Source organism: Methylobacterium marchantiae (assembly GCF_042679825.1).
GTDB lineage: Bacteria > Pseudomonadota > Alphaproteobacteria > Rhizobiales > Beijerinckiaceae > Methylobacterium > Methylobacterium marchantiae.
Genome location: NZ_JBHTND010000019.1, coordinates 1 through 84542, shown reverse-complemented (window position 1 = coordinate 84542; position 84542 = coordinate 1). Strand labels below are relative to the sequence as shown.

The 84542-nt window shown below is 66.5% G+C and carries 91 protein-coding genes; 42 read left to right on the top strand and 49 right to left on the bottom strand.

Annotation, left to right across the window (positions count from 1 at the left end):
• Nucleotides 1-171 precede the first annotated feature (171 nt).
• From ACFQ4G_RS14755 to ACFQ4G_RS14745, 3 genes are all read left to right on the top strand, one after another.
• Nucleotides 172-615, top strand: coding sequence for a DMT family transporter (locus ACFQ4G_RS14755; RefSeq protein ID WP_238204495.1), 444 nt, complete (start codon nucleotides 172-174; stop codon nucleotides 613-615).
• A gap of 64 nt (nucleotides 616-679) precedes the next feature.
• Nucleotides 680-805, top strand: coding sequence for a hypothetical protein (locus ACFQ4G_RS14750; protein ID WP_379040464.1), 126 nt, complete (start codon nucleotides 680-682; stop codon nucleotides 803-805).
• Nucleotides 805-1017 (top strand): hypothetical protein, encoded by a 213-nt coding sequence (locus ACFQ4G_RS14745; protein WP_238204494.1) that lies wholly within the window; start codon nucleotides 805-807, stop codon nucleotides 1015-1017. Before ACFQ4G_RS14750 ends, ACFQ4G_RS14745 begins: the two co-directional genes overlap by 1 nt.
• Before the next feature lie 117 nt (nucleotides 1018-1134).
• Here the strand turns inward: ACFQ4G_RS14745 and ACFQ4G_RS14740 are convergent, their stop codons facing one another.
• The 6 genes from ACFQ4G_RS14740 to fliL form a co-directional block, all read right to left on the bottom strand.
• Entirely contained in the window at nucleotides 1135-1509 is a 375-nt protein-coding gene (locus ACFQ4G_RS14740) for a hypothetical protein (protein WP_238204493.1), read from the bottom strand.
• Nucleotides 1510-1550: 41 nt separating this feature from the next.
• A complete protein-coding gene (locus tag ACFQ4G_RS14735; protein WP_238204492.1) occupies nucleotides 1551-2234 on the bottom strand; it encodes an invasion associated locus B family protein in 684 nt (227 codons plus the stop codon).
• A gap of 139 nt (nucleotides 2235-2373) precedes the next feature.
• The gene (locus tag ACFQ4G_RS14730) at nucleotides 2374-3174 is read right to left on the bottom strand and encodes a MotE family protein (protein WP_238204516.1); all 801 of its coding nucleotides are present in this window, start codon (nucleotides 3172-3174) and stop codon (nucleotides 2374-2376) included.
• Nucleotides 3175-3221: 47 nt separating this feature from the next.
• Nucleotides 3222-3737: a DUF6468 domain-containing protein gene (locus tag ACFQ4G_RS14725; protein ID WP_238204490.1), complete on the bottom strand. Its 516-nt coding sequence runs from the start codon at nucleotides 3735-3737 to the stop codon at nucleotides 3222-3224.
• A gap of 7 nt (nucleotides 3738-3744) precedes the next feature.
• Entirely contained in the window at nucleotides 3745-4962 is a 1218-nt protein-coding gene (gene fliM, locus ACFQ4G_RS14720; protein ID WP_238204488.1) for a flagellar motor switch protein FliM, read from the bottom strand.
• Nucleotides 4963-4987: 25 nt separating this feature from the next.
• Complete coding sequence (fliL, locus tag ACFQ4G_RS14715; protein WP_238204486.1) at nucleotides 4988-5497, bottom strand: flagellar basal body-associated protein FliL; 510 nt, start codon at nucleotides 5495-5497, stop codon at nucleotides 4988-4990.
• Nucleotides 5498-5770: 273 nt separating this feature from the next.
• On the opposite strand from fliL, the gene flgF reads away from it, so the two are divergent.
• The 4 genes from flgF (at nucleotide 5771) to flgH (ending at nucleotide 9275) form a co-directional block, all read left to right on the top strand.
• Nucleotides 5771-6511, top strand: a complete 741-nt coding sequence (flgF, locus tag ACFQ4G_RS14710) for a flagellar basal-body rod protein FlgF (RefSeq protein ID WP_238204485.1) — start codon at nucleotides 5771-5773, stop codon at nucleotides 6509-6511.
• A gap of 11 nt (nucleotides 6512-6522) precedes the next feature.
• The gene (gene flgG, locus ACFQ4G_RS14705; protein ID WP_238204483.1) at nucleotides 6523-7314 is read left to right on the top strand and encodes a flagellar basal-body rod protein FlgG; all 792 of its coding nucleotides are present in this window, start codon (nucleotides 6523-6525) and stop codon (nucleotides 7312-7314) included.
• 76 nt (nucleotides 7315-7390) lie between these two features.
• On the top strand, nucleotides 7391-8440 hold the full coding sequence (gene flgA / locus ACFQ4G_RS14700; protein WP_238204481.1) for a flagellar basal body P-ring formation chaperone FlgA: 1050 nt from the start codon (nucleotides 7391-7393) through the stop codon (nucleotides 8438-8440).
• A gap of 49 nt (nucleotides 8441-8489) precedes the next feature.
• Nucleotides 8490-9275 carry a flagellar basal body L-ring protein FlgH gene (gene flgH, locus ACFQ4G_RS14695; protein WP_238204479.1) on the top strand — a complete coding sequence of 262 codons (786 nt, stop codon included), beginning with the start codon at nucleotides 8490-8492 and terminating at the stop codon, nucleotides 9273-9275.
• A gap of 21 nt (nucleotides 9276-9296) precedes the next feature.
• Here the strand turns inward: flgH and ACFQ4G_RS14690 are convergent, their stop codons facing one another.
• Together ACFQ4G_RS14690 and dksA are read right to left on the bottom strand one after the other, a co-directional pair.
• Nucleotides 9297-9473, bottom strand: a complete 177-nt coding sequence (locus ACFQ4G_RS14690) for a hypothetical protein (protein WP_238204478.1) — start codon at nucleotides 9471-9473, stop codon at nucleotides 9297-9299.
• Between the two features lie 206 nt (nucleotides 9474-9679).
• Nucleotides 9680-10099, bottom strand: a complete 420-nt coding sequence (gene dksA, locus ACFQ4G_RS14685; protein ID WP_238204476.1) for an RNA polymerase-binding protein DksA — start codon at nucleotides 10097-10099, stop codon at nucleotides 9680-9682.
• Nucleotides 10100-10626: 527 nt separating this feature from the next.
• Here dksA and ACFQ4G_RS14680 point away from each other — a divergent pair.
• Nucleotides 10627-13635, top strand: a complete 3009-nt coding sequence (locus tag ACFQ4G_RS14680; RefSeq protein ID WP_238204515.1) for a PAS domain-containing protein — start codon at nucleotides 10627-10629, stop codon at nucleotides 13633-13635.
• Nucleotides 13636-13672: 37 nt separating this feature from the next.
• On the opposite strand, the gene ACFQ4G_RS14675 is transcribed toward ACFQ4G_RS14680, so the two are convergent.
• Nucleotides 13673-14104, bottom strand: coding sequence for a flagellar assembly protein FliX (locus ACFQ4G_RS14675; protein WP_238204474.1), 432 nt, complete (start codon nucleotides 14102-14104; stop codon nucleotides 13673-13675).
• 282 nt (nucleotides 14105-14386) lie between these two features.
• Here ACFQ4G_RS14675 and ACFQ4G_RS14670 point away from each other — a divergent pair, with 282 nt between their 5' ends.
• From ACFQ4G_RS14670 to ACFQ4G_RS14660, 3 genes are read left to right on the top strand one after another with little or no spacing between them, the layout of a single operon-like run.
• On the top strand, nucleotides 14387-15529 hold the full coding sequence (locus ACFQ4G_RS14670; protein ID WP_238204472.1) for a flagellar basal body P-ring protein FlgI: 1143 nt from the start codon (nucleotides 14387-14389) through the stop codon (nucleotides 15527-15529).
• Nucleotides 15530-15569: 40 nt separating this feature from the next.
• Nucleotides 15570-15995 carry a rod-binding protein gene (locus ACFQ4G_RS14665; RefSeq protein ID WP_238204470.1) on the top strand — a complete coding sequence of 142 codons (426 nt, stop codon included), beginning with the start codon at nucleotides 15570-15572 and terminating at the stop codon, nucleotides 15993-15995.
• Nucleotides 15979-16467: a hypothetical protein gene (locus ACFQ4G_RS14660; protein ID WP_238204468.1), complete on the top strand. Its 489-nt coding sequence runs from the start codon at nucleotides 15979-15981 to the stop codon at nucleotides 16465-16467. The genes ACFQ4G_RS14665 and ACFQ4G_RS14660 overlap by 17 nt, the downstream gene beginning before the upstream one ends.
• 3 nt (nucleotides 16468-16470) lie before the next feature.
• Here ACFQ4G_RS14660 and ACFQ4G_RS14655 read toward each other — a convergent pair whose 3' ends face one another.
• Entirely contained in the window at nucleotides 16471-16800 is a 330-nt protein-coding gene (locus ACFQ4G_RS14655; RefSeq protein ID WP_238204466.1) for a porin, read from the bottom strand.
• Nucleotides 16801-16952: 152 nt separating this feature from the next.
• Between ACFQ4G_RS14655 and ACFQ4G_RS14650 the strand changes: the two genes are divergently transcribed.
• Entirely contained in the window at nucleotides 16953-17777 is an 825-nt protein-coding gene (locus ACFQ4G_RS14650; protein ID WP_238204464.1) for a hypothetical protein, read from the top strand.
• A gap of 55 nt (nucleotides 17778-17832) precedes the next feature.
• On the opposite strand, the gene ACFQ4G_RS14645 is transcribed toward ACFQ4G_RS14650, so the two are convergent.
• The 7 genes from ACFQ4G_RS14645 to recQ all read right to left on the bottom strand — a co-directional run bounded on the left by ACFQ4G_RS14645 (nucleotide 17833) and on the right by recQ (nucleotide 25492).
• Nucleotides 17833-18048: a hypothetical protein gene (locus ACFQ4G_RS14645; protein WP_238204462.1), complete on the bottom strand. Its 216-nt coding sequence runs from the start codon at nucleotides 18046-18048 to the stop codon at nucleotides 17833-17835.
• A 703-nt stretch (nucleotides 18049-18751) separates the two neighbouring features.
• A complete protein-coding gene (grxD, locus tag ACFQ4G_RS14640; RefSeq protein WP_238204454.1) occupies nucleotides 18752-19093 on the bottom strand; it encodes a Grx4 family monothiol glutaredoxin in 342 nt (113 codons plus the stop codon).
• Between the two features lie 26 nt (nucleotides 19094-19119).
• The gene (locus ACFQ4G_RS14635; protein ID WP_238204452.1) at nucleotides 19120-19626 is read right to left on the bottom strand and encodes a DUF29 domain-containing protein; all 507 of its coding nucleotides are present in this window, start codon (nucleotides 19624-19626) and stop codon (nucleotides 19120-19122) included.
• A 22-nt stretch (nucleotides 19627-19648) separates the two neighbouring features.
• Nucleotides 19649-19885, bottom strand: a complete 237-nt coding sequence (locus ACFQ4G_RS14630) for a BolA family protein (protein WP_238204451.1) — start codon at nucleotides 19883-19885, stop codon at nucleotides 19649-19651.
• A 25-nt stretch (nucleotides 19886-19910) separates the two neighbouring features.
• Nucleotides 19911-22130, bottom strand: coding sequence for a phosphoribosylformylglycinamidine synthase subunit PurL (purL, locus tag ACFQ4G_RS14625; RefSeq protein ID WP_238204449.1), 2220 nt, complete (start codon nucleotides 22128-22130; stop codon nucleotides 19911-19913).
• A gap of 157 nt (nucleotides 22131-22287) precedes the next feature.
• Complete coding sequence (locus tag ACFQ4G_RS14620; protein WP_238204514.1) at nucleotides 22288-23433, bottom strand: hydrolase; 1146 nt, start codon at nucleotides 23431-23433, stop codon at nucleotides 22288-22290.
• Nucleotides 23434-23650: 217 nt separating this feature from the next.
• Nucleotides 23651-25492, bottom strand: coding sequence for a DNA helicase RecQ (recQ, locus tag ACFQ4G_RS14615; protein WP_238204447.1), 1842 nt, complete (start codon nucleotides 25490-25492; stop codon nucleotides 23651-23653).
• A 320-nt stretch (nucleotides 25493-25812) separates the two neighbouring features.
• On the opposite strand from recQ, the gene ACFQ4G_RS14610 reads away from it, so the two are divergent.
• Nucleotides 25813-25968 (top strand): DUF5993 family protein, encoded by a 156-nt coding sequence (locus tag ACFQ4G_RS14610; RefSeq protein ID WP_238204445.1) that lies wholly within the window; start codon nucleotides 25813-25815, stop codon nucleotides 25966-25968.
• Nucleotides 25969-25978: 10 nt separating this feature from the next.
• Nucleotides 25979-26605: a disulfide bond formation protein B gene (locus tag ACFQ4G_RS14605; RefSeq protein ID WP_238204443.1), complete on the top strand. Its 627-nt coding sequence runs from the start codon at nucleotides 25979-25981 to the stop codon at nucleotides 26603-26605.
• A 13-nt stretch (nucleotides 26606-26618) separates the two neighbouring features.
• On the opposite strand, the gene recF is transcribed toward ACFQ4G_RS14605, so the two are convergent.
• The 4 genes from recF to rpsT all read right to left on the bottom strand — a co-directional run bounded on the left by recF (nucleotide 26619) and on the right by rpsT (nucleotide 31486).
• A complete protein-coding gene (gene recF, locus ACFQ4G_RS14600; RefSeq protein WP_238204512.1) occupies nucleotides 26619-27794 on the bottom strand; it encodes a DNA replication/repair protein RecF in 1176 nt (391 codons plus the stop codon).
• Nucleotides 27795-27832: 38 nt separating this feature from the next.
• Nucleotides 27833-28954, bottom strand: coding sequence for a DNA polymerase III subunit beta (gene dnaN, locus ACFQ4G_RS14595; protein WP_238204441.1), 1122 nt, complete (start codon nucleotides 28952-28954; stop codon nucleotides 27833-27835).
• A gap of 187 nt (nucleotides 28955-29141) precedes the next feature.
• Complete coding sequence (dnaA, locus tag ACFQ4G_RS14590) at nucleotides 29142-30653, bottom strand: chromosomal replication initiator protein DnaA (RefSeq protein WP_238204438.1); 1512 nt, start codon at nucleotides 30651-30653, stop codon at nucleotides 29142-29144.
• Between the two features lie 566 nt (nucleotides 30654-31219).
• On the bottom strand, nucleotides 31220-31486 hold the full coding sequence (rpsT, locus tag ACFQ4G_RS14585; RefSeq protein WP_019907046.1) for a 30S ribosomal protein S20: 267 nt from the start codon (nucleotides 31484-31486) through the stop codon (nucleotides 31220-31222).
• A 461-nt stretch (nucleotides 31487-31947) separates the two neighbouring features.
• Here rpsT and ACFQ4G_RS14580 point away from each other — a divergent pair, with 461 nt between their 5' ends.
• The gene (locus tag ACFQ4G_RS14580; RefSeq protein ID WP_238204436.1) at nucleotides 31948-32592 is read left to right on the top strand and encodes a glutathione S-transferase family protein; all 645 of its coding nucleotides are present in this window, start codon (nucleotides 31948-31950) and stop codon (nucleotides 32590-32592) included.
• 68 nt (nucleotides 32593-32660) lie between these two features.
• Entirely contained in the window at nucleotides 32661-33068 is a 408-nt protein-coding gene (locus ACFQ4G_RS14575) for a VOC family protein (RefSeq protein ID WP_238204434.1), read from the top strand.
• A 32-nt stretch (nucleotides 33069-33100) separates the two neighbouring features.
• Here ACFQ4G_RS14575 and ACFQ4G_RS14570 read toward each other — a convergent pair whose 3' ends face one another.
• The 6 genes from ACFQ4G_RS14570 to ubiE all read right to left on the bottom strand — a co-directional run bounded on the left by ACFQ4G_RS14570 (nucleotide 33101) and on the right by ubiE (nucleotide 38306).
• A complete protein-coding gene (locus ACFQ4G_RS14570) occupies nucleotides 33101-33310 on the bottom strand; it encodes a hypothetical protein (protein ID WP_238204432.1) in 210 nt (69 codons plus the stop codon).
• Nucleotides 33311-33556: 246 nt separating this feature from the next.
• Nucleotides 33557-34828, bottom strand: a complete 1272-nt coding sequence (locus tag ACFQ4G_RS14565; protein ID WP_238204430.1) for a phosphopantothenoylcysteine decarboxylase domain-containing protein — start codon at nucleotides 34826-34828, stop codon at nucleotides 33557-33559.
• Nucleotides 34829-34950: 122 nt separating this feature from the next.
• Nucleotides 34951-35337, bottom strand: coding sequence for a HEPN domain-containing protein (locus ACFQ4G_RS14560; RefSeq protein WP_238204428.1), 387 nt, complete (start codon nucleotides 35335-35337; stop codon nucleotides 34951-34953).
• Nucleotides 35334-35708, bottom strand: a complete 375-nt coding sequence (locus tag ACFQ4G_RS14555; protein WP_238204426.1) for a nucleotidyltransferase domain-containing protein — start codon at nucleotides 35706-35708, stop codon at nucleotides 35334-35336. The genes ACFQ4G_RS14560 and ACFQ4G_RS14555 overlap by 4 nt, the downstream gene beginning before the upstream one ends.
• Nucleotides 35709-35863: 155 nt before the next feature.
• Complete coding sequence (gene ubiB / locus ACFQ4G_RS14550) at nucleotides 35864-37420, bottom strand: 2-polyprenylphenol 6-hydroxylase (RefSeq protein ID WP_238204424.1); 1557 nt, start codon at nucleotides 37418-37420, stop codon at nucleotides 35864-35866.
• A gap of 112 nt (nucleotides 37421-37532) precedes the next feature.
• Nucleotides 37533-38306 carry a bifunctional demethylmenaquinone methyltransferase/2-methoxy-6-polyprenyl-1,4-benzoquinol methylase UbiE gene (gene ubiE, locus ACFQ4G_RS14545; protein ID WP_238204422.1) on the bottom strand — a complete coding sequence of 258 codons (774 nt, stop codon included), beginning with the start codon at nucleotides 38304-38306 and terminating at the stop codon, nucleotides 37533-37535.
• Nucleotides 38307-38450: 144 nt separating this feature from the next.
• On the opposite strand from ubiE, the gene mutM reads away from it, so the two are divergent.
• On the top strand, nucleotides 38451-39371 hold the full coding sequence (gene mutM, locus ACFQ4G_RS14540; RefSeq protein WP_238204421.1) for a bifunctional DNA-formamidopyrimidine glycosylase/DNA-(apurinic or apyrimidinic site) lyase: 921 nt from the start codon (nucleotides 38451-38453) through the stop codon (nucleotides 39369-39371).
• A 9-nt stretch (nucleotides 39372-39380) separates the two neighbouring features.
• On the opposite strand, the gene ACFQ4G_RS14535 is transcribed toward mutM, so the two are convergent.
• The 3 genes from ACFQ4G_RS14535 to uvrB form a co-directional block, all read right to left on the bottom strand.
• Nucleotides 39381-40097, bottom strand: coding sequence for a YidB family protein (locus ACFQ4G_RS14535; RefSeq protein ID WP_238204420.1), 717 nt, complete (start codon nucleotides 40095-40097; stop codon nucleotides 39381-39383).
• Between the two features lie 96 nt (nucleotides 40098-40193).
• On the bottom strand, nucleotides 40194-40499 hold the full coding sequence (locus ACFQ4G_RS14530; protein WP_238204419.1) for a hypothetical protein: 306 nt from the start codon (nucleotides 40497-40499) through the stop codon (nucleotides 40194-40196).
• Between the two features lie 105 nt (nucleotides 40500-40604).
• A complete protein-coding gene (gene uvrB, locus ACFQ4G_RS14525) occupies nucleotides 40605-43292 on the bottom strand; it encodes an excinuclease ABC subunit UvrB (RefSeq protein ID WP_238204418.1) in 2688 nt (895 codons plus the stop codon).
• A 94-nt stretch (nucleotides 43293-43386) separates the two neighbouring features.
• Between uvrB and ACFQ4G_RS14520 the strand changes: the two genes are divergently transcribed.
• From ACFQ4G_RS14520 to ACFQ4G_RS14495, 6 genes are all read left to right on the top strand, one after another.
• The gene (locus ACFQ4G_RS14520) at nucleotides 43387-43887 is read left to right on the top strand and encodes a VOC family protein (protein ID WP_238204417.1); all 501 of its coding nucleotides are present in this window, start codon (nucleotides 43387-43389) and stop codon (nucleotides 43885-43887) included.
• A gap of 221 nt (nucleotides 43888-44108) precedes the next feature.
• Nucleotides 44109-44939, top strand: coding sequence for a transglutaminase-like domain-containing protein (locus tag ACFQ4G_RS14515; protein ID WP_238204416.1), 831 nt, complete (start codon nucleotides 44109-44111; stop codon nucleotides 44937-44939).
• Nucleotides 44940-45033: 94 nt separating this feature from the next.
• Nucleotides 45034-46104 carry an SDR family oxidoreductase gene (locus tag ACFQ4G_RS14510; protein WP_238204414.1) on the top strand — a complete coding sequence of 357 codons (1071 nt, stop codon included), beginning with the start codon at nucleotides 45034-45036 and terminating at the stop codon, nucleotides 46102-46104.
• A 5-nt stretch (nucleotides 46105-46109) separates the two neighbouring features.
• The gene (locus ACFQ4G_RS14505; protein ID WP_379040469.1) at nucleotides 46110-46664 is read left to right on the top strand and encodes an ankyrin repeat domain-containing protein; all 555 of its coding nucleotides are present in this window, start codon (nucleotides 46110-46112) and stop codon (nucleotides 46662-46664) included.
• A 75-nt stretch (nucleotides 46665-46739) separates the two neighbouring features.
• Nucleotides 46740-48533 (top strand): pyrroloquinoline quinone-dependent dehydrogenase, encoded by a 1794-nt coding sequence (locus ACFQ4G_RS14500; protein ID WP_379040452.1) that lies wholly within the window; start codon nucleotides 46740-46742, stop codon nucleotides 48531-48533.
• Nucleotides 48534-48613: 80 nt separating this feature from the next.
• Nucleotides 48614-49039: an acyl-CoA thioesterase gene (locus tag ACFQ4G_RS14495; RefSeq protein WP_238204413.1), complete on the top strand. Its 426-nt coding sequence runs from the start codon at nucleotides 48614-48616 to the stop codon at nucleotides 49037-49039.
• Nucleotides 49040-49165: 126 nt separating this feature from the next.
• Here ACFQ4G_RS14495 and ACFQ4G_RS14490 read toward each other — a convergent pair whose 3' ends face one another.
• Together ACFQ4G_RS14490 and ACFQ4G_RS14485 are read right to left on the bottom strand one after the other, a co-directional pair.
• Nucleotides 49166-50386, bottom strand: a complete 1221-nt coding sequence (locus ACFQ4G_RS14490; protein WP_238204410.1) for a phosphopentomutase — start codon at nucleotides 50384-50386, stop codon at nucleotides 49166-49168.
• Nucleotides 50387-50407: 21 nt separating this feature from the next.
• Nucleotides 50408-52036 (bottom strand): ABC transporter ATP-binding protein, encoded by a 1629-nt coding sequence (locus ACFQ4G_RS14485; protein ID WP_238204409.1) that lies wholly within the window; start codon nucleotides 52034-52036, stop codon nucleotides 50408-50410.
• A gap of 122 nt (nucleotides 52037-52158) precedes the next feature.
• Here ACFQ4G_RS14485 and ACFQ4G_RS14480 point away from each other — a divergent pair, with 122 nt between their 5' ends.
• From ACFQ4G_RS14480 to ACFQ4G_RS14470, 3 genes are all read left to right on the top strand, one after another.
• Complete coding sequence (locus ACFQ4G_RS14480) at nucleotides 52159-53025, top strand: lytic transglycosylase domain-containing protein (protein WP_379040467.1); 867 nt, start codon at nucleotides 52159-52161, stop codon at nucleotides 53023-53025.
• A gap of 82 nt (nucleotides 53026-53107) precedes the next feature.
• Nucleotides 53108-54013 carry an alpha/beta hydrolase gene (locus ACFQ4G_RS14475; protein WP_238204407.1) on the top strand — a complete coding sequence of 302 codons (906 nt, stop codon included), beginning with the start codon at nucleotides 53108-53110 and terminating at the stop codon, nucleotides 54011-54013.
• Nucleotides 54014-54039: 26 nt separating this feature from the next.
• Nucleotides 54040-54243 carry a DUF1192 domain-containing protein gene (locus ACFQ4G_RS14470; protein ID WP_379040450.1) on the top strand — a complete coding sequence of 68 codons (204 nt, stop codon included), beginning with the start codon at nucleotides 54040-54042 and terminating at the stop codon, nucleotides 54241-54243.
• Here the strand turns inward: ACFQ4G_RS14470 and ACFQ4G_RS14465 are convergent.
• Together ACFQ4G_RS14465 and zigA are read right to left on the bottom strand one after the other, a co-directional pair.
• Nucleotides 54240-54548 carry a hypothetical protein gene (locus tag ACFQ4G_RS14465; RefSeq protein ID WP_238204499.1) on the bottom strand — a complete coding sequence of 103 codons (309 nt, stop codon included), beginning with the start codon at nucleotides 54546-54548 and terminating at the stop codon, nucleotides 54240-54242. The two genes, ACFQ4G_RS14470 and ACFQ4G_RS14465, sit on opposite strands and share 4 nt — an antisense overlap.
• Nucleotides 54548-55768, bottom strand: a complete 1221-nt coding sequence (gene zigA / locus ACFQ4G_RS14460) for a zinc metallochaperone GTPase ZigA (protein ID WP_238204405.1) — start codon at nucleotides 55766-55768, stop codon at nucleotides 54548-54550. Before zigA ends, ACFQ4G_RS14465 begins: the two co-directional genes overlap by 1 nt.
• A 196-nt stretch (nucleotides 55769-55964) precedes the next feature.
• Here zigA and ACFQ4G_RS14455 point away from each other — a divergent pair, with 196 nt between their 5' ends.
• Both ACFQ4G_RS14455 and ACFQ4G_RS14450 read left to right on the top strand, forming a co-directional pair.
• Nucleotides 55965-56609, top strand: coding sequence for a TetR/AcrR family transcriptional regulator (locus tag ACFQ4G_RS14455; protein WP_238204403.1), 645 nt, complete (start codon nucleotides 55965-55967; stop codon nucleotides 56607-56609).
• An 83-nt stretch (nucleotides 56610-56692) separates the two neighbouring features.
• On the top strand, nucleotides 56693-57148 hold the full coding sequence (locus tag ACFQ4G_RS14450) for a DUF2852 domain-containing protein (protein ID WP_238204401.1): 456 nt from the start codon (nucleotides 56693-56695) through the stop codon (nucleotides 57146-57148).
• 89 nt (nucleotides 57149-57237) lie between these two features.
• On the opposite strand, the gene ACFQ4G_RS14445 is transcribed toward ACFQ4G_RS14450, so the two are convergent.
• Nucleotides 57238-57504, bottom strand: a complete 267-nt coding sequence (locus ACFQ4G_RS14445) for a hypothetical protein (RefSeq protein ID WP_238204399.1) — start codon at nucleotides 57502-57504, stop codon at nucleotides 57238-57240.
• 206 nt (nucleotides 57505-57710) lie between these two features.
• Between ACFQ4G_RS14445 and upp the strand changes: the two genes are divergently transcribed.
• The 3 genes from upp (at nucleotide 57711) to ACFQ4G_RS14430 (ending at nucleotide 59855) form a co-directional block, all read left to right on the top strand.
• Nucleotides 57711-58349 carry a uracil phosphoribosyltransferase gene (gene upp, locus ACFQ4G_RS14440; RefSeq protein ID WP_238204397.1) on the top strand — a complete coding sequence of 213 codons (639 nt, stop codon included), beginning with the start codon at nucleotides 57711-57713 and terminating at the stop codon, nucleotides 58347-58349.
• Between the two features lie 110 nt (nucleotides 58350-58459).
• Complete coding sequence (locus ACFQ4G_RS14435; RefSeq protein ID WP_238204395.1) at nucleotides 58460-59476, top strand: NAD(P)H-quinone oxidoreductase; 1017 nt, start codon at nucleotides 58460-58462, stop codon at nucleotides 59474-59476.
• Nucleotides 59477-59570: 94 nt separating this feature from the next.
• Nucleotides 59571-59855 carry a hypothetical protein gene (locus ACFQ4G_RS14430; RefSeq protein ID WP_238204394.1) on the top strand — a complete coding sequence of 95 codons (285 nt, stop codon included), beginning with the start codon at nucleotides 59571-59573 and terminating at the stop codon, nucleotides 59853-59855.
• Between the two features lie 102 nt (nucleotides 59856-59957).
• Here the strand turns inward: ACFQ4G_RS14430 and ACFQ4G_RS14425 are convergent, their stop codons facing one another.
• The 12 genes from ACFQ4G_RS14425 to ACFQ4G_RS14370 all read right to left on the bottom strand — a co-directional run bounded on the left by ACFQ4G_RS14425 (nucleotide 59958) and on the right by ACFQ4G_RS14370 (nucleotide 71263).
• Entirely contained in the window at nucleotides 59958-60839 is an 882-nt protein-coding gene (locus ACFQ4G_RS14425) for a 3-hydroxybutyryl-CoA dehydrogenase (protein WP_238204393.1), read from the bottom strand.
• A gap of 210 nt (nucleotides 60840-61049) precedes the next feature.
• Complete coding sequence (locus ACFQ4G_RS14420; RefSeq protein WP_238204391.1) at nucleotides 61050-62000, bottom strand: electron transfer flavoprotein subunit alpha/FixB family protein; 951 nt, start codon at nucleotides 61998-62000, stop codon at nucleotides 61050-61052.
• A 125-nt stretch (nucleotides 62001-62125) separates the two neighbouring features.
• Entirely contained in the window at nucleotides 62126-62875 is a 750-nt protein-coding gene (locus ACFQ4G_RS14415; RefSeq protein WP_238204390.1) for an electron transfer flavoprotein subunit beta/FixA family protein, read from the bottom strand.
• A gap of 266 nt (nucleotides 62876-63141) precedes the next feature.
• Nucleotides 63142-63714 (bottom strand): cob(I)yrinic acid a,c-diamide adenosyltransferase, encoded by a 573-nt coding sequence (locus ACFQ4G_RS14410; RefSeq protein WP_238204389.1) that lies wholly within the window; start codon nucleotides 63712-63714, stop codon nucleotides 63142-63144.
• Between the two features lie 26 nt (nucleotides 63715-63740).
• On the bottom strand, nucleotides 63741-64355 hold the full coding sequence (locus ACFQ4G_RS14405; protein ID WP_238204387.1) for an acyloxyacyl hydrolase: 615 nt from the start codon (nucleotides 64353-64355) through the stop codon (nucleotides 63741-63743).
• Between the two features lie 143 nt (nucleotides 64356-64498).
• Complete coding sequence (locus ACFQ4G_RS14400; RefSeq protein ID WP_238204386.1) at nucleotides 64499-64684, bottom strand: twin transmembrane helix small protein; 186 nt, start codon at nucleotides 64682-64684, stop codon at nucleotides 64499-64501.
• 99 nt (nucleotides 64685-64783) lie between these two features.
• Entirely contained in the window at nucleotides 64784-67411 is a 2628-nt protein-coding gene (locus ACFQ4G_RS14395) for a TIGR02302 family protein (RefSeq protein WP_238204385.1), read from the bottom strand.
• Nucleotides 67412-67532: 121 nt separating this feature from the next.
• Nucleotides 67533-68807 carry a diaminopimelate decarboxylase gene (gene lysA, locus ACFQ4G_RS14390; protein ID WP_238204498.1) on the bottom strand — a complete coding sequence of 425 codons (1275 nt, stop codon included), beginning with the start codon at nucleotides 68805-68807 and terminating at the stop codon, nucleotides 67533-67535.
• A 95-nt stretch (nucleotides 68808-68902) separates the two neighbouring features.
• Nucleotides 68903-69208, bottom strand: coding sequence for a hypothetical protein (locus ACFQ4G_RS14385; RefSeq protein ID WP_238204383.1), 306 nt, complete (start codon nucleotides 69206-69208; stop codon nucleotides 68903-68905).
• 113 nt (nucleotides 69209-69321) lie between these two features.
• Nucleotides 69322-69594, bottom strand: a complete 273-nt coding sequence (locus tag ACFQ4G_RS14380) for a 3',5'-cyclic-nucleotide phosphodiesterase (protein WP_238204382.1) — start codon at nucleotides 69592-69594, stop codon at nucleotides 69322-69324.
• 159 nt (nucleotides 69595-69753) lie between these two features.
• Nucleotides 69754-70497, bottom strand: coding sequence for a hypothetical protein (locus tag ACFQ4G_RS14375; protein ID WP_238204380.1), 744 nt, complete (start codon nucleotides 70495-70497; stop codon nucleotides 69754-69756).
• Nucleotides 70498-70618: 121 nt separating this feature from the next.
• The gene (locus ACFQ4G_RS14370) at nucleotides 70619-71263 is read right to left on the bottom strand and encodes a DUF1134 domain-containing protein (RefSeq protein ID WP_238204497.1); all 645 of its coding nucleotides are present in this window, start codon (nucleotides 71261-71263) and stop codon (nucleotides 70619-70621) included.
• A gap of 111 nt (nucleotides 71264-71374) precedes the next feature.
• Between ACFQ4G_RS14370 and ACFQ4G_RS14365 the strand changes: the two genes are divergently transcribed.
• A complete protein-coding gene (locus tag ACFQ4G_RS14365) occupies nucleotides 71375-71863 on the top strand; it encodes a hypothetical protein (RefSeq protein WP_238204378.1) in 489 nt (162 codons plus the stop codon).
• 15 nt (nucleotides 71864-71878) lie between these two features.
• On the opposite strand, the gene ACFQ4G_RS14360 is transcribed toward ACFQ4G_RS14365, so the two are convergent.
• Complete coding sequence (locus ACFQ4G_RS14360) at nucleotides 71879-72751, bottom strand: 3'(2'),5'-bisphosphate nucleotidase CysQ family protein (protein ID WP_238204376.1); 873 nt, start codon at nucleotides 72749-72751, stop codon at nucleotides 71879-71881.
• Between the two features lie 192 nt (nucleotides 72752-72943).
• Between ACFQ4G_RS14360 and chpT the strand changes: the two genes are divergently transcribed.
• The 7 genes from chpT (at nucleotide 72944) to ACFQ4G_RS14325 (ending at nucleotide 80098) form a co-directional block, all read left to right on the top strand.
• Nucleotides 72944-73678 carry a histidine phosphotransferase ChpT gene (chpT, locus tag ACFQ4G_RS14355; protein WP_238204374.1) on the top strand — a complete coding sequence of 245 codons (735 nt, stop codon included), beginning with the start codon at nucleotides 72944-72946 and terminating at the stop codon, nucleotides 73676-73678.
• Between the two features lie 145 nt (nucleotides 73679-73823).
• Nucleotides 73824-76529 (top strand): hybrid sensor histidine kinase/response regulator, encoded by a 2706-nt coding sequence (locus ACFQ4G_RS14350; protein WP_238204372.1) that lies wholly within the window; start codon nucleotides 73824-73826, stop codon nucleotides 76527-76529.
• Nucleotides 76530-76567: 38 nt separating this feature from the next.
• Nucleotides 76568-77056, top strand: a complete 489-nt coding sequence (locus tag ACFQ4G_RS14345; protein WP_238204496.1) for a chemotaxis protein CheW — start codon at nucleotides 76568-76570, stop codon at nucleotides 77054-77056.
• Between the two features lie 23 nt (nucleotides 77057-77079).
• Complete coding sequence (locus ACFQ4G_RS14340) at nucleotides 77080-77463, top strand: response regulator (RefSeq protein WP_238204371.1); 384 nt, start codon at nucleotides 77080-77082, stop codon at nucleotides 77461-77463.
• Nucleotides 77464-77540: 77 nt separating this feature from the next.
• Nucleotides 77541-78701, top strand: coding sequence for a protein-glutamate methylesterase/protein-glutamine glutaminase (locus tag ACFQ4G_RS14335; protein WP_238204370.1), 1161 nt, complete (start codon nucleotides 77541-77543; stop codon nucleotides 78699-78701).
• A complete protein-coding gene (locus tag ACFQ4G_RS14330) occupies nucleotides 78698-79573 on the top strand; it encodes a CheR family methyltransferase (protein ID WP_238204369.1) in 876 nt (291 codons plus the stop codon). The genes ACFQ4G_RS14335 and ACFQ4G_RS14330 overlap by 4 nt, the downstream gene beginning before the upstream one ends.
• 141 nt (nucleotides 79574-79714) lie before the next feature.
• The gene (locus ACFQ4G_RS14325; RefSeq protein ID WP_238204368.1) at nucleotides 79715-80098 is read left to right on the top strand and encodes a hypothetical protein; all 384 of its coding nucleotides are present in this window, start codon (nucleotides 79715-79717) and stop codon (nucleotides 80096-80098) included.
• A 168-nt stretch (nucleotides 80099-80266) separates the two neighbouring features.
• On the opposite strand, the gene ctrA is transcribed toward ACFQ4G_RS14325, so the two are convergent.
• On the bottom strand, nucleotides 80267-80968 hold the full coding sequence (gene ctrA, locus ACFQ4G_RS14320) for a response regulator transcription factor CtrA (RefSeq protein WP_238204367.1): 702 nt from the start codon (nucleotides 80966-80968) through the stop codon (nucleotides 80267-80269).
• A 419-nt stretch (nucleotides 80969-81387) separates the two neighbouring features.
• Between ctrA and fliI the strand changes: the two genes are divergently transcribed.
• The 3 genes from fliI to ACFQ4G_RS14305 all read left to right on the top strand — a co-directional run bounded on the left by fliI (nucleotide 81388) and on the right by ACFQ4G_RS14305 (nucleotide 84448).
• Nucleotides 81388-82743 carry a flagellar protein export ATPase FliI gene (gene fliI / locus ACFQ4G_RS14315; protein WP_238204366.1) on the top strand — a complete coding sequence of 452 codons (1356 nt, stop codon included), beginning with the start codon at nucleotides 81388-81390 and terminating at the stop codon, nucleotides 82741-82743.
• A gap of 83 nt (nucleotides 82744-82826) precedes the next feature.
• Nucleotides 82827-83234, top strand: coding sequence for a flagellar export protein FliJ (gene fliJ, locus ACFQ4G_RS14310; protein ID WP_238204365.1), 408 nt, complete (start codon nucleotides 82827-82829; stop codon nucleotides 83232-83234).
• 155 nt (nucleotides 83235-83389) lie between these two features.
• Complete coding sequence (locus ACFQ4G_RS14305) at nucleotides 83390-84448, top strand: lysylphosphatidylglycerol synthase domain-containing protein (protein WP_238204364.1); 1059 nt, start codon at nucleotides 83390-83392, stop codon at nucleotides 84446-84448.
• Nucleotides 84449-84542 lie beyond the last annotated feature (94 nt).

Here is an 84542-nt window from a genome sequence, read left to right as displayed (position 1 = left end):
ATCAACCGTCGACTATGGGGCGTCGTGCGCGCATTCTGATGAGCGTCCATCCGAGGCTCCGGGTCCGGGGTTACAGGCTTCGCAACCACAGCCTCGCGCGACACCCTCGGATGGACAACCTCCATAGCAACGACAGCTAGTTCAACGGTCCAACGACGGAACCCGGAACCGATGTGGTATCTGTACTGCCTCGTCCTCCTCGCCGGCGTCGCGAACGCTGTGCAGGCGGGACAGAACGGAGCCCTGGCGAAGAGCCTCGGCTGGTCGCTGAGTGCCGGCCTCGTGGTTGCCGCTGGAACGGCAACCTGCATCCTCGTGGTGGGGCTCTTATCCGGTAGGCTCTCGCTGCCGACGATGGCCCAGGCGCTGGAGGTTCCGTGGTGGGCCTGGTTCGGCGGCGTGCTCGGCGGCGGGATCGTCCTCGCGCAGCTCCTGGTGGCCCGCCAGATCGGAGCGGCTCCGTTCCTCGGGATGCTCGTGACGGCGGGCGTCGTCACCTCGATCCTGCTCGATCATTTCGGCTGGATCGGCTTCGAGCGTCACCCGGCAACGGTCTGGCGCATCCTCGGGGGTCTGCTGATGATCGGAGGCGTGGCCCTGGTGGCGACCTCCTAGCGCCGCGCCACGCCGACGGCACCCCCTCCGTTGCGACCTCGTACCCGTCTGGTTAGGACATGCCATGCATCGCTATTTTCCGGTTCTCATCGCCGCCGTGGCCATTCTCGCCGTCGGGATCCTGTATGCCTTCGTCCATCATGGCGAGACGGCGAACACGGCGCCCGTGCAGCGGACGGAGACCCGCTGATGCGCCGCCTCATGCCGTTGGTCATCCTGGGGCTGGCCGCGATCCTCGCCGTGATCTGGGTCGGCGTGTGGAATTTCGACGCGCTTCGGACCGAGCGGGCCGAGAATGGCGGAGCGCCGACCGTCCCGGCCTGTGATCCGAACAACAAGATCGGCAAGGCCGTGCTGCCAAATTGCCCGGACGCGTCGATCACCGCGACGTCGAAACCGTGACGCCGTCCCGAGCCTCACGTCGGTTTCGGCACTCTGCCGGTTGACCGGCGCCGGACCATGCCGGCGCCGAAAGACGTCGAGCCAAGCGCGATCCGGCTCGGTGAGCGCTTCAACGCGTCACTTCTTGACGACGAGACCCGGAAGGGTGGTGCCATTCTCGCCGAAATTGGCCAGCGCCTTGGCGCAATTGGCCGGAACGTCCTGGGAGTAGACGTCGGCATAGGCCTTCACCCGGAGGATCAACTCGCCACCGGCAAGGGCGTCCGGCTCGATGCCCAGGCCCCTGACCACCTGTTTGAAGGTCTCGTAGTTCGGCTTGGAATCGGTGCAGGATTCCGAGACGAACTGGAGAAGCCCGGCGAGCTTGGCGGCGGTGTTCTTCTGCCGCTCTTCTTTGGTGTCCGGCGGCGGAGGCGCATCCGGTGCGGGCTGTGCAGCGAGGGGTGCTGTGAGGCTCCCCAGCAGCAGCGAGGCGAGCAAGATCTGCTTCATGGATGGCGTTTCCTGTCTGTATTGTCGCCCGACTGTTCGCGTCAGTTCGACAATGCGCTTGCCCTGGCGAGGGCGGCACCGAAGCCGTTGAGCGGCACGGTGATGGTCGTCGGTTCGGTGGCATCCTGCTTCATGGCGAGGATGAGCAGGTTCTTGGCGGTCTTCATCGTATCGGTGGCGAGAGTCGGCAGGCTCACCGGCACGAGGCAGCCTTCCGAACTGCAGGCGTAATAGGGCGCACCCTTTCCGAGGACCGCATTGTCGAGCTTGAAACTCAGGCCCGGCTCGATCTGGAAGCCGAACGGCATCAGGATCAGCCCGTCGGTGCGGTCATTGGCGGGCGGCTTCAGCTCGATCGCGAATTCACGCCGGTTCTCGCGCTTCGACCCCTGGGCCTGGACGACGGAGCAGATCGTCGCCTGGTTCGCGCGGGAGCAATTGATGCTCCAATCGCCGTAGCTCTCGCTCAGGGCGCTGGCGCCCTCGGGCCATGCCGCCTTGGCGGGAGAGGCGGCCGGCGTCGCGGCGGGCGCGGTGGCGACAGGTGCGGCGGGTTTGGGAGCGGGCTTCGGCTTCGGCTTGGGTTTCGGCTTCGGTGCGGCCTCCGAGGCGGCCGGTGCGTCCATCTCCGGCGCGGCTTCCTGCGCCACGGCACCGTTCCAGGCCTGGCCGGTCGCGGCGAGCGACAGCACGCCGATCACGGGTAAAACATGCATCCAACGCATCAAGCGGGCTTCCGGCGTTCGAACGAGGTCCGACGTGCCGCCTAGCCTTCCCGGCCGACGAGCGCAATGCACACACCCGGATCGCGCGTCGTCTCCCACCGCCGATCCGACCGTCCGAGGCTGTTTGGGAAGCTCCGCCTCAGCGCCGCTTGTCGGAGAGGCCGCCCTGGTCGATGGCCGGCAACTCGTTGGGGCCGAGGCCCATGACGACGGGCTGCTGCGCCGGCGTCTGGCCGCGTGCACGGTTGGCAAGCGCCACCGTCAGCTTCTCCGCCGGCTCCGACTGCATCAGCGCCAGCACCTCTGCCATCTTGCGCGGATTCATCGCCAGGACGATGGGCACCAAGACGTCGAGGGAGAGCCTGTCGAAGACGCGGGCGGCATCCTTCGGCTTCATCGTCTCGTACATGGTGACGATGTTCTTCAGGCCGGCCTTCTCCGCCTCGGCCTTCTGCGCGCCGCTCCCGTCGGTCTTGTCCTCGTTGCGCTTGAGGTCGTCGACACCTTCTTCGAGCTTGCGCTCGGCGGTCCCGAGCATCTGCTCGCGCAGGTTCAGGGTCTCGTCGCGCTGCTTGAGGGCGTCGCGCCGGGCGGCGAGCTTTTCGAGGATGGCGCGCTCGCTGGCGGGCATCGGCTCCGGGGGCGGCGGCGGGCGCGGGGCGGGCGGTTCCGGCTCGGGGGCGGGTTTCTCCGGCTCCTTCGGCGTCACCGAGCCGGTGGTGAGCGGGTCGGCTCCTTCGTAATTGGTCCGGGCCTTGGCGAGGGCCCGGGCGAACTCCGGAAGCTGCACCGCCGACGAGGCGGGCTCCGGCTGGAGATCGTCGACCACGATCGCGGAGAGCTTGAGCACCAGCAACCCGACCGCCGCCAGAGTCACCGCATCGATGAGGCGCAGCTTGTAGGGGCGTGCCTGTCCGATGCCCGTCTGTCCGGGCTTCACCTGTCCGAGGCCCGCCTGTTTAAGGCGCAAGAGGAGACCCGGCTTCTTCACGCGGCGCGGCTCCGCAGGCGGCCGAGGGCGCGCTCGGACATGGCGAGGGCGGCCGCGGCGGCGACACCGAGACGTTCACCATTGGGGCTCGACGCGACGATCCTCGGCATCTCCTCGCCGTGAACCGGGGCAGTGCGGAACTCGGAGGGTCGGAGCTCCACGGAGGAAGGGGCGATCCGCGACGGCTGTGCATGCGACACGATGGCCGAGATGCGGGCGATCACGGTCTCGCCGGCCTGGACATGGGCGGACAGGTCGGCGGCGTAGCGCTCGGCGGTGCCGAGGCGGTCGGCCAGCGTCCGGTCGCATTCGTCGAGGGTGGCGCGCAGGCCGATGATCGCGCGCTCCGCCGTGGAGCTCGCCACGACGAGGTCGCCAATGGTCTGGCGCAGGCCGGCCTCGTCGGCCTTCATGCGGGTGATGCGCCGGCTCAGGCGCACGGACGAGACGATGCTGGCCACGAGGAGGATGGCGACGAGGACGTCGGCGGCGAGGGTGACGAGGAGGCTCATGCGCGGGTCACCCGTCGTTGCGGTTGTTCATGGAGGCCTCGAAGGCCTGGAGCGTGGTGCGGGAGCGCCGCAGCGGTCGCGTGAGCTGCACCGAGATGTTGTCGTCCACCCGGCCGATGCGCCCCTGCGTCAGGGCCCAGTCGCCGCAGCGGACGTTGATGAGGTCGGTGGGCTTGGTGTCGAACATCAGCGTGTCGCCGACCTTCAGGGACAGCACCCTCTTGAGGGGCAGCATCATCTCGTGGAGCACCGCCTCCATGGTGGCGTCGGCCTGCCAGATCTCGGTGGCGAGGTGGCTTTCCCAGGTGTGGTCGCGGCCGAGCTTCTCGCCCATGAAGCTCTGCATGAGCAGTTCACGGATCGGCTCGATGGTGGCGTAGGGGAACAGGATCTGGAGCTGGCCGCCGCGGCCGTCCATGTCGAGCTTGAGGCTGATCAGGATGGCGGCGTTGGCCGGCCGGGTGATCGTGGCGAAGCGCGGGTTGGTCTCGATCCGGTCGATGCCGAAGCGGACCGGCGAGAGCGGCTGGAACGAGAGTTCGAGGTCGCTGAGGATGATCTCCACGAGGCGCCGCACCAGCTGCATCTCGATGGTCGTGAACGGACGCCCGTCGAGGCGGGTCGAGGAGCCGCCGCGCTTGCCGCCGAGCAGCAGGTCGAGGGTCGAGTAGGCGAGGTTCGATTCCACCGTGACGAGGCCGGAATTCTCCCAGGCATCGGCCCGGAACACCCCGAGCAGGGTCGGCAGCGGAATGGCGTTGAGATAGTCGCCGAAGCGGACCGAGGTGATGTTGTCGAGGGTCACCTCGACGTTGTCCTGGAAGAAGTTGCGCAGGCTGGTCGACAACAACCGGATCATCCGGTCGAAGACGATTTCCAGCATCGGCAGGCGTTCGTACTGAACGACGCCCGAATCCACGATGGCGCGGACACCACCGGCGCCCGAGGCCGACAATTCGCGCAGGCTGAAGCCGAGGACGCCGTCGATCTCGTCCTGGTTGAGGATGCGATCGTTGCCGGCGAGTTCGGGGAGATTGTCGGTCTCCCCGTCCTCGATCATCGTCGCCCATTCGGCGGCGACGTCGCTGGCATGCGTGGTCGTGCCCTGCTCGGCGAGCGCCGCGCCCCACTCGTCGGCCAGCGAGGATTCGCCGCCTTCGGCGTTCTGCTCGATCAGGGCTGTCGCCCAATCGTCCTCTTCGATCTCGTCTTCGGGACCCGCCATGACCGTCTCGACACCGATATTGGGGTTACTGGACGATGACGTCCTTGAAGAGCACGGCCTCGGCCCGTGCCGGATGGATCGCGACGTTGACGCGCCGGAGCAGCTCTTCGCGCAGGCGGTAGAGCCCGGCGGAGCCGGCGAGGTCGCTGGCGCGCAATTCGCGCATGTAAACCTGGAACGTGTCCTCGATGCGCGGCATCAGAGGCTTCACCTCGCCCTCGACCTTGGCGTCCTTCAGTTCCAGGGAGACCTTGACCTTGGCGACGCGGGGCTTGTCCTGACCGGGCTCGTTGGTGAGGTTGATCGTCATCTCGCGGACGTCGAGGAAGACGAGGGGCTTCTTGACCTCGGCGACGGCCGGGTCGCCGAGGCCGTCGCCGGCCTTCTTCTTCATCATGACGTATCCGCCACCGCCGCCGGCCAGCAGCAGCACGGCCGCGCCAATGATGATGATCTTCTTCTTGCCGCCCTTCGGGGCTTCGCCTTCGGCGCCTTCCCCTTCCGCGGCAGGGGCCTTCTTGGGCTTCTTGGCCATGGAGCGCCCTCTTCGAATCCCGTCCCAGGGTGCCGGCGGCGATGATGGCTCGCGACCCCGTCGACAAAGATATCTTCGGTCACGGTTAACGTGTCGTTAAGGCGGCAAAAGCTGCCGGGTGCTTTCTGCCGCGGGGATGAAGGCGCGGCCGGAAAAGTCCAGGCATCACTCCAATCAAGACGTTGATTAAGAAAGATATTTTCTGATTTTTGCAGATGGCACGGCCCGTGCGGACATCCTTAACGTCGCCGCACCTCGAGGCCTTGTCGATCGATGCAGAACGCACTGTTTGTCGGAGTCTCCAGTCAGGTCGCCCTGCAGCGTGAGCTCGACGTCATCGCCAACAACATGGCGAACGTCTCGACCAATGGCTTCAAGGGCCGCAATACCCGCTTCCAGGAATACCTGATGCCGGTGGCGAGTGCCGACTCGTTCAAGCCCCAGGACCGGCGTGTCTCCTACGTCATCGACCAGGGCACCGCCCTCGATCTCGCCCAGGGGCCGATCGAGCAGACCGGCAACCCGCTCCATGTCGCCGTCCGCGGGGAAGCCTTCCTCGTGGTCCGCACGCCCAACGGCGACCGCTACACCCGCAACGGCGCATTCGAGACGGATGCGCAGGGCAATCTCGTCACCAGCGACGGTTACGCCGTCCAGGGCGAGGGCGGCCCGATCCAGATCAACGCCCAGGAGACCGGCCTCTCCATCGGGCCTGACGGCACGGTCTCCACCAATATCGGCATCCGCGGACGGGTCCGGATGGTGACCTTCGCCAATCCGCAGGCGCTCACCAACGAGGGCGCCAACCTCTACGCCTCCCAAGCGGCCCCCGTGGCCGCCGGCCTCAATGGCCGGCTCGAATCCGGAGCGCTCGAGCGCTCCAACGTCAAGCCCGTCATCGAGATGACCCGGCTGATGGACGTGAACCGCACCTACACCATGGTCTCGGGCGTGATCTCGCGCCTGGACGAATTGCGGGGCACGGCGATCCGCCGCCTCGCCGACGTCGCGTAAGGAATCAGACGATGCGCGCCCTCTACGCAGCCGCCACCGGCATGGCGGCCCAGGAACTCAACGTCCAGGTCATCTCGAACAACATCGCGAACCTGCGCACCACCGGCTACAAGCGCCAGCAGGCCCATTTCCAGGACCTGCTCTATCAGAACCTGCGCCGGGCCGGCTCCTCGACCTCGGACCAGAACACCCAGCTTCCGGCGGGCCTCGCCATCGGATCGGGCGTGAAGACGACCTCGACCGCCCGGACGATGTCGCAGGGCACGCTCACCTCGACGGAAAAGGAATACGACGTCGCCATCCGCGGCGAGGGCCTGTTCCGGGTCACGATGCCCGACGGCCGCATCGCCTATACCCGCGACGGCTCGTTCGACCTCTCCGCCCAGGGACAGCTCGTGACCCGCGACGGCTACCTCGTCGATCCGGGCATGACGGTGCCCAACAACGCGACCAGCGTCACGATCAGCGCGCAGGGCTCGGTCCAGGCGACCGTGCCGGGACAGACCGCGCCGCAGACCCTCGGCCAGTTCCAGCTCGCCCGCTTCGTCAACAAGGTCGGTCTGGAATCCATCGGCGACAACCTGTTCATCGAGACCGCCGCCTCGGGCCCCGCCATCAACGGCCTGCCGGGCTCGGAAGGCTTCGGCAACCTGCAGCAGAGCTATCTCGAAGAGGCGAACGTCAACGCCGTCAACGAGATCTCGTCCCTGATCGCGGCCCAGCGCGCCTACGAGATGAACTCGAAGGTCGTCACCGCCGCCGACCAGATGCTCTCGACCACCTCGCAGATGTTCCGCGGCTAGGGACCCGGCCGGCCCGTCCGGGCTGACCTCCCGATCTCGTGTCCTCGCTTCAGCCCGTCCCCGAAAGCGTCGTGCCATGTACGCCCTGAGACAGATCCACCCCGTACAGCGCAAGCGCGTCGCCACGCTCACGCCCGGCATCGTCGTGCGCGTCTTCATCGCCCTGGCGGCGTTCAGCTACATGACCGTCCATGTCCTCGCCGAGGAGGCCGGTCAGCGCGTCCGTCTGCGCGGCGACGTCACCGCACGCGGCGACATCCTGACCCTCGGCGATCTCGTGGAGGGTGCGCCGACGGATCTCGCGAGGCGACCGCTGTTCCGCGCTCCGGCGCTCGGCGCGTCGGGCACGATCCAGACCCGCCGCATCGCCGAGGCGGTCATGCCGCTCGGCCTCGGCGAGATCGAGACCGGCGGCCGCCAGCAGGTCTCGGTTCAACGCGCCGCCCGGCGCGTGGGCCCGACCGAGATCGAGGCCGCGATCAAGCGCGTGCTGGAAGCCTCCTACGGGCTCGACCAGCGCAACCTTGCGATCCGCCTCGACGGCGAGAACACGATCCTGCTCGCACCGGTCGATCTCGACGGACAGGCGACGGCCCTCGATCTCTCCTACGATCCCCGCCTCAAGCGGGTCGCCGCCCTCATCACCCTGGGCGAGCGCCAGGCGTCGCTGCGGGTCTCCGGTCAGGTCCAGGAAATCCGCGAGGTCCAGGTCCTGGCCCGCTCTCTCAACCGCGGCGACACGCTGGGCGCCGCCGACATCACCGTCGAACGCCGCCCTCGCGAGGCGACGCCGGCCGATGCCCAGGGCGGGTCTGCCGTCGCCACGGGTCAGGTCGCCCAGCGCAGCCTGAGCGCCGGCGCCGTCCTTCGCTCCGGCGACATCGCCCCGGCGGATCTGGTCCAGCGCGGCGAGGCCGTGACCATCGTGTTCGATGCGCCGGGCCTCAACCTCTCCCTGCGGGGCCAGGCCAACGAGAACGGGCGTCTCGGCGCCGCGATCACCGTCACAAATCCCGTCTCCAAGAAGATTCTCGCCGCCACCATCATCGGCCCCGGCCGCGTCTCGGTCAGTTCGCCCGCCAGCCTCGGCCGCCAGGCCAGCGCGACGTTCGATGCCGGACGCTGACGCCGCCCTCCCTACCGAACAACGCTGCCTCTCCATGGAAGCCCGGACCATGAGCAACCGTTCGACCCGCCGCCTCATCGCCAAGCCCATCATCGCCAAGCCCATCGCGCTCGCCGCCATCCTGCTGGCCTGCTCGGGCCTCGGCGCCTGCAACACCGTCGACCGGCTGTCGCAGATCGGCGCGACGCCGCCGCTCTCGGCCATCGAGGATCCGACGTCCCAGCCCGGCTACCGTCCGGTGCGCCTGCCGATGCCGGATATCCAGCCGGTTTCCTACGCGCCGAACTCCCTGTGGCGGACGGGATCACGCGCCTTCTTCAAGGATCAGCGCGCCGCGCGTATCGGCGATCTCGTCACGATAAAGGTCAATGTCACCGACAAGGCCAACCTGAACAACGAGACCAAGCGCTCGCGTTCCAATGCGGAGGGCCTGGGGCTTCCCAACGCGTTCGGCCTGGAGAGCAGCGCCGCCGTCGCCGCCGCCGGGATCAGCCCGGACAAGCTCATCACCGGAACATCGACCTCGTCCAGCGACGGCGCGGGCTCGGTTCAGCGCAACGAGACGGTGACCACGAACATCGCCGCCATCGTCAATCAGATCCTGCCCAACGGGAACCTCGTCGTGGAGGGCAAGCAGGAAATCCGGATTAATTTCGAGGTGCGCGAACTCATCGTCGCCGGCGTGGTACGGCCCGAGGACATCGAATCCGACAATACGATCGACTCGTCGAAGATCGCCCAGGCACGCATTGCCTATGGCGGCCGCGGTCAGATCACCGATGTGCAGCAGCCCCGCTACGGCCAGCAACTGGTCGACGTCCTGCTGCCGTTCTGAGCGGCCGCAGGACGCACGTTCTCAATGCTCGGTGCCGGGGCGGTTCGGACGTGGGGCCGTCCCATGGTTGTCGAGGAAGGCCGAGCGTTCGGGATCGTTTTTGAGCTTGGCGACACGGCCGCGTTGCCACATCGCCACGGCGATGACGATCCCCAACGTCACGACGGCGAGTACTAAGATCAGAATTTCGTTATTCATATCTGGATCCTCGATCGACACCAAAGTCGTATCGGGAATCGCGAGATGAGGGATAAGGTTCCGGACAGAGATAGATCAAATACAGCCAAGCTTTTATTTGATCTGCCGCCAAGGTCCGCTCGAAAACTTCGAGGCTGACCTTCGAAGATGTAGGCGTTTCCGGCGGATATAAAAATCTCTGCCCCGAAGACGCGCCTACATCTATGTTATTCGTCTCGGTAGACGCGCTCGCGTCGCTCATGCCGCTCCTGGGCTTCCAGCGACAGGGTGGCGATGGGCCGGGCATCGAGGCGCTTCAGGGAAATCGGCTCGCCGGTCTCCTCGCAATAGCCGTAGCTTCCGTCTTCGAGGCGGGAGAGCGCCGCATCGATCTTGCCGGTCAGCTTGCGCTGGCGGTCCCGCGCCCGGAGCTCGATCGCCCGGTCGGTTTCCGAAGACGCACGATCGGCGAGATCAGGATGATTCTCGTTCTCGGTCTGAAGTGCCACCAGCGTATCCTGTGCTTCGCGCAGGATATCGGCCTTCCATCCCACCAACTTGCGGCGGAAATACTCACGCTGCCGGTCATTCATGAACGGCTCGTTCTCGGACGGGACATAACCGTCCTCGATCTTGACTGTCGCCATCCTCGCCCCTTCGCAAGTCCGTCACAGCCGGTACGCGGCGATGTTTCGCGTGCCTATTACTGGAGGGCGCTCCGTACCACAACGCACCCTTTACCCCCAGCCTCATCCCAGGGCGTGATGGATGCAGTCTGCGACAAACACGCAACGGATGCATCGATCCCCGCGGAATGGGCCGGTTTCGGACAAATCCGCTGCACGAGCCAGGATCGAAGCAATCATGGGGCCGGTCTTAAAGCTCGCCGCCGCTGCGCGGGAGATCGGCCCGCGCCTCGTCGCGGTGCAGGTGCGCCCTTGCGGTGGCAGGGGTGCAACGCTCGGCGACGGTGCGCCGACCGGAAGGCAAGCGGATGGTCGTGGCCGGTATGCGACCGTGCCGGCGTGATTTATAGGATCGATCCGCGCGGGTCGGTCCATCGACCTCCCGGTATTCCGCCCCATAATGCAACCGTGGCCAATACGTGCCGGAGAGCCGATCCTTGCCGAAAGCCATTGCCGGACGGTCGGAGATTTTCGTCGGCGGGAGCGAGATGGCGGCCCTGATGCGGGCCAAGGATTGGACCCGGACGCCGCTCGGCCCGCCGGAAAGCTGGCCGGAGGCGCTGAAGGTCGCCCTGCGGATCCTACTGACGTCGCGGTTCGAGATGTGGCTCGGTTGGGGGCCGGACATCGCGTTCTTCTACAACGACGCCTATCGCCCGACCCTCGGCCTCAAGCACCCGGACTCGCTGGCCAAGCCCACGAAAATCCTCTGGGCCGAGATCTGGGACGATATCGAGGCGCGCATCCGCAGCGTCTACGAGGATGGCGAGGCGACCTGGGATCGCGGGCTTCTGCTGCTCCTGGAGCGCAACGGCTACCCGGAGGAGACCTATCATACCTTCTCCTACAGCCCCGTCATCGACGATGACGGATCGGTGGGCGGTCTGTTCTGCGCGGTCAGCGAGGAGACGGACCGGGTCATCAGCGAGCGGCGGCTCGGTATCCTGCGTCTCGTGGCCGAGAGTCTCGCGCGAGCGGAGACACGGTCCGACGCCCTCCAGGCCGCGGAAGCCAGCCTCGGCGAGGATCGCCGCGACCTGCCGTTCAGCGCGATCTATCTCTTCGACCAGGGAAGCGTGGCCCGCCTCGCCTCCACGACGGGGATATCGCCGGACCATGCCGCGCTGCCCAATTCCATCGATCCCACCGGCCCGCTCGGCTGGTGGCTGGGCGATACGGGACGCGAGACGGTCATCGATCTCGCCCCGGCGGAGGAATGGCCGACCGGCGACTGGTCGAGACCGCCGGCGAAGGCCGTGATCCTGCCGCTCATCGGACAGGGCGGCAGCGCACCGCTCGGCACCCTCATGGTCGGCCTCAATCCCCACCGGCCCTTCGACGCCGACTATCTCAGCTTCATCAAGCTTCTCGCCGGACAGGTTTCGTCGAGCCTCGCCAGCGTCTCGGCCTACGAGGCCGAGCGCGAGCGCAATGCCGTGCTGGCGGAAGCCGTGCGCATGCGGCAGGAGGCGGCCGAAGCCCTCCGGCAGGCCAATAACGCTCTCCTTTCCGAGGTTCGGCAGACGACGGCGGAGCGCGACCGCCTGCGCACGCTGTTCCAGGATGCGCCCGGCTTCATGTGCGTCCTGCGCGGGCCGTCCCATGTGTTCGAGTACACCAACGAGGCCTATCTCCAGCTCGTCGGTCAGCGCGACCTCATCGGTGTGAGCGTCCGCGAGGGACTGCCCGAGGTCGAAGGGCAAGGCTTCTTCGAACTCCTCGACGAGGTCTATGCCACGGGCCGGCCCTTCATCGGCCGCAACATGCTCGTGACCATTCAGTCCGGACGCGAGGGCATCCTCGAGCGACGCGTCCTCAACCTCGTCTACCAGCCGATCACGGAAGCGGACGGCACCGTCACCGGCATCTTCGCCGAGGGTCACGACGTCACCGACCGCGCCCTCGCGGAAGATGCCCTGAGGCGGCTCAACGAGACGCTGGAACAGCAGGTCCAGGCCCGCACGCAGGAGGTTCAGGAGCGGACGCAGGAGAGGGATCGGGCCTGGCGCCTGTCGCAGGACCTTCTCATGGTCGCCGAGACCGACAGCCGCATCGCCGCGATTAACACCGCCTGGACGACGCTCCTCGGCTGGACGGCCGAGGATCTCGCGGGTGTGTCCTTCGCGGATCTCGCCCATCCCGACGACCGCGACGCCACCTGCTCGACCTTCTCGGCCATCGTCCTCGAACCGCTCACCGACCCGTTCGAGTGCCGCTTGCGCCATATCGACGGCACCTACCGCTGGTTCGCCTGGACCGGCGCCTTCGAGGATGGAAGGGTCTATGCCAGCGGCCGCAACACTACGGCGGAGCGCGAGCAGGCGGCGGCTCTCGAACTCGCCGAGGACGCCCTGCGCCAGGCGCAGAAGATGGAGGCGGTGGGCCAACTCACCGGCGGCATCGCTCACGACTTCAACAACTTGCTGACCGGCATCGTCGGTTCCCTCGACCTGATGCAGACTCGGTTGTCGCAGGGCCGGATGGACAATATCGAGCGTTACGCCAAGGCGGCGATGTCCTCGGCCAACCGGGCCGCGGCCCTGACGCATCGGCTTCTCGCCTTCGCCAGACGTCAGCCGCTCGATCCGAAATCGGTCGATGCCAACTTGCTGATCGCATCGCTCGAAGATCTTCTGCGCCGGACGATCGGCGAGACGATCGCCCTCGACATCGCCATGGGGGAGGGGCTCTGGCCGACCCTGTGCGATCCGCATCAGCTCGAGAACGCGATCCTCAACCTCGCGATCAACGCCCGCGACGCCATGCCGGATGGCGGCCGCCTGCGCATCGAGACGGTCAACACCGAACTCGATCGCGCCTATGCCCGCCTGCATCCGGGCGTGGAGCCGGGCCAGTACATCTGCATCTCCGTCTCGGATACCGGCACCGGCATGCCGGCCGACGTGATCGCGCGGGCGTTCGATCCCTTCTTCACCACGAAGCCTCTGGGGCAGGGAACCGGCCTCGGCCTGTCGATGATCTATGGCTTCGCCCGACAGTCCGACGGTCACGCCAAGATCGATTCCCAGGTCGGGCATGGCACGGCCGTGAAGCTCTACCTGCCTCGCAGCGTCGACGGCGAAGCGGAGGCGGGCGCTGTCGAAGCCGGCGCCGAGGTTTCGCGCCTCGGGGATGGCGAGACGGTCCTCGTCGTGGAGGACGAGGCGGTGGTGCGCGACCTCATCGTCGATGTGCTGGTAGACCTCGGCTACCGGGCGATCTCCGCCCCGGACGGCCTTTCCGGGCTCAAGATCCTGCTCACCCAGGAGCGCGTCGATCTCCTGGTCACCGATGTCGGCTTGCCGGGCCTCAACGGTCGCCAGCTCGCGGATCAGGCTCGCGAGAGCAGGCCTTCGCTCAAGGTGCTGTTCATCACCGGCTATGCCGAGAACGCGATCTTCGGTAACGGCCAACTCGATCCGGGCATGCAGATGATCACCAAGCCGTTCCCGGTGGAAACCCTGGCGGGTCGCATCCGCGACATGATGGAAAGCTGAGCGGCGAGGGCGTCGGCCCAAATCCGGGCCGTTCGGATCAGGCGGCCTGCCCCGCCGCCAGCTTGGCGAGCTCCACCGCCGCGCGGAGCTCGATATCGGCGATGAGCCCGTCGAGGCGTGGGTCGCCGCTGCTCCCGGCCCGCTCGGAGAGCCGGCTCGCGATGGCCTGGAGCTCGCGCGTCGAGACCCGGCCCATGACCAGCGAGGCCTTGAGCCGGTCGAGACCGTCGAGGAGGTCGTGGCCGCGCTTGGCGAAACGGCGGCGGCGCTCGCCCGGCTGCTCCTCCCGGCTTTGCAGCGTCAGGATCGCGTCGAGCCCGGCCAGCGACGTCGCCGGTGCAGAGGCAGCGGACGATGCAGCAGCGGCCGTCTCACCCCCCACCAGGAAGGCCTGGGACGCATCCGCCTTGCGCGGCGACGGCGAGGCGGCGGCGAGGGCCTGTGAGGCGGGGCGGTTATCGACGCGCATGGGCCGTCTCCGAAAGTCAGGACGTCGCTCCGCGCATCGGCACGAAGATCGACTCCGACGGTCAGAATCCGGCTCTCGTGGTTAACTGTCCGTAAACGACCGGGCAGAACCTGCCGGGTCGGCAGGGAAAGCAGGTGTGCTCGCCGCCGCAATCATCCTCGTATTCAAGGAAAATCTTTCAATTTCAATTGGTTGGATGAAGGCGGCGTTTGGCATGGTCCTGGCAGATTGTCCTGCATGTCCATTTCACACGACATGCTCCGCCGACCAGCAAAGCGCATCATGCCAACCGCGATCGCCCGGCCCCACCGATCCGCCCGCCTCGCGCGCTGCATCGCCGCGCTGCTGGCGCTGGTCTTCGCCCTGAACGGACAGGCTCTCGCCCTGTCGCGGGTCAAGGATCTCGCGAGCATCGAGGGCGTGCGCCAGAACCAGCTGGTGGGCTACGGCATCGTCGTCGGCCTCAACGGCACCGGCGATACCCTGAACAACATCCCCTTCACCAAGCAGTCGCTCCAGGCGATGCTGGAACGCCTCGGCGTCAATACCCGCGGCGCCACGATGCGCACGCAGAACCTGGCCGCCGTGATGGTGACGGCGAGCCTGCCGCCCTTCGCCACGCAGGGCAACCGCATCGACATCACGGTGTCATCGCTCGGCGACGCCAAGTCGCTTCAGGGCGGCACCCTTCTCGTCACACCTCTGCTCGGCGCCGATGGCGAGGTCTACGCACTGGCACAGGGCTCGGTGGCCATCGCCGGCTTCTCGGCCGAGGGCGACGCCGCCAAGATCACCCGCGGCGTCCCCACCAACGGGCGCGTTCCCAACGGGGCGATGATCGAGCGCGAGATGGCGTTCAAGATGAACGACATGCGCACCCTGCGCCTGTCCCTGCGCAATCCAGACTTCACCACCTCGAAGCGCATCGCCGCCGCGATCAACGATTTCATGGGCGCCGACACCGCCGAACCCACCGACCCGGCCACCGTGACCCTGCAGATCCCAGCGAAGTACAATGGCAACATGATCCGCCTCGTCACCGAGGTGGAGCAGTTGAAGGTGGAGCCGGATCAGACCGCCCGCGTCATCGTTGACGAGCGCTCAGGCATCATCGTCATGGGCCGCGACGTGCGGGTCTCCACCGTCGCCATCGCCCAGGGCAACCTCACCGTCACCATTACCGAGCAGCCGCAGGTGAGCCAGCCGGCACCGCTCTCCAACGGGACGACCACGGTGGTGCCGCGCACCGGCGTCAAGGTCGATACCGGCGAGGGCAACAAGCTCGCCCTGGTCAAGGAAGGCGTGACCCTGCGCGAGCTGGTCGATGGCCTCAACGCCCTGGGGGTCGGCCCGCGAGACCTGATCTCGATCCTTCAGGCCATCAAGGCCGCCGGCGCCCTCCAGGCCGATATCGAGGTGATGTGATGCTGAACCTCTTCCTCCTCCAACCCGTGAGGCGATGACCATGCTGTTCGCACCCCTTGCAGCCAAGGCCGCCATCGGCGTCGGCAAGGCCATCGTCGGCGACATCGCCAAATCGGTGAGCACTGGCCTGAAGTCCGATACCGCCAAGTCCGCCGCTACGGCCGCGAACACCAAGCTCGCCGCGGCATCCGCCGCCACGGGCAAGACGCCGGCGGAGGTCAAGGCGCGCAAGGCGTCCAACGATTTCGAGGCGATGTTCCTGGAGCAGACCCTCGACCGCCTCGCGACGTCCGAGGGGACCGACGGCCCTCTCGGCGACAACGGCACCGGCGGCGCGGTCTACCGGTCGATGCTGACCAAGGAATATGCGGGCCAGGTGGTGAAGAGCGGCGGTATCGGCATCGCCGATCAGGTCTACCGCGAGATGATGAAGATGCAGGAGGCCGGCAATGCGACCCGCAACTGAGACCAAGACCCTGCGCATCCTCGACCGGGCCGGCGCGGACGCCCTGATCGCCCACATCATGCAGACGATGCGGGCGCTGGAGGAGATCCTGACGGAGGAAGGCGGCCACGTTCGGGCCGGACGCCTGCGCCAGGGCCTGTCGCAGACGGAGCGGAAGACCGCCCTGGCGGCTGCCTACATGCAGGGTCTCGAAGTCGCCAAGGCCAATGCCATCGCCCTCGCGCGTTTCGCCCCGGATGCTGTCGAGGGCCTGAAAGCCGCACATCGGCGCTTCGCCGAGGTGGTCGAGACCAGCCAGGTCGTCCTGGCGACGGCGCGGACGGTCTCCGAGAGCCTGGTGAAATCCCTGGCCGAGGACATGAACCGGTCGAGGACGACCACGGTCTATGGCCGCCCCTCGCAGCCGCCTTCGCCCTATGGCAAGGGCGCGGCGGGACGCAGCCAGCCCCTGGTGCTGTCACGCAGCCTGTAGGCGTCAGCGCCGGCCCGCATCGATCCGCACATAGGTCCGCACCGGGCCGTAATCCGATTCCGTGCGGGTATCGACGGACAATCGGCCACCGGCGACTGGGCGCGCGGCCGAGCCGTCCTCGCCTGAGCGGAGGTCGAGCCCCGTCCTCGCCCGGCCACCGACACGGATGCAGGTCTCCGAGCCCGGGATGCGGATGAATCCTGCGCCGTGCCGAGGGCAAGGCTTCGCCGCCTGTTGCGGCTCCGGCCGAACCGGCTCGAGTGCCGACGCCTGGAGCGTCATGTCCAGGGTCAGACCGAGGGCCAGGCCGTAGGGCAGAATCTTACCTGACATGCCGGTGTCGCTCCCGTCCGCTCCGCGCCCAAGAACCAACTTTACCCGACCGACCGGACGGGTCGACCCCGGCATTCTTCGGCCTCTGGTAACCTTTCGGTAAACAAACGTCCTTAATCAATGGTGACGTGGTCGAACAGGAAGAACGGGTCATGGCGGACAAGGTCATCGGAGCGGCGTCATCCGATCGGTCGCCGGAAGCGCTACTGAAACAGGCCGTCGCCGACGCCAAGGCGAAGGCTGCGCCGGTGCCGCAGGCCCGCAAGCGCCTGCCCTCGGTGGACCCGCTCCTCGCCGGTGTCACCGCAGCCGCGCTCACCCTCGGCCTCGCCATGGGTGCGGGCGCGATGAGTCTGGTTTCGCCGAAGGCCGATCGCTCCTCCGAGACACTGACGCAGATCCAGTCCCGCCTCGATACGAGGCACGCGGACGTCGCCCGTCTACAGGGTGAGATCGAGAAGATCGGGAAAGTCCTGGCCCAGGTCCAGGATGCCACCGAGTCGGTTCGCAGCGAAGCCAGGAACCGCTCCGCTACGCTCAACGACCGGATCGGCAAGTCCGAGCAGACTATCGTGGCGAAGGTCGCCAGCGTGGCCGAACGGCAGGACCAGACCGAGCGCGACCAGACGGCGAAGATCGCCGCTCTGACGGCACAATTGGAAAAGCGCGCTGCACCGCCAGCTCCCGCGGCTCCGGTCGTCGCTCCCCAAGCGTCCAGAGCGCCTCAGCCCGAGCCGACGGAGACCGGGTCCATCTCCGACAAGCCGAAGGCTTCGGCGCCGGCCGTCATCGAGAGTTGGGCGGTACGAGAAGTTTATAACGGCGTGGCCGTCATCGAAGACCGCCGACATCGCCTCGTCGAGGTCGGTCCGGGCGACACCATACCTGGCATCGGCAAGGTCGATTCGGTGGAGCGACGCGGTCGCGGCTGGGCTGTCGTGACCAAGCAGGGGCTCATCACCACCCAGACATGGTAAGCAGACGGCAAACGAGGATGTCAGGCCTCGGAAGAACCGCCTTACGCGGAATGCTTCAGGAGGCCTGGACCTCGACTTCGGGATCGCGGAGCGAACTCGGATAGCGCGGCTCGATCGTCATCGGATCGGCCATCGCGCAGGCGCGAGCTGCGCGGTTGCGGCCATGCGTCAAAGCACGATCCCGAGCTTCCAGGGTCGGAAACAGGATTGCCGCGAGCAGGGCTTGGCCCTCGAATTCGCAATCTAGATTTTTTGCTTCGAACACTGGCATTGCGGTCACCGGACCTTGAGCCGTGCGGATTTCGCAGGGGTCGTTGGGCGCGTATAAGCGGATAATGGGGATAACGGCAACAAGTTCCCGCCCGCCCCGATTATTTACGCTTAATTTGCTTTCGCATCGCCGCACAGTTTTCGCAGTGCGAAAGCACACGCGATTACAGGTTTGACCGGAGTGGGGCAAAGTCTCCGCTGCTTAAAAAATGCTCAAAGGGAATCCTGGGCACGTCTGTGCGACAAGACACAAATCCTCTCTGGCTGGAAAAAGTCTTAGACAAGTCGTTGCTTGCGGTGTCGGGGTCTGGATCCGAGTCCTAAAAGCAAGTGTGCCGTGTCTCCGGCTCTTTCGAGCCCTGAACGCCGGAAGAATGTCCAGATCACGTTCGCCGAAGATGGATCAATGCGTTGGATGTCCCAGGAATAGGCCTCAATGGCCGACTTGCCTAAGTAATCAGGCCTATGCACTTTCGAGTTTCGATCTTGCCTGGAAACCATCAAAACCGGTGACAATCATCGTTCCGGAGAGGAGCGGCGTGGATGATCGGAAGTGTGAGTCGGGTCGGCGTTCCGCGCGGAGCCGCGTTTGTCTAACGGCGCGCTCCGACGTTTGACCGGAAGGAACCGATCCACTGCAGCGGACACGAAAAAGGACGCTTGCGCGCCCCAGATCGATCGGCGGGTGTCGAGAAGAGGCGGGTTCAGGCGACGGCGGTCGCCTTTACCGGGATGCCCTTCTCGGACAGGAACTGCTGCAATTCGCCGGACTGGAACATCTCGCGGGTGATGTCGCAGCCGCCGACGAATTCGCCCTTCACGTAGATCTGCGGAATGGTCGGCCAGTTCGAGAAAGCCTTGATGCCGTCGCGGATGGCCATGTCGTCGAGGACGTTCACGCCCTTGAACGGCACTTCCAGGTAATTGAGGATCTGCACGACCTGGCCCGAAAAGCCGCACATGGGGAATTGCGGCGTGCCCTTCATGAACACGACCACGTCCTGGGAATCAATCTCGGTCTTGATGGTGGTGTTGGCGTCGGTCATGTTAACTCCTCTACTTGATGCTTGATCTAGTGATGGTCGCCCGGCGTTTCCACCGCCGCCGCGAGGCGCGCCAGCGCCCAATCCATGTCGAAGGTCTTGGAAACGAGCTCTTCCGGCTCAAACGGCATCGTCTCGGGAAGACCGCCGACGAGCCTGTCGCCGAACATCTTGAGCGACACATCGGCATTCGCCTTCGCGGTCGTCCAGAGATCCTGCCAGTCGATCCGCTGCCGCATCGACCGCTTGTAGTTCCGGCATGCCGTCGCATGGAAGGCGACGACCTCCACACGCCATGATCGTGTCGATTGGGCGGATGGGGCCGAAAGGTACTTGAGCACATGGATAAGGACGAGAAGGAGCGCGCTCTCGACGCCCTGGATCTGAGACCGCCCCAAGCTCTCGATCTCCTCGGCGATGTTCTCCCAATCGAGGACGTTCGACAGATCTGACCGCGACGCCAGTGCACGCACCGCCGCTGCCTGTTCTTCGGCCCAGGTCACGATGTCGTCGTCGTAGAGGCTCGGCTGTTCCATCGGATCGATCCCGCGAACCGACTCAATCCTGCGGGACGCCCGTCGTCAGCGCAAGAGCGTGGAGCACGCCTCCCATCCGACCCTGGAGCGCGCCGTAGACGAGCTGGTGCTGGGCCACCCGGGTCTTGCCCTTGAAGGCCGAGGAAATGACCGTGGCGGCGTAGTGATCGCCGTCTCCGGCGAGATCCTTGATCTCGATCGTGGCGTCGGGCAGCGCCTCCCGGATCATGGCCTCGATCTCGCGCGAATCCATCGGCATCGGACGTATCCCTCTCGAATGATGTTCAGGCCGCGGCGGGCCGGGTCGCCATGTAGTTCGGCAGCCAGTCCTCATGCGCCTTGCGCAAATCCGCGACCGATATGGTCTCGCCCCCCGGCAGGGTCAAATCCCGCGATCCCGTGAGGCCGACGACGAGGGCCGGAATCCCCTGCGCATTGGCGCTGTAGAGAAGATCGCCCACGTTCTCCGGGGCGACGCTGAGGAGGTAGCGCGCCTGGTCCTCGCCGAAGAGATAGGCGTGGACGGGGAGGCCCTCCGGTGCCTCGGGCAGAGTCGCGCCGATGCCGCCCGCGATCGCCATTTCGGCGAGCGCCACGGCAAGACCTCCGTCGGAGAGGTCGTGGACCGTGTCCACGAGGCCGGAGACGATGAGACCGCGCACGAAATCGCCGTTGCGGCGTTCCGCGGCGAGGTCGACCGGGGGCGGCGCGCCGTCCTCGCGGCCGGAGACCACGGACAGATAGACCGACTGTCCGAGCCAGCCTTCGGTGGCGCCGACGAGGACCAGCATGTCGCCCTCGCGCTTCAGCGAGATCGTCGCGTGCCGGGTGACATCGTCGAGGAGCCCGACACCGCCGATGGTCGGGGTCGGCAGGATGCCGACGCCGTTCGTCTCGTTGTAGAGGGAGACGTTGCCGGAGACGACGGGGAAATCGAGGGCGAGGCAGGCCTCGCCGATTCCCTTCAGGCAGCCGACGAGCTGGCCCATCACCTCGGGCTTCTCGGGATTGCCGAAATTCAGGTTGTCGGTGATGGCGAGCGGCTTGGCGCCCACCGCCGTGATGTTGCGCCAGGCTTCCGCCACGGCCTGACGGCCGCCCTGGACGGGATCGGCCTCGCAATAGCGCGGCGTCACGTCGGCGGTCATGGCGAGGCCCTTGGGTCCGTCCTCGACGCGGACGATGGCGGCGTCGCCGCCGGGCTTCTGCACGGTGTTGCCGCCGATGAAATGGTCGTACTGCTCGTAGACCCAGCGCTTGGACGACAGGTCGGGCGATCCGACGAGCCGCTTCAGCGCCTCTGCATGGCCGATGGTCGCCGGCACGTCGGCCGCAGCGATGACCGACTGGTGGGTGTTGGCGATGTGCGGCCGGTCGTAGAGAGGCGCCTCGTCGCCGAGTTCCTTGATCGGCAGGTCGGCCATCACGACGCCGTCATGCTTGACGACGAAGCGCAGCGTGTCGGTGGTGTGCCCGATGATCGCGAAATCGAGACCCCATTTGACGAAGATAGCCTCGGCCTCGGCCTCCATGCCGGGCTTGAGCACCATCAGCATGCGCTCCTGGCTCTCCGAGAGCATCATCTCGTAGGCGCTCATGTTCGCTTCGCGCGCCGGCACCTTCTCGATGTGGAGCTCCACGCCGAGATCGCCCTTGGCGCCCATCTCGACGGCCGAGCAGGTCAGCCCCGCCGCGCCCATGTCCTGGATTGCGATGACGGCGCCCGACGCCATGAGCTCGAGGCAGGCCTCGAGCAGCAACTTCTCGGCGAAAGGGTCGCCGACCTGAACCGTAGGGCGCTTCGATTCGGAGGATTCGTCGAATTCCGCCGAGGCCATGCTGGCGCCGTGGATGCCGTCGCGTCCGGTCTTCGAGCCGAGATAGACGATCGGATTTCCGATGCCGGTGGCCGCCGCGTAGAAGATGCCGTCGGTGCGGGCGAGACCGACCGCCATGGCGTTGACGAGGATGTTGCCGTCGTAACGCGGGTGGAAGCCGACGGCGCCGCCCACGGTGGGCACACCGAAAGAGTTGCCGTAGCCGCCGATGCCGGCCACCACGCCCGAGACGAGGTGGCGCGTGCGCGGATGGTCGGGCGAGCCGAAGCGAAGAGCGTTCAAAGCCGCGATCGGTCGGGCACCCATGGTGAACACATCGCGCAGGATGCCGCCGACGCCGGTGGCCGCGCCCTGATAGGGCTCGATGAAGCTCGGGTGGTTGTGGCTCTCCATCTTGAAGACGCAGGCGAGACCGTCGCCGATGTCGATGACGCCGGCATTCTCGCCAGGCCCCTGGATCACCCACGGCGCCTTGGTCGGCAGACCGCGCAGGTGTTTGCGGGACGACTTGTAGGAGCAGTGCTCGTTCCACATGGCCGAGACGATGCCGAGCTCGGTCAGCGTCGGATCGCGGTCGATGAGGCCGCGGAAACGCTCGTACTCGTCCGGCGTCAGGCCATGCTGGCGGACCAGCTCTGGGGTGATCGGAACATCGTTGCGGAACATGCGAGCCCTCTCGACCGCTCAGGCGCCTCTCGCGCAGCTCCCTTTGGACGGGACTCGCACGACATGCGCCAAGTTGGCTCGGCTCTAGAGTGTAAGCGCCCGTGCTGGCAACACGTCAAAGCGGCGTCCGGCCATGCGCCCTCGCCGAAAACCGAACTCAGGCCGATTTCGCCGAGGGCAGGACGCCGGCACCACGGCATCGATCGATGATGCTGTGGATGGGTTCCGGCCCCACGACGAAGGCGACGTAATCGAACGCTTCCGGGTTGAGGCTCGACATCAAAAGTTGGAAATGCATGCGGAACAGGTTCCACTTGCGCCGCGCGATGATCTTGCGCTCGATCAGGTCGGTGATGCGGACATGGATCTCCACCGGCCGGTGATCCTGGGGCGATGGTACGCCCGATGCGGTGAGCACGTCGCGGTCATGGACCGAGAGCCAGTCCCATTTCGCGCGCACGTCGAGCCAGCGGATCGCCGGTGCCGCCGCGACCCGGGAGAGGGCCGCACGCATCTCGGCCGCCGGCGCATCGAGGGTGATCCACGGGATCACGCTGCCGATGCTGACAAAGGAGACCGGTGTCTCGCGCTGCCCGAAATCGGGATCGCCGCCGAGGATCCTGTCGAGGGCCTCGATGCCGAGAAAGCTCGACGAGGAATGGCCGATGACGACGATCTCGGACGCCTTGCCTTCGGCCGCGCGGATCTCTTCCGCGAAGGCATCGAGGCGGCGGCGCATCCGGTTTTCGGCGCCGCTGGCATGGTCGTAGGTGAAGGCGGTGTCGTCCACGAGATGGGCGACGTAGAACGGCTTTCCCCGCGTCACCGCCATCAGGCCGAGATGGATCGCGTAGGCGAGCACCGGAATCGCCGCGAGGCTCCAGGGCCGCCACTGCGCGGGCCCCAGCCAGGCGGGAAGTGAGGCCAGCACGAACGAGAGGACGACCAGCGCGGCATAGATCGCGTGGACACCGATGATGACGCGGGCGAAGCGCTTGGCCTCGCGGCGGAAGCGTTTGACGTAGCCGCTGCGGGACAGCCGCCACCACAGAGCCGGTACCTCCACGAGGCGCCGCAGCGGCGAGCGCGGGAAACGGGCGCGGACGATGTCGTCCCAGCGCAGCAGGGTGTAGCGCGTCGGCGCGCCGTCGGCCTCCACCTCCCAATCGAGGCGCAGCCCGTCCGAGGATCTCGTCGGGTTGCTCACGGCGATGGCCATCCCGCGCCTGACGGAGGTCAGCCGGCTCTCCCGTCGGAAGAGGCCCCAATAGGTCTCGGGCTCACGCGGGTCGAAGCCCGGCATGTAGAAGACCTGGCGAGGCAGGGAGGCGGGGGCCGGCAAATCCGAGGCGATGATTCGGGTATCCGTTAGGCGGGGCGAAGACACTTGGTGCGCGCTGCGAAGACACTTGTCCTGCAGCAGAGACAGTCCGGCGAGCCCGCGAACGGATCGCCGAATCTCGTCCCTACACGATGGGACGGGCATCGCACGAGTGCGAAACCGCATCAGGCATCCCGGTCTAGCTCTGCGACAAGTACGTGGCGATGGCCGAGACGAAGCGGTCGCCATAGGCGTCGCGCTTGCGCTCGCCGACACCGTGCACCGTGCGCAGGGCATAGAGGTCGACCGGCTTGGCCTTGGCCATCTCGATCAGGGTGCGGTCAGGGAAGACCATGAAGGCGGCGATGCCCTCGGTGCGGGCGATGGTGGCGCGCAGGCCCCTGAGATGCTGGAACAGGGCTTCCGTCGCCGGGTCGAGATCGAGCGTCGCGTCCTCGCGTGCCGCGCCGCCGCGCTTGCGGTCGCGCGGTTCGGCGGCTTTCGGCTCGGGATCGGGTCGCATCTGGATGGCCTCGCGGCCGAACAGGATGGCCTCGCCCTTCTCGGTGAGGGAAAGGCCGCCGAACCCGTCGTCGTTCTCCGCCACGGCGCCGGCGGCGAAGAGCTGGCGCAGCATGGCCCGCCAGGCCGGCAAGGGCTTGTCGGCCCCGACGCCGAAGGTCTTCAGCGCCGTGTGGCCGTTGCGGCGGATCGTGTCGGATTCCTTGCCGTGGACCACGTCGCAGACATAGGCCGCTCCGAACCTCTGGCCGGTGCGGACGATGGCCGAGAGCAGCTTCTGCGCCGGCACGGTGGCATCGACGAGGGAGACGCCGCTGCGGCACAGGTCGCAGCGGCCGCACGGCTCGCTCGCCTCTCCGAAATAGCTGAGCAGGGACTGGCGCCGGCAGGTCGCCCCCTCGCAGAGCGCGATCATCGCTTCGAGCTTGCGGCGTTCCACCCGGCGGCGCTCGTCGGGCACGTCCTTCTCGTCGATCTGGCGGCGGCGGAGGGACATGTCGTCGAGGCCGTAGATGGTGAGCGTGTCGGCCGGCAGGCCGTCGCGGCCGGCGCGGCCGATCTCCTGATAGTAGCCCTCGACGTTGGAGGGCATGTCGGCATGGCAGACGAAGCGTACGTCAGGCTTGTTGATGCCCATGCCGAAGGCCACGGTGGCGGTCATCACCACCCCGTCCTCCTGCAGGAACGTGTCTTGGTTCTTCATCCGCGTGCCCTGGTCGAGGCCGGCATGGTAGGGCAGGGCGTTGAAGCCGTCCTTGGCCAGCGTCTCGGCGAGCTGCTCGGTACGCTTCCTCGACGAGCAGTAGATGATCCCGCTCTCGGAGCGGCGGTGCTTGAGGAAGCGCTCGATCTGGCGGGTGGGGTTGTCCTTCGGCGCGAAGGTCAGGCGGATGTTCGGCCGGTCGAAGGAATGGACGAAGGCCTTGAGGTCGCGGCCGGCCGGGAACAGCCGCTCGGTGATGTCGGCCCGCGTCGCCTTGTCGGCGGTGGCGGTGAGCGCCAGGGTCTGGACGTTGCCGAGGGCCTCGCGGGCGCGGGCGAGATCACGGTATTCGGGCCGGAAATCATGCCCCCATTGCGAGACGCAATGGGCCTCGTCCACGGCGAGCCGCCGCACGCCGGCCCCGCGCAGGGCCTCCATCAGCCCTTCCATCATCAGCCGCTCGGGCGAGACGAAGAGCAGGCGGAGATCGCCCGAGCGGATCTTGCGCCAGGTCTCGCGCGAGGTCGCCTCGGCCACCGAGGAGTTCAGGGTCGCGGCCTCGACGCCGAAGCCGATCATCTGCTGAACCTGATCGTGCATCAGAGCGATCAGTGGCGACACCACCACCGTGAGCGACGATTCGACCAGGGCCGGAAGCTGATAGGTCATCGACTTGCCCGACCCCGTCGGCATCACCGCGAACACGTCCGTCCCGTCGAGGACGGCACCGATCACCTCATCCTGGCCCGGGCGGAAATCGTCGTAGCCGAAGGTGGTTTTCAGGGCGCGTCGAGCTTCGTCGAGGCGGTCGGTCATGAAGAGTCCGTCATCGTGGTCGGGAAAGGGTGGTCGTCAGGGCCGAATGGCGGCCGAGGGAAAGCGGCGGACGGATGCCGTTTGGACATCCATGCTCGAACACGCCGCCGACTATCGGAAAAATGCGTTTGACGACCATGGGCGGCAAGGTCAATCGCCCGGTCGTCGGCCCGGCTTGAATGACGCGCGGCGGCGGCCCGACGAAAAGGACGGGCGGGGGAAGCGCTGCTTTTAAGCAAACGAAAGGAGATGTCCGCTTAGTTGTGCTGCGCCTCGGAGACGTCTCGCTCTCCGACCGAAAGAGATACCGAGAATCGTCCATGATGGTCATCCCCTTTCTCGGCTTCGCGGGCGCCACGGGCGCGGCCCTCGCCGGCAGACGCGGCCTTGCCCTGGCCGTCTGGGGCCTGTCCCTCGGAGTGTTGATGGCACTGTTCCGCGAGCACGCCACGGATGCCCTGCAACTCGTCTTCTGAAGGTCTCGGAATGGTCGCGCCGTCCCTCGCTCGTGGCCTGAATGCGGCCGGCCTCTTCGGCTGCAGCCTCATCCTGCTCGTCGCGTTCTGGTATCAGATCGTCCTCGGCGAATTGCCCTGTCCACTCTGCGTGCTGCAGCGCGCCGCCTTCACGGCGGCGGGTCTGGGGCTCGTCCTCAACATCTGCGATCGGCCGAGGCCGTCGCATTACGCCATCGTCACCCTCAGCGCCGTGGTCGGCAGCGTGATCTCCGCCAGGCAGACGGCTCTGCACATCGCGCCGGGAACCGGCACCTATGGAGAGGCGCTATTCGGCCTCCATTTCTATGTCTGGGCGCTGATCTCCTTCGTCGCCATCATCGTCGGGGTCGCCATCATGTCTCTGTGGGACGGGCAGTTCGCCACCGAACCCGCCACGAGGCGGGGCGAGGCGGCTTCGGTCCTGGGTCAGCCGATCGGGCCGGAGCCCGCGGGCCTTCCCGGCGCGCGAGCCGGAGCGCTCGGCCTGTCCGTCGTCTTCCTGTTCCTCGCCGTCGCTCTGGCCAATGCCGCCTCCACCTTCGCCGAATGCGGCCTCAGTCTCTGCCCGGATAATCCGGTCAGCTACGAGATGATCGACCGGCTGCTCGGACGCTGACGAGGATCGGCGTTCACGCCGAAACGATGCGACCGTCCGCGACCGAGACCATGTCGGCGCGCCCCTCCAGCTCGGTGAACAAAGCGGGATCGGCACCCGTCATCCAGACCTGACCCTGAAGTGCTTCCAGGGCGTCGAACAGACTTGCTCGCCGCCGCGGGTCGAGATGCGCGGCGACCTCGTCGAGCAGGATGACGGGCGCGATGCCGCACATGGCGTGGACCAGTCGGGCATGGGCCAGGACGAGACCGATCAGCAGCGCCTTCTGCTCTCCGGTGGACGCCGTCGATGCCGGTACGTCCTTCGGGCCGTGCCGGACCACGAGATCCGTCGCCTGGGGACCGATGAGCGTTCGGCCCGCGGCCCTGTCACGCGGGCGGCCCTGGCGCAGGGCGGCGCGGAAGCGGTCCTCCGCCTCCAGGGCCGGCCAGACGGCGACGAGATCGTCGAGATCGCCTTCCAGCCTGATCCCGGCCCAGGGGAAGGGTTGCGCGTCATCGCGGCTCTCGGCGATGAGGCGGTCGAGCCGCTCGGCGGTCTCGCGTCTCGCCAGCGCCACGGCGACGCCGAGTTCGGCGACCTCGCGCTCGATCGCGTCGAGCCATTGTCCATCGTTCGGACGCTCTTCCAGCAGGCGGTTGCGCGAGCGCAGGGCTCGCTCCAGGGCGTTGACCCTGGCGCCGTGGGTCGCGTCCACCGCAAGGACGAGACGGTCGAGAAAGCGGCGGCGATCGCCGGCGGGGCCGCGAAACAGACCGTCGAGGTCCGGCGTCAGCCAGATCACCCTCAGGAATTCGGCGAAGGCCACCGGCGAGCCCACCGTCTCGCCATCGATGCGGCAGAGCCGTGTGCTGCGGCCATCGCCCACCGCCGGCTCGTAGCCGGTGCCGATACGATGGTCGTCATCCCCTCGCGCCAGGGCGAGCGACACGGCGAAACCGCCGGAACCGGCCTGTCGCGCCATGCTCGACAGATCCGCGCGCCGCAATCCGCGCCCAGGGGAGAAGAGCGAGATGGATTCGAGCAGGTTGGTCTTGCCGGCCCCGTTCTCTCCCACCAAAGCGACGAAACGGCTCCCGACCGAGAGGTCGAGATCGGCATGGTTGCGGAAATCGCGGCAGATCACGCGGGTGAGGCGCAGACCATCGAGTGACGGTGCGGCAATGGCCTCCGTGGCTTGAACTGTGATGCCCGATCTCTCCGGAAAAATCGACGAAACGCTCTGGATCACACCCGCATCGGCATCAGCACGTAGAGCGCCGAGGCGCCCTCTCGATCCTGGATCAAGGTCGGCGAGCCGGGATCGGCGAGCTTGAACAGGGCGGTGTCGCCTTCGAGCTGGCCGGTGATGTCGAGGAGGTAGCGCGCATTGAAGCCGATATCGAGGGCGGAGGCGTCGTAATCGACGTCGAGCTCTTCCGTGGCGCTGCCGGAATCCGGGTTGTTCACGGAGAGGGCGAGGCGGCCCTCCTGTACGGCAAGCTTCACCGCGCGCCCGCGCTCGGACGATATGGTGGAGACGCGGTCGACGGCGCGGGCAAACTCGTCGCGCTGCACGGTGAGGAACTTGTCGTTTCCGGTGGGGATCACACGCTGGTAATCCGGGAAGGTGCCGTCGATCAGCTTGGAGATCAGGGTCACGCCGCTGGCGAAGCGGAACCGGATCTTGGCCGGCGACAGGTCGATCTCGACGGTCTCGCCGCCATCCTCCACCAGCTTCTGGATCTCGGCCACGGCCTTTCGCGGCACGATGATGCCCGGCATCCCGCGGCTGCCCTCGGGGGCGTCGATCTCGACGCGGGCGAGACGGTGTCCGTCGGTGGCGACCGCACGCATCTTCAGCGTGCCGTCGAGGTCGATCGTGTGGAGGTAGATGCCGTTCAGGTAGTAGCGCGTCTCCTCGGTGGAGATCGCGAACTGGGTCTTTTCGATGAGGCGCTTCAGATCGCTCGCTGCGATGGCGAAGCTGGTGCCGAGTTCGCCTGCGGCGAGATCAGGGAAGTCACCCTCCGGCAGGGCACCGAGGGAGAAGCGGGAACGGCCCGAGCGGATCGTCATCTGTCCGGTCTCGCCGCTGGTCTCGAGCGAGACCTGAGCACCGTCGGGCAGCTTGCGCACGATGTCGTAGATCACGTGGGCCGGCACCGTGGTGGCGCCCGGATCGACGATGTCCGCCGGCACGGATTCCGTCACCTCGATGTCGAGGTCGGTCGCCTTAAGCTCCAGCCCGTCAGGCCCGCTGCGCAGGAGAACGTTGGAGAGGATCGGGATCGTGTTGCGACGCTCCACCACGCGATGCACGTGGCCGAGCGATCGAAGGAGAGCCGCGCGCTCGACAGTGACTTTCATCGCAACAACTCGTGGTCATTCGGAAAAACGTCGCCGACCCCGAGATTATGAACGGATGGAGCCGGCGGCTTGGCCGGTGAACTTGGCGAAGGGCCTGTCCGAACGCAAGAGCGTCCGAGGCTCTATCCAGGGCAATGCGGGAGAGCCGTCGCCCGCATCGCCCCGTGCATCGCCCCGATCCGGGCGATCAGTCCTGCAGCATCCGCTTCAGGAGCTCGACCTCGTCGTTCAGCACATTGTCCTCGCCGATCAGCTTGTCGATCTTGCGGACCGCGTGGAGCACCGTCGTGTGGTCGCGGCCACCGAAGCGGCGTCCGATCTCGGGCAGAGAGCGCAGGGTCAGCACCTTGGAGAGGTACATGGCGATCTGGCGCGGCTTCACCACGGCGGCGGTGCGCCGCTCGGACAGGATGTCGGAGCGCGAGACGTTGTAGCGCGAGGCCACCAGCTTCTGGATGTCCTCGATCTTGATGCGCTTGGGCTCGCGGTTCTTCACGAGGTCGCGGATCGCGGTCTCGGCCGTCTCCATGGTCACGGCGGTGCCGGTGAGCGTGGCGTGGGCCAGGAGCCGGTTCACGGCACCTTCGAGGTCGCGGCCATTGGCGGTGATGGCGCGGGCGACGTAGGTCGCGACGGTGGGCGACACCTCGAAATTTGGATGCGCCACCCGCACGGCGGCGAGACGCGCCGACAGGATCGACATGCGGAGCTGTTCGTCCAGCGTGCCGATCTCGACCACGAGGCCGCCGGCGAGGCGCGAGCGCACCCGCTCTTCCAGCGCTTCGAGTTCGGTTGGCGGGCGGTCGGAGGCGACGACCACCTGACGGCCCGCATCGATCAGCGAATTGATGGTGTGACCGAACTCGGCCTGGATCGACTTGCCCTGGATGAACTGGACGTCGTCGAGGATGAGCAGGTCGATGGCGCGCAGCCTCTCCTTGAAGGCGAGCGCGTTCTGGGTCTTCAGGGCGTTGACGAAGCCGTACATGAAGCGGTCGGCGGTGAGGTAGATCACCCGGCGGCCGGCCTCGCGTGCGGCATGACCGATGCCGTGGAGGAGGTGGGTCTTGCCCAGGCCGACACCGGCATGGAAGTAGAGCGGGTTATAGAGCGCGCCCTGACCGTCGTGGCGCGATACGCGTTCCGCCGCGGCGTGCGCGAGGGCGTTGGAGCGGCCGACGACGAAGCTCGCGAAGGTGAGACGGTTGTCGAGGGGGGCGCCGTTGAGATCGCCCCCGGCGTCCCCGCGCGGCTGCGTGGCGGAATCGGCGTCGGCCGGGAAGCTCATCGCGCCGGACGAGATCTGCGCGTTGCCGGTGCTCTGCAGACGGGCGAGGGGGCTTGCGGGGGAGGAAGACTTGACCGCACTCGGAGCGACGCGGACCGGGGCTCCGGCTCCACGCACGCCGACTTCGATGAGCGAGACGCTCTCCACCTCGCTGCGGAAGGTGGCGAGGACACGGTCGAGATAGTGGGATTCGATCCAGCTCTTCAGGAAGCGGGTGGGCACGCTGAGGCGCGCGGTCCCGGACACCACTTCCACCAGTTCCAGCCGCGCGAACCAGCTGGCGAAGACGTCCTCACCCAACTCCGCCCGAAGGCGCCGCTTCACGCGGGCCCAGGCCGCAACCGTGTCTGCCCCACCTGCGCCACCCATGCCGGTCTCGGCGTTACCCGCCACGCTACCGTCGACATGCATCATTGCTCTCCTCGCGCCGAGAGCGGAAGCCGCCATTCGGAGCGTACGCACACTTGACTGACATCACGCCCCGCAAGGAATTCGCGAGACCCATAACGACTTGGCGGAGTCAATCCCTCCACCGCAGGCTTTTGCCGATGAAAAGACCCTATCAACAATAAGCTACGGTTCTCCTAACAACGGGAGTTGTGGGGACAGATGGCCAAGACGCTGCTGGGATCTCTCCGGTGCGTGTGGAGTCGAGGCACGCCCGACATCTTGCGGACGATTCGGGCAGGTTTGAATTAAGTGTGAATTTTCCCGCTTTTGGCGAGAGATCATTAATCTACACAGCCCCCCTAGACTCCGCAACACGGCAGATTCGGCGGTAGGGTTAACGCTTAGACTCGGTTTCGCGGGGTTTCGACTCGGGATTCAGTCTTGGCGCGACACGTCGACCGGGCTTCGTCGGAAAGGCGACGATGGCGATCCGCCGGCCCGGCCCGGCTCGGCTTTGGGAAGCCCGAAACGAAAGAAGCCCGGCACTGAGGCCGGGCTTCTTTCGCGTCATCCGAGGAAGGGAGGGATCAGGCAGCGAGAGCCTTGACCCGCGCAGCGAGGCGCGAAACCTTCCGGGAGGCGTTGTTCTTGTGAACGATGCCGTGCTGGGCGGCCCGCATGATCTCGGGCTCGGCTGCACGCAGGGCGGTCAGCGCAACGGTCTGGTCGCCGCCGGCAATCGCCTCTTCGACCTTGCGGAGGAAGGTGCGCATACGGCTGCGGCGCGAGCGGTTCACGGCGGTCCGCTTCGCGATCTTGCGGGTCATTTTCTTGGCCGACACGGTGTTGGCCATGGGCATCCTCGTTCATGTGAGGCGATGCCGACGAGCCCGCAGGCTTTCAGTGTCGGTCGTCGCGCGAAGGTTGTTCGGGCAATGGCGAAGCCGACGGGCTGCGTGAGCGCGGCCTGTCGGCGAAGCGCGCTCTATAGACACGCACCGGCATTCCGTCAACGCGATCTGCGCGGATGTATCGCGACGCCGATGCAGCAAAGCCCTGCAGAATGCGACCGGTCTTGTCCGCCCCGGAACTTCGATCAAACCAATCCGGGCCATCAATCACAAGGTAGACACGAGACATCGTCGGATCATCTCTCAGTATCGAGATAGAATTTCAGTCTTCGATGAGAGATGGCACGGCGAAGACGAGCCTCGTGAAGATCCGGAATTTCAGCGTCCGATGGCAAGGCCGCGTTTGACCCGGACCCAGCATCGGACGACATGATTGCTCACGATTCGCAGCCGAAGCCGGATACATGATCTCCGAGATCACCCTCTACCACTCACCCAACACCCGCTCGTCCGGTGTCCGTTTCCTGCTGGAAGAGCTCCAGGCGCCTCACCGCCTGCACGTCCTTAACATGAAGGCGGGCGAACAACGGGAAGCCGCCTATCTGGCGATCAACCCGTTGGGGAAGGTCCCGGCCATCCGGCACGGCGACGCGCTCGTCACCGAGCAACCGGCCATCTATCTCTACCTCGCCGACGAATTCGCCGAGAAGGGCCTGGCACCGCCGATCGGTGATCCGCTCCGCGGACCCTACCTGCGCTGGATGGTGACCTACGGATCGTGTTTCGAGCCCGCGGTGATCGACCGTGCCCTCGAGCGGGAACCCGGCCCCATGGCGATGTCGCCCTATGGCAGTTTCGACGGCGTCCTCGACAGCGTGGTCGAGACCCTGTCGAAGGGACCATACCTCCTGGGCGACCGCTTCAGCGCCGCCGACATCCTGTGGGGCACGGCGCTCGGATGGATGACGGCGTTCAAGATCGTACCGGAAGAGCCGGCCATCGTGGCCTATATCGGCCGGATCAAGGCGCGTCCGGCCTTCCGGAAGATCGAGGCAGAAGAAGCGGCCCTGGCTGCCGAGCACGAGGCCCTGTCGCGCCAAGCCGAGTGATGCCGATGCTGGACCAGCGGCGGCGCCCGATCCAGCATCCAACCCGATTCGAGCAAGGAGCGACCGACATGCGGATGATCTTCGTCAATCTGCCGGTGAAGGATCTTGAAGCGTCAAAGACCTTCTTCGGTGCGCTCGGCTTTGCCTTCAATCCGGCCTTCACCGACGAGAACGCGGCCTGCATGGTCGTATCGGAGAGCATCTTCGTCATGCTGCTCACGGAGGCCCGCTTCCGCGACTTCATCACGGGAGAGATCGCCGATACGACGAAGGCGACGGAAGTCCTGACCTGTCTCTCCTGCGAATCGCGCGAAGAGGTCGACGAGTCTCTGGCGAAAGCCCTTTCGGCCGGCGCCAGACCTTGGAAGCCGAACATGGATTACGGGTTCATGTATGGCTGCTCGTTCCAGGACCTCGACGGCCATGTCTGGGAGCTGATGTATATGGACCAGGCAGCGATTCCTCCCCAATCCTGAGCGGTTTCGCGCCGGGACGGTCCTCGCCGAGCTCAGCCCGGCGGGATCGCCGCGTCCGTCGAGCGTGAGAGCAGATTCGTCGGAAGCGAGGAGGGGGAGAAGGCCGCGACGAGATGCATGCCGATGACCGGTGCGAAGACCAGCGTCATCATCACGAGGAGGATCAGCGCGACGCTGTTGTCCCGCGAGGGGGATGCTCCGCGCGAACGGACACGAGCAAAGGCAAAGGTCTGGAAGGTCATCGGTTCACCTCGTTCGACCGGCCGTCAAGGCCGATCGCGGGTGAACCCGATCAATCGATCAGGCGCACGACACGCTGTCGGCCAAAATCGGCGCGGTCCATCGACTACTGTCGCTGGGCATCGGGTTCGAAAGTTCCTGTGGAGCCGCCGCGCCGGGCAGGTGCACGGCAATGACGGTTGCGCCGACATGATGCGGTGCGAAGGGTTCGTCAAGTCTTAACGTCGGATGGGCTGGATCGATCCGCATCACGTCGCGAGGCGTGCGGCGAAACGCTCGACCAGTCGCCGTCCGACTTCATCCTTGTCGAGGGTGGGCCAGGTCTCCAGACCGCCCTCCCTGTCGAGGAGATGAACGGTATTGGCGGTCCCGCCCATCACGCCGCCTGCGGCCGAGACATCGTTGGCGACGAGGAGATCGCAGCCCTTGCGGGCGATCTTCTCGCGGGCATGGGCGATGACGGCGTCGGTCTCGGCGGCGAAACCGACGACGAGGGTCGGGCGCCCTTCGGTACGCTTCGCGATGGTGGCGAGGATATCGGGATTTTCGACCAACGAGAGCGGCGGCACGGCCGAGCCGTCCTTCTTGATCTTCGAATCGCGGCTCTCGACTGGCCGCCAATCGCCCACCGCGGCGGCGAAGATGGCGAGATCGGCGGGGAGGGCGGCCTCGACCGCCGCCAGCATCTCCCGCGCCGTCTCCACGCGCACCATCGTGACGCCTGTCGGATCGGGAATCGAGACCGGCCCGGACACCAGCACGACCTCCGCCCCGGCGGCGGCGGCGGCGGCGGCGATGGCATGCCCCTGCCGGCCGGAGGACCGGTTGGCGAGGTAGCGCACGGGGTCGATCGGCTCATGCGTCGGCCCGGAGGTGACGAGGACGCGCCTGCCGGCAAGGGGTTTTGGCGATGACCGCCCGGCGAGAAAGCCGAACCCTGCGGACGATGGCGCCTCGCCGGTCCGTACGTCTCCGAGCAGAGCCTCGACCGCATCGGCGATCTCCAGCGGCTCGGCGAGACGGCCGGGCCCGAACTCGGCCTCGGCCATGGCGCCGTCGTTGGGTCCGACCACGCGGACGCCGTCCGCCTTCAGGGTCGCGAGGTTGCGCCGTGTCGCCGGGTGCTGCCACATCCGCACGTTCATGGCCGGGGCGATGAGGATCGGCAGTGTCGTCGCCAGGAGGACCGTGGAGGCGAGGTCGGAAGCGTCGCCGCCCGCCATCCGCGCCATCAGGTTGGCGGTTGCCGGAGCGACCACGATCGCGTCGGCGTCGCGCGCGAGCTTGATATGGCCGATATCGGCCTCCTCCGCCCGGTCGAACAGGTCGGTATGGGCCCGCTCCCCGGCAAGCGCGGCGGCGGCCAGCGGCGTCACGAATTCCTGCGCTCCCGCCGTGAGCAGAGGCCGTACCCGCGCCCCGCGATCGCGCAGGCGCCGGATCAGGTCGAGCGACTTGTAGGCGGCGATGCCGCCGCCGATGATCAGCAGGATGCGTCGGTTCTGGAGAGGCAGGGTCATAGGCTCCACATCATCGCACTGTCTTCGGTCGTCAATCGCCGAGCGGTCGAAGCGATCGGGGTCATACGTCACGAGACGTCGGGGACAGTCACTTCGAAGGACAATGTCTCATCGATAGGAAATCACGGCGCGACGATCCGCTCCTGCAGGGTCTGGATGAAGATCTCGGCCTGTACGATCGCCCAGGCCGCGTCCTCGCGGGAAAGGGGTTCGCCGACATAGTCGGCCATCATGCGTAAGCCCTGCACCTTGTTGAAGCAGCGGCCGAGTTCGGCGTCCACGCATCCTGTGAGGACGAGATGTTTCCCGAATGCAGCGATCAGACCTCGATGAGTCTTGGTGCTCTCCTGCGCCCCTTCCGCCTCGACAGCGATCAAGGCCGCCCGCGCCGCGTCGAACATAGCGTAATATGCGCGGCTACAGGCTCCCTCGCTGTCATCCGCGTCGAGGAGCACCCGTGCGCCCGCCAATGCACGAAGTGCCTTCTCCATATAGGTCGTCGGTGTCACGGAAGCGTTCCGAGACTGATGGCATCACGGCGGATGGCATCGAGAAGGGCGGGATTGGCGAAGGTCTCGGTCCGCCTCAACTCGTCCTCCCACAGCGGAAGTGCCTCGATCAGGATTCCGGTTTCCAGCATCACGTCGAACGCGATACCGGCCATGTCGCGTGCGGCACCTTTCCGGTCTCCTCGCGACCCCTTCAGCACAACGGCGATATCGGCGTCGCTGCCATCGCCATGTGTCTGGCGTGCGCGGCTGCCGAACAGGAGACTCTCCTGAACGATGTAGCGGTCTTCCAGACGCCCGAGAAACAGACGCGCCGCGCGATCGGTGTCGGCGTCGATGGGCGGAGGCGTCCCGGGTCGGAGCGTCGTCATGTCGGTTCCCTGCCTCGCGGTCGCGTTACGTCTGCACGTGACACGAGGTGCGGTTGCTGTCCCGCCTTCTGCGATCCGCGCTCACGGAATCGAACCGCACGACGTCGAACAACTCTAGCACCGAATGGCAGAACGGCGAGAAGCCCGCTTTTCTCCTACCGGAACGCCATCACCAGCGCTCCCAGGGCGATGGCCCACAGAGCCGCCGTCGACCACAGGGCCCGGCGGCGTTCCTTGCGTGCGATGCTCTCCAGCGCCTTGCGGTCGCCGGTTCCGGTCTCGTCCAGGCGGACCAGGATGCGGCGCAGGCGCTGGGCGAGGTCCGGCAGGTCCGTGACGACGTCGGACAGGGTCAGGGCCGCACGTCCGGCGCCTTCGATCCGTCCGAGGGGGCCGAGATTGCGGGCGATCCAAGAGCGCACCACCGGCTCCGCCCCGGTCCACATGTCGAGCTGCGGGTCGAGGGAGCGGGCGACGCCTTCCACGACGACCATGGTCTTCTGCAACATCACCAACTCGGTGCGCGTGCTCATGTCGAACAGGGCGGTGATGTCGAACAGCAGGGTCAGCACCTTGGCCATCGAGATCTCATCGGCCTTGCGCTGGTGGATCGGCTCGCCGATGGCGCGGATGGCCTGGGCGAAATCCTCCACCGAATGGTGCGCCGGCACGTAGCCCGCCTCGAAATGCACCTGCGCCACGCGCTTGTAGTCGCGCAGGATGAAGCCGAGGAGGATCTCCGCGAGGAAGCGCCGTTCCATGATGCCGAGCCGGCCCATGATGCCGAAATCGACCGCCACCAACGTGCCGCTCGCGTCCACGAACAGGTTCCCGGGATGCATGTCGGCATGGAAGAAGCCGTCGCGGATCGCCTGGCGCAGGAACGACTGGATCACCGCCAGCCCGAGCGCTTTGGCGTCATGGCCGGCCGCTACGATGGCGGCCCGGTCGTTGAGGCGGATGCCCTCGATCCATTCGCTCGACAGGACATCCCGCGCCGTCAGCTCCCATTCGGGCTTCGGCACGCGGAAATCGTCGTCGTCCTTGGTGTTCTGGGCGAGTTCGGACATGGCCGCGGCTTCGAGCCGGAAATCCATCTCCATCATCACCGAACGGGCGAGGATCTCGACCACGTCGCGGGGGCGCAGACGCTCGGCCTTGGGCGACAGGGCATGGACCACGCGGGCCATGAAACGCATGACCTGAAGGTCGCGCTGGAAGCGCTCGCGCACGCCCGGCCGCATGATCTTGACCGCCAGCACTCGCTCGACGCCGTTGGCATCGAGGATATGGGCCTTGTGGACCTGGGCGATGGACGCAGCGGCGACGGGCTCGCTGAAGGACAGGAACAGCTCGCGCACCGACTTGCCGAAAGCGGCTTCCACCACCCGCACCGCCTGGTCCTGCGGGAAGGGCGGCACCCGGTCCTGCAGCTTTTCTAGGTCGAGAGCGGCGTTCATGCCGACGATATCCGGCCGCGTCGCCAAAAACTGGCCGAACTTCACGTAAGAAGGGCCGAGCCGGGTCAGAGCGCGCTGCAACGGGCCGGCACCAGCGCCGAGGCCCGGCCTTTCCAGCATCCGCCCGAGTTTCAGGGCGAAGCGCAGATGCGGCGGCAAATCGGTGGGGTCGATGAACGACAGCCCGCCTTCGCGCGCGAGCACGAAGCCGACGCCTGCGCCGCGGATGAGATAGACGATGGCGCCTAGCATCGGGGGCTTCCGAAATGCGTGACCAAGGCGGCACCAGCACCTGCCCCATCATCGAATCTCAGGATGAGGACATCCGTCGGGATCATGCCGGCACGATCCGACCGATCCAGCCTCACGAGACCTTCCAGCCGGAATGGATCGCCACGATGCCGCCCGACAGGGGTCGGTACGTCACGTGCTTGAACCCGGCCTCCTCGATCATGCCGGCAAAGCGCCCGGGGGAGGGAAACTTGCGGATGGATTCCACGAGATAGCGGTAGGATTCCGCATCGCCCGCCACGCTGGCACCGAGGCGCGGGATCACGTGGAAGGAATAGGCGTCGTAGATGCGGTCGAGGACCGGCAGATCGACCTTGGAGAATTCGAGGCAGAGGAAGCGCCCGCCCGGCTTCAGCACGCGGCGCGCTTCCGCGAGCGCGAGGTCGATGCGCGGCACGTTCCGGATGCCGAAGGCGATGGTGTAGGCGTCGAACGTCTCGGAGGGCAGCGGGAGCGATTCGGCGTTCGCCGTCACGAAGTCGATCCGCCCGTCATAGCGGTGGCCGGCCCGCTCGGCGCCGACGCGCAGCATCGCTTCGTTGATGTCGAGCACGGTGACGTGGGTTTCGTGGCCACCGGCCTCGAGCGAGCGGAAGGCGATGTCGGCGGTACCGCCGGCCACGTCGAGATGGCGGAACGGCCGGTTGCGCGGCGGCCGCAGCATCGAGATCAGATGCGACTTCCAGGCGCGATGAAGCCCTCCCGACATCAGGTCGTTCATCAGGTCGTAGCGCTTCGCCACGGAGCGGAACACGTCGTCGACGCGGCCCTGCTTCTCGTCGAGCGCCACCTGCTCGAACCCGAAATGCGTGCTGGTCGTGTCGCCTGATCGTTCGGCCGAACTCATGTCACCATCCTCTTGCGCGAGCGTCATAGCGAAAGCCGGCCGGGATCGCCATGTGCCGGGTTCGACAGGCGTGAAACGATCGACAGCGGATGCCGGTCGCCGCCGTAAAACGATGCCCCCGATATCGAGCCGCGCGACCCATCCATGCCCGAACTGCCCGAAGTCGAGACCGTCCGCCGCGGGCTGGCACCCGCCATGGTCGGCGCCCGGTTCTCCCGCGTCACCCTGCGTCGGCCGAACCTGCGGTTTGCCTTCCCCGATCGTTTCGCAGAGCGGCTGGAAGGCGCCACGGTGATCGATCTCGCCAGGCGGGCGAAATATCTCACCGCCGGCCTCGATACCGGCGAGACGCTCATCCTGCATCTCGGCATGAGCGGGCGATTCGACGTGGCGATGCCGGACGGACGCAACGTCTCGCCTGGAGATTTCTATCTCGAAGGCGCGCTCGGCAATGCCAAGCACGACCATGTGGTGATGGCGATGTCGAACGGCGCCACGGTGACCTACAACGATGCACGGCGCTTCGGCTTCATGGACCTCGTGCCGACGCAAGGGCTCGCCGGCTGTCGGCACTTCGCGGCGATGGGGATCGAACCCCTGAGCGATGCCATGACGCCGGAGACCCTGGCGCTGCTGTTCCGGCACAAGATCACACCGTTGAAGGCGGCGCTCCTCGACCAGCGGCTCATCGCCGGGCTCGGCAACATCTATGTCTGTGAAGCGCTCCACCGGGCGGGACTGCATCCCGAAATGTCGGCGGGCAGTCTCGCCAAGCCCGACGGCCGGCCGACGCCGAAGGCCCGGCTGCTGGCGCGCATGGTCCGCGACGTGCTGAACGAGGCGGTCGCCGCCGGCGGCTCCACCTTGCGCGATTACGCCCATACCGATGGCGGGTCGGGCGCCTTCCAGCATGCGTTCAGGGTCTATGACCGGACCGGCGAACCCTGCACGAAGACGGGCTGCGGCGGCACGATCGCGCGGATCGTGCAGTCGGGCCGATCGACGTTCTACTGCCCAACCTGCCAGCCGGCAAAATCGGGCGGCACGACGACACGCAAAGCCTGACGGCGGCGCCTACCAGTTGCGCCGCTCCTCCGGCTCCGGTCGGCGTCCCTGCGGCGTCAGGCCGTCGATGACGCCCGGAAGCGCCTGGGCGAGCTGCGACAGCAGATCGTCGCGGGAGAGTCCGGTGCGGCTCTGCAGGGTGTTCACGGTGTCCGAACCGAGGGCGTCGGCGAGACGCTGCGGCTTCACCGGCTGGTTCTGGCCATGGCCGATCCAGGAATTCATCGCATCGCCGAGTCCGCCGCGCTGGAAACGATCGATCAATCCGTCGAGGCCGCCGAGATCCTCACCCTGTTCATGGTCGAGCCGGCCATAGGGACCGGCACCCGGCGAGGTAGTCTGACGATTGCCCGGCCCGTCGAGCATACCCGACAGATCGCTGAAATCGCCCTCGGGCGACGAGTCACGCGAATTTCCGCCGGAATCGCGCGGGCCGCGTCCCTGATTGAAGCCGCCCCTGTCCTCTTCGTCCTCACCATAAGGCTCGGGAGGACCACCCCGTTCGTCGTCAAAGCCGCCCCGATCCCTGTCGGACGGCCCGCCACTGCCACCGCCGAGGATGTCGCCGAGGCCGCCGCCCTTCTGGAGGAGCAGCATCAGCAGCGCCTGGACGATGGGGGAGAGCGAACCGCCCAATCCGCCGCCTCCCTGCGGATGGTCGCTGCTCCGGCCGCCGCCGAGGACGTTACCGAGCACTCCACCGATGACCTGATCGAGCAATCCCATGACTATTCCTCCTTGACCGGCGTGCCGGGTGGCGCGCTCGCTCATCGCCCAGAGATGCGGATGCGAGGTTCCGCGGGGTCAATGCAGAATGAAGCTCTACTCTTTTCGCCCGCCCGTTCCGGCGCGGTCGCGCTCCGGCAGATGGTCGAGGGGATTGGTCCGGCTCTTCTTGCCGGCGCCGTCGTCCGCGGTTACCGCGGTCGACGGACGTATGGCGCTCGGGGGCTTCACCTCCCCGATCGGTCGCGAGCCTGCCGCCTCGCCGGATCGAGTCTCCGAGGGGACGTCGGCGGCGGTGGGCTGGTCGCGCCGGTCGGAGATGGCGTGGGCCGGTATCGCTTGCGCCACGAGCATGCCGAAGGCCAGGATAGATCCGGTTCGGATCGCGGGGTCCTTGCGCATGAGGGTGCTCCGTCGGTTCGAGGGGCCTGGGCGACCGATCATGGTCGCCGTCGCGTGCCTGACCAAGCCCGAGCCTGCCCGCGGGTTCCGGATCGGGCGTCGGTTTCAGCCACGCTTGCGCCCGCCACCGCCCTTGTACTTCGGCTTCTGCCCGCCGAGCCCTTGCGTCGAGCGGGCTTTGGGCCGCTCCGCCCAGAGCGGCGCCTCACCGCCCACGGGAAGCTCGCGGTCGGTGCCCGGCCCCATATTGTCGAGGCTCGGCTTCGAGATGCGGCTGCGCTTGGCGCCGTACTTGCCGGCGTCGCGTTCGACATCGCCCTGACGCGCCATCGGGTCGTCGGAGAGCAGGAGTTCGGTCGCCTGCAGACGCTTGATCTCGTCGCGCATACGGGCCGCCTCCTCGAAATCGAGGTCGGCCGCGGCGGTGCGCATGCGCTTCTCGAGGTCGGCCAGGACGGCCTTGAAATTGTGTCCGATGGTGACCGCGTCCTTGGCCAGGCCCGTATCGATCTGGACGTGGTCGCCCTCGAACACGCTGCTGAGGATGTCGGAAATGCCGCGCTTCACGCTCTGGGGCGTGATGCCGTGCTCCTCGTTGTAGGCGAGCTGCTTCGTACGACGCCGCTCGGTCTCCGCCATCGCCCGCTCCATCGAGCCGGTGATGTTGTCGGCATAGAGGATGCAGCGAGCGTCCGCGTTACGGGCGGCGCGGCCGATGGTCTGGATCAGCGAGGTCTCGGAGCGCAGGAAGCCCTCCTTGTCGGCATCGAGGATGGCGACCAGGGCGCATTCCGGGATGTCGAGGCCCTCGCGCAGCAGGTTGATGCCGATCAGCACGTCGAAGGCGCCCAGGCGCAGGTCGCGGATGATCTCGATGCGTTCCAGGGTGTCGATGTCGGAGTGCATGTAGCGGACGCGGACGGAATTCTCGTGAAGGTACTCGGTGAGGTCCTCGGCCATGCGCTTGGTGAGCGTCGTCACCAGGGTCCGGTAGCCGGCCTGCGCCACTTCGCGGACCTCGCCGAGGAGGTCGTCCACCTGGCTGCGGGCGGGGCGGATCTCGATCACCGGGTCGACGAGGCCGGTGGGGCGGATGACCTGTTCGGCGAAGACGCCGCCGGTCTGCTCCATCTCCCACTTGGCCGGGGTCGCCGAGACATGGACCGATTGCGGCCGCATGGCGTCCCATTCCTCGAACCGGAGCGGGCGGTTGTCGAGGCAGGAGGGAAGTCGGAAACCGTATTCGGCCAACGTCGCCTTGCGGCGGAAGTCGCCCTTGTACATGCCGCCGATCTGCGGAACCGTGACGTGGCTCTCGTCGGTGAAGACGAGGGCGTTGTCGGGCAGGTACTCGAACAGGGTCGGCGGCGGCTCGCCGGGCTTTCTCCCAGTGAGATACCGCGAATAATTCTCGATGCCGTTGCAGGCGCCGGTGGCCTCGATCATCTCGATATCGAAGGTGCAGCGCTGCTCGATGCGCTGGGCCTCGATCAGGCGGCCCATCTTCGTCAACTCGTCGACGCGCAGCTTCAGCTCGGTCTTGATGCCCTTGACCGCCTGCTGGAGGGTGGGGCGCGGCGTGACGTAGTGCGAGTTGGCGTAGACCTTCACGAACTTGAGGTCGTTGATCTTCTTTCCCGTGAGCGGATCGAACTCGGTGATCGATTCGATCTCGTCGCCGAACAGGCCGATTCGCCAGCCGCGATCCTCCAAGTGGGCGGGCCAGAGTTCGATCACGTCGCCGCGCACCCGGAAGGTGCCGCGGGCGAAATCCGACTGGATGCGCTTGTACTGCAGTGCCACGAGGTCGGCGACGAGCTGGCGTTGCTCGATGCGCTCGTTGAGCGACACCGTGAACGACATGGCGGTGTAGGTCTCCACCGAACCGATACCGTAGATGCACGAGACCGAGGCGACGATGATGACGTCGTCGCGCTCCAGCAGCGCACGGGTGGCGGAGTGGCGCATCCGGTCGATCTGCTCGTTGATCGAGGATTCCTTCTCGATGAAGGTGTCCGAGCGCGGCACGTAGGCCTCGGGCTGATAGTAATCGTAGTAGGAGACGAAATACTCCACCGCATTGTCGGGAAAGAAGCTCTTGAATTCGCCGTAGAGCTGCGCCGCGAGCGTCTTGTTGGGTGCCAGGATCAGGGCCGGGCGTTGCGTCGCCTCGATGATCTTGGCCATGGTGAAGGTCTTGCCGGAGCCGGTGACCCCCAGGAGCACCTGGTCGCGCTCGGCCTTGTTCACCCCGTCCACCAGTTCGGCGATGGCGCGCGGCTGGTCGCCCGCAGGCTCGAACTCGGATTTCAGGGTGAAGGCGAGACCGCCCTCAGATTTCTTCGGCCGTTCCGGCCGGTGCGGCGACCAGGTCTTGCCGTCCCTGAACAGCGGGTTGCCCTCGGTGAGGAGGCGCGAGAGCGCATCCACCGTGGCCGACACGCCGTCCGTGGCGAGCGAGGTATCGTCCTCGTTCGCGAGCGCTTCCGGTGCGGGGCCGTCTTCCGGCGGCTGCAGCCCCAACGCCTGGGCGAGTCGCGGGTCGACATCGGCCGCATCGCCCAGGGTGAACCCGGCCTGTGGCGCCTCGCCGAAACCCATCGGGGTCGACGCGGCCTTCTTCGGCCGCCCGGCTTTCTTCGGCGGTGCCGGTGGCGCCTTATTCTCGACCACGGGCAGCCGGTTGCGATTGAGCGCCGGACTCAGCAGGGCGGCCAGATGCTCGTCGAGCGGCTTCAGTTCGGGCTTCGACGCCTTCGCCGAGGAGACGCGGGGTTTGTTCGCAGGAGGCATGGGTGGAATATGGTCCCGCGGAACGAAAGGGGAAAGGGCAGCTCCGATCTTCTCGCCCACCCTCTCTTCGTAATGGTCAGGAGTGCCACCCGTCATGACGATCAAGCCAGACCCGATCCATCCGCAAGCGCGGATCGGCCATGTCCATCTCAAGGTGGCCGATATCGAGCGGGCGCTGGCCTTCTATTGCGGGGTGCTCGGCTTTTCGCTGAAGGCGCGATACGGCACCCAGGCGGCCTTCATCGCGGCCGGCGACTATCACCACCATATCGGACTCAACACCTGGGAGAGCGAGGGTGGCCCTCCACCGGCGCCCGGGACCACCGGCCTGTTCCACCTGGCGATCCTCTACCCGACGCGGGCGAGCCTGGCAGATGCCCTGCGGCGGCTCGATGAGGTCGGCATTCCGCTGGACGGTGCCAGCGACCACGGCGTGAGCGAGGCGTTGTACCTGCGTGATCCGGACATGAACGGGGTCGAGCTCTACCGGGACAGGCCGGAAGCGGAATGGCCGCGCGATGCGGAGGGCGGGATCGCCATGTTCACCCGCCGCCTCGACCTCGCCGATCTCCGCTCGATTGTGGAGCATTCCTGAGGGACGGCAAACCGTTAGGCGGCAACCCTCCGGTGTGCTACCTGCTGATGCAGACGGTGCCACCCTCGGTGAGGGTGGCTGAGGCGAGCATGACGGCACAAGACCGTTGCCGCCTCGACGCCCCTCGCTCGAGCAAGGCCGACGGCCGCGGGAGCGGGTCGGCGGCGGGTGGAGACGAGTAGCGATCCCACCTGACCCATTGCCTGATGCGAGCGACCTTAATGAAAATCCGGACCGGCTACACGATCGGCTACGACACGTTCGGCCCGACGCCGATCACCTTGATGCTCAATGTCCATCCCTCCCGAGTCGGTGACCTGCTGACGCCCGAGACGATGACGATCGACCCGCCGGTGGATGCCCACAGCTTTCTCGACCCGTTCGGCAATGTCTGCACCCGGATTCTCGCCCCCGGCGGCCGGATCACGGTCTCGGCCGATTTCACCATCGAGGATTCGGGGGAATTGGACGAACTCGTGCCGGAGGCGAAGCAGCACGCGGTGCAGGACTTGCCCGACGATGTTCTGCCGTTCCTGCTCGGCAGCCGCTATTGCGAGACCGACAAGCTCTCGAACATCGCCTGGGGCCTGTTCGGCACCACGCCCGAAGGTTGGAAGCGGGTACAGGCGATCCACGACTTCGTGCACCGGCACATCAAGTTCGACTACCAGCAGGCCGACGCCACCCGCACCGCCTACGAAGCCTATACCCAGAAGATCGGCGTCTGCCGCGACTTCACCCATCTCGCCGTCGCCTTCTGCCGCTGCATGAACATCCCGGCGCGCTACTGCACCGGCTATCTCGGCGATATCGGCGTGCCGGTGGTACCGCCGGGCGACTTCTCGGCCTGGCTTGAAGTCTATCTCGACGGGCGGTGGTTCACCTTCGATGCGCGCAACAACAAGCGCCGCATCGGCCGCATCCTCATCGCGCGCGGCCGCGACGCCACGGACGTCGCGATCTCCACGAGTTTCAGCACGGCTTTGCTCGCGAGCTTCGACGTGCATACCGACGAGATCAGCGAGACCGGCGTGCTGACGCCCGTCGCCTGAGGCGGATCGACATCCGGTCTCCCGCGTTCCGATAGACGGGTTCCCGCCTTGGACGATCGTCCGAGGTGGGAAAACCCCGATCATCGGAGACCGAATGTCTGACAGTCTAAAGGGCACCGCCCTGATCGCCGGTGCGAGCGGCATCGTCGGCAACAATCTCGCCCGGCACCTCGTCAGCGAGGGGTGGAGCGTCTACGGCCTCGCCCGCCGCCCCGTCGCGATCACGGGCGTCACGCCGGTGAGCGCGGACCTGACGGACCCTGACGCCCTGCACGCCGCTCTGTCGGAACTCGCCCCGACCCACGTCTTCATCACCACTTGGATGCGGCAGGCGACCGAAGCCGAGAATTGCCGCGTCAACGGCGCGATGGTGCGCAACCTCCTCGCAGCCCTGGACTCCGCGCCGCTTCGGCACGTCGCCCTGGTGACCGGCCTCAAACATTATCTCGGCCCGTTCGAGGCCTATGGGAAGGGTACGCTCCCGCAGACGCCGTTCCGCGAGGATCAGGACCGTCTGCCGGTGGAGAACTTCTACTACGTCCAAGAGGACGAGGTCTTCGCCGCCGCCAAGAGGCAGAAGTTCGGCTGGAGCGTGCACCGTCCGCACACGATCGTCGGCTACGCGCTCGGCAATGCCATGAACATGGGCGTGACCCTCGCGGTCTATGCCTCGCTCTGCCGCGAGACTGGCCGGCCGTTCCTGTTCCCGGGCTCGCCACAACAATGGAACGGCCTGACCGACGTCACCGATGCGCGCCTGCTCGCCCGCCACCTCGCCTGGGCTTCCACTCACCCGGCTGCGACCGACACCGCCTTCAACGTCGTCAACGGCGATGTCTTCCGCTGGTCGTGGATGTGGGAGAGGATCGCGCACTGGTTCGGTCTCGACCCGGCGCCCTATCCCGGAACGGCGACACCTCTCGAAGAGCAGATGGTCGAGGACGGCCCGCGCTGGGCGGACCTCGTGCAACGTCACGGCCTGGTCGAGGCAGATCTCGATCGTCTCGTGTCGCCGTGGCACACCGATGCGGATCTCGGCCGCCCGATCGAGGTGATCACCGACATGGCCCGCAGCCGCCGCCTCGGCTTCCTCGATTATCAGCCGAGCGACGACAGCTTTCTCGACCTGTTCGGCCGCCTGCGCGCCGAGCGGGTGATCCCATGACACGGATGGGCATGATGCAACCCGAAACGCAGAACGCGCCCGGCCTCGAGCGCCCCGAACTCGATGCCGAGACCTTGGCCTTCGCGGGCCGGGTCTTCCAATACGCACGGATGGGCCATTCCGAAGAACTCGCCGAGTTGTTGGCCCAGGGGCTTCCGGCCAATATCCGCAACGACAAGGGCGACAGCCTGCTGATGCTCGCCGCCTATAACGGTCAGGTGGAGACGGCGCGCATCATCCTCGATCACGGCGGCGACCCCGAACTCTCAAACGACCGCGGTCAGACTCCGCTGGCCGGAGCGGCCTTCAAGGGCGACATGGCCGTCGTTCACCTGCTCCTGGAAAAGGGAGCGAATGTCGACGGCGTCGGTAGCGGAACGCGCACGGCGCTGATGACCGCGGCCATGTTCGACCGGACCGAGATGGTCGAACTCCTCCTCGAAAAGGGAGCCGACCCGGACCGGCGCGACGGCAACGGCCAGAACGCCGCCGACCTCGCGCGGTCGATGGGTGCGGCCGGCACTCCTGCACAGCTCGACGCGGCGACCCGTCTGGCGTGAGTGTCGAGGCGTCGGCACAGCGACGCCGCCTGCAGGATTTCCAAGAAGAATAAACCAGACGAGGGACGAACGAGGATGGCGCTTCATCAGACCCCCGGCCGCGCCGGGGATGCGGCGCTCGTCGCCATGTCGCTCCTGGCCGGCACCCTCCTGACATCCTCCGGCGCCAGCGCCGACGAGTGGCCGATGTTCGGCCGCGACCATACCAACCGGCACTTCTCGCCCCTGGCGACCATCGACCGGAGCAATGTCGGCAAGCTCCGGCCGGCCTGGATCTTCCAGACCGGAATCACCGGCTATTTCCAGGCCGAGCCGGTGGTGGTCGACGGCGTGATGTACCTCTCCACCACCCAGAACCATGTGGCGGCACTCGACGCGAAGTCTGGCCGCGTGCTCTGGACCTATACCCACAAGGCCCGCACCGAGAAGATCTTCGGACCGCCCTCCAACCGCGGCGTCGCGGTCTCGGGCGGAAAGGTATTCGAGGCGACCATGGATGGGCGGGTCATCGCCCTTGATGCGAAGACCGGCAAGGTCCTGTGGGACCACGAGGCGGTCCGCCCGGAGGAGGGCGAATCCGAGACGGCCTCCGATCTGGCGGGCAAGCTCGGCGCGGGCGCGGTCCAGGGGTCGAGCCGGCTCGGCTTCAAGATGCCGCCGCTGGTGGCCGAGGGCCTCGTCATCGTCGGTGTCGCCGGTGCCGGCTACGGCTTGCACGTTGAGGACGAGAAGGGCGGGCTCGATGGCGGCGCGGTGGTCGGGATCGAGGGCGGATACGGAAGGCGCGGCTGGCTCGCCGCCTACGATGCCGCCACCGGCGAAGAGCGCTGGCGCTGGTACGTCACCAAGGAGGATGGCTGGGAAGGTGGTTTCGTCGAGAAGACCGCCGACGGCGTGCCGCTCAACCGCGACATCGCGGCGGAGAAGGCGGCGGCGCCGGAGCACAGGGACGCGTGGAAGGTCGGCGGCGGCTCGCTCTGGATGACGCCGGCCTACGATGCCGATCTCGGCCTGATCTATGTCGGCACCGGCAATCCTGCGCCGCAGAATTTCGGCCTCTCGCGGCCGGGCGACAATCTCTACACGATGAGCCTCGTCGCCCTCGACGTGCGGACGGGTAAGCTGCGCTGGTATCATCAGCAGGTGCCGCACGACGAATGGGGCTACGACGTCGCGAGCCCGCCGTTCCTCCTCGACTACACGACGCCGCAAGGGCCGGTGAAGGCGGTCGCCGAGGCGAGCAAGACCGGCTGGCTCTACGTCCACGACCGGGCGACCGGCGCGCTCATCGGAAGGTCGGCGCCGCTGATCACGCAGAAGAACCTCTACGCGCCGCCCACCGAGACGGGGACCGTGGTCAGTCCCGGTCCGCTCGGCGCCATCTCCTGGCACCCGGTGGCCTTCGACCCGGCGGCGAACACCGCCTATGCCCAGGTCCGCCACGGCGCCACCACCTACACGGTGCGGACGGTGCCGGGGGCCCCGGGCAAGCCGCCGATCCGCTTCACGGAGACGAGCGAGGCGAAGGGCGAGCCCTCTTTCAGCACGCTCACGGCCATCGACCTCGCCAAGTCGGGCGCGATCAAATGGTCGGTCAAGGCGGGGAGCCGGCTGTCGGGCGGTACCCTCGCCACCGCCGGCGGTCTCGTCTTCTCGGGCGAGGAGGACGGCCATCTCGACGCCCATGATGCGGCATCGGGAGAAGTGTTGTGGCGCTTCCAGTGCGGCGCCGGCATCGGCGGTCCGCCGATCACCTATTCTCTCGACGGCCGGCAATACGTGGCCGTGGCGGCCGGCGGCGCCTCCTTCACCAAGGGCTCCGGTTTCGGCACCGGCGACGCCCTCGTGGTCTTCTCGCTTCCTGAGTGAGGGACACACCCTCGAACGATGACGCGGACGGCGCGTCCCTTGCGAAGTCGCGTCGTGAGGTGAACGGAGCACTCCCGACCATGACGACCCAGTCCGCGCCATCCCAGCAGCCGACCGATAGGGGAGCGCCGGTTGTCCGCACCATCGCCATGCCGGCCGATACCAATCCGGCCGGCGACATCTTCGGCGGCTGGCTCATGGGCCAGATGGATCTCGCGGCCGGCAACGTCGCCGCCCGCCGCGCTCGGGGGCGATGCGCCACGATCTCTGTGGATGCCATGACCTTCCATCGCCCGGTCATCGTCGGCGACGAAGTCAGCATCTATGCGTGGATTTTGAAGGTCGGCCGGACCTCCCTCCGCATCCAAGTCGAGGTCTGGCGCCGCGAGCGCGAGGGCGAGAGCACGATGAAGGTGACGGAGGGCCTCTTCACTTTCGTCGCCATCGGCAGCGACCGGCGTCCGCGGCCGATCCCGCCGGAGCTGGAGGAAAGCTGGGAGGTGTGAGGGCTGGTGTGATCCGCGCAATCCCGAAGAGGCTCTCGGCCTTTTCTTTGTCTCGACTTCAGTATGAGGGTTTCGGGTAGGAACACCGGTGTCGAACCGGCTTCGAGACCTTGGACCTACGAGCCTTCACCACCAAGACGCACCCCGCTCCAATTCTCCGATCCCGAGATGGTGCGCCACCGAGGCGCCGATATCGGCGAAGGTCTTCCGGCGCTCCAGGGCTTCCGCCCTTACTGCCGGCCCGAAGGCGAGGATCGGCACCTGCTCGCGGGTATGCTCCGTGCCGGTCCAGGTCGGGTCGTTGCCGTGGTCGGCGGTGACGATGCAGACGTCGCCCCGGCCGAGTACCGCATGAATCTCCGGTAGCCGGACGTCGAACGCTTCGAGCTCCGCAGCGTAGCCCGGCACGTCACGGCGATGACCGTATTCGGTATCGAAATCCACGAGGTTGAGGAAGACGAGCCCGCCCTCCGGCAAGTCTCGGAACGCGGTGAGTGCCGCATCGAGACAGGCGGCGTTGCCGGCCGGCTTGATCTCCTGCCCGGTGGACCGGTGGGCGAAGATGTCGCCGATCTTGCCGACGCTGACGACGGGGCGGCCCCTCGTCACGAGCCGGTCGAGCAGGGTCTCGCCGGGAGGCTGCGTCGCGTAATCCTTGCGGCGCGAGGTCCGCCTGAACCCGGTCTCCGCCGAGCCGACGAAGGGCCGGGCAATGACGCGACCAATACGGTAGGGATCGCAGAGGTCGCGGGCGATCCGGCAGAGTTCGTAGAGCCGCTCCAGCCCGAACGTCTCTTCGTGCGCAGCGATCTGGAAGACGCTGTCGGCCGAGGTGTAGCAGATCGGCTTTCCCGTCCGGACATGCTCGTCCCCGAAGCGTTCGATGATCGGCACGCCGGCCGCATGGCAATCGCCGAGGATGCCGGGCAGGCCGGCCTGCGCGGTCAGCGCCTCGGTGAGCGCTGCCGGAAAGGCCGGCAGGGTATCCGGAAAGTAGCCCCATTCCTCGATGACCGGCGCTCCCGCGATCTCCCAATGGCCCGAAGGCGTGTCCTTGCCGGGGGCGGTCTCAACCGCATGGCCGTAGGCGCCGGCTAAGGGGCCGATGGGTTCCAGACCGGGAGGAACCCGGCCGCTCGCGCCCGCTGCCGCGAGACCGAAGCCGAGACGCGCGAGGTTGGGCAGATGCAGGTTCCCTTTCCGAAGGCCCTCCCTGTCTCCGGCGCCTCGGGAACAGGCCTCGGCGATATGGCCGAGCGTGTCCGATCCCTCGTCGCCGTAGCGGGCCGCATCCGGGCCGCCGCCGATGCCGACCGAATCGAGGACAATCAGGAGGACGCGCGCCATCGTACTCGTTGTTCGTTGTCTTCAGGCCGGCACGACGTCTTCGGTCGTCGCGGAGTTGAGGTCGAAAGCGGCGGCGAACAGGGCCTGGGTGTATTCGGTCTGGGGCCGGGCGAAGATGGCCTCCGCCGGCCCTTCCTCCACCACTTTGCCGTTCTGCATCACCAGCACGTAGTTGGCCAGTGCGCGCACAACCTTGAGGTCGTGGCTGATGAAGAGATAGGCGAGCTTGCGTTCCCGCTGCAGGTCGCGGAGCAGGGTGACGATCTGCGCCTGAACCGAGCGGTCGAGGGCGGAGGTCGGCTCGTCGAGGACGACGAAGCGGGGCTTCAGCACCATGGCGCGGGCGATGGCGATGCGCTGGCGCTGGCCGCCGGAGAATTCGTGCGGGTAGCGATCCATGGTCGCGGGATCGAGGCCGACATCGGTGAGCGCCTTGGCGACCACGGCCCGGCGCTCGGTCCGGGACTTCACCGCCCCCTGCACCACGAGACCTTCGGCCACGATATCGGCCACCGTCATGCGCGGCGACAGCGAGCCATAGGGGTCCTGGAAGACGACCTGCATGTCGCGACGGAACGGACGCATCGGCCCGGGCCCGAGCCCGGCGATGGACTGCCCGAGGAAGACGATCGGCCCCTCGCTGCCGGTGAGGCGCAGGAGCGCGAGGCCCAGTGTCGTCTTGCCGGAACCGGATTCGCCGACGATCCCGATCGTTTCGCCCTCGCGGACGGCGAGAGAGACGCCGTCCACCGCCTTCACGTGGAAGGTCGTGCGCCGCAGCAGCCCCTCTCGGACCGGGAACCAGACCTTGAGCGGACCGGCCTCCAGCAGGCGCGGCGCATCCGCCGCCACCGGATTCGCACGCCCCTTCGGCTCGGAGGCGAGCAGGCGTTGCGTATATTCGTGTTTGGGAGCGGCGAAGATCTCGGCCACCGGGCCGGCCTCGACGATGCGGCCGGCGAGCATCACGCAGACCCGTGAGGCGATCCGCTGGACGATGCCGAGGTCGTGGGTGATGAACAGCATCGACATGCCGAGGCGCTTCTGCAGATCGGCCAGCAGCGTGAGGATCTGTGCCTGGACGGTGACGTCGAGGGCCGTCGTCGGCTCGTCCGCCACCAGAAGGTCGGGCTCGCAGGCGAGCGCCATGGCGATCATGACGCGCTGGCGCTGACCGCCTGACAATTCGTGCGGATAGGCGCCCATCCGCCGCTCGGCATCGCGCAGGCCGACGAGTTCGAGGAGTTCGAGGATGCGCCCCCGCGCCCTGCGGCCGGACAGACCGCGGTGGATCTCCAGGACCTCGCCGATCTGCCGCTGGATCGTGTGCAGCGGATTGAGCGAAGTCATAGGCTCCTGGAACACCATCGTGATGTCGGCGCCGCGGATCTTGCGCAGTTCGCGTTCCGGCAGTGCCAGGATGTCGCGCCCCTTGAACAGGATGCGGCCGCCGGGATGGACGGCGCTGCCGTCGAGGAGCCGCAGGATCGACAGGGCCGTCACCGACTTGCCCGACCCGGACTCGCCGACCAGGGCCACCGTCTCGCCCTCGTCGATGGTGAAGCTCACCCGGTCCACCGCCAGCGTCTCGCGGTCCCGCGACCGGAACGCGACCGACAGGTCCTGAACGTCGAGAAGCGTGTCGGTCATCGAGGTGCTGGCACCGGGTCCGGATGGAAGAAGGATCGCTGTCCTTATAGCGCGGCGCGATGTGATCGGCGAACGGCGATTGATCCGGAGCGAGACGCCACTACAAACGCCGCGTGACATCCCTGCGCCGCCTTGCCCTGCTGCTCCCGCTTCTCGCCGCCACGCCCGCCTCGGCCGAGGTGGCGACGGAGACCGTGGAACAGGCTCTCTGCCGCCTCATCGAGGATGCGGCCAGGGCCCGCAGCCTGCCGGTGCCGTTCCTGACGAGGCTGATCTGGCGGGAGAGCAGCTTCCGCGTGACCGCGGTGAGCCCGGTGGGTGCGCAGGGCGTCGCCCAGTTCATGCCGGGTACGGCGCGCGAACGCGGGCTGACCGATCCGTTCGATCCGGAGCAGGCGATCCCGCACGCGGCGCACCTGCTCGCCGATCTCAACCGCCAGTTCGGCAATCTCGGCCTCGCTGCGGCGGCTTATAACGGTGGCGCGGGCCGTGTTTCGGGCTGGCTCGCCGGGACCGGCGGCCTCCCCGCCGAGACACGGGCCTACGTCCTGGCGATCACCGGCGCTCCGGCGGAGGATTGGCGGGGCGGCGCTGCCGTGAATGGCGCCGAAGCGGGAAGCAATGAGAGCGAACCAACGAAGGGGGAGCCGCCGAAGACCTGCCTCCAGGTCACGGCCGCCCTGCGCATTCCCTCCCGCGGCGATCGCTTCGCGCTCGGCGGCAACGAAGGGCCGGCCGCGCCCTGGGGCATCCAGCTCGCCGGCAACTTCTCGAAATCCCTTGCGCTGCAGAGCTTTTCCCGCACCAGGAGCCTCTATGCCGGGGTGATCGGCGAGGTACGCCCGATGATCATCGGGACGCGCCTGCGGAGCCGCGGGACGCGCGCCTTCTACAGGATCCGCATTCCGGCCGAGAGCAGGGCGGCGGGCGACATTCTGTGCGGTCGGATCCGCAAGGCCGGGGGTGCCTGCATCGTGTTGCGGACCTGAAATGGGAATTTCCCCGTTCCGGTCATGAATCCGCCGCGACGGGCGTGTCATTCGGGTGTTCGTTTCCCCGTCTGAGAGATGCATGACCCGCGCCTTCGCCGCTTTCGCCACGCTCGTCTGCCTCGCTCTCGCCGCCTTCGCGGTCACGGCCTGTTCGCCCCTCGCCCTGTTCGATGCGATCGGCCCCCGCGACCCGGGCGGGAGACTCGTCCAGAAGAACGCGGCCTTCGGGACCCATCCGCGCCAGCGCCTCGACGTCTTCACGCCCGTCGGCGGCGCCACGGATGCAACGGTGCTGGTGTTCTTCTACGGCGGCTCGTGGAAATCCGGCGCGAAGGACGATTACGAGTTCGTGGGGCAGGCGCTTGCGGCGCAGGGCTTCGTCACCGTCATTCCCGATTACCGCGTCTATCCGGAAGTGCGGTTCCCCGATTTCCTCGATGACGGTGCCGCCGCCATCGCCTGGGTCCGCGACAACATCGCCGAATATGGCGGCGATCCGCGCCGCATCGTCCTCGCGGGTCATTCCGCCGGAGCCTACAATGCGGTGATGCTCGGACTCGATCCGCGCTACCTGCGCAAGGCCGGCGTCGATCCGAAGGTGATCCGTGCAGTGGCCGGCCTGTCGGGACCCTACGATTTCTACCCCTTCGACCAGGATACCTCCCGCGACCTCTTCGGAGAGGCGCCCGATCCGGCCGAAACCCAGCCTATCACCTTCGCCGGTCCGCATTCGCCGCCGGCCTTCCTCGCCTCGGGCGACGCCGACACCATTGTCCGCCCGCGCAACACCCAGAGCCTCGCCGCCCGCCTGCGCACGGTTCGCGTCCCGGTGCAGGAGCGGATCTATTCCGGCCTCGACCATGCCGACACGCTGCTCGCGCTCTCGGTCACCTTCCGCTCGAAGGCGCCGGAATTGTCGGAGATGACGACCTTCCTCAAGCAATATGCCGGCGACCGGCAGCGCGCGCGGGCGGTCTCGCGCTAGAGCTGCCGGTCCGAGGACGAGCGAGGGTGAACGAAGCGATGCGCGACGACGATACCGACCGGCCGAAACGCCCGGTCTCCCACGTGATCGGGGAAAGCCTCGACACGCTCTCGGTCGACGAGATCACGCAGCGCCTCGCGCTGCTGCAGACCGAGATCGAGCGACTGGAGGCGGCGCGATCCGCCAAGAAGACGGCGCTGGATCGGGCGTCGTCGATCTTCAAACTCTAGGCCCGAGCTACGGCTTCACGCCGGAAGGCACGCTCCTCGGCGCCCAGCCGGGCGATGTCGTCCGGCCCGACCGCTTCCATCCCATGCGCGATCCGCAATGCGCGGGTCGGTTCGCCGGCCCGCATCACCAGGACGATGGTCTCGCGATCGGCGCAGCCCGGCTCGGCGCAGGCGATCTCGTTGACGGCGAGGATGTCGTCCTCGCCGAGCGACAGGGCGGCGCGAAGCTCTTCCTTCAGCTTCGCCGCGACGGCCGAGCGTGCCGCCGAGCGGGTGCGGGAGTCTTTCAGCGAGAAGAACGCCATCACGCCGCTTCGCGCCGCCATGCCGGGAAGGGATCGGGCAGGGAGCGGTATGGCGCCGGATCGAAATGCGCCACGTCTTCCGCGCCCACGAGGCAGGCATCGAGGGCCTTCGTGATGGCCTCGCGGTCGAGCCCCGTTCCGATGAAGACGAGTTCCTGGCGCCGGTCGCCCCAGGCCTCGCTCCAGTTCTCCGCGAGGTGGGTGCGCCACTCCGCGTCGTCCGGCCAGCGCGATTTCGGCACGCAGACCCACCATGCCCCCATCGGCGAGACCCGCGCGATGGAACCGGCGAGGGAGAATTCGCCCACCCAGTCGGGCCGGGTCGCGAGCCAGAAATGGCCCTTCGCGCGGATGAGGCCCGGCCATGTCGCCTTGGTGAAGGCGTGGAAGGCCCGCGGATCGAACGGGCGTCGGGCCCGGTAGACGAAGGAGCCGATCCCGTATTCCTCGGTCTCGGGCACATGCTCATGCGCGCCGTAGAGTTCCTTGAACCAGAGCGGGTGCTCCTGTGCCTTCTCCTCGCTGAAGAGCCCCGTCTCCAGGATGTCGCCCAGCGGCACCCGGCCATAGGCGGCCTCGACGATCCGGGCATCGGCATTGAGCCCGCGCACGACGGCGCGGACCAGGGCGAGCTGATCCTCGCCGACATCGTCGGCCTTGTTGACGACGATCACGTCGGCGAACTCGATCTGCTCCACCAGGAGATCGACGAGGGTCCGTGCATCCTCCTCGCCGGCGGTCTCCCCCCGGTCGCGGAGGAACGCGCTCGACCCGTAGTCGCGGAGGAGATTCACCGCATCGACCACGGTGACCATCGTATCCAGGCGGGCGACGTCGCTGAGGGCCGCCCCGTCCTCGTCGCGGAAGGAGAAGGTGCTCGCCACGGGCAGAGGCTCGGCGATGCCGGTCCCTTCGATCAGGAGATAATCGAACCGTCCTTCCTCGGAGAGGCGGCGCACCTCGGCGAGGAGGTCGTCGCGCAGGGTGCAGCAGATGCAGCCGTTGGTCATCTCCACCAGCCGCTCGTCGGTGCGGGACAGGTTCGCCCCGCCCTCGCGGACCAGGGCTGCGTCGATGTTCACCTCGCTCATGTCGTTGACGATCACGGCGACGCGCCGGCCCTCGCGATTGTTGAGGACATGGTTCAACAGCGTCGTCTTGCCGGCGCCGAGAAAGCCGGAGAGGACGGTGACGGGCAGTCTGGGATCGCGCTGTAACATCCGAAGCTCACGATTGAAATGTAATACTGTTACATTTCAATCGATCGCGACTGTCAACCGATGACGGAAAATCTCTGTCGAGCGGTAGACAGAAGGGGGTCGAAAAGCAGCCCTCGCGTGTTAGGGGAGGGCGCGTCTCGGCGTGTTCGCAACCTGCATGCGAGCGTGCCGGGAAATCGGTCGAGGATGGAACTCAGTGCGACCCTGGCGTGAAGGACCGGGAGACCGGCGCAGCTACCATCACGGCAACCTCAAAGAGGCGCTGATCGAGGCGGCGCGCCGGTTCATCGCCGAGCGGGGCGTCGGCGGCTTCACCCTGGTCGATGCGGCCCGCCTCGTCGGCGTGACCCCGGCCGCGCTCTACCGCCATTTCCGGGGACGCGAGGCCCTGCTCGAAGAAGTGGCCGGGCGTGGCTTCACCGATCTCGCCGAGCGACTGGCCCGGTCCCTCTCCTCGCGCGGCACGCCTCTGGAGCGGTTCACACGGATGGGCGAAGCCTATCTCGCCTTCGCCGAGGAGGAGCCGGGCTATTATGCCGCGATCTTCGAGACGCGGGGCGCGCCCATGACGGCGAGCCCTAATCCCTCCAATGCGCCCGCGCGGCCGAGCCCGTTCGACCTCCTGCTCGAAGCCTTGAAATCGACGTTTCCGGAAGGGTTCGGAGGCGTCGAGCCGCGCTTCATCGCCCTCGAAGTCTGGGCCCTCTCGCACGGGCTCTCGACCCTTTCCGCATCGGGACACCTGCCGAAAGGGCCGGGAATGCCCGACAAGTACGAGCTGCTGCGCGCGGGCGTGCTCGCCTTCGTCCACGGCGCCGGAGGCCCGCGAGCCTCAGGTTGAGAACCGGCCCGGACCGGCCCTTGAAAGCACGCTCCTGCATCCGCAAGTAAATGTGGTTCACATTAACATCGGAGCTGTGAGCCGTGAGCTTTTCCTCGACCTCCCCCTGGGCCACCGGCAAAGCCTGCCGCAGTGGTCCGTTTCCCCGCCGTTCGTTCGAGATCGGCGCCGTCGTCGTCGCATTCATCTACTGGTGGCCGCTGGCGGCGGCCTACATCGCCTGGAAGGTCGCGGGCTACCCTGCGCTCTCCGAACTGCGTGGCATGGTCGGCCGCGGCGCCGACTGGCAGGCCGGTATGCGTAAGTCGCGCTTCGCCCGGGCCTTCGAGGCGGCCGACCTGCGCGGCACCGGCAACCTCGCCTTTGACGAGTACCGTCGTTCGGAGCTCGACAGGCTCGATGCCCAGCGCAAGGCGCTGCAGGAAGAGAGCCGGGCCTTCGCCGAGTTCGTCGACGAGCTGAAGCGCGCCAAGGATCGCGAGCAGTTCGACGCCTTCATGGCCAAGCGCGGCAACGGCGGACCGTCGCAGAGCGTCTGAGCGCTGCCATACGCCGAGAATCGAGGGCTCCCGGCCATGTGGCCGGGGGCCTTTTTCATGCGTGGTGGGATCGCCGGCCCGCTCTGGGTTCAATCCTCGAGCTTCCTGAGGTGATGCAGCGCGATGAAGTGCAGGCAGAATCCGATGATCAGCGCCGACATGCTGACCGCGCCCGGCTCGGTCTGCAGGAATTTCAGCGAAACCGCCCATGCCTCGGACCGCGTGAGCCGATGGTCGTACCCCTCGTAGAGACGCATGCCCGGCAGCAGGAAGCCGATCATCACCAGGGATGTCCCGAGGGTGTTGAGAAAGGTGGCGCGATAGCGAACCCTGTCGTTCCGGGCGGACTTGCTCATCGGCGATCGTCGTTGAAAGAACGTCATCGGGGGGCCGGGTCTCACTCTCGTTCTTGGCGTCGGTACGTGCCTTCACCTGGCTTTCACCAGATGGCGGGCCATAACAGCCGTCGCCGGTCGGGTCCCGGTCTCGAATCGGATGGCCAGGTCTCAGGGGAGTGCGAGCGATGCAGGATGCGGGCGGTCGAGGGACAGGCAGTCAGGGGATGGACGCGCGGGCATCGGTCACGGTGGTCGGCCATCCCCTCGTCCAGCACAAATTGACCCTGCTGCGGCAGAAGGAGCGCTCCACCAAGGGCTTCCGCCAGATCCTCAACGAGATCGGCATGCTGCTCGCCTACGAGGTCACCCGCGACCTGCCTCTGGAGCGCGTGATGATCGAGACACCGATCCAGGCGATGGAAGCGCCGCAGATCGCCGGCAAGAAGCTCGTCCTCGCACCGATCCTGCGCGCCGGCGTCGGCTTCCTCGACGGCATGCTCTCGCTGGTGCCCTCGGCCCGCGTGGCGCATGTCGGCCTCTATCGCGACCCGGACACGCTGGAGGCGGTCGAATATTATTTCAAGGCGCCGTCCGACCTCGCGGACCGGACCGTCCTCGTCCTCGACCCGATGCTCGCCACCGCCAATTCCGCCATCGCGGCGATCGATCTCCTCAAGCAGCGCGGCGCACGTGACCTGCGCTTCGTCTGTCTGCTCGCGGCTCCCGAAGGTGTCGCGAAGCTTCAGGCGACGCATCCCGACGTGCCGGTCTGGACCGCCTCCATCGACAGCCATCTCAACGACCACGGCTACATCGTGCCCGGCCTCGGCGATGCCGGTGACCGGATGTACGGTACGCGCTGACGTAGAACGACGTCGCCTTGAGGGCACGTGTCGTCGCCGAGGCTACTCGCCCTTGCCAAGACGCGCTCCGGCCGCACATGACGGGTCACGCCAACCGGAGAAGTGATGCGATGACGTCAAGCCCAGACCTGCCCGAGACCATGCGCCAGATCCGGTTCGCAGGAGCAGGCGGGGCCGATGTCCTGACGCTGGAGACGGTGCCGCTGCCCCGGCCCGGTTCGGGTCAGGTCCTCATCGAAGTCGTGGCGGCGGGCGTGAACCGACCCGACATCCAGCAGCGCGAGGGCAAGTATCCGCCGCCGAAGGGCGCCACCGAGATACCGGGCCTCGAAGTGGCCGGCCGGATCGTCGCGCTCGGCGAGGGCGCGGAGGGCTTCGCCATCGGCGAGGAGGTCTGCGCATTGACGATCAGCGGCGGTTACGCTGAATTCTCCGTTGCCGAGGTCGGGCAATGCCTCCCGCGCCCCGCCCCCCTGTCCCTCGTCGAGGCGGCGGGCATCCCCGAGAACTACTTCACCGTCTATTCCACGGTTATCGAACGCGGCCGTCTCCAGCCCGGCGAGGCCTTCCTCGTCCATGGCGGATCGAGCGGCATCGGATCGACGGCGATCCAGATCGCCAAGCATCACGGCGCCCGGGTCTTCGCCACGGCAGGTTCGGCCGAGAAATGCGACTTCTGCCGCGAACTCGGCGCCGAGGCGGCGATCAACTATCGCGAGGAGGATTTCGTCGAGCGGGTGAAGGCCCTCACCGACGGCTCGGGCGTCGACGTGATCCTCGACATGGTCGGCGCGCCGTATCTGGCGAAGAACCTCTCGGCGCTCGCCATCGAGGGGCGCCTCGTCCAGATCGCCTTCATGCAGGGCTACAAGGTCGATGCCTTCAGCATGACGCCGATCATGATGAAGCGCCTCACCTTCACGGGCGCCACCCTGCGCGCCCGGCCGAAGCCGGAGAAAGCCGCCATCGCGCGTGGCCTGGCGCGGGACGTGTGGCCGCTTCTCGAATCGGGGACGATCCGTCCGATCATCCACGCCACGTTCCCCCTGGAGGAGGCGGCACGTGCCCACGAACTCATGGAGTCGAGCGCCCATCTCGGCAAGATCATGCTGACGACCGGCCGCTGACCGCAGGAACTCCCGATCCGACCCGACGTTTGACCCTCATCACAGAGTCACGCGTCCGGGCCGGGAGCTCAGGGCGCCATCAATGAGGGGCCAAATGGCAGAGCAACTTCACGGACAGGATTCCCGCCAGGGCAGGAAGGGCAAGCCGGTTCTCTACGTGCTGGTGGCGAGCCTCGCACTCCTGGTCGTGGCCATCGTCGGCCTGATGACGTGGCAGGGCTCCAAGTCCGGGCCGGATTACGCGAGCCAGACCAGCGCCGGCACTCAAAATCCGGGTGCCAGCAACCAACCGAACAGCGGCCTGAAGACGGACGTGCCAACCAGCACCGGTAGCACCGTCCCGGCCAATACCCAGCCGTCCACCAATTCCGCGCGCTGATCTCCCGTAATAGGGCTCATGACGAGAAAAAGCCGGCTCCGTTCACACGGAGCCGGCTTTTTCGTGGGTGAAAGAGCTGTGCGATCCCTGAGACCGGCAGGCTCAGCGGGTCGGGACCGGCGTTTCGCCACGGTAATCGTAAAAGCCGCGCTTCGTCTTGCGGCCGAGCCACCCGGCTTCGACGTATTTCACCAGCAGCGGGCAGGGACGGTACTTCGAATCCGCCAGACCTTCGTAGAGCACCTGCATCACGGACAGGCAGGTATCGAGGCCGATGAAATCGGCGAGCTGGAGGGGGCCCATCGGGTGGTTGGCGCCGAGCTTCATGGCGGTATCGATGGCTTCCACCGAGCCGACGCCCTCGTAGAGCGTGTAGATCGCCTCGTTGATCATCGGCAGCAGGATGCGGTTGACGATGAAGGCCGGAAAATCCTCCGACATCGTCGAGATTTTGCCGAGCTTGGCGATGAAGGCCTTGGCCGAGACGTAGGTCGGGTCCGCTGTCGCGATCCCGCGGATGAGTTCCACGAGCTGCATGACGGGGACCGGATTCATGAAATGAATGCCGATAAAGCGCTCGGGGCGGTCCGTCGCCGCGGCAAGGCGTGTGATCGAGATCGACGACGTGTTCGTCGCCACCAGAGCATCGGGCTTGAGCGAGGGACACAGGGCCGTGAAGATCTGGCGCTTGGTGGCCTCGTCCTCCGTGGCGGCCTCGATCACCAGATCGCAGGCCGCGAGGTCGTCGTAACTTTCGGCGGCCAGGATGCGGGAGACGCCGCTGCGGCGCTGCTCATCGGTGATCGTCCCCTTGGAGACCTGGCGTGCCAGATTGCCGTCGATGGTGGCGAGCCCGCTGTAGATTTTGGCGGTGTCGCGGTCGTTCAACCGCACGTCCAGGCCAGCCATGGCGCAGACATGCGCGATACCGCTTCCCATCTGGCCGGCGCCGATGATGCCGACGGTCTTGATCTCGATGGCCATCGCTTAGAACTCGCACCCCTGAGGCGCGGCCGGTTCGGCCGCAGAACGCCCGCCTAGCGATCAAGGCGTTGGCGCCGGCAATGACTTGCGGCGCACAAAATTCCTAGAGCATTTTCGCGGCGACGTGCAGTCTGGACGAGCGCTTAATCGGAAAAGAACTCCGCCGCGGCGAAGCGCGGCGGAGGGTTCGTTCTGTTTAGGGCGGTGGAGTCAGCCCTTGGCCTTGGTGATCTCGGCCTGGAGCTCGGGGACGATCTGGAACAGGTCGCCGACGAGGCCATAATCCGCCACCTGGAAGATCGGCGCGTCCTCGTCCTTGTTGATCGCGACGATGACCTTCGAATCCTTCATGCCGGCCAGATGCTGGATCGCGCCGGAGATGCCCACTGCCACGTAGAGGTCCGGGGCGACGACCTTTCCGGTCTGGCCGACCTGCCAGTCGTTGGGAGCGTAGCCGGCATCGACCGCGGCGCGCGAGGCACCCACAGCCGCACCGAGGGCATCGGCCAGCGGCTCGATCAGCTCCTTGAACTTCTCCGACGAACCGAGCGAGCGACCGCCCGAGACGATGATCTTGGCCGCCGCCAGTTCCGGACGGTCGGACTGTGCGATCTCCTCGCCCTTGAACGTCGACTTGCCCGAGGCGGGAGCGCTTACGCCGACCGACTCCACCGGAGCCGCGGAGCCGTCGGCCGCGGCGGCCTTGAAGGCGGCCATGCGGACGGTGATAACCTTCTTGCCCTCGGCGGCCTGAACCGTCTGGATCGCGTTGCCGGCGTAGATCGGCCGATCGAACGTATCGGGCGAGACCACGGTCATGATGTCCGAGATCTGTGCCACGTCGAGGAGCGCGGCCACGCGCGGCAGGACGTTCTTGCCGGTGGTGGAGGCGGCCGCGATGACGACGTCGTAATCGCCGGCCAGCGAGACGATCAGCGCGGCGGTGGGCTCCGCGAGAGCGTGGTCGTAGGCCGCGTCCTCGGCCAGCAGCACCTTTTCGATCCCGTCGAGGGCGGCTGCCGCATCGGCTGCGGGACGGCTTCCCGCGCCTGCGACCAGGGCGTGGATCGGGCCGCCGATCTCCTTGGCGGCGGTGAGGGCCTTCAGGCTGGCGTCGCGCACGGCGCCGTTATCGTGCTCGATGAGGAGGAGAGTGGCCATGCTATGTGTCGAACCTCGTATTCTGCGGGACCGGTCGCCCGTCGCGGTATCGCGCCGGGCCGCGGTCTGAAGGGAATGATGAAGAACCGCCGGCCGTCCGGTGACGGCCGGCCGAGGCCGGCAGCTCAGATGACCGAGGCTTCGCCCTTCAGCTTCTGGACGAGCTCGGCGGCCGAGCCGACCTTGATGCCGGCCTTGCGGCCGGCCGGCTCGACGGTCTTCAGGACCTTGACCCGAGGGGTCACGTCGACGCCGAGCGCATCGGGGCTCAATTCCTCGAGCGGCTTCTTCTTCGCCTTCATGATGTTGGGCAGAGAGGCGTAGCGCGGCTCGTTGAGACGCAGGTCCGTCGTCACGATCGCCGGCAGGGCCAGGGTCACGGTCTGCAGACCGCCATCCACTTCGCGGGTGACGTCGATCGATCCTTCGCCGAACTCGAGTTTGAAGGCGAAGGTGCCCTGCGGCCAGTCGAGCAAAGCGGCCAGCATCTGGCCGGTCTGGTTGGAATCGTCGTCGATGGCCTGCTTGCCGAGGATGACGAGACCGGGGGCTTCCTTCTCGACGATCGCCTTGAGGATCTTGGCCACGGCCAGCGGCTCGACGAGCCCGTCGGTCTTCACCAGGATCGCCCGGTCGGCACCCATGGCGAGCGCCGTGCGCAGGGTCTCCTGCGCCTGCTGCGGACCGATGGAGACGGCAATGATCTCCGTCGCCTTGCCTTTTTCCTTCAGACGGATCGCCTCCTCGACGGCGATCTCGTCGAAGGGGTTCATCGACATCTTGACGTTGGCGAGCTCCACGCCCGAACCGTCGGCCTTGACCCGGATCTTGACGTTGTAGTCGACGACCCGCTTCACGGGCACCAGAACCTTCATGGCGGTCACAATCCCTTCGCTGATTTTCTTGGCAAGAGGGCCGGCGCAGCGCGCGAAGGGCCTCCGACATGGTCGGAGGTCCGGGCACCCTTCTGAAATGAGGCGGCGGACCGTAACGGGCGGATTTCGGCCTTGTCAACGCGTGCCGAGGTCGAGCCTCCGCGTCGAACGCACGAGACGTGGGTCGGGCGCCGCACTGGACGACGTGCCCGGAAGGCTTCGCCTCAGCGGTTGAAGGTTTCGCCTCAGCGGTTGAAGGTTTCGCCTCAGCGGTTCTTGCCCGGGACCCAAAGCACGTCGTCGGCCCCGTTTGCATTCGCCGTGCGGCTCGCCACGAAGAGGAAATCCGACAGGCGGTTGAGGTATTGCAGGGCTTCGGGCGAGACGCGCTCGCCCTCCACGGCCGCCAGGGCTACCGTGAGGCGTTCGGCCCGGCGGCAGATCGTGCGGGCCAGGTGCAGGGCGGCGGAAGCCGGCGAGCCGCCGGGAAGCACGAAGGACTTGAGCGGCGACAGATCGGCGTTGAGCGCGTCGATATCCGCTTCGATCCGCCTCACCTGGCTCGCGACGATGCGCAGCGGCTCGTATTTCGGCGGCTCGTCGCTTTCCGGGGTCGCGAGATCGGCTCCGAGATCGAACAGATCGTTCTGGATGCGGCCGAGCATCGCGTCGAGGACGGGTTCGGCGTGGAGGCGGACGAGGCCGATACACGCATTGGTCTCGTCGACCGTGCCATAGGCCTCGATCCTCAGATCGGCCTTGGATCGGCGCTCGCCGTTGGCGAGTGCCGTGGATCCCTTGTCGCCGGTGCGCGTGTAGATGCGGTTGAGGGTGACCAAGGATTATCCGATCTCAAGGCGTCGAATCAGAAGGTGTAGCCGAGCTTGCCGCCGAAATTCGTGAGGCCGCGGTTCTCGTGGCACAGGCCGGCATTCGACATATGCTCGACGGTGGCCATGATGCTCCAATGCTCGGTCAGGCGGAAGCCCAGGGCCGCCGCTTCGCGGAACAGCGGGTTGCAGCCCAGAGCGTTGAAGCCGGGAGGAGCATTCGCCTTGAGGCCGTTATAGCCGTTATGCGCCGCGCCGCCGAAGAAGCCTTCGAGGAAGACCGTGTTGTTCAGGGTCTGCGGGAAGAGGTCCACCGTCCAGGTCGCGCCGATATAGGCGTAGCTGGTGCGGCCGCCGAAATTGTAGCTGCCGCCCACGGTCGGGCGGGGCACGAAGGCCTGCCAGAACGGGTCGAGGCTCACCAGCGGCTTGGTGAAGAGGATTTCGCCGTTGATGTTGTTGGTGCTGTTCTCGGCGCTGCCGGGATCCTGGACCGAGCCGCCGATACGGACCTCGGAGACGATGCTCAAGGGCTTCACCGGCGTCATGTAGGCCGCGGGAGGCGGCGTGCGCAGATCGGCGGCCTGGGCGGCGCACACGACGGGAAGGGCAAGAGCGCCGGCGACGAGGCGGAAGCAGATGGCGTGCATCGATGACGGATCCAATTGAACCTGCTTCGTCTACCACGCTGGAATACGCTGGCGTCAGTCCGGCAGCCCGGTAATCCCGTCCGATTGCCCTGATTGATCGTGTGTGAGGCCCGTTCGCCACACTCACCGGGATGTGATCGCCCTCAGGCGGAGCGCCACCACACCACCCCCATGATGAAGATGATCGCGAGGAACTGCAGCAGCACGCGCAGGCGCATCAGGCGCTGGGACAGGTTCGCGCTGCCCCCGCGCATCATGTTGAAGAGGCCGAGGAACAGCACCAACGCGACGGCGAGGCAGGCGACGAGGACGAGAGTGTTGGATGACATGACGGCTCGCGCTCGAATCTCGGGGATCGGATCCATATGGCGCCCGCATCCCCCTAGCCCATAGGGCAGGGCACCGCACCCGCGGAAGCGGCGTGCCCGTCAGTTTCGTCGCAGCAGACGCTCGAAATAGTCGAGCTCTTCCCGCGGCCGGCTCGGATCGCCGAGCTTGCGGCGCAATTCCTCCATGATCCGGCGGGTCCGCTGCACGGCGGATTCCTCGGCGGTCGGAACCTTGCCGCGCCCGTCGGAGAGGTCGCGCCCCTTGCTCGGCCGGCCCAGCGGATCGTCGTCGCGGTTGCCCGCCTGTCCCTGCTGGCTCGGGTTGTCGCCGCCCTCCTGCTCGCCCTCGCCCTCGCCCTGGGCCATGTCCTCCATCTGCTTCTGCATGCCGTCCGCGCCGCGCTTCAGCCCGTCGAGGGCACGGCCCTGCGCGTCGACCGCGTCGCCTTCCTTGCCCTCGCCGAGGGCACCCTCGGCCTCGCGCATGGCCTCCTCGGCATCGGCGAGACCTTCCTCGCCCTGCATGCCGAGCTCCTTCATCCGCTTCTGCAGATCCTCCAGACGCTGGCGCAAAGCCTGCTGACGGTCGCCCGTTCCGCCCTGGCCCTGCTGCCCTTTCTGGCCCTTCTGTCCTTGCTGACCCTGTTGCCCCTGCTCACCGCCCTGCTGCTGACCCTTGTCGCCATCCTGCTGCTGGCCCTGCTGACCGCGCTGGGGCTTCTGGCCCTGTTTCTGTCCCGGCTGCTGGCCGCGCTTGTTCTGTCCGTCCTTGAAGGTCTCGTCGCGCAGGCCCTGCTGCTCGCGGGACATCTTGTCGAGTTCCTCGGCCTGCTTGCTCATCTCGCGGGCGCCGGGGTCGGATTTCCCGCCCTGTTCGGCGGTCTGGAGGTTTTCCAGGATGCTGCGAAGCTCATCGAGCAGGCGCTGCGCCTCGGCGGTATCGCCGCGCTTCATCGCCTCTTCCATATCCTTGAGCATCTTGTTCAGATCGTCCGGGGTGACGGTCTTGGCGTTCTGCTGGGACTTGCCCTTGTCGCCCTGCTGCTGGGGCTGCTTCTGCTGGCGTTCGGCCATCTGCTTCATGAACTTGTCGAGTGCCTGTTTCAGGTCCTCGGTCAGCTTCTTGATCTCGTCGTCCGGCGCATTGCGGTCGATCGCGTCCTTCAGCTTATCCTGGGCCGCACGCAGGTTCTTCTCGGCATCGGAGAGATCGCCGTCCTCGATCTTGAGCGCCATCTCCCAAAGCAGGTCGGCGACCTCGATCAGAGCCTCGTCGCTCCGCGCGGCCCTGAGCCGACGGGAGGCGGTGCGCAGCCCGAGGAAGATCGAGGCCTGCGGCGTGAACTGGTCGGGCGCGATCATGAGCGCGTCGAGGGCGGTCTGAACCCGGCCACGACTCTCGTCGGGCATGGTGACGAGGCGTCGGCGTTCCTCGGCCAGCGCCCGCGCCAGCGGTTCGCGGAACGGGCGCGCCGGCAGCGTGATCTCCGCCGTCTCGGTGCGTCCCTCCTGTCCGGCCTCGTCCTTGACCACGAGCGTCAGGCGGACCTTCGCACCGGACCAGGGATTGTCGGTCAGATCGACGAGTGTCTTCGTATCGGTTTCGCCGGTCGCATCGGAGGGAAGTGCCAGGGGCATTTTCGGCAGGGGAACCAGGGATCGTCCGCCGGCCAGAGGTTCGATGAGCCCGTCGGCCGAGGCGATCCCGTAATCGTCCTTGGCGCGGTAGCTCAGGTTGAACGTGCCGCGCGCGTTCACCTCCAGGCCGCCCACGCGCTTCACCTCGGGGGGAAGATCCGGAATCGTTTCGACGACCAGATGCTGCCTCTGCGCGGAGCCTGCGGCGATGGTGAGATCGGCGGTCCCCCCGACGAGCTGGAAACGGTCCTCGCGGAAGTCCGGACGGGCCTCCTTGCCGGGAAGCGGCTTCAGTCCCGCATTCGGGGTCAGCGCCACGTCGCCATGGCCGGCGATGCGCACGATCAGCGTCGAATTCACCGGCGCGCGCAGACGCTGCTCGTTGCCGTTCATGGTGACGACGAGGGGCGGAAGGCGGGTGTAGAGCGGCGGATCGATCCAGCCGTCGACGCGGAAGCTCGGGCCCGGACCCGCTGCCTCGTGCCAGTCGAAGGCGCTGCCGACACGCTGGCGCCATTCCGAACCGGCGACGAAGAGGCTGGCGATGGCGACGACGACGAGGGCCGCGCGCATGGCATAGGGATCGCGCCGGGGCATGCCCGGCCGCGGCAGGCCGACACTCAGTTTCGCAACGGCCTCGGCGGCACGGCGCTGATGCAGGGCCCACAGCGCCTGCGTCGCCGGATCGGAGGTGCCGACGGCGAGCGTGTCCTCAATGGCGGAAGCCGGGTTGTGGGCCCGCGCACCATCGCGATCCGCGGCATCGCGGTCGAGGCGGATCAAGGCCTCGCGGCGGCTCGGTCGCGTCAGCCGGATCAAGGGAATCAGAGCGGCGGCGAGAGCGACCGCGAAGGCGACGAGACCCGCGATCCGCCAGATCGGGGACAGGTCGAGCCACAGGCCGAGCCATGACGCAGCGAGGAAGGCGAGGATCACAGCGAACCCGCGCCAGAGCAGGGGCCATGCCCGCTCCCACAATCCGGCGGCCTGCGATTGCGACACGAGCCGATCGAGCCGGCTTCTCGCGGCTGGACGTTCCGACGTCGTCATCTTGGTCGCGCCGGAGGTCGTCGCGTCGGCCTCGTCCATTCTGCACGGCTCCCGAGGCGGGGAATGCTCACCGCATCCCGCCTTGTCAGCTTAGCATGGTGGCGACGTGAGGCGATCGGGTCAAATCGGCCCACCCACGGCGAGGACGCGTCCGGAGACCCTAACCCGCCTGCAGCCAGCTCGGCACGCGGTCGAGGCCGATGAGCTCTTCGTAGGACTGGCGCGGCCGGACGATGGCCGATCGATCGCCGCTCACCAAGACTTCTGCCACGAGGCGGCGGGTGTTGTAGGTCCCGGCCTGGACCGCTCCGTAGGCTCCCGCCGTCATCACCGCCACGAGGTCGCCCGGAGCGACGTCCGGGATGTCGCGGGACAGCGCGATGTAGTCGCCGCTCTCGCAGACCGGTCCGACCACGTCGGCGACGAGGCGCGGCGTGTCCGCGCCGGGCTCGATGACCGGGCGAAGGGCGTGATAGGCCTCGTACAGAGTCGGCCGGATGAGGTCGTTCATCGCCGCGTCGACGATGACGAAGGTCCGGCCCTCGGTCCGCTTCACGTAGAGAACTCGGGTGACGAGGATTCCGGCATTGCCGGCGATCATGCGGCCGATCTCGAAGACCGGTCGGAGATCGAGAGACCTGAAATGCGGGCGCAGGATATCCGCCAGGGCGCTCGGCTCCGGGGGAGGGGCATTGTCCTCGCGGTAGGGGATGCCGAGACCGCCGCCGAAATCGATATGGTGCAGCGTGTGGCCCTGCGCCATCAGGCCGCGCGCCAGATCGGCGAGGAGACCGGCCGCATGGGCGAAGGGCGCGAGATCGGTGATCTGGCTGCCGATATGCATGTCGACGCCGGACACCGCGATCCCCGGCAGGGACGCCGCATGGGCATAGACCTCCGGGGCGCGGCCGATCGGGATGCCGAACTTGTTCTCGGATTTCCCGGTGGAGATCTTGGCATGCGTGCCCGCATCGACGTCCGGGTTGACCCGGACCGAGACCGGTGCAGTCGCCCCGAGACTCGTCGCCACCTCGGACAGGACGTCGAGTTCGGGTTCGCTCTCCACGTTGAAGCAGTAGATGCCGGCATGCAGCGCCGCGGCCATTTCCTCGCGGGTCTTGCCGACCCCGGAGAACACGATCCGTTTCGGGTCGACGCCGGCCGCGAGCGCGCGACGCAACTCGCCCTCGGAGACGATGTCCATCCCCGCACCCAGGCGCGCGAGCGTCGTCAATACGGCCTGGTTCGAATTGGCCTTCATCGCATAGCAGACGAGGGCGTCGTCTCCGGCGAACGCCTCGGCGAAGACGCGATAATGCCGTTCGAGCGTTGCCGTCGAATAGCAGTAGAACGGCGTGCCGACTTCCGTCGCCAGGCCGGTCAGATCGACGTCCTCGGCAGCCAGCAGGCCGTTGCGATAATGGAAATGGTGCATCGGCGGGCCTTGGGGCACGAAGCTCGGGACGCGAGCCTTGAGCGGACGATCTGCTGGACGCGGACTCTCGAACCGACGTCGGGCGGACCGACCTCTTACAGGAGCGGGTCGAGGATGAAGGGCTTCTTCGGGATGGTGTAGCCGCGCTTGGCGCCCCTGGTCGTCTGCACCGGAGCCTCGACGATGGCCTGCGGCGTCCCGGCGATGGCCGTGGGATCGAGGTCGTCCCCTTCGCCCACTGCCGTCGCATCCGCCACGGGCCCGCCGAGCCCCAACCCGCCAGTCGGCACCGGAGCACGTGTATCGGGGGCTTGCAGCGCCCCGCGGCGGCCGCAGCCGGCCCCGGCGAGGGCGACGCAGCCCAGAACGAGGATCAACGTCAGTCGGGAACGAAGCAACATCAACGCGGGTCCGGAACCTCAGGCGGCGGCATCATAGCCGCTGCTTCTCGCCGATGCGAGCGCAACGGCTACGCTTTGTGTCGCCTGAGGCGAGGACGCCTCAGTCTTCGGGCTCAGCCCTTCTTGCCGGGGGTCTTCTCGTAGGCATCGATGGCGCGACGGCAATTCTCGGACAGCTTGGTCCAGTTCGTCTGGAAGCACTTGTCCATGGCCGGATCGTCCGGCGAGAGGTTGCCGCAATAGGTCAGGTAATCGCCGGTGCAGTATTTCTTGAGCGTCTCGTTCCCGCGCTTGGTCTGGGGGGCGGCTTGGGCAAATGCCGCTGCCGACGAGAGCGTGGCCATGACGGCGAGAGCGAGAGCAAGCGAAGTCGACTTGAAAGCCATAGGGAACGCGATCCGTCTCAGACAGTGAGGATGTGACGAACCCGATGATGCCTATGCGTGGTCGAAACAAGGCACGTCGGTGGTCATCCCATGAAGAACGCGGCTTCTACGCCACACCTTCCGCAGCCCGCAATGGTGCCTTCGACGTCCGCCGCCATCTCAGACGGGTTCGGTCTGTTTCCGAGGGACCGAGCCGGCCTGCGAGCCCGGCATGGCGAAGGCTTCCACGGAGGGGAGCCGATTCTGGCGAAGCAGGGAATCCGCCACTTCGACGATACGCAGGCGAAGCTCTGCGATCTCCTCGTCGGGTGTCGCCTTGGCCGACCGCAGGGCCTCGCATTCGGCGAGGAGCGCCGCGTAGCGTGCCGGCAGATCCCGGTCGACATCACCCGCGACGTCATCGACAAGGGATTCCCGCTCGACCGTATCCAACGACGCTTTCGCCGCGCGCAGGGCGTGCACGTCGTCGAGAAGGTCGCGATGCGCGTTCTCGAGGATTTCGAGGGTCGCGAGGCTGAGGGTGCCCTCCGCGCGGGCCGTGTGCAGATCCTGCTCGACGCCGTCGAGGGTCGCGCGCGCGGAGGCGAGGGCGGCCTCGCGTTCCTCCACGCCTCGCGCCAGGGCGGCGATCTCGAGGGTCCTCGCGCCGATGGCGGCCATATCCGCGTGCCGGTTGGCACGCGCCGCCTCGACCTTGCGCTCCAGGCGCCGCTGGATGACCGCGAACCGCGCCCGCAGATAATCCTTCTCGGCCGCGATCTCGGAAGCGGAGAGGGGCACGAGACCTTCGAGCCGGCGTTTGGCGAGGCGGGTCGCCCGGGCACTCACGGCGGGCAGCACCATGAGGGCGCACAGGCTTGCCGCGAGGAAGCCGAGCGCGAAGATCATCACCGTTTCGATCACGCGGGAATGCTCATCCTGATCCCTGGAGCGGCCGGGCAGACCGCGCCGCCCACGTCTTTAGACCATTTCCGCCGGGCGAGACCAATCCTTTGAAGGATATCCGACGAGCCCTGCCCGCGGATCAGAACGGGTTCCAGGTCGGCTTCGAGGTGAACTTCAGGTAGCCGACATTGATGCCGAGCCGTGCGCCGACGCCGGTCCGGATCGGCACTACGACCATTCCGTCGTTGGTCACTGCCGTCATGCCGAACCCGCCGATGAAATAGGCCGAGCCGTCGAGGCCGCCGAAGCGGCGATAGAGACCAGCGACCGACGGCATGTTGTAGAGAAGCATCATCGTGCGATCGCCATCGCCGCCGACATCGAAACCGATGGACGGACCCTGCCAGTAGATCCGGCGCTGCCCGGCATTGCGGGTATAGAGCGTGCCCTCGCCGTAGCGGACGCCGCCGACGATGGCGCCGGAGGCTTCCTGGCCGAGGATGTAGCCGTTGGGCTCGCCCCAGCGGCGCGTCGCCTCCTCGACGGTGAGGGCGAGGCCGCGCGACATGGAGCCGAAAAACTTGTGGCCGTTATCCACGATCTCGGCGGGCCGGAACCGGCCGGGAGGACCTTCTTCGAAAGCGGCGGCGGGGCCGATGGACGCGCCGGCCAGCAGGCAGGCAGCGGCGGCACCGAGGACGAGGGTGCGACGCCGGACGGAGAGCGAGGCGGGTTCGGCCGGTGAGGCGAGGGGAGTCGAGGGATCTGTCATCCGGAGCACCATGTTCGCCCAACCAACGTTCGACATCCGGCCTCTTCGCCCACATTCTCCCCGGCCGGACATTTCCGAGCCGGGAGAGGCGGAGTCACGAGCCCGCGTACCGACGAGTACAGCATGAAGTACCGCATGATAGGGTTAACGCGGCGTAACCTCGCCGGGGCCGTGCTGGCCTCGTGCCTGCCCGCACCCGGTCCATCCCTGGCCGGGCAAGGTCTGATCGCCCTCAACGGGTTCGACGCCGTGAGCTACTTCCTCGATCCCGAGGGGCAGCCGCTGCCAGGTCGACCGGCCTTCGAATGGGTCTGGAGGGGCCGGACGTGGCGATTCTCCAGGGCGGGAAACCTCGCCGCCTTCCGCGATGCGCCGTCCACCTATGCTCCGCGTCTCGGCGGCTACGATCCGATCGGCGTGGTCGAGGGCCGGCTGGTGGATACGGATACGTCGGTCTTCGCGATCCTTCCCGGACCGGCGGGGGAGGGGCTCTACCTCTTCCGCAACGGCGACCATCGTTCGACGGTCCTGGGATCGCCGGCCATCGTCGCGGCGGCGGAGGCGAAATGGCCGGCCCTGCGGATTCTCACCGACGACGGAGCGGCGCCCTGACGTCGCCTCTCGCAATCAGGCCGGAGGAGGCGTTGAATCACCCGAATATCCCTTCCGGATCGGGCTTAGAACAGGCCCTCGATCCGGTAGGCCGAGGCGGCTCGTGTAACTCGGATCGCCGAGGGCGGCGAAGGGGCCGTTGCGATAGAAAATCCTGTACTGGCCGTAGGTGATCGCGCGTCCCGACGGCACGATGACGCACCCCCCGGCACTGGTCAGGACGTGATCTCCGGCTGCGGTGTCCCATTCCATGGTCGGACCGCAGCGGACGTAGATATCGGCCTCGCCCGAGGCGATGAGGCAGAATTTGAGGGCCGAGGCGACGCCGCGGCGTTGTCCGATGGGCAATCCGGCGAGGCAGGCCTCCGTTTCGGTGTCGCCGTGCCGCCGGCTGACCAGTGCCACGAGCCCGTCCTCCGGCACTTTCCGTACGCGAATCGCGTTCCGGCTCATCGGCCGCCCGCGGTGGATCGCCGCCTCGAAGGCGGTGACGCCCGCTCCCCAGACGCGGCCGATGCCGGGGGCGGCCACCGCGGAGGCCACCGGACGGTGGCCCTCGATCAGGCAGATATTGACGCTGTAATCCGGATTTCCCGCCAGAAAATCCCGCGTTCCGTCGAGCGGATCGACGAGGAAGAACAGCTCCGAAGGAGGAAGATCATACGTCGACTCCTCGGAAATGATCGGAATCGTCGGATAGTGCCGCCTCAGAGCATCGAGGATGAGCTTCTCAGATTCGATGTCCGCTTCGCTCGATGGCGTCCCATCCGGCTTGAGCACGTGCGGACAATCACCACCGTGATGTCGCCGGAGAATGTCTCCGGCCTCGCAGGCGATGTCGGTCAATGTCGTCGCGATGCTGTCGCGCATCCGCGGATCGAGGGGCATAGGAAAGTCTTGCCTTGCGAGCCGCGCCTTGTCGACTCTAGAGTCGGCTTCAAAGCGTTCTACGCACTCGTCGCATCGCTTTTCAAAGCATCCGGTGCCGTCTATCGGTGCCGTCCTCAAGCGGTTTCGTATCTCGAAACCGACGGACCGGCCGTTATGGCGGCCCATCCATTGCCCTGTGCGGAGAGCACGATGACCCCCGTCGATCTCGATTCCCTCGATCTCTCCGCGTTGCTCTGCTCGCGCGTCTGTCACGATGTCATCAGTCCCGTCGGCGCCATCGTGAACGGGCTCGAAGTCCTCGAGGACGAGAGCGACACCTCGATGCGGGAGTTCGCCCTGGAACTCATCGGCAAGAGCGCGAAACAGGCTTCGGCGCGGTTGCAGTTCGCCCGTATCGCGTTCGGCGCTGCCGGCTCTGCCGGAGCGTCCATCGATCTGGCCGATGCCGAGAAGGTGTCACGGGGAATGTTCGGCGACGAGAAGACCCAACTGACATGGAGTGCGCCGCAGGCGCTCTATCCGAAGAACAAGGTCAAGCTCCTGCTCAACCTCGTCATGATCGCCACCAGCACCATACCCCGCGGCGGCCTGATCGACGTGGTCGTACGCGGCGACGGCGAGGCCCCTACCATCGTCATCAAGTCGAAAGGCTCGCACGCCCGCATTCCGCCCCATGTGGAGGATCTGATAGCGGGAACGCCGGAGAACGGCTCCGTCGATGCACACAGTATCCTGCCCTTCTATGCCGGGCTCGTGGCACGCGCGGCCGCGATGAATGTCCGCTTCCGTATCGAGGGCGACGAAGTGACGATCGACGCGGAGCCCGTCGCCGTCAGCGTCGAACCGACCGTCGCGCCCGCCAGACAGCCCGTGGAGGACACACGTCCATCCGATAGCGAGCCACCGGAAACCTCGCTCGCCTGATTAAGAATCTGAAAGTCGCGGCAGGACTGATGCAGTTCCTGCCACGACTTTCGGATTTGTCTCTCTATCGAAACAGTTCACTAACCGATCGGCCTCAAGATCGAACTTGCACAGACCTAGTGCGCGTTTGGACCGAGTGCCTCTCATGGATGACTTGCTGCGTGAGTTTCTAACCGAGAGCGCCGAGCATCTCGATACCGTGGACGCCGAACTCGTCCGCTTCGAGCAGGACCCGAACAACCAGACGATCCTACGGAATATCTTCCGCCTCGTGCACACGATCAAGGGGACGTGCGGGTTCCTCGGCCTACCGCGCCTCGAAGCGCTGGCTCACGCGGCCGAGACGCTGATGGGCCAGTTCCGAGACGGAATGCCGGTCAGCAGCCCCGCCGTCAGTCTGATCCTCGTGACGCTCGACCGGCTTAAGCAAATTCTCGCCGACCTGGAAACCACCGGCTCCGAGCCGACCGGCAGTGATGACGACCTGATCAACGCTCTCGATGCCATGTCGTCGGCCCCGCATGTGGCGCCGGCGCTCCAAATGGAAGTCAAGCTTCCCGACCCTGTGGCGCGCGAGCTGAAGCCGGGCGAAGTCTCCCTCGACGATCTGGAGCGCGCCTTCCTCGAAGCCGAAGGTCCGGATGAGTTCGGACCTGTCGCGGCAGCGACGGCACCGGTCGCCATGCCCGAACTGACGATGCCGGAACCCGAGCCAGTCGCATTCGTGGAAGAGGCATCGCCGTCAAAGAGCTCATCAAACCGCAAGCCTGCGGCGGACGGCTCCAGCGGCGAGTCCGAGGCCGCTGTCTCTAAGGTCCAGAGCATCCGCGTCAACGTGGATACCCTCGAGCATCTCATGACGATGGTCTCCGAGCTCGTCCTGACCCGGAACCAGCTCCTCGAAATCGCCCGTCGCCACGACGATTCGACCTATAAGGTTCCTCTGCAGCGCTTGAGTCATGTGACGGCAGAGTTGCAGGAAGGCGTCATGAAGACGCGCATGCAGCCGATCGGCAATGCCTGGCAGAAGCTGCCGCGCGTGGTCCGCGACCTGTCGTCCGAACTCGGCAAGCAGATCGAGCTCATCATGAGCGGTGCCGAGACCGAACTCGACCGCCAGGTCCTCGAGGTCATTAAGGACCCGCTCACCCACATGGTGCGCAACTCGGCCGATCACGGCATCGAGTCCGCCGCCGACCGTAAATCCGCCGGCAAGCCGGCGCGCGGCACGATCCGCCTGTCCGCCTACCACGAGGGCGGCACAATCACGATCGAGATCGCCGACGATGGAAAGGGCCTTGATCTCTCCGCTATCCGTCGCAAGGCGGTGGAGCGCAACGTCGCCAGCCAGGCCGATATCGACAAGATGACCGACGCCCAGGTGGCGAAGTTCATCTTCCATCCGGGTTTCTCCACCGCCAAGGCGGTCACCTCGGTGTCCGGCCGCGGCGTCGGCATGGACGTCGTCAAGACCAATATCGAGCTGATCGGCGGTGTCATCGACATCAACACGCAGCTCGGCCGTGGCACCACCTTCACCATCAAGATCCCGCTGACGCTGGCGATCATCGCGGCCCTCATCGTCAAGGCCGGCGATCTTCGCTACGCCGTGCCGCAGGTGGCAGTGCTGGAACTCGTCCGCGTCGACAAGGCCACCGCCCAGACGGTGGAGCGCATCAACGGTTCGCCGGTGCTGCGCTTGCGCGAACGCTTGCTCCCGATCGTGACCATGACCGGGGTTCTCGGTCAGAAGGACAATGCCGAGACCATCGATTCTGGTTTCGTGGTCGTCGCCCAAGTCGGTCGTCAGCGATTCGGAATTCTCGTCGACGAGGTCTTCCATACGGAGGAGATCGTCGTGAAGCCGATGTCGTCGAAACTGCGCCATCTGGCGCTCTTTGCCGGCAACACCATCCTCGGCGACGGCGCGGTGGTGCTGATCGTCGATCCCAACGGCATCGCACGCCAAGTCAGCCAGGGCGCGCAGTCCGGGGCCATTCCGGCTGAGGTCGAAGTCGAGGAAGTGGACGCTGCAGATGCCAAGGCGACGCTGCTGGTCTTCAAGGGCGGCGGAGGCAGTTTCAAGGCTGTCCCGCTCTCCCTGGTCACCCGCCTCGAGGAGATCGATGCGACCAAGATCGAGTGGGTCGGCGGCCGTCCGCTGATTCAGTACCGCGGCCGGCTCATGCCGCTCGTCCCTGCCGATCCGTCCATCGAGATCCGCAGCGAGGGGACCCAGGCCCTGGTGGTGTTCTCGGATGGCGAGCGGGCGATGGGGCTCGTGGTCGACGAGATCGTCGACATTGTCGAGGAACGTCTCAACGTGGAAATCGCCGCCGAACGTTCGGATCTAATCGGATCCGCAGTCCTGCGTGGCCGTGCGACCGAGATCATCAACATCGCGCACTTCCTGCCGCTGGCCTACGACGATTGGGCACGCGGAACACGCAAGCCCGAGAAGCGCAACGCAACCCTGCTTCTCGTGGACGACTCGGCCTTTTTCCGGGACATGCTGAGCCCGGTCCTCAAAGCCGCCGGCTACAATGTGATCACTGCCGGCAGCGCCGAGGCGGCCCTCACCACGCTGATGGGCAGTGGCCGGATCGACGTGGTCGTGTGCGACCTCGAAATGCCCGGCCGCAACGGCTTCGACCTCGTGGCCGCCATGCGCAAAGGTGACGAACGCCTTTCCCGGCTTCCGGTCATCGGCCTGTCCGGCGCCATCGGCGTCGATGCCGTCGAGCGGGCGCGCGCGTTGTCGATCCTGGACCTGGTGGCGAAGTTCGACCGTAGCGGGCTGATCGCGGCGCTCGGCGAGATCGACATCGTCAGTCTTCCCAAAGCCGCCTGAACCCGGCCTTCGAGCAAGATCGGAGAATCTGAGCCATGATGCAGGCTGCAAACAGCAATAGCGGCGTCGATACCGGCGCCACCAACGACTTCATCACGGTATTCGTCGCCGACACCATGTTCGGTCTGGCGATCGACCGAGTGCACGACGTCTTCATTCCCGCCGGGGTGACACCGGTGCCGCTGGCCCCCCCGGAGATCGTTGGTCTCCTCAACCTGCGCGGGCGCGTCGTCACGGCCCTGTGCCTGCGCCGTCGGCTCGGGCTGCCAGACCGCGAAGAGGAAAGCCAGAAGATGGCGATCGGCCTCGAACAGGGTGGCGAGACGTTCGCCCTCGTCGTCGACGGTGTCGGCGAAGTGCTGAAGCTCGGAGCCGACACCCACGAACCCGTGCCGATCAATCTCGATTCGCGCTGGCGCAACCTGTCGCTCGGCGTGCATCGCCTCGATGGCCGCCTTCTCGTCATCCTCGACGTCGATGCGCTCCTCGCCTTCGGAACGCAGCGCGACGTCGCTGGCGCCGCCTGACCATCCTGATCGAGGACAGCACCATGAAGAACTGCCTCATCGTCGACGATTCTGCCGTCATCCGTAAGGTGGCGCGGCGCATCCTCGAGACCATGAACTTCAAGGTCGGAGAGGCCGAGGACGGCGCCAAGGCCCTGGTGGCCTGCGGCGAATTGATGCCCGACGTGATCCTGCTCGACTGGAACATGCCGACCATGGACGGCTACGAGTTCCTTCGCGCCCTGCGCCAGACCCCTGGGGGCGCAGCGCCAAAGGTCCTGTTCTGCACCACCGAGAATGATGTCGGTGCCATTGCCCGCGCGCTGCATGCGGGTGCCGACGAATACATCATGAAGCCGTTCGACCGCGACATCGTCACGGCCAAGCTCGAACAGGTGGGTTTTGGCCAGCAGGCAGACGCCGCCTGAGGCGAAGGCAGCGGGGATCCTGGTCCGCGCTGGTTCGCATCTGCACTCCCTGTCGCATCAATGAAGCGTAGAGTCTCATGGCCGCTGCCCCCGCCTTCGCGCCGCCTATCGCAGCCAGCACGGGCAGCGCCGCGCGCGTCCGCGTCCTGATCGCAGACGATTCGGCTGTGGTCCGCGGCCTCGTGGCTCGCTGGATCGGCGAGGCTGGGTTCGATGTGGTGGGAACTGCCTCCAACGGCCGCATCGCCATCGAGGCGATGTCGCGCGTCGACCCCGACGTGGTACTTCTCGACATCGACATGCCGGAACTCGACGGGACGCAGGCGCTGCCCCTGCTCCTTGCCAAGAGCCCAGGCATCCAGGTCGTCATGATGTCGACCCTGACGACGCGCAACGCGGACATTTCCCTGCGCTGCCTTGCGCTCGGCGCCGTCGATTACCTCGCCAAGCCAGAGAGCAACCGCGGCGTCACCACCTCTGACACCTTCCGCGCTGAGCTGATCGAGCGCGTGCGCGTGTTCGGCGCCGCACGCGCTCGACGCCGAAGTCATGTGCCTGCTGCCCCACAGGGAACGGCCTATCATGCGCCGGCACCGGTTCCGCGTCCCGCGACGCCGATCGTCCTGCGTCCGAAGGCTCGTACCGGAATTCCACCGCGCTGCCTGTTGATCGGCTCCTCGACCGGGGGGCCGCGCGCGGTCGGCGAAGTGCTGGAGAAGATCGGTAGCGCCACGCTTCGCCAGTTCCCGGTCCTGATCGTGCAGCACATGCCGCCGGTCTTCACGGCCGTCTTCGCCGAGCATCTCGGAGCGAGAACCGGGTTGCCCGCCGCCGAAGGCAAGGCGGACGAACGCATCCTGCCGGGTCGCATCTACGTGGCGCCGGGGGGACGCCATATGGGTCTCCAGGGCAGCCGAAACGATCTCTCGATCCGCCTCGACGACGGTCCTGTCGTGAATTTCTGCCGCCCCGCCGTAGACGTGCTGTTCAACGATGCGGCCGCACTCTATGGCGCGGCTGCCCTGGCGGTGGTCCTGACCGGAATGGGGTCCGACGGCACCAATGGCGCACGCTCCCTCACCGAGGCGGGAGCAGCGGTGCTCGCTCAGGACGAGGCGACGAGCACGGTCTGGGGTATGCCGGGAAGCGTCGCCAAGGCCGGCCTCGCCCAGGCCGTCCTGCCGCTCGGCGATATCGGCCCGGCGCTCCGCAACATCCTGACGGGGCACGGCGCATGACCGACATCGAGTTCGATTTCCTGCGCGGCTATCTCAAGACGCGCTCCGGCCTCGCTCTCAGCGCCGAGAAACGCTACCTCATCGAGAGCCGGCTCACTCCTGTCTGCCGGCGCTTCAACCTTGCGACCCTCCACGATCTCGTCAACGCGCTCAAGGCGTCGCGCGATCCGAGCATCGAGCGCGCGGTGGTCGAGGCGATGACCACGAACGAGACCTTCTTCTTCCGCGATCGTGTCCCGTTCGATCTGTTCAGGGATGTGCTGCTGCCGGAAGCGATGACTCGTCGCATCGCCCAGCGTCGCCTGCGGATCTGGTGCGCTGCCGCCTCGACGGGGCAGGAGCCGTACTCCCTCGCCATGCTGATCCAGGATGCCGCGCCCCGCCTTGCGGGCTGGCAGGTGGAGATCGTCGCCACCGACCTCTCCACTGAGGTGCTGGAAAAAGCCAAGGCTGGTCTCTACAGCCATTTCGAGGTGCAGCGCGGCCTCCCGGTGCAATCCCTGCTCAAGCATTTCGAGCAGGTAGGCGAGCAGTGGCGCATCTCTGCGAGCTTGCGTCAGATGGTGGATTTCCGCCCGCTGAACCTGCTGAATCCCTTCGATTCCCTCGGCACGTTCGACATCATCTATTGCCGCAACGTGCTGATTTATTTCGATGCGCCGACGAAGGGCGACGTGCTGGCGCGCCTGAGCGCAAGCCTCGCCCCGGATGGTGCGGTCCTGCTCGGGGCCGCCGAGACCGTCATTGGGCTGACCGACCGGCTGGTACCGCATCCTCAGCATCGCGGCCTCTACGGCCAGGCTCCGGTGGTCACCCGGCCGATCATGTCCGCGCAGCCGCAGCCGATGCTGCGCAGGGTCGTGGGATTATAGCCCGGGCTCCTCGCCGAACTCGGCTCGCTCGCTGACGGCACGAAACAGAATTATCTGACCGGCCCGTTCTGCATGCCCAACTCCGGTCGTCGATCGCGATGCCGGGGACAGCCTTGCATTGACCGCGAATGGGAGACCGACATGAAGCAGCGTGTTGCCCTGATCCTCCTTGCGGCGGTCGTCCTGATACAGCCTGTGATGGCAGAGGTCATACCGTTGCGGGTCACGAGAGCGGCGATCAAGCGTGACGCACGGGCTTCGAACGGGGCGATCACGCGTCTGATCCTCGATACCGAGAGCGGTAAACGTCTCGCGGCCATGGCCAACAAGCAGTCTGGCAAGCTTGCGACCTTTGCCATCGATGGACGAGAGATCGAGCGGCAACGGATTTCGCCGGCATTTGCCACCGGCGAGGTGTCATTAAAAAAGATTCCGCTTTCGAAGGTCGGGAGCACAGTCGCCTGTCTTCTGGAAGGAAGCGCAAACCTCACCATGCGGATCGATTCCGGTATCAGCGAGCGCTGAGACGGTATTTCAGAGACACTGCGAATCTTGTGACAAAAACGTTCCTCACGGCAGGAAGATTGCTTGAACCCGCAACGCCCGATCTGCCTCCGACATCCTGTCGAACCGGCGCATCAAAACAAAAAGCCCCGCGCGAGCGGGGCCTTTTCGTTTGCGGAGCGCCAAGGCTCAGACAGCGATACGATCTTCGCCTTCGTTCGGCTCGCGCAGCACGTAGCCGCGACCCCAGACCGTCTCGATGTAGTTCTTGCCCGAGGAAGCGTTGGCGAGCTTCTTGCGCAGCTTGCAGATGAAGACGTCGATGATCTTCAGCTCGGGCTCATCCATGCCGCCGTAGAGGTGGTTGAGGAACATCTCCTTCGTAAGGGTCGTGCCCTTCCTCAGCGAGAGAAGTTCCAGCATCTGGTACTCCTTGCCGGTGAGATGAACCCGGCTTCCGGAGACTTCGACGGTCTTCTGGTCGAGATTCACGATGAGGTCACCGGTGGTGATCACCGACTGGGCGTGACCCTTGGAGCGGCGCACGATCGCATGAATGCGAGCGACCAGCTCATCCTTATGGAAAGGTTTGGTAAGGTAGTCATCGGCACCGAAGCCGAGACCCTTCACCTTGTCCTCGATCCCGGCCATGCCGGAGAGGATCAGGATCGGCGTCTTGACCTTCGCCACCCGGAGGTTGCGGAGCACCTCGTAGCCCGACATGTCGGGAAGGTTCAGGTCGAGAAGGATGATATCGTAATCGTAGAGCTTGCCGAGGTCGATTCCTTCCTCGCCGAGATCCGTCGTGTAGGTGTTGAAGCTTTCCGACTTGAGCATCAGTTCGATGCTCTGCGCGGTCGCGCTGTCGTCTTCGATCAGAAGTACCCGCATCGTCGGTCCCCAGCCCAGCCGGCCGTATTCAGCGTTCGGGCAAGCCCCCGCCGTTCGTCCACCACCGGCCCGTGGCGGACGCTCCCTCGTCATTGACGTGAAACGCTAATGGTTAATCGTTAACAAAACCTGATTCTCGGTGGCAAGCACGGAATTGAATGTCGCGTGAAATGATGCCGCCACCTTATGGCCGTCCGACCCCAGGAGACGAGGGGCCGGCAAATGCATCACACCAGAACATCCAGCTAAGTACTTGACGGATCTGCATTCATCAAAAAGTGTGACTCAACAGACACGCCTGAGCGATGCATCGTCCCCGGCGCGGGCATGCGCCGATCACCGAACGACGACGGACCGCTACAAGCCCGATGACCGCAGTGTTAAGGAGGGAGGTAAACGAAAGGTTGAGAGAAGCGCAGATGACGGATCGAACACGCGTTTCTTCCACCATCAGCTTGGCCGCGGCCCAGGCCGCCCTGGCTGGAATCGAGACCCTGGAGACCTACGGCCGGGTCGTGGCCATCAAGGGACTCCTCGTGGAGGTCGCCGGTCCGGTCGCCGCGATGCGCCTGGGAGGGCGCCTTGACATCATGGTCGAGAACGGCATGGGCGCGGTCCCTTGCGAGATCATCGGCTTCCAAGGCGAACGGGCACTGGCGATGCCGTTCGGCTCGCTCGAGGGCGTCCGCCGCGGATGTCCGGCGATGGTCCGTGACGAGGCGGCAGGAGCGATCCGTCCCTCCGCAGGCTGGCTCGGGCGGACCATCGACGCCCTAGGCCGTCCCGTGGACGGTCTCGGCCCCCTGCCTCCCGGTCCGGCGATCTATCCCTTGCGGGCCGATCCGCCGCCGGCACATGCGCGGCGCAGGGTCGGACCGCCGTTGGATCTCGGCATCCGCTGCATCAACACCTTCCTGACCATGTGTGCCGGTCAGCGCATGGGCATCTTCGCCGGCTCCGGTGTCGGTAAATCCGTGCTGCTGTCCATGCTCGCCCGCTACACCGCCGCCGATGTGGCTGTGATCGGTCTCGTCGGCGAGCGCGGGCGCGAAGTTCAGGAGTTTCTGCAGGACGATCTCGGTCCCAGCGGCCTCGCCCGCTCTGTGGTGGTAGTGGCGACATCCGACGAGCCTGCCCTGATGCGGCGCAACGCGGCCTACGTCACATTGGCCCTCGCCGAGTTCTTCCGCGATCAAGGCGCGCAGGTTCTCTGCATGATCGATTCGATCACCCGCTTCGCCATGGCACAGCGCGACATCGGTCTCGCCGCAGGCGAGCCGCCCACCGCCAAGGGCTACACACCCACGGTCTTCAGCGAGTTGCCACGCCTGCTGGAGCGGGCTGGACCGGGAACGGGCCAGGGGGCGATCTCGGGGCTCTTCACGGTGCTGGTGGAAGGCGACGATCATAATGAACCGGTGGCCGATGCCGTGCGCGGCATCCTCGATGGCCATATCGTCATGGAGCGCGGAATCGCCGAGCGGGGCCGCTATCCGGCGATCAACGTGCTTCGCTCGGTCTCGCGCACTATGCCGCGATCCTGCGATCCGGCTCATCTGCCGACCGTCAGGCGAGCGCGTCGAATCCTATCGACCTATGCCGACATGGAAGAACTCATCCGCCTCGGAGCGTACCGGGCCGGTGCATCGGCCGAAGTCGATGAAGCGGTGGCGTTGATGCCGAGTATCGAGGCTTTTCTGGGTCAGAGTAAGGAAGAAGCAACCTCGATAGGCGAGGGTTACCAACGACTGGCAGAGATCGTCGGCGGCGCCTGAGCGCCGCTCGCAACGTTCTCGCCTTCGTCTCCGGCGCTGTCTGCGCCGGCCTTTCGTGCGTTGCGTGGAATGGGACCCTCAACATGAAATCGCGTGACACGCTGATCCGGCTGCGCCGCTTCCAGGTCGACGAGAAGCGTCGGCGCGTGACGCAGATCGAGATGATGATGGCCGATTTCAATCGCATGGCCTCCGAGCTCGACCGCGAAGTGGCACACGAGGAGGGCCGCGCCGGAATCACCGACCCCGGCCATTTCGCCTATCCCACTTATGCCCGTGCCGCCGCCACGCGCCGGGACAACATGCGCCAGTCGGCGCTAGCCCTGGAAGGCCAGCTCGCCGACGCCAAGGCCGAACTCGGCGAGGCGTTCGAGGATCTCAAGAAGATCGAAATCCTCGAGGACCGTGAGCGCACGGCGGAACGCGTGGCCGAAGCGGCCCGCGATCAGGCTGCGATGGACGGTATCGGCTTGGCACGAGCCCGCGCCTGATCGGTCCGCGACGCCCGCCGGCACGAAACCGTCATGTTCGCATGACATCTCTCAGTAGCGGTCGTGACTTGCTACTCCGGGGCTCGCTGTCTCGCTTGCGATGCATCGCGCGGTCGTGCAGGTAGGCCGGGCTGTGGGGGCTTGGCCGGTTCGTAATGAAGACAATCAAGGATTTCGCTTGGCCGCTCATCGGCCTCCTGGCGATCGCCGTCTCGGGATACTTCCTCTACCAAGAGCTGAAGACGACATCGATGGCGGCGGTGTGGGCGGCGATCGTCGCCATCCCGCCGCATCGCATGGTCCTAGCCGGGTTATCTACCCTCATCGCCTACGCGGCCCTCGCCTGGTACGACCGGATCGCGCTGCTGCATCTCGGTGTGCGCGGGATCTCATGGTTCTTCGTGGCGGTGTGCTCGTTCACGACCTACGCACTTTCCCACAATATCGGAGCATCGGTCTTCTCGGGCGCATTGGTGCGCTACAGGGCCTACACGGCCAAGGGACTCTCGGCCGCCCAGGTGGCGGTGCTCGTGGCGCTCTGCTCCTTCACCTTCTTTCTCGGCACGGTCCTGCTCGGCGGCGTCGTTCTCGTCGTCGAACCCCAACTCCTTTCGCGGCTCAAGGGTATCCTTCCCGGCTTCCTGACCGAGCCGAAGACCGCGCTCATCGTCGGTATCGGCCTGCTGGCATTCGTTGCGCTCTACGTCGCCGGATCGATCCTGCGCCTACCACCGCTCCACGTCCGCAAGTTCAAGCTGGAATATCCGCGGCCGGCGATCATGGGGCGCCAACTCCTGGCGGCTCCCCTCGAACTCCTCGGCGCAGCGGGCATCCTCTATTTCGCGCTGCCAGAGGCCGTTAATCCGGGTCCGATCGCCGTCATCGCGATCTTTCTGGCGTCTTTCTCGGTCGCACTCGTCTCGAATGCACCGGGCGGCCTCGGCGTGTTCGAACTCGTCTTCATCACGGCGATGCAGATCACCGATCCGGGCCAGAAGGACGCGATCATCGCGGCCGTCATCGTGTTCCGGGTGTTCTACTTCTGGATTCCGGCGCTGATCTCGGTCGTGGTCGTTCTGCTCTACGAGCGCTCCCGGCTCGCGGATCTCGCCAGGGCGACACCCCAGGCATCTGCCGTGCCCGAACCGCCGGTCATCGTGCCGGGCCTCGACGCGCATAGGATCGAGAGGAAGCTGGAGAAAAAGCCGCTCTAAGAGCGCCTAACAGAACGGCACCGAGTCGGATGTCGAGCGTTGGTTTGGCATGGCCAGACCGCTTCTCCCCGATGATCTCTGGGATGAGATCGCC

Coding starts and splice junctions, on each gene's coding strand:
- ACFQ4G_RS14755 (WP_238204495.1), top strand. CDS start 172: ATGTGGTATCTGTACTGCCTCGTCCTCCTCGCCGGCGTCGCGAACGCT.
- ACFQ4G_RS14750 (WP_379040464.1), top strand. CDS start 680: ATGCATCGCTATTTTCCGGTTCTCATCGCCGCCGTGGCCATTCTCGCC.
- ACFQ4G_RS14745 (WP_238204494.1), top strand. CDS start 805: ATGCGCCGCCTCATGCCGTTGGTCATCCTGGGGCTGGCCGCGATCCTC.
- ACFQ4G_RS14740 (WP_238204493.1), bottom strand. CDS start 1,509: ATGAAGCAGATCTTGCTCGCCTCGCTGCTGCTGGGGAGCCTCACAGCA.
- ACFQ4G_RS14735 (WP_238204492.1), bottom strand. CDS start 2,234: ATGCGTTGGATGCATGTTTTACCCGTGATCGGCGTGCTGTCGCTCGCC.
- ACFQ4G_RS14725 (WP_238204490.1), bottom strand. CDS start 3,737: ATGAGCCTCCTCGTCACCCTCGCCGCCGACGTCCTCGTCGCCATCCTC.
- fliM (WP_238204488.1), bottom strand. CDS start 4,962: ATGGCGGGTCCCGAAGACGAGATCGAAGAGGACGATTGGGCGACAGCC.
- fliL (WP_238204486.1), bottom strand. CDS start 5,497: ATGGCCAAGAAGCCCAAGAAGGCCCCTGCCGCGGAAGGGGAAGGCGCC.
- flgF (WP_238204485.1), top strand. CDS start 5,771: ATGCAGAACGCACTGTTTGTCGGAGTCTCCAGTCAGGTCGCCCTGCAG.
- flgG (WP_238204483.1), top strand. CDS start 6,523: ATGCGCGCCCTCTACGCAGCCGCCACCGGCATGGCGGCCCAGGAACTC.
- flgA (WP_238204481.1), top strand. CDS start 7,391: ATGTACGCCCTGAGACAGATCCACCCCGTACAGCGCAAGCGCGTCGCC.
- flgH (WP_238204479.1), top strand. CDS start 8,490: ATGAGCAACCGTTCGACCCGCCGCCTCATCGCCAAGCCCATCATCGCC.
- ACFQ4G_RS14690 (WP_238204478.1), bottom strand. CDS start 9,473: ATGAATAACGAAATTCTGATCTTAGTACTCGCCGTCGTGACGTTGGGG.
- dksA (WP_238204476.1), bottom strand. CDS start 10,099: ATGGCGACAGTCAAGATCGAGGACGGTTATGTCCCGTCCGAGAACGAG.
- ACFQ4G_RS14680 (WP_238204515.1), top strand. CDS start 10,627: ATGGCGGCCCTGATGCGGGCCAAGGATTGGACCCGGACGCCGCTCGGC.
- ACFQ4G_RS14675 (WP_238204474.1), bottom strand. CDS start 14,104: ATGCGCGTCGATAACCGCCCCGCCTCACAGGCCCTCGCCGCCGCCTCG.
- ACFQ4G_RS14670 (WP_238204472.1), top strand. CDS start 14,387: ATGCCAACCGCGATCGCCCGGCCCCACCGATCCGCCCGCCTCGCGCGC.
- ACFQ4G_RS14665 (WP_238204470.1), top strand. CDS start 15,570: ATGCTGTTCGCACCCCTTGCAGCCAAGGCCGCCATCGGCGTCGGCAAG.
- ACFQ4G_RS14660 (WP_238204468.1), top strand. CDS start 15,979: ATGCGACCCGCAACTGAGACCAAGACCCTGCGCATCCTCGACCGGGCC.
- ACFQ4G_RS14655 (WP_238204466.1), bottom strand. CDS start 16,800: ATGTCAGGTAAGATTCTGCCCTACGGCCTGGCCCTCGGTCTGACCCTG.
- ACFQ4G_RS14650 (WP_238204464.1), top strand. CDS start 16,953: ATGGCGGACAAGGTCATCGGAGCGGCGTCATCCGATCGGTCGCCGGAA.
- ACFQ4G_RS14645 (WP_238204462.1), bottom strand. CDS start 18,048: ATGCCAGTGTTCGAAGCAAAAAATCTAGATTGCGAATTCGAGGGCCAA.
- grxD (WP_238204454.1), bottom strand. CDS start 19,093: ATGACCGACGCCAACACCACCATCAAGACCGAGATTGATTCCCAGGAC.
- ACFQ4G_RS14635 (WP_238204452.1), bottom strand. CDS start 19,626: ATGGAACAGCCGAGCCTCTACGACGACGACATCGTGACCTGGGCCGAA.
- ACFQ4G_RS14630 (WP_238204451.1), bottom strand. CDS start 19,885: ATGCCGATGGATTCGCGCGAGATCGAGGCCATGATCCGGGAGGCGCTG.
- purL (WP_238204449.1), bottom strand. CDS start 22,130: ATGTTCCGCAACGATGTTCCGATCACCCCAGAGCTGGTCCGCCAGCAT.
- ACFQ4G_RS14620 (WP_238204514.1), bottom strand. CDS start 23,433: ATGCCGGGCTTCGACCCGCGTGAGCCCGAGACCTATTGGGGCCTCTTC.
- recQ (WP_238204447.1), bottom strand. CDS start 25,492: ATGACCGACCGCCTCGACGAAGCTCGACGCGCCCTGAAAACCACCTTC.
- ACFQ4G_RS14610 (WP_238204445.1), top strand. CDS start 25,813: ATGATGGTCATCCCCTTTCTCGGCTTCGCGGGCGCCACGGGCGCGGCC.
- ACFQ4G_RS14605 (WP_238204443.1), top strand. CDS start 25,979: ATGGTCGCGCCGTCCCTCGCTCGTGGCCTGAATGCGGCCGGCCTCTTC.
- dnaN (WP_238204441.1), bottom strand. CDS start 28,954: ATGAAAGTCACTGTCGAGCGCGCGGCTCTCCTTCGATCGCTCGGCCAC.
- dnaA (WP_238204438.1), bottom strand. CDS start 30,653: ATGCATGTCGACGGTAGCGTGGCGGGTAACGCCGAGACCGGCATGGGT.
- rpsT (WP_019907046.1), bottom strand. CDS start 31,486: ATGGCCAACACCGTGTCGGCCAAGAAAATGACCCGCAAGATCGCGAAG.
- ACFQ4G_RS14580 (WP_238204436.1), top strand. CDS start 31,948: ATGATCTCCGAGATCACCCTCTACCACTCACCCAACACCCGCTCGTCC.
- ACFQ4G_RS14575 (WP_238204434.1), top strand. CDS start 32,661: ATGCGGATGATCTTCGTCAATCTGCCGGTGAAGGATCTTGAAGCGTCA.
- ACFQ4G_RS14570 (WP_238204432.1), bottom strand. CDS start 33,310: ATGACCTTCCAGACCTTTGCCTTTGCTCGTGTCCGTTCGCGCGGAGCA.
- ACFQ4G_RS14565 (WP_238204430.1), bottom strand. CDS start 34,828: ATGACCCTGCCTCTCCAGAACCGACGCATCCTGCTGATCATCGGCGGC.
- ACFQ4G_RS14555 (WP_238204426.1), bottom strand. CDS start 35,708: ATGACGACGCTCCGACCCGGGACGCCTCCGCCCATCGACGCCGACACC.
- ubiB (WP_238204424.1), bottom strand. CDS start 37,420: ATGCTAGGCGCCATCGTCTATCTCATCCGCGGCGCAGGCGTCGGCTTC.
- ubiE (WP_238204422.1), bottom strand. CDS start 38,306: ATGAGTTCGGCCGAACGATCAGGCGACACGACCAGCACGCATTTCGGG.
- mutM (WP_238204421.1), top strand. CDS start 38,451: ATGCCCGAACTGCCCGAAGTCGAGACCGTCCGCCGCGGGCTGGCACCC.
- ACFQ4G_RS14535 (WP_238204420.1), bottom strand. CDS start 40,097: ATGGGATTGCTCGATCAGGTCATCGGTGGAGTGCTCGGTAACGTCCTC.
- ACFQ4G_RS14530 (WP_238204419.1), bottom strand. CDS start 40,499: ATGCGCAAGGACCCCGCGATCCGAACCGGATCTATCCTGGCCTTCGGC.
- uvrB (WP_238204418.1), bottom strand. CDS start 43,292: ATGCCTCCTGCGAACAAACCCCGCGTCTCCTCGGCGAAGGCGTCGAAG.
- ACFQ4G_RS14520 (WP_238204417.1), top strand. CDS start 43,387: ATGACGATCAAGCCAGACCCGATCCATCCGCAAGCGCGGATCGGCCAT.
- ACFQ4G_RS14515 (WP_238204416.1), top strand. CDS start 44,109: ATGAAAATCCGGACCGGCTACACGATCGGCTACGACACGTTCGGCCCG.
- ACFQ4G_RS14510 (WP_238204414.1), top strand. CDS start 45,034: ATGTCTGACAGTCTAAAGGGCACCGCCCTGATCGCCGGTGCGAGCGGC.
- ACFQ4G_RS14505 (WP_379040469.1), top strand. CDS start 46,110: ATGGGCATGATGCAACCCGAAACGCAGAACGCGCCCGGCCTCGAGCGC.
- ACFQ4G_RS14500 (WP_379040452.1), top strand. CDS start 46,740: ATGGCGCTTCATCAGACCCCCGGCCGCGCCGGGGATGCGGCGCTCGTC.
- ACFQ4G_RS14495 (WP_238204413.1), top strand. CDS start 48,614: ATGACGACCCAGTCCGCGCCATCCCAGCAGCCGACCGATAGGGGAGCG.
- ACFQ4G_RS14490 (WP_238204410.1), bottom strand. CDS start 50,386: ATGGCGCGCGTCCTCCTGATTGTCCTCGATTCGGTCGGCATCGGCGGC.
- ACFQ4G_RS14485 (WP_238204409.1), bottom strand. CDS start 52,036: ATGACCGACACGCTTCTCGACGTTCAGGACCTGTCGGTCGCGTTCCGG.
- ACFQ4G_RS14475 (WP_238204407.1), top strand. CDS start 53,108: ATGACCCGCGCCTTCGCCGCTTTCGCCACGCTCGTCTGCCTCGCTCTC.
- ACFQ4G_RS14465 (WP_238204499.1), bottom strand. CDS start 54,548: ATGGCGTTCTTCTCGCTGAAAGACTCCCGCACCCGCTCGGCGGCACGC.
- zigA (WP_238204405.1), bottom strand. CDS start 55,768: ATGTTACAGCGCGATCCCAGACTGCCCGTCACCGTCCTCTCCGGCTTT.
- ACFQ4G_RS14445 (WP_238204399.1), bottom strand. CDS start 57,504: ATGAGCAAGTCCGCCCGGAACGACAGGGTTCGCTATCGCGCCACCTTT.
- upp (WP_238204397.1), top strand. CDS start 57,711: ATGGACGCGCGGGCATCGGTCACGGTGGTCGGCCATCCCCTCGTCCAG.
- ACFQ4G_RS14435 (WP_238204395.1), top strand. CDS start 58,460: ATGACGTCAAGCCCAGACCTGCCCGAGACCATGCGCCAGATCCGGTTC.
- ACFQ4G_RS14430 (WP_238204394.1), top strand. CDS start 59,571: ATGGCAGAGCAACTTCACGGACAGGATTCCCGCCAGGGCAGGAAGGGC.
- ACFQ4G_RS14425 (WP_238204393.1), bottom strand. CDS start 60,839: ATGGCCATCGAGATCAAGACCGTCGGCATCATCGGCGCCGGCCAGATG.
- ACFQ4G_RS14420 (WP_238204391.1), bottom strand. CDS start 62,000: ATGGCCACTCTCCTCCTCATCGAGCACGATAACGGCGCCGTGCGCGAC.
- ACFQ4G_RS14415 (WP_238204390.1), bottom strand. CDS start 62,875: ATGAAGGTTCTGGTGCCCGTGAAGCGGGTCGTCGACTACAACGTCAAG.
- ACFQ4G_RS14405 (WP_238204387.1), bottom strand. CDS start 64,355: ATGCACGCCATCTGCTTCCGCCTCGTCGCCGGCGCTCTTGCCCTTCCC.
- ACFQ4G_RS14400 (WP_238204386.1), bottom strand. CDS start 64,684: ATGTCATCCAACACTCTCGTCCTCGTCGCCTGCCTCGCCGTCGCGTTG.
- ACFQ4G_RS14395 (WP_238204385.1), bottom strand. CDS start 67,411: ATGGACGAGGCCGACGCGACGACCTCCGGCGCGACCAAGATGACGACG.
- lysA (WP_238204498.1), bottom strand. CDS start 68,807: ATGCACCATTTCCATTATCGCAACGGCCTGCTGGCTGCCGAGGACGTC.
- ACFQ4G_RS14385 (WP_238204383.1), bottom strand. CDS start 69,208: ATGTTGCTTCGTTCCCGACTGACGTTGATCCTCGTTCTGGGCTGCGTC.
- ACFQ4G_RS14380 (WP_238204382.1), bottom strand. CDS start 69,594: ATGGCTTTCAAGTCGACTTCGCTTGCTCTCGCTCTCGCCGTCATGGCC.
- ACFQ4G_RS14370 (WP_238204497.1), bottom strand. CDS start 71,263: ATGGTGCTCCGGATGACAGATCCCTCGACTCCCCTCGCCTCACCGGCC.
- ACFQ4G_RS14365 (WP_238204378.1), top strand. CDS start 71,375: ATGAAGTACCGCATGATAGGGTTAACGCGGCGTAACCTCGCCGGGGCC.
- ACFQ4G_RS14360 (WP_238204376.1), bottom strand. CDS start 72,751: ATGCCCCTCGATCCGCGGATGCGCGACAGCATCGCGACGACATTGACC.
- chpT (WP_238204374.1), top strand. CDS start 72,944: ATGACCCCCGTCGATCTCGATTCCCTCGATCTCTCCGCGTTGCTCTGC.
- ACFQ4G_RS14350 (WP_238204372.1), top strand. CDS start 73,824: ATGGATGACTTGCTGCGTGAGTTTCTAACCGAGAGCGCCGAGCATCTC.
- ACFQ4G_RS14345 (WP_238204496.1), top strand. CDS start 76,568: ATGCAGGCTGCAAACAGCAATAGCGGCGTCGATACCGGCGCCACCAAC.
- ACFQ4G_RS14340 (WP_238204371.1), top strand. CDS start 77,080: ATGAAGAACTGCCTCATCGTCGACGATTCTGCCGTCATCCGTAAGGTG.
- ACFQ4G_RS14335 (WP_238204370.1), top strand. CDS start 77,541: ATGGCCGCTGCCCCCGCCTTCGCGCCGCCTATCGCAGCCAGCACGGGC.
- ACFQ4G_RS14330 (WP_238204369.1), top strand. CDS start 78,698: ATGACCGACATCGAGTTCGATTTCCTGCGCGGCTATCTCAAGACGCGC.
- ACFQ4G_RS14325 (WP_238204368.1), top strand. CDS start 79,715: ATGAAGCAGCGTGTTGCCCTGATCCTCCTTGCGGCGGTCGTCCTGATA.
- ctrA (WP_238204367.1), bottom strand. CDS start 80,968: ATGCGGGTACTTCTGATCGAAGACGACAGCGCGACCGCGCAGAGCATC.
- fliI (WP_238204366.1), top strand. CDS start 81,388: ATGACGGATCGAACACGCGTTTCTTCCACCATCAGCTTGGCCGCGGCC.
- fliJ (WP_238204365.1), top strand. CDS start 82,827: ATGAAATCGCGTGACACGCTGATCCGGCTGCGCCGCTTCCAGGTCGAC.
- ACFQ4G_RS14305 (WP_238204364.1), top strand. CDS start 83,390: ATGAAGACAATCAAGGATTTCGCTTGGCCGCTCATCGGCCTCCTGGCG.